The organism is uncultured Sulfitobacter sp. (genome assembly GCF_947497275.1).
Lineage (GTDB): Bacteria > Pseudomonadota > Alphaproteobacteria > Rhodobacterales > Rhodobacteraceae > Sulfitobacter.
Genome location: NZ_CANMFS010000007.1, coordinates 1 through 114630 on the forward strand (window position 1 = coordinate 1; position 114630 = coordinate 114630).

The following is a 114630-nucleotide window of genomic DNA, read 5'->3' on the forward strand; positions in this document are numbered from 1 at the left end:
GCCAGATAATCGAATACCAGATAGTCGATGTCGCCCTTGGACACCAACTGGCCAATGGCCTCCGGCGTGTCACCCCAAAAACCCGATGCGCACCCGATGCGCAGTTGTCGATCCGACATATACCCCCCTATCTGCCCGTCCATTCCGGCGCGCGCAATGTGTCACGAACAGCACGCTGGCCGGCCCGAAAGGCCGCAAATACCGTCCAAATCCGCAGAAACCCCGAAGGACGCTCGTTTCGATGACGTCCGATGGCCCCCCGTTTCCTCACCGCACCAAATCGCAAAAAGCGCGGCTTGCAAATATTTCTAACATATGTTTGATTTTGGTCAACAGGTCAATCTGACATTCTGCTCGGGAGGAAAACCATGAACAGTCAAGACAGTACGGGGATGGCCGATCTGCAAGCCATCAGGGCAAACTACTCGCTGACCAGCGAGCAGCGACAGATCGTCGATCACGTGGATCGCGTATCGCGCGAGGTGCTGCACCCGCTTCAAGCACGTATGGACGCGGAGGATTGGTGGCCCGACGATCTGTTCAAACAGATGGGAGAGCTCGGCCTTCTGGGGATCACCGCACCAGAGGAAATGGGCGGCTCCGGTCAGAACGAATTCACCCAGGCGCTGGTGTCCGAAGTGATCTCGAAATGGAATCCGGCGGTGGGTCTATCGCACGGGGCACACGACAACCTGTGCCTGAATAACCTGCTGCGCAACGGATCGGAGGAACAGGTAAAGAAGTATGTGCCTGGCCTGTGTTCCGGTGATCTGGTCGGAGCCCTGGGGCTGACCGAACCCGGCGCGGGCTCGGATGCGCTTGGCTCCATGGCCACCACGGCGCGTCGCGACGGTGACGACTATATCATCAACGGCTCAAAGATTTACATCACGAACGGGCCGATCGCCGATGTGGTTCTGCTTTATGCCAAGACTGACAAGTCCAAGGGTGCCAAGGGCATTTCGGCATTTATCATCGAAACCGACAATCCCGGATTCAAGGTAGCGCAGAAGCTGGACAAGATGGGCTTTCGCGGCTCGCCAACCGGCGAACTGGTGTTCGACGAGTGCCGCGTGCCGGCGTCTGCCATGGTGGGTGCCGAAAACAGCGGTGTATCAGTGGTGATGAGCGGGTTGGATCTGGAGCGGGCGATGGTCACTTCTGTCTGCGTCGGCATGGCCGAGCGGGCGCTGGAACTGGGTCTGGAGTATGCAAAGATCCGCGAGCAATTCGGCAAACCGATCGCAAGTTTCCAAATGGTGCAATCAAAACTGGCCGAGATTTACACCGAGGTAGAAACCGCCCGCGCCTTCAGCTATCGCGCATTGGCGGCCTGTGTCGGTCTGCCCAAGGGGGCCGGAGGACGTGGCGAGATTCACAAGCTGACCGCCGCCGCCTGTCTTTATGCGGGCGAAGCGTTCAACAAGGCCGTCACCGAAGCCTGCCACATCCATGGTGGGTCGGGTTACATGCAGGACACCGAGATCAACCGGTTGTTCCGCGCCAACAAACTTTTGGAGATCGGTGCGGGCACCAGTGAAGTCCGCAAGATCATCATCGCCGAAGAACTTTTGCGCGCCTGAGGGAGGACCCAGCCATGAACAAGCAATTACGCAACGACATCGACCTTCCGACTCATTTCATGACCGATGAACAGCAGGCGCTGGCCGATCAGGCCGGCAAGTTCTTCATGTCGGAGTTTCATCATCTGAACGCGGAAATGGACGACACCGATGATCTGCCGCCTTCGGTCTTTCCCAAGCTAGGTGAGATGGGATATCTTGGCCTCAACGTGCCGCCGGAATACGGCGGGGCCGGGCTCGATTTCACCTCGGCCTGCATCATAAGCGAGGAATTGTCGCGCGCCTCTGCCGCGATCGGTCTTAGCCAAGTGGCGCATGACAACCTGTGCGTCAACAATATCTACCGCAACGCCAGTGAAGATCTCCGCCGCAGATATTTGCCCGGCCTGTGCGACGGCACGCTGATCGGCGCTTTGGGCCTGACCGAACCCGGTGCTGGCTCCGATGCGCTTGGCTCGATGCGGACCACGGCGAAAAAAGATGGCGACGATTATATTCTGAACGGCGCCAAGATCTATATCACCAACGGGCCGATTGCGGATCTGGTGCTGGTTTATGCCAAGACCTCGCCAGAAAAAGGGGCCAAGGGCATTTCCGCCTTTATCGTGGAAACCGACACGCCCGGCTTCAAGGTGGCGCAGAAGCTCAACAAGATGGGGTTCCGCGGATCGCCGACCGGCGAACTGGTGTTCGAGGATTGCCGTGTGCCCGCCAAGAACATGGTCGGCAAGCTGGACGGCGGTGTCGCAGTGACAATGTCAGGGCTGGACCTGGAGCGTGCTATCGTCTGTTTCAATGCTCTGGGCATTGCGCAGCGGGCGCTGGATATCTCTATTGATTACGCGAAGACGCGCAAGCAGTTCGACAAACCGATCGCCAGTTTCCAGATGGTACAGGCGATGCTGGCCGACATGTACACGCGGATCGAGGCGGCGCGCAGTCTGTCACTGAAAACCGTCGCCATGTGCGAGGGTCTGGAAGAGGGCGAAGGCGGGCGCGGCGAAATTCACAAGCTGACAGCGGCGGCAATCTTCAAGGCTGCCGAGGCGACATCCTTTGTGCTGGACAAGGCCGTTCAGATCCACGGCGGATCGGGCTATATGCGCGATACGGAAGTGAACCGGCTTTACCGGACCGGGCGCGTGCTCGAGGTCGGTGCGGGCACTCAGGAAGTGCGCAAGCTGATCATCGCCGGCGAGCTTCTGAAAGAGTGAGGGGAAAAACATGAGCGACCGAAAGACACGGCGTTATGCCTCTGATCTCATGGCGGGCCAGGTGGCCCTCGTCACCGGTGCCGGATCGGGCATGGGCCGGGCCACGGCGCTTGAGATGGCGTCTTGCGGGGCCAGGCTGGCCCTGTTTGCACGCCGCGAAGAACCGCTGGAAGAAACCGCCGAGATGATTCGCGCCGCAGGGGGCGAGGCGTTTGTCGTGCCCGGCGACACCCGCGATGAGGACAGTATCGAAACCGCGATGGGGCGGATCAAGGAGCACTACGGGCAGCTTGACGTTCTGGTGAACAATGCGGGTGGTCAGTATATTGCCTCCGCCCGCGACATCACCAACAAGGGCTTCGAGGCGGTGATTCGCAACAATCTGATCGGGTCGTGGCAGATGACCCGCGCGGCGGCGGATCATTTCATGTATGATTCCGGCGGCTCGGTCGTATTCGTTACCGCGATTTCGGGTCGTACCGCCCTGACCGGTTTCGCGCATACCGTTGCTGCCCGTGCCGGCGTGACCGGGATGATGAAGACCTTGGCCGCCGAATGGGGCGAATACGGGATTCGTCTGAACTGCGTCGCGCCGGGCACGATCAAAACCGACGCGCTCGGCCGCTATCCTATTCCGCCAGACCGGTGGAAGGATCTGAACCGATCGGTCCTGAATCGCATGGGCGCGGCAGAGGACATCGCGGGTACGATCATCTTCCTTGCGTCCGATTTGGGGAATTTCATTACCGGCGAGGATATTTATGTTGACGGCGGTGAAACACTACATATGGGCCACGATGCCCGCGACATGATCAATCCAGACATGTTCGAGAAACGAGAGCGCGGAGACGGGAAAAATGAGTGAACCCAATGTCCTTCTGGATATCAAAGACCGCATCGCGACTGTTACTCTGAACGACCCGGAACGCCGTAATCCGATTACCGGAAACGATATGATCGAGGCACTTCTGGAAAAGTTTGCAAAAGTGCAGGCCGACCCCGAAGTCAGCGTCATGATCCTCACGGGTGCTGGTTCCGCTTTTTGTGCGGGCGGCGACATCAAGGAGATGAACGACCCCGACGGTATATTTCGAAAAGAGCCGCTGGCGGCCGCGCAAAGCTATGTCGACGGCGTACAAAGATTGCCGCAGGCGCTTTACAACCTCGATATTCCGACCATTGCAGCGGTCAATGGTGCGGCTGTTGGTGCGGGGTGTGACCTGACCATGATGTGCGACATGCGCATTGCGTCGGAAAAGGCGAAGTTCGGTGAGGTGTTTCTGAACCTCGGGATCATTCCGGGCGACGCGGGCAGCTGGTTCCTGCTGCGCCGTCTGGGCCATCAAAGGGCAGCCGATCTGACGTTTTCGGGCCGCATGGTCGCGGCCGACGAGGCGCTGGAGATCGGCATGGTGTTGGAGGTTGTGCCGCATGACACCTTGTTGGAGCGTGCCCGTGAACGTGCAGCTGTAATTGCTGCGAAACCGCCACGAGCGGTACGGATCGCCAAGCGCCTGATGCGCAACGCCGAACGGATGGATTTGCCGGATTTCCTGAATTCCGCGGCGGCCTATCAGGCATTGATGCATCAGACCGAAGACCACCATGAGGCAGTCTCTGCGTTCATCGAGAAACGAAAACCCCACTTCACGGGCCGCTAAGGAAAGAACGCATGGCTGAAATCAGCAGAGAATATATGGAGCAAGTCGCGCAAATGTGGAATGCGCGCGGCAAGGGTCTGATTACCCACATGGCGCTCGAGATCGAAAATGTGTCGAGCGAAGGCGTTCGGGTGCGGATGCCGTTCAATCCGGACTTTTGTGTGGATAAGGATCAGACCCTGCTTCACGGTGGCATTCTGACCGCCTTGCTGGACAGTGTTTTCGGGTTGGCGAACTTTGTGACCATCAAGGGGATCAGCTCGATGGCGACTCTGGACCTCAGGGTTGATTATCTGCGTGCCGCACGGTCGCGCGCGGACGTCATCGTCAACGCGCATTGTTTTCGGAAAACCCGCCATATCGCCTTTAATGCCGGCAACATCTGGTTCGATGGCCACGAGGATGCGGAAATCGCCCGTGGAACCGCTTCGTTCGCTTTGACCCGCGGTGACACCAGCCTTCTAGAAGCGATGACCAAAGGAAAAGCCTCGTAATGAACTTGCAAACCGTCAATGCCAACGTGGCCAGGGTGCCATTTTTCCGGTTTCTGAATTTCGAGGTTCAGAGCATGGACGACTTTCATGCCGAAGCCGAGATGACTTTTGAAGCCCATCATATCGGAAACCCTATCATGGAGCATTACCATGGCGGCATCATCGCCAGCTTCATGGAAGCGACAGCCGCTATTGCCGTCCAACCTGATTTCACCGAAGTTCCGGCGAAGCCGATCAATCTGACCGTGGATTATCTTCGGCCTGGTGTGAAGGGTCCGCTCTATGCCCGTGCGAATGTCACCCGCAAGGGCAAGCGTATCGCGAGTGTCAGTGTAATTACATGGCAGACGGGTCGGGAAAAACAGGTTGCAGAAGGACTGTATCACTTCCTGTTGGTCTGATCACAACCGTTGAGACGATCAGTTGGCCGTTTTGTGTTCGGTGTAGGTGGTCGTCTCTCTTGAGCAAACCCCTTCGAGAAGCAGTTTGATGAGCATGCCGGAGAATTCGGGCAGCGAAAGATACCCGTCTTTTGCGGGTTCATTCGGGTCGAACCACTCCACCGTCCAGTTCAGTGCCCCCAGCATCACCTGGCGCAATGGGACGATCTTGATATCCGACCGGATGGCACCGTCATCCTGCGCTTCGCGCAGGATCCTGTCCCACAGTCTTCCGTATTCATGACGAATTCCTCTGTGCCGTTCCCTGAAACTGTTGGGTAGCATCCCATAGCTTCGGATGTTCGCAGACGTGAACTCGCTCGCCTTGAAAAGAAAATCCAGATGCGTCCAGATTGCTGTCGCTATCCTTGCGTGATGATCGTAAGGGGCCTCAAAATCCTGAACTGCTGCGCTGACACCCGTCAAAAGGTCGCTCAACCCGGCGTTCAGAACCTCGTCCACGATCGCTTCCTTGGACTTGAAATGGTAATAAACGCTGCCCGCCTTCATCTCCGCTTCGTCGGCGATCTGTCTCAGCGTGGTTGCTTTGTAACCATTGTCCCTGAGAACGCGCGCCGCGGCGATCAGGATTTCCGCGCGGCTCTTCTCGGCCTTGCCGATGGGGTCAGGGATGTCGACAGAATTGGCGGCGTTCGTCTTTAGTCCTGTCGTAACTGCCAAGTGCCGGGAGCACATTCCATCAAGTATTAGCTTGCTCATGCGTTCAGCGAGAACATGCACCGGGTACCGATCCACATCATACCATTCCACTGTCCAGTTCATGGCACTCAGTATGAATTGGCGGATTGCAGCCACGGAGATGTCGACCCTCAGGTGGCCCGCATTTTTCGCATTATTCAAAAAGCAACTCCAGACCCGCGCATAAGCCGCGCGCAACTCACGGTGCGGAGCGCGCGCCTCATCCGACAACATCGGGTAGTTGCGGATATTGGCGGAGGTAAAGTCACTGTCGGTCAGCAGATAGGTCAGGTGCGTTTCGATGAGCAATGCGAAGGTCTTGCGAAAATCCTGGGAATCTCCCTTCGTCGACCGGACGATCTCACTGACCTTCTCGTAGAGTTGCCGCACACCAATATCCAGAACCTCGCTCAGAATCTGGTCCTTGGACTGAAAATGGTAATAGATACTTCCGGCTTCTATGCCGGATACCTGCGCAATGTCGCGCATCGTCGTAGCATTGTAGCCTTCGTGCCGGAACAGGCGAGCGGCCGCAACGAGAATACCGCCACGTGTCCGCTCCGACTTGCTCATTTCATCGTCGGTTCTCTTGATGGCATCAGTATATCTCACCATTCGTTGTCGATACTGAACAGTCACAACACTGTCCATTGTAATAAATCTAACAACTGTTAGAATACACTAAAGAAGGCTTCGAATCAAGTTCTTTGCCAAGGTGTAAGCGGAAGAGGAGGATCTCTCTATGCGAGGGTTGAATGGAAAACGTGTAATCCTGACAGGTGGCGGTAGCGGCATCGGTCGGGCCGTATGTGAACGGTTCGGCGAAGAAGGCGCCGAAGTCGCCGTTTTCGATATGAACGAAGACGGGGCGCAGGAAACTGTCCAGCATATTCTGGACGCCGGAGGCAAAGCGAAGGCGTTCAAAGTGGATATTACCGACCGTGCTCAGGTCGACAAGGCGGTGGCCGAATTCGAGGCCGGCGGGCCGGTCGACATCCTTGTGAACAACGCTGGTTGGGATGTGGTCAAGCCGTTCCTCGACAGCGATGCAGAACACTGGAAGAAGCTTATCGACATCAATCTATACGGGCCGTTGAACATGCATCACGCTGTACTGCCCGGCATGGTCGAGAATGGAAAAGGCCGCGTGGTCAACATCGCCTCAGACGCCGGCCGCGTGGGATCATCGGGTGAGTCTGTTTATGCAGCCTGCAAGGGTGGTATAATTGCATTTACCAAGACTGTTGCGCGTGAACTGGCCCGTAAGGGCATCCAGTTGAATGCGGTTGCACCTGGCCCAACCGACACACCGCTTCTTGCACAATTCGCCCAGGGCGATACCGGTGCCAAGATCGCCGAAGGCCTCAAACGGGCAATACCGATGAAACGCCTTGGCCAGCCAAGTGACTATCCCGGGATCATTTGTTTCCTGGCGTCGGATGATGCCGGATTCATCACCGGCCAAGTTATTTCGGTTTCCGGTGGCTTGTCGATGCACGGTTGATCGCTTGACAGCCGTGCTTGCTCTATTGCGCCGCTGCCAAGCCATTTCCGAAGTTACCTCCCCAACTGGTCGCGCCTTCAGTGCGGCCTTTTTTCATTGGCGGGAGATGACAATAAAACCGGGTAGCCTCCAAAATTAAGCGTTGCAGCACGGCTGCCGCTTTTTCGGATGGCCCTGGCACTACAACCGCCGAGTACCCGGCGCGCTGTACCGAAACCCTGAATGCCATCACGGCCCTTTGAAAGGAAACGGAATGATTACTGTATTCGGAGCCACCGGCACCACCGGCGCCCCCCTTGTCGATACACTTTTGTCAAAGGGCGCCAATGTGCGTGCTGTCACCAGCGATCCGAGCAAGCTCGACAAACTCAGGGACAAGGGATGCGAGGCGGTCACTGCAAGCTTCTCCGACCTTGCTGCGCTCGAACAGGCCTGCACAGGAGCGGACAGGATCTATCTGGTCACGCCCGCGCATCTGGACATGCGCCAGTGGAAAGCAAACGCGATTGCCGCGGCCAAGTCCGCAGGCGTGCAACACGTCGTTCTGGCTACCGGGCTTGGGGCATCGCCCAAGGCGGGGCTGACCTTTGGCAAGTGGCATTCCGAAGCTCAGGAGCTGCTGAAGGAAAGCGGTCTGGACTGGACCTTTATTCAGCCGACCTACTTCATGCAGAACCTGCTGTGGCAGGCCGACAGTATCGCAAAGACCGGCGTCTATCATGATGATCTGGGCGGACCTGTGTCCTGGATCGACGCCCGCGACATCGCCGATGTCGCCGCCGAGGCGCTGACCGGCGAGGGCCACGCAGGCAAGGGCTATGGCCTGACCGGGCCCGAGGCCCTGACCGGCGAAGATATTGCCGCAATCCTGTCAGACGAGACCGGACACTCCATCACATCAACACCCTTGTCGGCCGAGGACGCCAAGGCCGCGATGATCGCCGGAGGCATGCAAGACGAAGTCGCCGCGGCCATGGTGGAACTGGCTTCCATCGCGCCCAAAGGTTACCTCGGCGGCATCGAAACCACGGTCAGCGACGTCCTTGGGCGTCCGGCGCGCCGCTTCCGCGATTTCGTTGCCGAGAATCGTGATGCTTTCGTCCGATAACTGGGTGGCGGTGCCGCTCTATCTTGAGCTGGCGCCGCCTGCGGACGCTGCGGCGCAGGTCGCCCATCTATTTGTTTTCCGCGACACCGGCGCGTTGAGCGGGCGAGGCAGCGGGCGTTTCGCCACCGATCTCTTCACCCTTTCGGTGACAGGTGGCGACAGGACGCGAATATCGCTTGCGCCACCCCGCCCGGATTTTACCCGCCGACAGTCTTCCTTTTGCGGTATCGTGGCCGGGCTACGGCTGTCGGCCCGACCGGAACATATGCCAGAGGCCGCAACGCTGGAGCCCTTGGCATTGGCACTGGCCCGCGTTCGGGAGAGTGATGATGGCCTGCCATCGCTTGTTTCAGCGCTGGACGATGTTGCATGTAGGCTGAGCTTCGCGGCGCGCCCGAAGGCGGTTAGCGATCGGACCGAACGGCGCAGGACGCGCGCCGATACCGGGATTTCACGACGGCGGCTCACCGCCACCCGGCGATTTCGCCGGCTGCTGGAACAGCTCGCGGGACCCACCCCGCCGTTGAGCGATTTGGCGCTGGACGCGGGCTACTACGATCAATCGCATATGTCGGCGGTCTGCCGGGCCTATGCCGGCAGACCGCCGGGTGGGCTGCGGTCTCAGGCAACCCCGCGCGCTTTTGGCCTTTCGTTACAAGATGCACGCCTCAAGGATCGGCTACGATTGCTCATCACGGATGACTGCAAGGAGTGAGATCATAGTATGGCACAATTCGAGCCGAGGAACCCAGATTTTGACGCGCGCGTGCGCGAAAGTTTCGAGCGCCAGAAGGTGATGCACACGCTGGGGATCGGCATTGCCGACCTCTCGCCCGGTCATATAGTTCTGGAGATGGCAAACAGCGATGCGCTGACCCAGCAGCACGGGTTCCTGCATGCCGGTATTGTCTCGACCGCGCTGGACAGCGCCTGCGGATATGCGGCGTTTTCGCTGATGCCCGCGGACGCGGCAGTGCTGACCGCGGAATTCAAGATCAACCTGCTCAACCCCGCCGACGGGGAGCGGTTTCGATTCATCGCCGACGTGGTGAAACCGGGCAGAACGCTCACGGTCAGCGAAGCGCGCGCCTACGCAGTGAAGGGCCAGGATGAAAAACTTGTTGCCACGATGACCGGAACGCTGATGGCGCTGGTGGGACGGACGGGCGTTGCCGGGTGACAATCACCCCGACAACGGCTGCGGTGTTGCGCCGACGCCTGTGAACCGGCCACCGCACATCCGGGCGACCGGGCCGTTCTATCGGAAAGCTGGATTAGCTGTTCCAGCGTTTCGCAGTTTCAACCAACCGTTGACCATAAGACCGCGCCGTGTCCAGATCGCCGCCAGCCGGATATTCCTCGGGGGAGCTATCGGAGGGGGCAATCGCCAGAAGACCTGAATATCCGCCCGTCCAGTTTATCTTTTCAGGGCCGTCGGCCTTGGTGTTCGCAGGCATCAGGCCAACGCCGCACCAGAGCTGGCCGTGTTGCTGCGACAGGGTAATAAAATACTGGATGGTCGAGAACTTGTCACCATTTGCCGTTGCAGAAGTAGTAAAGCCACCGGCGATCTTGTCCTTCCAGTTCTGCGTGAACCAGGGCTTCGAGCTGGCATCGGCGAATTTCTTGAACTGCCAGGCGGGGGCGCCCATGTAGGTCGGGCTGCCATAGATGATGGCATCGGCCTTATCGAGCGCCACCCAAGCCGCCGCATCCAACTCTCCGTCGTCAGACAGTTTCAGCAATTCGACCTCGGCACCGTCGACACCCCTGGCTCCTTCGGCGACGGCATTGGCCTGAACGTCCGTGTGGCCATATCCGCTGTAGTAGACAATCGCTAGCTTCGTCATGGTCGGTATACCTTTTGTTTAAATCTCGAATAGCCATGACTTAAGAAAGACGGTTACTAAAAGAAAGCTGATTGTTTTTCCGACCCTCGTCAGTGGCCCGAAGGCCTATCATTGACAATCAACGTCATAGATTCTTAAACTATTGATAATACTAAATATAAGATCACGCCGGAGAATCATCCGGCCGAGTTCTGAGCGCAGCCGCACAGCATTTGTGCGCCGGTTCACCCTTCAGGTGCAAGGTTCTTCATCATTCAGACGGGCTTCAAGCAGATGGCGCTGAACCTTGCCACTGGTCGATCTCGGGAAATCATCGAAGGGAATAAACCGAATTTCGCGGGGCCGCTTGTATCCGGCGAGATACTCCCGGCACAGCTGTATCAATTCTTGCGCCTGCGGACCTCCATCGTCGCAGGCGACGAAGGCCACCGGGCTTTCGCCCCATTTCGCGTCGAAGGCCCGCACCACTGCAGCATCGACCACACACGGATGCGCAAGAAGCACCCGTTCGATTTCCGCTGGATACACATTTTCGCCGCCCGTCTTTATCAGGTATTTCGCCCGGTCCACGAAGTCGATGGTGCCATCGGAATTGCGTCGGAACAGGTCGCCCATGTGAAAGAACCCGTTGCGAAAGTCGCGGGCGTTGGTGTCGTCGGCGTTCCAGTATCCCGAAAATAGGGTCGGACCCCGCACCGCCATTTCGCCCGGCGTTCCAACCGGCACCTCTTCGCCGTCGGGATCGACCAACCGAACCTCGCAGAAGGCGCTGACGCGCTTGGACAATGTCTGTGGCACGACACCGGGGGCGATCAGGTCGGCGGTTCCCGGCGGCAGCCCAGTCTCGGTGGCTCCAAAGGAATTCAGATAGGGCGTGTCCAGAAGACCTGTCAGCTCCGCAATCTGATGCGGGGGCACCAAATCGGCCATCGCGCCGCAAACTTTGATCCCTTTTACGGGCAGCGGATTAGAGCGTCGTTCCGCGATGAAGGCCTCCAGCGTGCCCGGCATCATCACGAACCAACCGATTTTGTGACGTGACAGCGCCGCGTTGATGACTGCGGACTGCAACCCGTCCACCATGACCACGGTACCGCCGCGCAAAAGCGTCGCAAGAGCATGATCGGTGGAGGCCATGTGAAACATCGGTGCCCAGGCGATGAAACCGTCGCTGGGATCAAGCGCCAGTTGCGCGGCAAAGACCATGGACCGCGCGATGTGCGCGCGATGGCTGATGAGCGCCCCCTTGGGCAATCCGGTGGTTCCCGAAGTGTAAAGGATCGTCAGCCCCGCCTCCGGATCGTCCACCAGGGTGCCGACACGCGCGTCCGGCCGTGCCCCGGCCAAGGCTGCTTCCAGCTTGGGCCCGATTTCCAGACAGGGGGTTGAGGCAATATCCCGATACGCCGCCTTGAGGTCGGGTTCGACAACCGCCAGAACCGGTTCGACCAGTTCGACGCAATGCCGCAACTCGTCCGGCGCAAGCCGCCAGTTCAGGCAGGCAACGATCGCGCCGATCCCTGCCGCAGCCAGTTGCAGCTCCAGGTACTCTGCCCGGTTGTGCGACAGAATCGCAATCCTGTCCCCCGGTGCTATGCCCCTGGCCAAAAACACGGACGCCAGCCGGTCAACCCGGTCGTGCAATTCGGCATAGGTCAACCGGTTGCTGCCGTCCTCCACGGCCAGAGCCTCCGCGCAGTTGCGCACACGGGTTCGAAAGATTGAGTACAGATCGGCGCGGCCAGCGCGCATCACTTCGGGCAGCATTGTATTCTCCCTCGCTCTTGAGCCTCAGAGACTTTGCGCCAAACGCACCCCTTCATCAATAGCGCGCAGAGCGTCGAGCTCTGCCGCCTCCTTTGCACCACCAATCATCGTGACGGTGACACCCTGTGCGGCGAGGTCCTCTGCCAAAGCCCGTTCCGGTTCCTGACCGGTGCACAGCACGATGGTATCGGCGGCTATGATCTTTGGCTCACCGTCCATGACAATATGCAACCCGGCGTCGTCGATGCGGTCGTAGACCACGCCGCCCAAAGCCTCGACCCCGTGCTTGCGCAGCGCGTTGCGCAGGATCCAACCGGTCGAGACGCCAAGACCCGCGCCCGCTTTCGAGGTTTTCCGCTGTAGCATAACGACCTTGCGACGTGATGGTTTCGGGGCCAACGGATCGCCCGCCAACGCCCCCGACGTGGTGAACTGCGGGTCCACGCCCCAGGTTTCGCAGAACGCGTCGGTGTTGTGGGTCTCGGCCGGTTCGGTCACGAGGAACTCGGCCACGTCATGCCCGATGCCCCCTGCCCCCATCACCACGACGGTGTCACCGGCCGCGCGGTTGCCCGACAGGATCTCGGCATAGGTCGCGACACTGGGATGGTCGACTCCCGGCAGATCGGGAATACGCGGCGTGACCCCGGTCGAGATGACCACATGGTCAAAGCCAGTGAGATCGTCCGACCCGGCGCGCTGTCCAAGGCGCAGCTTGACGCCGTGTTTCTGCAACTGGCCACCATAGTACCGCAAGGTCTCGTTGAACTCGTCTTTACCCGGTGCCGCTTGCGCCAGATTCAATTGACCGCCCAGTTTGTCTTGCGCTTCGAACAGGGTAACATCATGGCCCAGCATTGCGGCCTCAGAAGCTGTGGCCATGCCCGCGGCGCCACCGCCGACAACGGCCACTTTTTTGGGTGATTCGGTCGGACTCTCCCGAAATTCGGTTTCGCGTCCGGCACGTGGGTTGACCAGACAACTGACCGGTCGATCCGAAAAGATGAAATCCAGACAGGCCTGATTGCAGGCAATACAGGTATTGATCTCGTCCGCGTGGCCCTCGCGCGTCTTTTTGACGAAGTGCGGATCGGCCAGAAAGGGCCGTGCCATAGAAATCATATCCGCCTCGCCGGAAGCAAGTATGTCCTCTGCGATCTCGGGCGTATTGATTCGGTTGGAGGCGACCACCGGAATAGAAACCGCAGCTTTCACGTTAGCTGCCGCCTGACGCCAGGCGCCGCGCGGCACCTGATAGGCGATCGTCGGCACGCGGGCCTCGTGCCAGCCGATGCCGGTGTTCAAAATATCCGCACCCTCTGCCTCGATCTTGCGCGCCAGGTCTGCGATTTCCTCGGCGGGCGCGCCGCCCTCGACCAGATCGGCGGCGGAAATCCGATAGATGACAAGAAAGTCTGACCCGCAGCGTTCGCGCACCGCGCGCACGATCTCGACCGGAAAACGGTGGCGGTTCTCAGCGCTGCCGCCCCATTCGTCTTCGCGCTTGTTGGTATGAATGACGGTAAATTCATTGATAAGGTATCCTTCGGAGCCCATGATCTCGACGCCATCGAACCCTGCTGCCTGCGCGTTTTTGGCAGCTTTCGCAAAATCCTCGATGGTGCGGCGGATGTCGGCATCAGTCATCTCGCGCGGAACAATGCGGTTGATCGGGGCGCGGATCGGGCTCGGGGCGACGCAGCTTTCGATTTTTGCATAGCGCCCCGCGTGCAGAAGCTGCGCGCAAATCAGACTGCCTTCGGCCTGGACCGCCTCGCAGATCGGACGCAGGCTGCGCGCGTCCTCCGGGTCGTCAATACGTGGCCCTTCGGGATCGAACATGCCCTCGGCATTGGGCGCAAATCCGCCCGTAACCAGAATCGCTGCCTCCCCCCGCGCCCTTTCGGCGTAAAAGGCAATCTGCCGGGCGATACTGTCGGGCTCGGTTTCCAGCCGAGTATGCATCGAACCCATGATGACACGATTTCGCAACATGTGTTGCCCTGCGCGTATCGGCGAAAGCATGGTTCCGAAGCTTTTCTTTTGCATGTCTGTCATTATGAGGATCCTCCTAAAACTCCGCTTGATCTGTATTCTAACATTTGTTAGATTTTAGGGAAGAACATATTTCGGTCATGGGGAGGATCGCGGGTGCAATTCCAGCCAACAGAAGATCAAAAGGCCTTTCGCGAAACGGCAAAACGATTTGCCACCGAGAAGCTGGCGTCGAGTTATCAAGAGCGCGCAAGCGGCCACACCTTCGACCGGGCGCTGATCAAACAGATGGGTGCGCTGGGGCTGATCGGTGCTGATCTGCCCGAGGAGTTCGGCGGGCTTGGTGAAACCTCGGTCACGTCCGGCCTGATCGTCGAAGAAATTGCATATGCCGATTTTAACGCAAGCTATGTGCAGCTTCTGGGCTCTCTCATGGGCGGCATGGTGGCGCAACACGCTTCGAAAGAGATTGCATCGGAATGGGTGCCCAAGGTTGTGTCCGGCGAAGCGGTCATCGGGCTGGGTCTGACCGAACCACGCGGCGGGTCGGACGCGGCGAACCTGATTCTGAAGGCTGAGAAATCCGGCAACGGTTGGCGTCTGAACGGCGAAAAGACATCCATGAGCTTTGCCAGCCAAGCCGATGCCGCGGTGGTTTTTGCCCGCACCGGCGATCCGGACGCAGGCGCGCGTGGGGTCAGCGCCTTTTTCGTTGATCTGAACCAGGAGGGTATCAAGCGCACCCATTTCGACGACATCGGTACAAAACCTGTCGGGCGCGGATCGGTGTTTTTCGACGACGTTTTTGTACCGGCGGAAAACATGATGGCTGAACAAGACCGCGCCTTTGGTACCATCATGGCCGGGTTCGACTATTCCCGCGCGCTGATCGGGTTGGAATGTCTGGGTGCCGCCCAGGCCTCGGTTGACGAAACCTGGGCGTATGTCCAGGAACGCGAAGCCTTCGGCGCGCCCCTGGTGCAGTATCAGGGCGTCAGCTTTCCGCTGGCCGAGGCCGAAACCCAACTGACCATGATGCGCCAGCTTTGCTATTATACGCTGGACCTGCGCGACCGTGGTCTGCCCCACACATCGCAAGCGGCGATGTGCAAGTGGTACCTGCCCAAGACCGCCTGCGAGATCCTGCACCAGTGCCTGATCCTGCACGGGCACTATGGCTACACAACCGACCTGCCGCATCATCAACGCTACAACGACGTTCTTGGCCTGCAGATCGGTGACGGCACCGCGCAGATCCAGAAGCTGGTGATCGCCCGCGAAAAAGTCGGGCGGATGGCGCTGCAATACGACAAGAGGGCGAAGGGAGGTTCGAAATGAGCGATCCCGTCATCGCCAGTATCGAGGGTGCGACCGGCATCATTGATCTGGCCCGCCCCGAGAAGTTCAATTGCCTGTCACTGGACGTGCATGAGCGCATCGCTGCCGCGCGTGCGGAATTCGAGGCGAACCCGGACATTCGGGCGATCCTCATTCGCGCGCAAGGCAAGCACTTTTGCACCGGTGCCGACCTGAACGAAGTGAAAGGTAAATTGAACGATCCCGCCGCGCTGGACCACTTCATCGCTTTTGGCATGAAGAACCTGCGCGCGCTCGAAACGTCCTCCCTCCCTGTCGTGGTGGCGGTGCAGGGGCTGTGTCTGGCCGGCGGGATCGAACTGATGTTGGCCTGTGACGTGTGCTTTGCGGGCGATAGCGCGCAATTCGGCGATCAGCACGCACAATTCGGCCTGATCCCGGGTTGGGGCGGGTCGCAGCGGCTGACCCGGCTGATGGGCCAGCGCCGGGCACTCGATTTGATGTTTTCGGCCCGGTGGCTGAAGGCGGGCGAAGCCAAAGAGGCCGGTCTGGTAAACTATGTCGTGCCCGATGCGGAATTGCACGAGGCCGCGCTGGAATACTGCCAGACGATCGCGGGCCGCTCGCGCAACGGTATCGCCGAGATGAAGCGCCTGGCACGCGAAGGTGCAGACCTTGGCATCGAGCAGCAGATGCGGCTTGAGCGTGACGCCGCCGTGCGCGCCCTGCCGAGTGATGATGTCGCCGAGGGGCTCGACGCCTTCGAGAACCGCCGCAAACCCGCTTTCAAGAGTTGAGTAGACACCATGGATTTTACCCTGAACGACGAACAACGCCAAATTTACGAATACGGCGGTCAGCTGGCACAGAAATACGACAATGCCTATTGGCTGGATCACGCCCGCAAGCATGAATTCCCGCACGACATGTTCAAACAGATTGCCGATGACGGTTTTCTGGGGATCATGGTGCCCGAGGAATACGGCGGTGCAGGTCTGGGAATGACTGAAATGGCCCTGTTCATGGAAGGTACCGCCAACCACGGCATACCGCTGCTGATGATGGTGGTCGGCCCGACAATGTCGCTGGCGCATATCGCCAGCCACGGGTCCGAATTCCACAAGAAAGAGCTTCTTCCAGCAGCATGTCGCGGCGATATCCAGTTTTGTTTCGCGATCACCGAACCGGGGGCCGGATCCAACACGATGAAGGCCACTACGCTGGCCAAGCGCCGAGGCAACCGGTTCAGCCTGTCGGGTGAAAAGACATTTATCACCGGTGCCGAGGTATCCGATTATTGCCTAGTGGTGGCGCGGACAAAGCCGCATGATGAAGTGAGCCGCAAGACCGATGGCTTTACACTCTTTGCCGTGGACCTGAAGAAAAAAGGCGTCGAAAAGCAGCGGGTCAAGATTTCGATCCCCCTGCCCGAGGAACAATGGACCCTGTTCTTCGACGAGGTCGATCTGGGCCCCGAAGATGTGGTGGGCGAGGTGGACGAGGGATTCTCGATCCTGTTCGACAGCCTCAACCCCGAACGGATCATCCTTGCCGCGTTGTGCTGCGGCATCGGACGGTTCGCGCTGAACAAGGGTGTGGCCTATGCATCCGAGCGCAGTGTTTTCGGCCAGCCCATCGGCGCGCACCAAGGTGTACAGCACCCGATGGCCAAGGCGCACACGGCGGTCGAGATGGCCAGCCTGATGACCCGTCGTGCAGCGTGGGAATTCGACAACAAGCTGCCTGCCGGAGCGTCTTCGAACATGGCAAAATACGCCGCCGCCGAAGCGGGGATCGAGGCCGTGGATGCCGCGCTTCAGGCCCATGGCGGATCGGGCTTTACCGAGGATACGGGGCTTTACGAAATGTACCCGCTGGTCCGCCTGCTGCGCACGGCACCGGTGAACCGCGAACTTTGCCTCAGCTTTATCGGCGAAAAGGTCATGGGGCTGCCGCGATCCTATTGATCGCGCGGCCGGGAAGGGAGGACGACATGCAATTTGGAATGCGCTTCCGGCGGCAAGACGCCGCCGACAAGGTGAACGACCGCTTCTGGCACGAGATCGAGGGTACGCCGCTTGATAAGGTGCGCGGTATTCAGGAAGAGCGGCTGCGCGATCAGATGGCCTATCTCAAGGCGAATTCTACCTTCTATCAGGAGAAATTCGCCGAGGCGGGCGTGGATTTCGATGACATCCGCACCATCGAGGACCTCCAGAAACTTCCCTTCACCTACAAGACCGAAATCCGAGAAAGCCTGGCCGCCGAACCGCCCTTTGGCAAGCACCGGGCTGCGCCGATGTCGGACATCATCCAGATGCAGGCGTCGTCCGGGACCACCGGCAACCCGTCCTATGTGGCGCTGACCGAAGCCGATACCGAAATGTGGCACGAGATGACGGCGCGCTGTTTCTTCGCCAACGGCGTGCGTCCCGGTGACATGGTACTGCACGCATTTTCGCTGGCCAAAGGCTTTGTCGGAGGCATTCCCGTGATGCAGGGCCTGCAGTACATGGGCACAATCGACGTACCGGTCGGGGCCGACGGCGGTGCCGAACGGCTGCTGCGGGCCTGTGCCGATACACGCCCGCGCTGCATTGTCGGTGCCCCGAACTTCGTGCTGCACTTGGCGGAAAAGGCGCCGGAAGTGCTGGGATGCAAGGCCAGCGAACTGGGCGTCGAGCAGATCGTCGTCGGCGGCGAACCCGGCGGCGGCATTCCAGCCATCCGTGCCAAGATCGAAGCGGCCTGGGGGGCGAAATGCACCGAGATGCTGGGCGGCACCGATCTGGGCGTGACCTACTGGGCCGAATGCGATGCCCAATCGGGGATGCATATGGTCAACATGGATTATATCATCACCGAACTGCTCGACCCCGAAAGCGGCGAAATCATTCCTTGGGAAAAAGGCGCCGAGGGCGAAATGATCTATACCGCTATCGGTCGTCAGGCGAGTCCGGTCGTGCGCTTCCGGTCGGGCGACTATATCGAGGTCATCGACACCGAATGCACCTGCGGCCGCACCGGTCCGAAAATCCGCTGCACCGGACGGACCGACGACATGCTGATCGTGCGGGGGGCCAACGTGTTCCCGTCGGCCATCAACAGCGTGATCACCGAAATGGTGCCCGAAACCAACGGCGTCATGCGGATCGTGGCCGATTTCGAAGGCCACACCACGCAAGGCGCGCTGACGGTGATTGTGGAACGGGGTCCTGACCGCAACGCGGCGGATGATGCTGGTCTCAAGAAAAAGATTGAACAGCGCCTGCGTGACGCTCTTGTCTTCAAGGCTGACGTTCGTCTCGTGCCCGCCGACACCTTTGAAAAACCCGGCGCCGCCAAGGTCGCCTTTGTTCTGAGAGAATATCCTGACTTGCCATGACGAAAATGAAATCCCTCCTCGACACCGGATCTGACGACTTCCGCAAGAACAACGCGCAGTATCGCGAAAAAATCGACGAACTGCATGCGCTTCGGCTCACGCAGCGGGTTGGTGGACCTGGGAAGGTGCGGAATCGACACATCGAAAAAGGTAAGATCCTGCCGCGCGAGCGCATTGAGCGCCTGATCGATCCGGGTACGCCGTTTCTTGAACTCGGCGAACTGGCCGGTTTAAACATGCACAAGGGTGTGCCGCCGGGTGCCGGCATCATTACCGGGATCGGTGTGATCGAAGGCCGCCAATGTATGATCATCGCCAATGACGCTACTGTTAAGGGCGGCACCTATTTCGGGATTACCTGTCGCAAACATGTGCGCGCGCAGAAAATTGCCTGGAAAAACCGCCTGCCCGTCATCACGCTGGTCGATTCCGGTGGCGCGTTTCTGCCCGATCAGGCGAATCTGTTCCCCGACGAAGGCCAGTTCGGTTCGATCTTCCATCAGCAGGTCGGCATGTCGGGCGACGGTGTGCCGCAGATTGCCGTGGTCATGGGCCCCTGCACGGCGGGCGGCGCTTATATCCCGGCACTTTGCGACGAAGTGGTGATCGTGCGCGGTCAAGGCTTTATGTATCTGGGCGGACCGGAGCTGACATTCGCGGCAACCGGTGAAAAGGTCGAAGCCGAAGAACTGGGTGGCGGCAAGATGCATTCGTCCGTCTCCGGCGTGACTGACCATCTGGCCGAGGACGATGCGCACGCGCTGGCCATCACCCGCGATATAGTCAGCCACTTGGGCGAAAAGCCCCTGCCCCGCAAAACACCAACCGAACCGCGCGCGCCTGCTTACCCGGTCGAGGAAATCTATGGCCTTATCAGCCGCGACCCCAAGGTGCCGACCGATAACCGCGAAATCATCGCGCGTCTGGTGGATGACAGCGATTTCCACGAGTTCAAGCCATTGTACGGTGACACGATCATGACCGGCTGGGGCCGCATCCACGGCCACGAAGTCGGCATTATCGCCAACACCGGCGTGCTGTTCGTCGAGGCTGCGCTGAAGGCCACCCATTTCATCAACCTCTGCGTCCAGCGCGATATTCCGCTTCTGTTTCTGGCGGATGTGAACGGCTTCATGGTGGGCCGCGAGGTCGAGCAGATGGGCATCGCCAAAGCCGGTGCAAAGATGATCACCGCGATGTCCTCGGCACGGGTGCCTAAATTCACCATCATCACCGGCGGATCCTATGGGGCCGGGTATCTGGCAATGTTGGGCCGCCCGTTCCAACCCGATGCGATGTTTGCCTGGCCAACCGGTCGATCGGCGATCATGGGTCCGGAACAGGCCGCCAGCGTGCTGGCACAGGTCCGCGCTCAAATCAACGAACGCGAAGGCGAAAGCTGGACGCCGGAAGAGGAGGAAGCCTTCAAGGCACCCATCCGCAAGGAATACGAGGATTTCCAAGGTGCTTACAATTTTGCCTCGAACCTGTGGATCGACAGTGTGATCGAGCCTTGTGAAACCCGCGATGTCATGGCGCTGATGCTGGATGTGACGTCGCGCAGACCCAAGGTCGAAACCAATTTCGGCGTGTTCAGGATGTGAGGCCCGAGAAATGAAAATCAAAACGCTTCTCATCGCCAATCGCGGCGAAATTGCCTGCCGGATCGCGCGCACCGCGCGGGCCAGCGGTATCACCCCTGTCGGCGTGCACTCGCAGGCCGACGCCAACGCCCTTCATGTCCGCGAGATCGGACACTCCGTCTGTATCGGCGGCGGCCCGGCATCCGAAAGCTATCTGAAGATCGACGCGGTGATCGACGCCGCGAAATCGGTCGGCGCGGATGCGATCCACCCCGGGTATGGCTTTCTCGCGGAGAACTCCGAGTTCGCCCGTGCGGTAGAAGCCGCCGGAATGATCTTTATGGGGCCGACACCCGACACGCTTGACCGTTTCGGCGACAAGGCCAGCGCCAAAAAAGCCGCCGTTGCGGCCAGCGTCCCGGTCATTTCAGGTGCCGAAGGCGCGCGGTCCGATCCACACGAAATTGCCACCGAGGTGCGTGCGATGGGCCTGCCCGTTCTGCTCAAGGCTGTCGGCGGCGGTGGCGGGCGCGGCCAACGGCTGGTGACCGACGAGACCACACTTGAGGAAGACATCGAAGGCGCGCTGCGCGAGGCAAGGTCCACCTTCGGCTCCGAAGGACTGTTGCTCGAGCGGTTCCTGCCAGAGGCCCGCCATGTCGAGGTGCAGATCGCGGGCGACGGCAAGGGCCATGTGGTGCATCTGTTCGAACGCGACTGCACGCTACAGCGCCGTCATCAGAAAGTTATCGAAGAAGCTCCGGCATGGGGGCTCCCCCGCACGCTGCTGGACCAAATCGCGCAGGACGCGGTGCGCCTGGGCGAAACACTTGACTATCGCGGTCTGGGCACGGTCGAATTTCTGGTCGCAGGGGAGGAGTATTACTTCCTTGAGGTGAACCCCCGTATTCAGGTGGAACACCCTGTCACCGAGGCAATAACCGGGCTTGATCTGGTCGCGCTTCACCTGCGCATCGCCGAAGGCGCAGGCCTTGGCCTGGTTCAGGGCGATCTGGCGATCAACGGCCATGCGGTCGAGGCACGGCTTTACGCCGAAGACCCGGCGATGCAATTCGCCCCCTCGACGGGCACGCTGACGACACTCAGCCTGCCGGATGGTCTGCGCATCGACAGCGGTGTCGAAGAAGGCGACGCGGTAACGCCGTTCTACGATCCGATGATCGCCAAGCTGATCGTTCACGCACCTGATCGGGAAACCGCCTTGGCCCGGCTGGCGACGGCGCTTGATCATGTCGCGGTCGAAGGTGTGCAAACCAACCGGGCTTTCCTGACGGCGTTGGCGCGCAACCCTGAATTTGAACAGATGCAGGTGCATACCCGCTGGATCGACGGCAGGCTCGACGCGCTGACACAATCAGGTTCCCTTGCCCGCCCCGAATTATGGAAGGCCGCCGCGGCCATTCTTTTCGTGGCGGCATCGCGCAGCGACGCAAGCGCCAATCCATGGACCAACCGCGACACCTTTACCGGTTGGCGGCTTGGCCTGGGTGGCGGTCCGATCGAGGTGGGACAGCGTGTCACGCTGACCGATTCCGCCGACACCTCCGAGGAATTGCGTGTCGGACCCGTGAAAGCACGCGGCAGGTACACCGTCCTGACGGAAACCGGAGATGCGGCAACCCTGTCGATGCGTGAAGTCGCGCCGGGCCGTTGGCGCCTGAGCGAGGGTGACACGGTCTACCTCATCGACGCACGGATCCACGCAGGCGTAATCGAGATGGCCACACCCGAGGGCCGGCTCGTCTACCGCCCGGCCGCGCCTTTGGACTTTGCCGGAGGCGATGCGGCGGCGGATCGGGCTGTTGCCTCACCGCTCACCGGTATGATCGTCGAAATCAAGGTGTCCGATGGCCAACCCGTGGCCGAAGGCGACGTGATCGCGGTCATGGAATCCATGAAACTTGAAATATCGATCCGCGCTGCCGCAGCAGGGATCGCCAGCAACATATCCGTCTCGAATGGGGACATGGTCGATCGCGGCCAGGTCATCGCCGAGATACTGCCATCCGAGGAGTGATAAAATGAGCGACTTTCCCAAATTCGTCGAGTTCAGAGAAGAAGGCCCGCGCGAGGGCTTTCAGATCGAAAAGAAAATTTACCCGATCGAAAAGCGGATCGAATTGATCGACATGCTTAGCGAAACCGGTTTGAAACGCATTCAGGTCGGCAGCTTCGTCAGCCCGAAATACGTGCCGCAAATGGCCGATACCGGCGAGCTGTTCCAGCGTATCAAACGCAAGCCCGGTGTGAACTACACGTCGCTTTGGCTGAACGACAAGGGGTTTCGCAAGGCCCTGACCGCGCATGAGGTCGATATCGACCCGCGCCTTCTGTTCTATCCCTCCGAGGCGTTTGCGCAATCGAACAACAATTGTTCGTCCGCCGAAATGCGCGAGAAGCAGCGTGACTGGGTCCGGCTTTACAAAGAAGAAGGCTATACCGTCGACGCCGCCTACGTAATGACGGCCTTCGGCTGCAACTTCGAAGGCCCCATTTCGCAAGAGCGCATTCTCGACGATTTCCGCTTTATCCTCGCGCTTTGCGAAGAGGAACAAATCCCCGTGCCGATCCTCGTCGTCGCGGATACAATGGGGTGGGGCAACCCCGAAGCGGTGAAGCGGATGATCGGTGCCCTGCGCGAACTGGCCCCGGACGCCCGGATCGGCATGCACATCCACGACACGCGCGGGCTTGGTATCGCCAATCTCCACGCCGCCCTTTCGATGGGCGTGGACATGTTCGAAAGCTCGGTCGCCGGTCTTGGGGGCTGTCCTTTCGCGGGCCACGGCCATGCGCGCGCCGCTGGCAATGTCTGCACCGAAGACGCGGTTTTCCTGTGCCACGAACTGGGCATCGAAACCGGCATCGACCTGGACAAGCTGATCGCGGCCGCACTCAAGGCGGAAGAGATCATCGAAGCGCCGCTCATGGGCCGCGTTATGCACACCGGCGGTCTCGACAAATACCGCAAGACAAGCTGAGGGAGGACGAAGATGGCAAAGGCACTTGACGGAAAGGTTGTTCTGGTCACCGGAGCGGGTGGCGGGATCGGTCGAGATATTGCGCTGATGGCTGCGGCCGAAGGCGCCGCCGTGGTGGTTAACGATCTGGGCGCGTCGCTGAAAGGCACCGGCCAGACGGAAACCGCGGCGCAAAAGGTGGTCGAAGAAATCAAGGCGACGGGCGGCGACGCGATTGCCGACGCCGGCAGCGTCACCGAACCGGACGCCGCGCGCGCGATGATCGAGGCAGGCGTTAAGGAATTCGGTCGCATCGACGCCGTGGTGAACAACGCCGGCATCCTGCGCGACTGCTTCTTCCACAAGATGACCTATGAGGATTTCGACGCGGTGGTGAAGGTCCATCTTTACGGTGCCTTCAACACCAGCCGCGCCGCCGCCGACTATTTCCGCGAACAGGAAAGCGGCGCCTTGGTGCATATGACCTCGACCTCGGGGCTGATCGGCAACTTCGCCCAGGCGAACTATTCCGCCGCCAAGCTGGGCATCGCCGCCTTTTCGAAATCGGTGGCGCTGGACCTTAAGCGCTGGAACGTGCGGTCGAACTGCATCGCGCCCTTCGCCTGGAGTCGGATGATCTCGTCGATCAAGACCGACACCGAGGAACAGAAGGCGCGCGTCGACAAGATCAAGGAGATGACACCGGCCAAGGTTGCGCCAATGGCCTGTTTCCTGATGAGCGACCGTGCGGCGGATGTGTCGGGGCAGATCTTCGCGGTGCGCAAGAACGAGATATTCCTGTTCAACCAGCCTCGCCCCCTGCGCTCCGTCCATTCCGGTGAAGGCTGGACCGCTGATGAAATCGCCGAGCGCGCCATTCCCGCGCTCAAGTCGCAATTCACACCGCTGGAAGTATCAGCGGATGTCTTTCCGTGGGATCCGGTCTAATGGCTAAACGCAAAGAGAAAATTACCTCCGACATCGGCTGGAGCACCCCCGACCAGATCAGTGTGCGCGGGCTCGACCTGCCGAATGAGATTTTGGGCCACATGAATCTCGGCGATCTCGCCTTTCTGCAACTGACGGGCCGTAAGGCCACGCCCGAAGAAAGCCGCGTTTTCAACGCCATCGTGATTACACTGGTCGAACATGGCATCACGCCGTCGGCACTGGCCGCACGCATGACCTATATGGGCGCGCCGGAGTCCCTCCAAGCGGCGGTTGCCGCCGGGCTTTGCGGGCTTGGCACGGTGTTTGTCGGCTCGATGGAGGGCGCATCGAAGATGCTTTACGAGGCGTTGCCCGAGGACAAGCTTGGCACCGGCGCCGATTTGGACGCCATCGCGCTGGAGACGGTCGAGAAATTCCGGGCCAAAAAGGCCATCGTGCCGGGCCTGGGCCATCCTGTGCACAAGCCGGTCGATCCGCGTGCTCCGCGCCTGTTCGAAATTGCGGCGCAGAACGGCAAGTCCGGTGAATACATCGAGTTGATCCAGAAGATACAGGCCGTTGCCGAAGAGAAGTCCGGCAAGATGCTGCCGATCAATGCCACCGGTGCAATCGGTGCGATCTGCTGCGAATTCGGCTTTCCCTGGAAAATCGTGCGCGGTTTCGGTGTCATGGCACGCGCCATCGGGCTGGTCGGTCATATCCTTGAAGAAAGCGAGAACCCGATTTCCTATGAGCTGTGGCAGCGCGCCGAAGAGGAAATCCTCGAAACCTCCGGCCCCGGAGCATCCTGAGCCATGCAAACATCGGCCCCTGAAACCCATAATGATCTGCGCGACGCGCTGCGTGCGCTCTGCGCGCAGTTCCCGCCCGAATACCATCGCAACTTCGGCGAGGATAACACCTACCCCGAGGAGTTTGTCGATGCCCTGACACGTGAAGGTTGGTTGGCGGCGATGATCCCCGAGGAGTACGGCGGATCGGGTCTTGGCCTGACCGAAGCCTCGATCATCATGGAAGAAGTGAACCGTTGTGGCGGCAACGCGGGTCATTGTCATGGGCAAATGTACAACATGGGCACGCTTTTGCGGCACGGCTCGGACGCGCAAAAACAGCAATACCTGCCCGGTATCGCCAGCGGCGAGCTGCGCCTGCAATCCATGGCCGTGACCGAACCGACCACCGGAACCGACACCACCAAGCTCAAGACCACGGCTGTCAAAAAAGGCGACCGCTATGTGATCAACGGTCAGAAGGTCTGGATCAGCCGTATCCAGCATTCTGATTTGATGATCCTGCTGGCGCGTACCACCCCGTTGAAGGACGTCCAGAAGAAATCCCAAGGCCTGTCGATCTTCATGGTCGATCTGAAAGAGGCCATCGGCAATGGTATGGAGGTCCGTCCAATCGCCAATATGCCCGGACACGAGACCAACGAAGTGTTCTTTGACAACCTCGAAATCCCCGCCGAAAACCTGATCGGCACTGAAGGGCGCGGATTCTACCATATCCTGGACGGGTTGAACGCCGAACGAACCCTGATCGCGGCGGAGTGTATCGGCGACGGCTACTGGTTTGTGGACAAGGCCCGCGCCTATGCCGGCGAACGCATCGTGTTCGACCGCCCCATCGGACAAAATCAGGGTGTGCAGTTTCCCATCGCCAAGGCCTATGTGAACGTCGAGGCGGCCAACCTGATGCGCTTTGAGGCTTGTCGGCGTTTTGATGCGGGGCAGGAATGCGGAGCGCAGGCGAACATGGCGAAGCTGCTGGCCGCCGATGCCAGCTGGGAGGCGGGCAATGCCTGCATCCAGACCCACGGAGGCTTCGGCTTCGCGCGGGAATACGATGTCGAGCGCAAGTTTCGGGAGGCTCGGTTGTATCAGGTGGCCCCGATCTCGACCAATCTTATCCTGTCCTATGTTGGCGAGCATATTCTCGGTATGCCGCGGTCTTTCTGAGGGACGCCCGATGCAGATCGATCTTGAATCGCTCAGGCCCTGGCTGGGACGGACAGAAACCAAAGAGGACATCCTGACGCCGAGCCTGATAGACAGGTTCCGCGCCACGTTCGACGCGCATCTTTGGGCCGGTGCGGGCGACGTCCCGCTGGGAATTCACTGGTGTCTGACCCTCGATTCCGCACCGGGAGGCTCTCTTTCGGAAGATGGGCATTCTCCCCAAGGCAGGTTTCTGCCCCCTGTTCCGCTGCCCTCGCGGATGTGGGCCGGGAGCGATGTCACGCATATCGCGCCGCTCAGTGTCGGGCAAACGGTCACGCGCCGTTCGACCATCGGGGACATAACCGCCAAACAAGGGCGCAGCGGAACCTTGGTTTTTGTAGCCGTCGATCACGAGTACTCAAATGGCGAAAAGGTCTGCATTCAGGAGAAGCAGACTATTGTCTATAAAGGGATCAGCCGATCGCAATCCGAAAATCACACGTTCGTAGCCCCGGACCCGGCGACGCTCAGATCGCGCCTTACCCCGGATTCGGTGCTGTTGTTTCGCTATTCGGCGCTGACGTTCAATGGCCACCGTATCCATTATGACCGGCCCTATACGACCGAAGTCGAAGCCTATCGCGGACTTGTCGTGCATGGTCCCCTGCAGGCAACGCTGCTCCTGAACCTTGCAGCGGATGCCTTGAACAAGGCTCCTCACGGATTTTTCTTCCGGGGCCTCGCTCCGCTGACCCTGCCCTGTGAAATACAGCTTAATTGCCGACCCGATGACACCGCAGGTACGGTCTGGTGTCAGGACGAAACCGGCGTGCGTTGTTCTTCCGCCGATTACTCCGCCACCTGACTATTTATGCGAAGTTATCAGAGTCAGTTGTTGATTTATTTTTCTAACATGTGTTAGTTTTAGATAACCGCTCGGTGAAAAGCCGGGCAAACTTCCGGCAAAGATTCCGGGAATAGCGCGGGGAGGAGCGTTGATGCGAGGAGACCTCGACTTCAATCGGGTGGCAGTTCATGCCATGTCGATTGACCGCACAACATGCTGTCGCAGGCAGACGTGGATCACGATGTGACCACATCTTCGGAATTGGCACCTTTGGCGGTTCGCGGCGCGACACTGAAATTCGGCGGTGTGACCGCGCTGGATGACGTAAGCATCACTGTGAATGACGACGAATTGCTGGCAATCATCGGCCCGAACGGTGCCGGCAAAACCTCGCTTTTGAACGTCACGGCAGGGTTTTACCGCCCACAGAAGGGGCGCGTCGAACTCTCCGGCAAAAACGTGACGGGCCTGCGCGTGGACCAGATCGCCCGACGCGGTCTGGCGCGTACCTTTCAGGGCACCCATCTTTTCGCCGGCCAAACCGTGGTCGAAAACATCATGATCGGTCGGCACATGCTGATGAAATCGAATGTGATTCAGGCGTTTTTCCAGTTTGGCCCCGTGATGCGCGAGGAATCTGAGCATCGAGAAGCGGCCGAGGAGATCATTGATTTTCTGGAGATCGAGGCGATCCGAAACAGGCCTGTGGGCACATTGGGTTACGGGCTGCGCAAGCGGGTCGATCTGGGGCGTGCGCTGGCGCAGGAACCTTCAATCCTGCTGATGGACGAACCGATGGCGGGCATGAACTCGGAAGAGAAAGAAGACCTGGCGCGCTTTATTCTCGATGTGCGCGAGGCGCGCAAGATACCGGTGGTTCTGGTCGAACATGACATGGGCGTGGTGATGGATCTTGCCGACCGGATCGTGGTGCTGGATTTCGGACGGGTGATTGCCGAAGGCACGCCCGAGGAAATTCAAAAAAACCCGGCTGTGATCAAGGCATATCTGGGGTAGCGGAATGGTCAAGCAACGAACAGCAATGGTTTTTTCCGACCCGGCAGTGACGCAAAGCGAAACCCTGCCCCAGGTCCTGCTGGCCCGCGCGCTTTCCGAGCCCGGCGGGCTTGCCGAACGGCACAAGCGTCTGGGTATCTGGCGCGAATTCACATGGGCAAATGTGCTGGAAAGGGTCCGTGCGTTGGCGCTCGGGCTGGAGAGCAAAGGCCTGAAAGCCGGCGATTCCGTCATGATGATCGGAGAAAATGAGCCCGAGCATTTCTGGGCGGAATACGCGGTACAGTCGCTGGGCGGGAAAGTCCTGTCTGTCTATCCCGACCAGACCGCCGAGGAGATCCTCTATCTCGCTCAGGATTCGCAGACCCGTATTTTTCTGGCGCAAGATCAGGAACAGGTCGATAAATGTCTCGAGGTCGCGGATGAGTATGACGGTGCCATTGCGATCGTGTACTGGGACGGGTCGGGCCTGTGGGGCTACGACCATCCGCTGCTGGATTCCTTCGAAAGCGTAAGCGACGCCGGGCGGCAGATCCACGACAGCGACTCCACCCGCTTTGAAGAGCACGTCAAGCGCGGAAAAGCAGAAGATACCGCGCTACTGTCCTATACGTCCGGGACGACGGGCAAGCCGAAGGGTGTCGTCATCAGTTATCGCTATCTGTTCGATAACTGCTCTCGGGTGATGGGCGCGATCGACATCACGCCGGGGACGGAATACCTGACATACATTTCTCCCGCCTGGGTGACGGAACAGATCTTTGGCCTGTCGATCGGGCTGATAGCGCCCATGGTGGTGAACTTTCCCGAAGGCCCGGAGGACGTGCTGACCAATATCCGCGAACTGGCGGTCGACGCGCTCGTGTTCAGCCCGCGCCAGTGGGAGAACCTTGCCTCCATCGTTCAGGCCCGGATGCTGGGGGCCGGTAAGGTCCGCAACGCGATGTACGATTGGGGCATGAAGGTAGGTCGCGCGGTTCACGTCGAACGGTTGGAAGGGCGCAGCCCGACCCTTGCAGCGCGGTTGCAACTGCCTCTTGCCGAGGCGCTGGTCCTGCATCATTTGCGCGACAATCTCGGTCTCGGCAAAGCTCGCAATGCGCTCAGCGGTGGCGCCCTGATGGCACCGGACGTCTTTCGCATGTTCCACGCCATGGGCGTGAAGCTGCGCAATGTCTACGGGGCGACAGAAATCGGGTTGCTGACCGCGCATGTGGGCGACAGCTATCAGCTTGAGACGAGCGGCAGCTGGATGCCGAGCAATACTGCCTATGGCGAACCGCTGGAATACCGGGTTTCACCCGAGGGCGAGCTTCAGGTTCGGGGCGGATCGGGTTTCGGAGGCTATCACGGCAAACCTGACAAGTCAGCCGAGGCGCTGACCGATGACGGCTGGTACGAAACGGGCGACGCCGTGTCGATGACAGACGACGGCGAGCTGCTGTTCTTTGACCGTGTCAAGGACATGCGCCGCCTGGCAAACGGACACAGTTATCCGCCGCAATTCATCGAGACACGGTTGCGCTACAGCCCTTTCATCAAAGACCTGATGACCTTGGGCGACGAGACCCGAGATTTCGTGAGCGCGCTGATAAATATCGACATGGAAGTTCTCGGGCGTTGGGCGGAAGAGAACAAGATCAGCTTTTCAACCTATACCGACCTATCGCAGAAGCCCGAGATTCTGGACCTTATCAAAGGCGAAGTGGCACGAATCAACACCCTTCTTCCGGAAGGTTCACGCGTTGCCCGGTTCGCGAATTTTCCAAAGGAACTCGACCCGGACGAAGGCGAGCTGACGCGCAGCCGGAAACTCCGGCGCGCGTTTCTCGAAGAGCGGTATGAGAAGCTTGTTCAGGCGATCTATGACGGCAAGGCGGAGACCGACCTTGAAATCGCCGTGACCTATCAGGACGGCCGGCAAGGCGTGCTGAAGGCCACGGTTCGGGTATCGGATGTGGAAAATGCATCGAAGGCTGCCAGTCGGCAGTCGCAAACCTAAGGGAGGTCGACAAGAATGGTCTATTTCATCAATGACATCATAACCGGGGCTTTGATCGGCCTGTTGTACGCATTGGTCGCCATGGGATTTGTCGTGATCTACCGCGCCAGCAAGGTGTTCAACTTCGCGCAGGGCGAACTTGTGATCATCGGTGGTTTCATCGTCTGGTTCACGACCATGCAGGTCGGGCTAAGCCTGTGGTTGTCGATACCGCTATCGTTGGTTCTGGCGGGTCTGGTCGGATATGCGATCGAACGGATCTTCCTAACAAAGCTGATAGGTGAATCCGTGTTTTCGATGGTCATGGTCACCGTCGGCCTGCTGATCCTGCTGCGCGGGCTTGTGCTGCTGCTGTTCGGCCCCGCTGTCCGGCCCTTTCCGATCATCTTTCCGCTGAAACCGCTTTTTCTCGGAGATATGTTGATCCCGATGAACCTGCTGATCGGCGGGATCATCACCGTCGTCGCGGCTGTCGGCCTGTCATGGTTCTTCAACCGGACCCGGTCAGGGCTGCGGATGACCGCCGTGGCGGAGGATCATGTCGTCGCCTCCTCGATGGGGATCTCCGTGAAGGGATCAATTGCCTTCGCGTGGATCTTGGGATCAATCCTGTCCACGATCGGTGCGATGATCTTTCTCAGCGGCAAGTCGCTGACCTTCCTCGCGTCCGATATCGGGTTCGCGGCGCTCCCTGTTGCGCTGTTTGCCGGGCTCGAATCCATCGGCGGTCTGATCCTTGCCGGGGTGATCATCGGTGTGGCGCAAAGTCTGACCACAAATTACCTCGATCCGATGATCGGCGGTTCGCTGGGCAGTGTCGTGCCCTATATAATCATGCTTGCCATCTTGCTGGTACGGCCCACGGGGCTGTTCGGCTGGCGCACGATCGAGAGGGTGTAAGTCATGGATCCTTCCGGCATTTTCCCCACCAGCTATCGCACCGACAGGCGCGTCGTCCGTACGCGCTGGCAAATGGCTGCTCTCGCGCTTTTCGTCGGTCTCATGCTGGCGGCGCCCTACTTGGTGAGCGGACGCATCGTCGCAATTCTGAACATGATGATGATCAGCGCGGTCATCGCCGTGGGGCTTCAGATCTGCACCGGATATGCGGGACAGATCAACCTTGGCCAAGCCGCGTTCATGGGTGTCGGGGCCTATACAGCCGCCATTCTGGCATCGAAAACCGGTCTCACTTTCCTGCTGACGATCCCGCTGGCCGGGTTCTCGGCGGCGCTGTTCGGTTTTCTCTTCGGGCTGACCGCAGCACGCATCAAGGGGTTCTACCTTGCGCTCACTACCATTGCGGCGCAGTTCATCTTTCACTTTGCCGTCCTGAACCTGCCCTCGAACTGGATGGGCGGGTCGAACGGCATCACCGTGCCTCCCGCAGAGCTATTCGGGTTACGCTTCGTCGGCGAAACCGCGCAATTCTACATGAATTTCGCGGTCACTGCGATCATGATCGCGGGTGCGTTCGGTATCGTGCGCTCGCGCTTCGGACGTGCCTTCGTGGCGGTCAGGGACGATGATGTGGCGGCCGGGATCATGGGGATCAATGTCGCGGCAACCAAGGCAAATGCCTTTCTCATCGGGGCGTTCTACGCCGGGGTCGGCGGGGCGCTCTGGGCCTATATGATACGCTTTGTGGGTGTCGATCAATTCACCCTCTTCCATTCAATCTTTTTCGTGGCGATGATTATCGTCGGCGGCATGGGATCCATTGTGGGCGCATTGGTCGGGGTGTTCATCATCCGTATGATCCAGGAAATCATCGCGACCGTCGGCCCGAATATCGCCGATTCGGTATCCTTTCTGGGGGGCGACATCGTGTTCGCCGGCATGAACGTCATTCTGGGCGGCGTGATCGCATTGTTCATGATCCTCGAACCCAAGGGGCTGATGCACCGCTGGAATATTATGAAATCGTCTTACCGTATCTGGCCGTTCCCCTACTGACCGATAGAACGGCTTTCAACCTGGGAGGAATAACAATGACCTACAAGACACGACACGGGCTTCGTGGCCTGCTGGCCGCAGGTGCCATGGCCCTCGCGGCGACCATACCGCTGAAGGCACAGGCTGAAACGACGTATAACCTTGCTCTCCTTTCGGACTTCTCCGGCCCCTATGCCGATATCATGCCGGCACTGGCTTCGAGCCGCGAAGCGGTTTTTGACTGGTGGAACGCCACCAGCGGTCAGAAACTTGGTGTGACGCTGAACTACAAGAACTACGAAACCCGTTATGACGCCGCCCAGGTGGCGAGCCTTTGGCCGGGAATCAAATCGGAACTGGACCCGATTGCGGTCGTCGGCCTTGGCGGACCGGATGTTGCCGCGCTTTCCGAACGCCTGCCGGAAGACAAGATCCCGATGTTCATGGCGACAGCCGCCTACGGCTATGCCTGGCAGTCAGACGCCTGGATTTTCAATCCGCGTCCGACCTATTCGCACGAGAGTGCTGGCTTCCTGAGCTGGATGCGTGAACAGCGCGGCGGTGATGAACCCCTCAAGGTCGCAATTCTGGCGTCCGAAGCCTCGCCCGCCTACGTCGACATGGCAAAGGGCCTGGAACTCTACGCAGAAGAACATCCCGAAGAACTCGATCTGGTCGAGATTATCTATACCGAGGTACAACCTACGGATCTGACGGCCCAGATGCGCCGCGTCGCGCGGGCAGGTGCCGAGGCGCTGATCGTCCAGACGAACACCTCTATCGTGGTTGCGGCGAAACGTGGATTGCAGGCCAACGGTGCCGACATCCCGATCATGATGAGCTCGCATAACGGGCTGCCTGCTTCGGGCAGCGCGCTTGGCGGACTTGATCAGCTCGAAGGCGATTACGAGGCCTACGGCATGGCGGTTGCTGCGGATGAAGACACGCCCGCGCGGCAATTCTATGAAACACTGGCTGCGGATTATGGCCTGGAAGCACCTTGGAACGTCGTCACGGCGATGGGTATTTCCCAAGGGCTTTATACCGTCGCCGTGATCGGCCACGCGATCGAGGAGAACGGGGCCGAAGGTTTGACCGGCGAGAAAGTACGCGAGGCGCTCTTTGCCCAGCCGATCACAGCGGAGGAAACCCAAGGGTTCCTGCCGACGCTGACCTTCACCCCCGATGCGCCATTTCCTCTGAAAGGTCTTCAAGTGAATGTTGGCACCGTCAAGGACGGCAAGATCACCATCGAAGCAACGGGCGTGGATGTTCCCGACGTCAAGAAGTGGTGAACACAACCGGGCGCCGCGGTCGCGGCGCCCGTTCTGAACCCTAACCCCGGGCACAATACCATGCTGGAACTCAACAACGTAGAAGTGACCTATTCCGATGTCATCCTGGCGCTCAAGGGCGTTTCGATGAATGTGCGCGAAGGTCAGTGTGTTGCGCTGCTCGGCGGCAACGGGGCGGGGAAAAGCACGACGCTGAAAGCTATTTCAGGCACGTTGAAATCGGAGGACGGAACCGTTTCGGCGGGCTCCATCACGCTGAACGGCACGCCGATCCAGAACATGGAAGCGTCAAACGTGGTCAAGACCGGTCTCATCCATGTGATGGAAGGGCGGCGCGTGCTGCGCCACCTCACGTCCGAGCAGAACCTTATCGTAGGCGGGCATATGGTGCCCAACTCCGCTGAGCTGAAAAACCGGCTGGAGCATGTCTATACTTTGATCCCTCGCCTGACCGAGCTACGCAGCCGAACCGCCGGATTCATGTCCGGTGGCGAGCAACAGCTGCTGCTGATCGGTCGCGCCATGATGGCGAAACCCAAGATCATCGCCATTGACGAGCCATCGCTCGGGCTCGCCCCGATGATGATCCGGGATGTCTACGCGGTGCTTAGGCAACTTAAATCCGAAGGGACGACCTTTTTCCTTGTCGAGCAGAACAGCGCCGCGGCGCTGTCGATCGCGGACTATGCCTATGTGATGGAAAACGGCCGTATCGTGATGGATGGCCCCGCCGACAAACTCGCGGACAACGAGGACATCAAGGAATTCTATCTTGGTGTCACCGCGTCGGGCGAACGCAAAAGCTATCGCGACATCAAACACTATCGGCGTCGCAAGAGATGGCTTGGATAGAAAGGGACAGACTATGAGTGAACTGCTCGACATCAAGGGCCGTACCGCATTTGTAACCGGTGCCGGACAAGGGGTGGGCCGTCAGGTCGCGCTGTATCTGGCGCAACACGGCGCCGGCGCCGTTGTGGTCAATGATTTTCACGCCGAACGCGCAGAAAGCGTTGCTGCGGAAATGGAAGCCGCAGGCGCCAAGGCGCTTCCGTTGGCATTTGACGTATCCGATTTCGAGGCCGTCGGCGCGGCCTTTGCCGAAGCGCAGGAAACCTTTGGCGGCGTTGATATCCTGGTAAACAATGCGGGCAACGCGGGTCCGACGTCGCGGCTTGACGATCTTGTGCCGTTCTGGGAATCCGACCCAACCGAATGGCGCCGTTGGATGGCCACGAATTACGACGGGGTGCTGAACTGTACCCGTCACGCGATGCCGTTGATGGTCAAAGGCGGCTATGGGCGGATCGTGACCGTCATATCCGACGCGGGCCGCGTCGGAGAGCCGCATCTGGCGGTATACTCCGGTGCCAAGGCGGGGGCTGCAGGCTTTATGCGGGCCATTGCAAAGGCCGGTGGCCGGTTCGGGGTTACTGCGAATTGCGTCGCCCTCGGCGGAACACGCACGCCGGCGGTCGCCGAGCTGATCCCCGACGCAGAGACCGAAAAGCGGGCCCTGTCGCAATATGTGATCCGCCGGTTGGGAGAGCCGGAAGACCCTGCCGGCATGATCCTGTTTCTGTGCTCGGACGCGGCGAGTTGGATCACCGGACAGACCTATCCGGTGAATGGGGGGTATTCCTTTGCCTGCTAGGGCCGAATGTGAATGTGGGCGGGCGACCTTAGTCGGATCCGCCCGCGAACACGCTTTCATTGTCGGCGCCAAGCTCGGGCGGAAGGCCCGAAATTCCGGATACAAAGTCATTGAATTTCAAGGGCTGAACCAGGAAGGTCTCTGTCTTGCCGCTGTCATGCGCGACGGTGCGCAGCAATTGCCGCGCACGTACATGCGGGTCGTCCAGCGTTTCGACCAACGAATTGAGCGGCCCCCAAGGCACGCCCGCGGTGTCAAACAGACCGCCCCAATCGGCACGCGTCTTGCTGACCAGCACCGCCGCGATCTCTTCGCGCAGTGCGTCCTTGCGGGCGACGCGGTCACGGCCTTTCAAACCGGCAAGGTCCGGCTTGCCGATCACATCGCAAAACGGCTTCCAGAACCAGTCCTCATGCGCGATGGACAGCGTCATCAGCTTGCCATCCTTGCAGGTGAAAACGCCATAGGCCGGTTCGGAGATGAATTCGCCCAACGGCGTGCCATTCGCGGCCGGAACGAGGAAGGCGGTGAGCATGGAGACCACTGCGTCCGACATCGAGACGTCCACGTATCTCCCCTGCCCCGTGCGCTGGCTGGAAACGACCGCCGACAGAATCGCAATGGCCGCGAACAGCGCCGCGCCGACATCCGCAAGTGGAACGGAGGGCAGCGGTCCGGGCTGTCCGGCATCCGCCTGATCGGCCAGCAACCCCCCGACACCTTCGTAGCTCAGATCGTGCCCCGCCCGGTCTCGATAGGGACCATCCTGCCCGTATCCCGAGATCGATACGTAAACGAGGTGCGGATTGATCGCGCGCATGTCCTCGAAACCGGCGCCGAGCGCGGCGAGTTTGCCGGGTCGGAACCCCTCGACGATGACATCGGCACCTTTCGCCAGATCGTGAAACTGTGCCATTCCTTCGGGCGATTTCAGGTCGAGCGCAACGCTGCGTTTGCCTCGGTTCAGCGCCCGGAACAGGGGCGGAAACTGCCGGGCCGGATCGCCGATACCCGGCCTTTCGACCATGATGACCTCGGCGCCCATGTCCGCGAGCAGCATCGTTGCATAGGGACCGGGGAATTGTTCGGCGAGGCTGAGAATTTTCATGCCGGCCAGGGGTGCAGTGCTCATATCAGGCTCCATCTGTCGTTTTCCGCGCGTGCGGGTCCGCCTCATAGCAGCGTATTCCGAGAAGAAAAGCAAGCCAAGAACGTAAATTAATGTTTTTATTCATGAGGTTAACGTGACTGAAGCACCCCTGACCCTATCCGTCGAACGTATGTCCAGAACCGAATGGATCACCCTCCAGCGGACTGACCAGATGAACGCCATGTCCATGCAGATGTTGCATGAGATGACCACCGCCCTGGAGAACGCGATGTCCGACGACGCAGTCCGCGCCATTGTTCTGACCGGATCGGGGCGGGCGTTCTGTGCCGGTGCGGATCTCAAGGAAGTCGCCGGTGCCAATCATGAACCCGGCCAGCCGGACCTGCTCGATCTGGTCGATCATACCTTCGGCCTGATGCGCGACGGCCCCAAACCCGTGATTGCCGCCGTAAACGGGCTGGCCATGGCAGGAGGGCTCGAAATGGTGATGGCCTGCGACCTGGTCTTTGCCGCTGAAAGCGCCAAACTGGGCGATGCCCATTCCAATTTCGGCGTGTTTCCCGGCGCCGGGGGCGCAGCGATTCTGCCACGGCGGATCGGTCTGAACCGCGCCAAATACCTGCTGTTCTCGGGCGAAAACGTATCCGCGCAGGAGATGATGGACTGGGGACTGGTGAATAAGGTCGTTCCGGATGCGGAACTGCACGACGCCGTCCAAGACTTCACCGACAAGCTGGCCGACAAAAGCCCTGCCGTGCTGCGCCGCATGAAAGCGGTCGCGAACCGATCACTGAATGTCGACGAAGCTGCCGCCTTGTCCGAAGAAATGCTGAACCTGCGCGCGCACATGCGGTCGTGGGATATGCGCGAAGGGCTGGCGGCTTTCAATGAAAAGCGCAAACCGCAGTTTCGCGGTTACTGAACAAGGAGACTGCAAGATGCAGGATATCTATGTCGTTGGCGTCGGGATGACGCCGTTCGGGAAATTCCGGGACAAGACCATCAAGGACATGACGGGCGAAGCCGTCACCGCCGCGCTTTCGGACGCCGGGGTGACGGCTGATCGCATTGACGGCGCATTCTTCTCGAACGCGGTGCAGGGCCATATGGACGGCCAGCACATGATCCGGGGAGAGATCGCGTTGCGCGAGATGGGCATTCAGGGCATTCCCGTGGTCAATGTCGAAAACGCCTGTGCCAGTGCCTCGACCGGGTTCAAGCTGGCCGTTGATTTTCTCAAGGCGGGGAACGGTGATTGCTGCTTGGCCGTGGGTGCCGAGAAGATGTATTCGGATGACCGCGCGCTGATGTTCTCGGCCTTCGACAGCGGTTGGGACGTCAGCAATGGCGAAGAAGTCGCGCAGCGTCTGGCCGATCTGGGCGCGGGGGTCGAGGAACCGGAAGGGTCGAAATCGCCCAAGCCCTACAGCGTGTTCATGGATGTTTATGCCGGGTTCGCGCGGTTGCACATGAAGACCTTCGGCACGACGCAGGAACAGTTCGCCGCCGTCTCTGCCAAGAACCATGCGCATTCCGCGCATAATCCGCTGGCACAATACCGCGATGCGATGACAGTTGAACAGGTTCTGAACGCTCCGCCCATCACCTACCCGCTGACCCTTCCGATGTGCGCGCCGATCTCCGATGGCGCGGCCGCGGCGGTTCTGTGCACCGGCGAAGGGCTCAAGCGGCTAGGCATCGATCCATCCCGTGCGATCAAGGTCAAGGCTGCGATCCTGCGCTCAGGCACCGACCGTTCGCCTGAGGATTACGAAAACCACCTGACCCGCCTTGCAGCACTTCAGGCCTATGAACAGGCGGGGCTTGGGCCAGAAGACATGTCGGTCGCCGAGGTGCATGACGCCACCGCGGTGGGCGAAGTCATCCAAATCGAGAACCTCGGTTTTGTCCCGTTCGGCGAAGGTGGCCCGGCCAGCCTGCGTGGCGAAACCAAAATCGGCGGACGGATCCCGGTAAACCCCTCCGGCGGGCTGGAATCAAAGGGGCACCCGGTAGGGGCCACCGGGATCGGACAGGTTTTCGAACTGGTCACGCAACTGCGGGGAGAGGCTGGGGCGCGTCAGGTTCAAGGTGCGAAGAATGCCATCGCCGAAAACGGTGGCGGCCTGCACGGCGTCGAAGAGGCCGCTGCCTGTGTCACCATTCTGGGCCGCTGAAACAAGGAAAAGAATATGGAAAATGTGATCGCCGCCGCTCAGGCAATCTATACAGACGAGCAGCGCATGTTGCTGGAAAACTTCCGCAAAATGGCCGAAGCGGAGTTCGCTCCGTTGGCAGAAAAATACGAGGATCTCGGCCACCCACCGGACGCGGACACGCTGAAATCCCTGTTCGCCAAAGTCGAGGAATTCGGTCTGATCAGCGGACTTATACCAGAGGAAGACGGCGGTGCCGGGATCGACCGAATGACCTACGGCATCCTCTACGAGGAACTGGCCCGCATCTGGGCCGATCTGGCGATTGCGGTGCTGATCCAGGGCCACGCTGTTTTCGCCGTGAACTTGCTGGGCGATGCGGCGCAAAAAGAGACATATCTGAAGCCGCTCCTGCGCAGTGAACGCATTTGTGCCACCTGCATTTCCGAACCGGAAGTCGGCTCGAACGTGCGCGAGGTCAAGACCCGCGCGGAACGCAAGGGAGACAAGATTTTCGTTACGGGCCAAAAGCTATGGATTTCCAACGGGGCACAATCGGACTTCGCAATCGTGGTCTGCAATCTCGACGATGGGATCTCCATGGTCATCGTCGATCGCGACAAGGGCGGCTATGAAAGCCGCGAGTTGCGCAAGATGGGGCTTGTCGGTGCCTCGACCTGCGAATTGTTCTTTGACCGGGCTGAAACGACGGACGCCCATGTTCTGGGGAACTCCGGCGGCGGTCTGTTCCAGACACTGAAGCTGTTCGAAAGCGCGCGTGTGTTTGTCGGCCTGACCAGCATCGGCATCGCCCAGGCCGCGCTGGAATGCGCCGTCAAATACGCGCAGGACCGCGAGCAGCACGGAAAGCCGATCGGCGGGCATCAGTTGATTCAGGGGTATCTGGCCGACATGGCCACCCATCTAGATGCAGGACGGCTGTTGTGCCAGCGCGGGCTGCAACTTCTTGATATGGGCGTGCGTTGCGACACCCAGACCTCGATGGCAAAATGGTATGCAACCGAGATGGCCGTCGAAATCGCCGGAAAAGCGGTGCAGATCCACGGCGGTAACGGCATCACCAAGGAGTTTCCCGTCGAACGGCACTTCCGCAATGCGAAAGTCATGCCGATCCCGGATGGCACCACCGAGATTCAGAAGCTGGTGATCGGGCGGAACCTGACAGGGTTGAACGCATTCTGAAAGCGGTCCCTGACCTGACGATGTAGGACCGTGCAAGTACCAAGGTTCGCGCGACAGCGCGCACCTGCCACAAACATCGTCGGGCCTTTGCACCGTGCCCGTCGGGTTCTCCGGTTATCGAAGGGTGATTGCAGTTTCATGCGATTGCGCTGGCCAAAACCAACGCGGCGTTCTCACATCAGTAGGACTTGGGCATTCCCAGCGCCTTCTCGGCCACGTAGGACAGGATCAGCTCCTCGCTGACAGGCGCGATGAAGTTCAGCACGCTTTCGCGGAAGTACCGCTCTACGTGGTATTCCTGCGCGAAGCCAAAGCCGCCGTGGGTGCGCACCGCCCGGAACGCCGCTTCGTAGGCCGCCGAGCCGGCGAGGTTGCGCGCGGTGTTGGCCTCAAGCCCGCAGGGCCTCCCCTGATCGTAAAGAGCGGCGGCCTTGTAGGTCATCAGTTCCGCCGCCTGAAGACGCATCCACACCGAAGCGAGCGGATGCTGGATCGCCTGGTTCTGACCGATCGGGCGGCCGAACACGATACGCTCGCGCGCATAGGCCGCCGCTTTTTCCAGAACGTACATCCCGAACCCGACCGCTGCCGCAGCGACGACAATCCGCTCGGCGTTCAGCCCGTGCAGCAGAACCTTGAAGCCATCGCCCTCGGCGCCGATCCGGTCTTCCTCAGGCACTTCCAACCCGTCAATGAAGATGGCGTTCGAATCCACCGCCTTGCGGCCCATCTTGGCAATTTCATGCACGTCAATCTTGCTGCGGTCGAAATCGGTATAGAATACCGACATGCCGTCGGTCGGTCGCTTACATTCCTCGATCGCCGTGGTGCGCGTAACCAGCAGGATATGATCTGCGCGCTGTGCAGTCGAAGTCCAGACCTTGCGCCCGTTGACCACATATCCCCCGCCTTCACGACGACGCGCGAAGGTGGATATGTGCGTGGTGTCAAGGCCGGCGTCCGGTTCGGTGACGCCGAAGCAGGAGCGGTGTTCCCCCCGGATCAGAGGTGGCAGCATCCGGGCCTTCTGCTCATCGGTGCCGAAGCCGACCACCGGTTGCAGCCCGAAGATGTTGATGTGCACCGCAGAACTGGCCGCCGCGCCGTAGCGCCCGATCTCTTGCATGACCAGCGACGCTTCGGTGATGCCGAGACCCGATCCGCCATATTGCTCTTCCATAGTCACGCCATAGAAACCGCCCTTTGCGATCTCGGCGGCGAAATCCTCCGGAAAGGTCCCGGTGCGGTCGCGTTCGAGCCAGTAGGCATCGTCGAAACGCGCGCAAATTTTGGCGACCGAGTCGCGGATGGCCCTTTGCTCTTCGGTAAGATCGAAATCCATGATGTCACTCCTCCTTCTGACTTGGTCGTGTCCCGTATTAAGGGTCGGGCATGGCGGGTTGCGCCATGTGCGGCCGCCAAGAGCCGGGATCGCCCGTGGCGAGATTGCCGAACTGGCGCTCGGCGGCGAAAACGTCGCTGCGGATATGAACGATGTGGGCCATGACCGGTCGGCCTTCGGGATCAAACAGGCGCGAGACAACGTGGGCTACCGGCTCGCTCAAGGTGACGTCCAGCAAGTGGGCGGTGGCGATATCGGCCCGGACAATGGTGATGATCTGGTCGCCCGACAGGTCCGTCAGGCCGGTATGATCGCGCAACAGTTGCGAATAAACCTGCGTTTCGTCGGCACCCTCGGGCAGCATATCAAAATAGCGCTGCGGCAACCAGAGATCGACCAGCGAATAGGGCTGGGTCCCGGTATGATGGCGCTTGCGCACATGAAGCAGCGGCGTTTCCATCCCCGTAAGGTCGCGGCCAAGATCGGGAAGCGCCTCGCAAGGCACGCGCGCCAGGATCTCGATGCGGACCTGCGAGCCCAACGTCAGCGGATCGTAGGCGGGCGCGCGCGGCTCGATCTGTTCGGCCTGCGCGCTAACAAAAGTGCCCAGTCCGCGCGTACTGTCGATCAGGCCTTCGCTGCGCAGAACCCCCAAGGCCTGGCGCACGGTCTCGCGTGCAATGCCGTATTCGTCGCACAGAACCGGTAACGTGGGCAACTGGGTCTGCGCCGGCCATTGCCCGCGACGGATCTTTTCCCGAAACAGACTCGCCAGTTTGAGATAGAGCGGTATGCCGTCACGCTGCCGGAGCAAATCCCGGATCGGACCTTCCGCGGAACGGGAAACGCTCCCGGTACCGGGGGGCCGGCCACCGCTCATGGCTGCTCGCCAGATCGACGCACCGCTGCCGTCGGACCGTCTGCGGTGGCCAAGTCCGGCTCGGGCTGAACGAGGGTCCCTGCCGCAATGAGCTGCGCAACCCGATCCGATGAGAAGCCCAATTCCTCCAGAATCTCCGCGCCCTGTGCGCCAAGCGCCGGTGCGGGAAGATCGGGCCCCGTCTCTACACCGTGCATCGTATACGGGCTGCGGACCCGGCGCATCGGCCCTTGCTGGGGATGGTCATAATCCTCGATCAGCCCGACCGCGCGGATATGCGGATCGTCGGGCAGATCCTCCATGGCCATGACCGGCGCGTTGGGGATGTCGAGAGAGTCGAACAGCGTCTGCCACTCTGCGGTGGTCCGTTGCGGCAGGATATGCGCTACAACGAGTTCATAGAGTTCGGGGAAGTGCCGCTGAGTGGTGACTGCGTCGGTCATCATGGGGCCGTCGACCACATCATCGCGACCCACCGCGCGCAAAAACCGCTGCCATTGGTCGAATTTATAGACCCCGTGTGCGATGAAGCCGTCGCTGGTTTGCGCCGGCTTGCGAAACGGGCTCATCACCCGGGCGTAGCCGAACCCGCCTTCCGGCGGCCGGTAGGCGGCACCGCTGAAATGTTGGCTCAGCATTACCGACACCATGGTTTCAAACATCGGGGTTTCGATATAGCACCCTTCGCCGGTGGTGCGCTGCCGGAACAGACCGGCAAGCATCGCCTGACCCAGCGCCAGCCCGGTGATCTTGTCTGCGGCCACCATCGGCACGAAGGCGGGCGCCCCAGTGTTGCGACCATTGGCCTCGGCCAAACCCGAGCGCGCCTGGATCAGATCGTCGAAGGCGGGAAGGTCCGCATAGGGGCCGTCCTGCCCGAACCCGATCGCGGCACAGTAGACGATGCGGGGATTGACTGCCCGCACCGCATCATATCCAAGGCCGAGCCGCTCGATCGCGGGCACCCGCATATTGTGAACCACGATGTCCGCCTGGCTCAGCATTTCCAACAGCGTCTCGCGCCCTTCGGGAGATTTGAGATCGAGCGCAATGCTGCGCTTGTTCCGGTTTACCGCCATCCATTGTGCGGTCATCCCCGGCACGCGAGAGACGCCGAGCTGCCGGTAATAATCGCCGTCCGGCGCTTCGACCTTGATTACATCGGCACCGAAATCGCCCAGGAACTGCGTGGCGTAAGGCGCAAGTAGAATGTGCCCCAACTCTATAACGCGCACCCCATCGAGCATCTGAAACATGACACCATCCCCCTCTTCCGGATCGCCGTCGACGATAACACGGTGCTCCAAAAGACCATAAGACTATATTCCTATATTTTTTACACGCGAAGCGTTGACTTGCAAGGGGGCCTTGCTAAGTTTGGCGCCACAATGAGGCAAAGGTGGTTTCTTCGGGTCCCGAATTTACCGCTGAATAAAGAGCCTGCAATAGTGAAAAACGGGAGCGAGATCGCAATGGAGCCATCGGAAGACAGGGGGGTTGCACGCACGATGTCAGTCGTCTCGCGCGGGTTGGCCGCGCTCGAGACTGGGCTCGCGGCGCTGGCCTGTATCGCACTGGCGGCAATCATGCTGATCGTGGTCGTGGATGTCGCGATGCGCTACGCGCTTTCGATGCCCTTGGGCTGGTCGTACGACCTGATCGGGCTTTACCTTGTGGTGGCGGTGTTTTTTCTGATGCTGCCCGACACGCTTCATCATCACGGCCATGTGGCAATCGATCTGTTCCAGAACGTGCTTCCGCGAAGGTTTCGGCACTTGGGTCTGGCGGTGGGCTATGCCGCCGGGGCAGTGGTTATGGCGCTGATCGGGGCCGAGGCCTTGGGCCGCTTTCAAAGCGCCTATGCCGGGCAGGACCGGATCGCCGCGCTGGTGCCTTGGTTGACGTGGCCGGCTTATCTGGTTGTTCTGATCGGCACCGCGCTGTTGACGCTTCGGCTGGTCTACCGGGCGGTCGGGCATGGGCTTTCCATTTTTTCGCATCACGATCTGGTCGAGATGCCGCCCCCGCCCGAGACGGCTGCTCCCCACGGGGAGGACGTCCTGTGACGGTGGCTTTGGTTATTGTCCTTCTGACCGGGCTGCTCGTGATCGGGCTTCCGGTGGCCCTGGCAATGGCAATTTCGGGCTCGGTTGGGCTTTACCTGTTCGGCGGCATGGCTGTGCTGGGTGGCATCCTGAAAACCGCGCCCCTAAGCACCGCGAATTCCTACGAGATCATTACCATCCCGATGTTTATCCTGATGGCCGAGTTCGTCATCATCTCAGGCGTGGCGCAGGATCTTTTCCGCGCCGCAACCGTATGGGTTGGCCGACTGCGCGGTGGTCTGGCAATGGCCACGGCGGTGGCCGGGGCCGGCTTTGGCGCGATTTCGGGATCGAGCACGGCCTCGGCGGCAACGCTTGCCTCCACCTCGATCCCGGCGATGATCGACGAAGGCTACGACCCCAAGCTGGCGAGCGGCGTGGTGGCGATTTCGGGCACTCTGGCGATGTTGATACCGCCGTCGGTGGCGCTGATACTGTATGGGATCATCGCAGATATCTCAGTCGGACAACTGTTGGTGGCGGGTGTGATCCCGGGGATACTGGTCGCTTTGACTATCATGCTCACGGTCGCGGTATTGGTGCGTATCGATCCTTCGGCGGCGCCCGCCGGCCGGTCTTACAGCTTTCGCGAAAAGATCGCGTCGCTGTCGCGCGTGGGGCCGATGTTGCTGCTGTTCATGGCCGTCACTGGCACGATCTACTCCGGAATTGCCACGCCAACCGAGGCATCGGGCATCGGTGCTTTCGGTGCGATGTTGCTGGCGCTGCGCGAGGGCAAGCTGGGATTCGGTTCGGCCTGGGGTTGCCTGAGGCGCGCGGCGCAGACCACCTGCATGATCTTCTTTGTGATCCTCGGGGCGCATATTTTCGGCTATTTTTTCACCCTCACGCGAGTGACCAACGATCTGACCCAATGGATCGGCGGTCTCGGTATGCCACCGATGGGGGTGATGGTGGTGATCCTGATCATTTACATATTTCTTGGCGCCTTCATGGACCAGATCGCCATTCTCATCCTGACGGTACCGGTACTCTTGCCGCTGGTCCTGACGCTGGGCTTCGATCCGGTCTGGTTCGGCGTGATCGTCGTGGTGACAGCCGAGGTCGGCATGGTCACGCCACCGCTGGGTATGAACGTCTTTGTGGTGGCCAGGTATACGCGCCGACCCTTGGGCGAAATTTTCCGCGGCACATTCCCCCATGTCCTGGCGCATTTGCTGGTGATCGCGCTGCTCACCGCCTTTCCCGCGTTGGTACTGTGGTTGCCTTCGACAATGAACTGACGACAGCGGCCTGCGCAATCGCGTCGGTCCATAACCCTAAAAGACAGGAGGAGAATGAAACCATGCCCAGAATATTCAGAGTTCCATCGCCCGTACGGACAGCCGGCCATGCCCTGGCCGTCGCTTTGCTGCCACTCGCCGCGCAACCGGTCTCCGCGCAGGAGATCGAACTGCGCGCGGCCGACAGTCTGCCCACCGGGCATTACATTGCCCAGAGCCTCATCGAACCCTTCATGGAGCGGGTGAGCGAGCGGACCGGAAAGACCGAGTTCGCCTATTTCCCGGCGCAGCAGCTTGGCAAGGCCAAGGACCTGCTGTCGCTGACCCAGACCGGTGTGACCGATATCGGCTATGTCGGCCCATCGTATGTCAGCGACAAGATGCCTTTGTCGGCGGTAGGTCAATTACCCGAAGCGTTTACGACCTCGTGCGAGGGCACGATGGCCTATTGGGAGATCGCCAAACCCGGCGGCGTACTCGATAAGGCCGAATTCGCACCGAATGGCGTGCGCATGCTGATGGCGATGGTGCTGCCGCCCTATAACCTGCTGACGTCCAGCCGCGAAATCACCGGACTGGACAGCATGGAAGGCCTGAAGATTCGCAGCACCGGCGGCGCGCTTGACCTGACCGTTCAGAAGATCGGCGGCGTGCCGGTCCAGATGCCCGCGCCCGAAGTGCGCGAGGCGCTGTCGCGCGGAACGATCGACGCCGGGCTCTTCCCCTATCCCAGCGTCACCCCCTACGGAATGGAAACCTTCCTTGACTGGGGAACGCAGGGAATGAACTTCGGATCTTTCGTTGCAACCTACGTGATCAGCAAGGAAAAATGGGACAGTCTGCCCGAGGACGTCCAGCAGGCGATCACCGAGATTGGCGAGGATGTGACCAAGGAAGGCTGCGAAACCGCCGACCGGCAGAACCTTGAAGTCAAGCAGCAGATTGCCGATGCTGGTGTGACCTTCGTCGACCTGCCCGCCGGAGACGTGGAAAAGCTCGACCAGATCCTGTCGACAGTGGGGTCCGAATGGGCCGAACAACTCGATGCCCAAGGCGAGCCGGGGTCCGAGGTCCTCGAAGCTTTCCGGTCAGCGCTGGGACAGAACTGATAACAGATCGCGGTCGGCCCGGTTCCTGTGTGGGCCCGGGCCGCCAAATACGCTCAGATCTCTGCCGGTGGGCGCGTTTGCATCCGTCGCTTCGACACCCGGCCCGGTCGCGCGTTATGCGGCTGAAATCCGGGCCGGCCGTGCATAGGTTCGGCCACCTTCATCCCGAGTCTGAAAATACGTTTATGCGGGGACCAAAGGCGGTAGTGTAACGAATCCGGCCAGTTGATTTGTGCATTCATCCAATTCAGAACCGAAACCACGTCTGCAACCGGTGAGGTTTGGCCGGATCAAATGACGGGCCGCACTACATGTATCTATAGCATGATCTTTGATTGCAAACCTGCTCGTATCCATTCGAGCCTCATCTTTGAGGGTGCATCGGAAATCACGACAGACGGGACCCCGATGATCAACAGACCCTTGGATCATGACCTTTCTTTCCCAGATTCCGAACAATTTCTTCACGCATGATCTTAACAATCTCGTTTTCGGATCGCAGGATGACATCCGTTGGGGCACCAACCCCGACGGCGAAAAGACGAGAACTCTGGTGGCTGGGAAAAGGCATGGAGATCAATCCAGCACCTTTGACAACTTGATCGGTGGAAAGATAGTACCCTTTGGCGCGGGTCTGGGCCAACGAGGCGACGAAGGCCTTCACGTCCACTGCCGGTTCGTCGGGCGCACGATAGGCATTGATTCTTCGCAACAGCCGGCACACTTCTTCATCGCTGAAACGGCTCATCAGAACCCGTCCAACCCCCGAAATTCCCAGCGGCCGTCGCGTGCCAAGTGAAATGTGGTGGATCGGCGACTTCTTCGGACGGATCAGGTGCACATACTCCGCCTCGTCACCGTTCTTGGTTGCCAAAACCACCACATGCCGGGTCCGTTCCGAAATAGCTTTCAGCAGCCGCTGAATGATGCCTTCACCGAACAGGTCGGGATTCATCCATGACCCCAAAAGCGGAACCCGCTCGGTGGGGAAATAGCTCTTCTGTTTAGCGTCGTGGGTCAGGAACCCCAACTCGACCAAACTTTTCAGGAGCGCCGAGGTACTCGATTGCGGATACCCCAGTTCCTTGGAGACCTCCACGACCGACAGCGGTCGACGAACCTCGTCGAAATACACCAAGGTCTGGCAAGTGCGTGCGACCGATTTCACGATGGGGGTCCCGCGTGCCTTCACAGAAGCCCGATGCGCGTCATCCATAATCCCCTCCCGGCATACTATTATATGAACAGTATTCAGAAAGTAGAATGGCGGCGGATGTAATTTCTGTCAACTGTTAGAAAATTACACAAATTCCGCCACATGCGTTGGAGGCTCGGGAAGGTGTCGGGTACGGGTGTCAGTGGCCTCCTCTTCTCGTGGGGATAATTACGCCATCTGCGGCCACGGCGCCCTGGCCATTCGGACCGATGATCAACGGGTTCACATCAATGGTCTCAAGCGCGGCGCCGTGATGGGCCGCAAAGGCGGACAGGCGCGCGAGCGCGTCAGCGAGCGCGTCGATGTCGCGTTCGGGCGCGCCGCGGAATGCGTCCAGCAGCTTGCGACCGTGGATTTCGTCGATCATGCGACGCGCTTCGGCGGGGCCGAAAGGGGCAACCCGGAAAGACACGTCCCCCAAGGCCTCGACCAGCACCCCGCCCAGACCGAACATCACGACCGGCCCGAATGCCGGATCCTGGGTCACGCCGAGTATGGCCTCCAGCCCCGGTGCAGCCTGTTCGGCCACGACCAGCCCGTCGATCCGCGCATCGGGCGCTTTCTCGGACGCCAGCTCCAGAATGCGCGCCCCGGCAGAGCGGACCTCTTCGGCTGAACGCAGGTTCAGTTCCACACCACCGATATCGGATTTATGCAGGATGTCGGGCGAAGCGATCTTGAGCACGATCGGAAAGCCAATCTCCTGCGCCGCTTCGGCTGCCGCCACCGGGGTCTTGGCCAGGGTTTCGCGCACGATCCCGATGCCGGCCTCGGCAAGCAAGGCCTTCGCCTCGATCTCGTTCACCATGCCGTCCGGCAACGGCGACAGGTCCGCCAGTTCGGGTATCGGGTCGTCTTCGCCCGCGCGCGCAAAGGATTTGGCGAAATAGCGCAATGCGGCCATCGCGCGGACCGCACGGGTCGGTTCCTCGAACACGATGAACCCCGACTTTTCATATGCGGCACGACCCTCGGGTTCGGTCAGCGAACAAAACAGCATCGGCCTGCCGGGGTACTTCTCGCGGATGCGCTCCAGCCCGGTCCGGATGGCTTCGTTCAGGTCGGCAACAAGACCGACCGTGGACATGAAGATGATGGCACCGTCAATTTCGCCGTCGCCAAACAACACATCCATGTTGGTTTCCAGGAGGTCGATCTGGTTTACCAATTGCGCCGTCACATCGACGGGGTTTCGGACACCGGCAAAGGGCAGCACCGCTTTCAGCTTCTTCTGCGCATGATCGGGAAGCGCGGGTACATCCAGCTTCAGTTTCTCTGCCTCGTCGGCCATCAGCACCCCAACGCCACCGGACACCGTCACAAGACCCAGCCGGTCGCCCTGCATCATCGACGCGGATTCGGCGCAGGCATAGGTCACATCGAACATTTCATCGACCGAGTGCGCCCGGTAGACACCGTATTGCCGGAAAGCCGCGTCATAGACCGCGTCGGACCCCGCCAGTGATGCGGTATGCGACTGTGCGGCCTCGGCGCCAACCGCGCTGCGTCCGACCTTCATCATGACCACCGGCTTTTCGCGGGCGCGGGCGAGTTCAAGAGCCTCGACCAGCCTGTCGCGGTCGGTCGCGCCTTCGAGATAGCCCATGATCACGCGGGTTTCGTCATCCTGCGCGCAATAGGCTACGGCATCGGCGAAATCGACGTCGCAGGAATTGCCCGTCGTCGCCCACAGGTTAACGCCCAGTCCGCGCATCCTGACGAGCGTCATACAGTACGACCCGAAGGCCCCGCTCTGGCTGACGATCGACACGCCGCCCGGCTTGGGCAGGTACTTTTCGACCCCCGGCGTGAAGGTCGCGTAAAGGTTGTGGCGGACGTTGGCGATGCCAAGGCAGTTCGGCCCGACAAGCCGCATACCGCCTTCGCGCGCGATATCGACCATGCGCGCCTGAAGCGCTGCACCTTCGTCGTTGACCTCGGAGAACCCCGAGCTGAAGATCACCGCGCCGCGCACGCCGCGCGCCGCGCAATCCTCGACCGCCTGAACCGCCAGCCGCGCAGGCAGCGCGATTACCGCCAGATCCGGTGTCGTCAGAGCCTCGGTGATCGACGGATATGCCGTCAGCCCCTGCACCTTGGACGTTTTCGGGTTTATCGGCAGGATCGTACCGTCGAACCCATGCCGCCTGAGAAAATCCACCGGTCGTCCGCCGATGCGTTTGGGGTCACTCGACGCGCCGATCACGGCAACAGAACGAGGAGCGAAAATGGCATCCATTCCGTCAATTCGCATGGGTTTTCCTTTGATGTTCGTATTAATAGGATTTCGGCAGGCCAAGCGCGTGCTCTGCAATGAACGACAACACCAGTTGCGGTGTGACCGGCGCAATGCGGAACAGGATGGCTTCGCGCACCAGACGCTCGACATGGTATTCCTTGGCATATCCGAAACCGCCGAATGTCAGCTGTGCGGTCTGCGTCGCCTTCACCGCCGCTTCGCCAGCCAGATACTTGCCCGCATTGGCTTCGTTTCCACACGGCTTGCCAGCATCGTAAAGCGCGCCGGCGTTCATCGCCATGAGGTTGGCCGCTTCCAGTTCGGCCCAGCAGGCGGCCAAGGGGTGCTGCACACCCTGGTTCTGGCCGATCGGCCTGCCAAACACGACACGCTCATTGGCGTAATCCGCAGCGCGGCGCAGCGCGTTGCGCCCGATGCCAACTGCTTCGGCGGCAATCAGAACCCTTTCGGGGTTCAACCCGTGCAGGATCTGGCGAAAGCCCTGACCTTCCTCGCCGATCAGATCCTCGGCCGGAATCGGCAGCCCGTCGATGAACAGCTCGTTTGAATCGACACACTTGCGGCCCATCTTCTCGATCTCGCGCACCGTGACGAATGTCCTGTCGAGATCGGTGTAGAACAGGCTCAGGCCTTCGGTGGGTTTCTTGACCTCTTCCAGCGGCGTGGTACGCGCCAAGAGCAGGATCTTGTCGGCAATCTGGGCGGTCGAAATCCAGACCTTCTGCCCGTGCACAACATAGCGGTCGCCCTGACGCACGGCACGGGTCTTCAGCTTGGTCGTGTCCAGGCCGGTGGTTGGTTCGGTCACGCCGAAACAGGCCCGTTGCGCGCCGGCCACCAGCGGCGGAAGGTGCTTTTTCTTCTGGTCGTCGGTGCCGAATTTGACAACGGGATTGAGGCCGAAGATGTTCATGTGCACCGCCGAGGCCGCGCTGTTGCCGCCCCCCGATTCCGCGATGGCCTGCATCATGATGGCCGCATCGACGATGCCCAGACCGGCGCCGCCGTACTCTTCGGGGATGGCGATGCCCAGCCAGCCATCGCGGGCCAGCTTTTGATGCAATTCGTGCGGGAATCCACCCTCGCGGTCCCGGTCTAGCCAAAATTCATCATCGAACTCTTCGCAAATCCGAAAGATCGCGTCCCGAATTCCCTGCTGCTCCGATGTCATTTGATAGGTCATGATTTTTCTCCTTCATTCTCGCGGACCCCGATCAGGAGTCCGGCTCGCCAACCGTGCCATTATCAATCAACGCGGCAATCTGTTCGGGGTCGAAACCAAGCTCTTCCAGCACCGCACGGCTGTCGGCCCCCAGTTCACCGCGCCCGAGCCAGCGCAATCGTCCCGGCGTCTTGTCCAGCTTTGGCACGGGTCCGACGACTCTCGTGTCGTCTCCCTCGACCCCGACGATGTCGCCGCGCGCCGCGATCTGCGGATCGGCCAAAATGTCATCGACGTCATAGACCATCGCCGCCACGGCATCGTGGGACTTGAAGATGTCGATCGCTTTCTGCGCGTCATGCTGTGCCACGAATGCGCCGAGCCGGTCGACGATCTCTTCCGTATGATCCGCAAAACCATCCAGGCTTTGGAATTGCGGCTGTTCAGCCCATTCCTGTCCGCCCGCGGCCTCCAAAAGACGCCGCCCGGTCGCCGCGCTGCCTGCGCTGACCGTGACCCACTTCCCGTCCCGGGCGCGGAATACGCCCGCCGGGGCGTAGGCGTTGGGAGCCTGAAGCCCGTTTCGATCAACCGGCAGGCCGGCGCCGGTCCGCGTTGGAACGTGATAGTCGATCAGACGCAACAGCGGCTCGAAGATGGCCAGATCCACCACCTGCCCCCGGGCGCTGCCGTTGTGCACCGCATGAAGCGCCATCATCGCGCCGTAGGCCGCCATAAGGCCAGTGGTTGAATCTGCCGCCGGAAAGCCGGGGTGCATCGGTGCGTTGTCGGCAAAGCCGGTCATGTTGGCCAGTCCGCTCATGGCCTCGCCGGCCCGACCGAAACCGGGCCAGGAGGACCGCGGCCCGGTCTGGCCATAGCCCGAGATCCGCACGATCACCAGGTCCGGGTTCCATTCATGCAAGACCTCCGGCGCCAACCCCGCTCTTTCAAGCACACCGGGGCGAAAGTTCTCGATCAGAACCTGCGCGTTTTCGACCAGGCGGCGCAGAACCTCGCGGCCCTCGTCGGTCTTCCAATCCAGCGCCACCAGCCGCTTGTTTCGGGCCAGTGTTTTCCACCAGACACCTACACCATCCTTGGCGCGCGCGCTCAGAACCCGCAGCATGTCGCCCTGCCCCGGTCGTTCGATCTTGATCACCTCGGCACCGAAATCGGAGAGCAGCGCGCCACACATCGGCGCGGCAATCACATGTCCCAGTTCTATCACCCTGAGATCGCTCAGCGGCCCGTCTTCTACCTTCATTCGGTCGTCTCCCAGATTGTCATTTCTCGGTCGTCAAGCCCCAACCTCCGGGTCCAGCGCCCTCAGTCTCCCTAAAACCGAAATACATTGCGAGAACAATCGAACGCTCGTTAGATCATTGAAAAGGGTAACGACGTTTTCACTTGACGGAGGAATAAATGGTTGATCCAGACACGAATCGATTGGCTGAACGCCGACGCTCGGTTGCACAGGCATTGGACGGTCTGTTCGATCCGGGCACCATCGCCGTGGTCGGGGCGTCCCGCACCAAAGGCAAGCTCGGACAAGCCGTGTTGGCGCTGCTGAAGAGCAACGGCTATCGCGGCAAGATCATCCCGGTGAACCCTTCTGGCGGCGAGATCGAGGGCCTTGAAGCTGTGCGCAGCCTGGAAGAGATCGACGGCCCGATTGACGTGGTCGTTCTGGCCACGCCGGTCGGTGTTGCACTTGATGCGCTGGAAACCTGCGCGCGGCTCGATGTCAAAGTCGTGGTCGGGGTGACGTCGGGGTTCTCGGAAGCCGGGGAAGACGGGCAGGAAAACGAACTGCGGTTGCGCAGGATCATGCAGAACGCATCCTTTCGTTTGGTCGGACCGAACTGCGAAGGCGTGGTGCGCCCTGCGTCGGACCTGCAACTGACCTTCAGTCCCATGTTCAACGACCTTCGCCCCGGCCCGGTGGCGATGATCTCCCAATCCGGTGCGCTTGCGGGTCTTATGGCGCTGCGCCTGGGCGAACGCGGCGTAGGGATCAATGCCATCGTCTCCAGCGGTAACGAAACCGATCTGACAGCGGCGGATCTGCTCGACTATCTGGGGAACGACCCGCAGACGCGTGTGGTTCTGTGCTATGTCGAGGAACTACGCGACGGGCGTCGGTTCGCCGAAGTTGCACGTCAACTGACAAAGGCAGGCAAACACGTCGTTGCGGTCAAGGGCGGGCGCAGCCGCGCCGGATCGCGCGCGGTCCAGTCGCATACCGGCGCGATGGCCGGGGACGACCGGGTGATCAGTGCGGTGTTTCGTGAAACCGGAGTTATCCGTGCGCGCGAGTCCGTGGCCGCGGTCGATGCGGTAACGGCGCTCGCCTCGGGGCGGCAGCCTGCGGGAAACCGGGTCGGCATCATCTCTGTCACCGGTGGGCTTGGCGTCGAAATGACCGATCTGGCCGAAAGCGCGGGGTTCGAGGTGCCGGTGCTGGCCGAGACGACGCAGTCCGCGCTGGCCCGCTATGTGCCGTTCTACGGGTCGGTCTCGAACCCGGTCGATCTGACCGGCGTGGTTCTGGCGAATCCCACCTATGTGGGTCGCTGTCTGGAGGCCGTTGCCGATGATCCGGGCGTCGATATCGCCATCGCAATCATCACATTTGTGCCGGATCAACAGTTCATCGAAGCCTTGGCCGAAGCGTTCGACAGCACCGGCAAGCCGATCCTGATCGTCTGGACCGGTGCTGCGCGCAGCAATGCCTCGGGCGAGGCGCTGCGAGAACGGGCTGTTCCAGTGTATGATTCGCCCGCACGGGCGGCGTCGGGCCTTGCGGCGCTGGCAGCCACGACGGGAGAAGTATCATGACCCCGAGAGAAACACTGGAAAGCTGGCACTGTGCCGGGCGTAAAGTGGTGCACGAGGCTGACGCGAAGGACCTGCTGCAGCGGATCGGCATACCGGTGCCAAAACGCAACCCCGCCGAAGGGCGCTGTGTCGCCAAGCTGTGTCACGACGACTATCCGCATAAATCCGATCATGGCCTTGTCCGGCTGGGTCTCTCGCCCGAAGAGGCGAAGCGTGCCACCGCCGAAATGGCGCAACGGTTCCCGGGCGGCACGACTCTGATCGAGGAAATGGAAGAAGGGTCCGTGGCCGAATGGATCATCGGCTGTAAATGCGACGACACGTTCGGCCCGATCGTTCTGGCCGGTCCCGGCGGCATTCTGGTGGAACTGATCGACGCAGCCGAAATCCGGCTCGCTCCGGCAAAACCACAAACCGCCGAATCTATGGTGCGCTCGGGTCCGGGCGCCAGGATGCTGGCGGGCCTGCGCGGCGCGGAACCGGCCGACCGGGGGGCCCTGGCGGACCTGATTTCGCGCATATCTGTTTTCTTTGCCGAGAACGCCGATCTGATCTCGGAAATTGAAATCAACCCTGTGATGGTTCGGGCGGACGGGAAAGGATTGGTCGCTGCCGATGCCTTGATCGTGTTGTCACCCAAGACGGACCAACAGGAGAATTTAACGTGATACGTCACCCTTTCGGAGAGTTGTCACTCGGCCAGACCGGCGTATCGAGTGGGCGCACGATGACGGAAACCGATGTCGTCAATTTCTGCATGCTCACCGGGAACTGGCTTGAGCTGCATTCCAACATCGAGCATGCCAAGGAAGCAATCTACGGCCAGCGCCTTGTTCAGGGCAGCCTCGTGTTTTCCATCGTTAATGCCATGATCCCCTTCGACAGCTCCGTGCTCGCCGCATTCTACGGCTGCGACAAGCTGCGCTTTCTGCGGCCCACGTTCATCAACGACACCCTCTGGGCGCGCGTGGAAATCGTCAATCTGAAGGACCATGACGAAAAGCACGGCGTTGTGACCAGCAAGCTGGAAGGCATCAACCAACGCGACGAAACAGTCCTGCGCTGCGAATTCAGTCTGCTGATCCGCAAGACACGTCTGGATCGCCCCGGCGAGCCCGCCAAGATCCGCGCCGCGCATGACAAAACACACGGAGAGAACGCATGAACTTTCTGACACCTGAGCAGGAGATGTGGCGCACCACCGTCGAGCGTTTCATCGACGAGGAAATCGGCCGCGACTATATTCGCAAATGCGATCTTGAGCGCGCATATCCCTATGAGGCCTATGAAAAGGTCGCCAAGCAGGGCTGGCTGGGCATCCTCTTTTCCGAGGAAAGCGGCGGGCTGGGCGGCGATATCATGGATTACGCCCTGATGTGCGAGGGGCTGGCGAAATACGGTTTCGATTTTTCCACCGGTCTGATGGTCGCCACCTTCACCGCGATGAACATCGAGAAATTCGGCACGCCCGAACAGAAAGAGCGCTACATCCAGCCGTTCCTTGATGGCGATATCCGCTTCTCGATTTCGATCTCCGAACCCGGAGCTGGGTCGGACGCGGCTTCGACCAAGACCCGCGCGCGGCGTGATGGCAATGGCTGGGTGGTCAAGGGGCAAAAGCTCTGGTGCTCGGGCGCAAAGGCCGACAATGCGATTCTGGCCATGCTGACCCGCACCGACCCCGACGCCCCCAAGCACAAGGGGCTTTCGGTCTTCCTGATCCCCAACGACGCTGAAGGGCTGGACATCCGCAAGCTGCCGACCCTGGCGCGGCGCGCAACGGGCACCACCGAGATTTTCGTCGACGATGTGAAACTGCCCGCCGACGCGCTGCTGGGCACCGAAAACGAAGGCTGGAAAATCATCACCGACCATCTGGAACTGGAACGTGTCGCCGTGGCCGCCGCCTATGTGGGCAACGCCCAGACAGCGGTGGACGATGCTCTGCGCTATGCGCATGAACGGATCCAGTTCGACAAGCCGATCTTCGACTTTCAGGTGATCCGCCACATGCTGGCCGATATGCAGACCCAGGTCGACGCCGCGCGTCTGCTGGTCTATCGTGCCGCCAACCTTGCAGCGGCCAAAACGCCCTGCACGCGCGAAGTGTCGATGGCAAAGCTCTTTGCCTCCGAGACCCTGCAAACCGTCACACGCAACGGCATGCAGATCCTCGGCGGTCATTCCATGTTGCCGGAGGCGGATATGGAACGGTATTTCCGCGAAGGAATGCAAAGCACCATCGGCGGCGGGACATCGCAGATCCAGCGCACGCTGATCGCCAAGACCATGCGCCCGAACTGACGTCGGGACCGCATCGGAACGACGGAACAACAGGGAGAAAGAGCATATGAAGAACGGACGCGATCCGGTGATCGTCGGCCTTGCCGACGCGCCAATCGAGGGTGGGAAATTCGTCACCAAGGCGTCGGTCCTGGGCCATGCCGCCTTAGTGGCAAAGGCCGCCGTTGAAGAAGCGGGCCTGACGCTGGACGATGTCGATGGTCTTCTGACCGCCGGCATGTGGGGTGTGCCGGGGCCGGGACAGTTGGCCACGGTAACGCTGGGCGAATATCTCGGCATCATGCCAACCTACGTCGATGGCACTAATATCGGCGGCTCGGCGTTCGAGGCACATGTCGCCCACGCCGCAATGGCGCTGCGCGAGGGCTATTGCGAGGTGGCGCTGATTGTCTACAGCTCGGACCAGAAATCCCTGCGCAGCCGCAATCTGGGCGGGCGTCCTTCGGTGCTGTCCATGCAACACGAAACCCCCTACGGAATGCCGACGCCTGTGGGCGGTTACGCGATGGCGGCGCAGCGGCACATGCATGAATATGGCACCACCTCCGAAAATCTGGCCGAGATTGCCGTCGCCACCCGGAAATGGGCGCAGCTGAACCCCGCCGCAACGCGGCGCGATCCGCTGACCGTCGATGACGTCATGTCCAGCACGATGATCTCGGAACCGCTGCACCTGCTCGACTGCTGCCTTGTCACCGACGGTGCGGGCGCCATCGTGATGACCACCGCCGAACGCGCCAAGGACCTCAGGACCAAACCCGTCGCGGTCAAGGGCTATGGCGAGGCTCACACCCATTGGGCCATCGCAGAGATGCCCGATCTCGCCCGCCTGCTGCCCGCGCAAAAGGCCGGCGAAACCGCGATGAAAATGGCCGGTGTAAGCCCTTCCGATATCGACGTGGTCGAGGTCTACGACAGTTTCACCATCACGGTCCTGCTGACGCTGGAGGCGCTCGGTTTCTGCAAGATCGGCGAAGGCGGCGATTTTGTCTCCGGCCAACGCACAGCGCCGGGCGGCGCCTTTCCGATGAACACCAATGGCGGCGGCCTGTCCGCGCTGCATCCGGGCATGTACGGGATATTCCTGCTGATCGAGGCCACCCGCCAGTTGCGGGGCGTCTGTGGCGACCGGCAGGTCGCAGGAGCCGAGACCGCGCTGGTGCATGGCACCGGGGGCACGCTGTCCTCTGGCGCGACTGTAATTTTGCAAAAGGACTGAGCCGATGAGCACTGAACAACCGCTTCCGGTGATCGACCACGACAGCGCCCCCTATTGGCAGGCCGCGCATGAAGGCCGCCTTGACATCCCGCTGTGCGGCGATTGTGGCAAGCATCACTTCTATCCACGGGCGATCTGCCCGCATTGCCATTCCGACAATCTGAATTTCGATACGGTCAGCGGGCGGGGCGAGGTGCATACCTTCACCATCGCCCGCCGCCCGGCGGGCCCGGCCTTTGCCGACGACGTTCCCTATGTTGTCGCGCTGATCGAACTGGAAGAAGGCCCGCGGATGATGAGCCGGATCCAGACCGACGACCCGGAGAAAGTGCATATCGGGGCCAAGGTCGAAGTGACCTTCGTGAAAGCCAGTGACGAGATCACCTTTCCCTACTTCACGATGACCTGAGACAGCAGGCACAGGTCCGCGCAACCAATCTTGATGGGGCCGCCGCAGGTATTCTGCGGCGGCCTTCTTTGCGAAAAAGGTACAGGCGTCACCCGGTGCTGAGGGTCTGCCGCTCTCCGCGCAGAAACCGCCAGACGATCAGACCGGTCAATGCCAGCCCACCGATAATATCGGCCATCGGCGCGGCATAGAACAGCAAGGCAGCCGACGCCAGAAACACCCCCCGCCCAGGTATGGACAGCGTTCCTCGAAAGTAACCGCTCAACCCGACGCTGACCGCAAAGACGGCGGCGCTTGCCACACCCAGATCCAGAACGATCTGACCGGTGCCGCCCTGCGCCAGAATGCCCGGTCTGAACACAAACAGGAAGGGCACCACATAAACCGCCCCGGCAAGCACCAGTGCGCGACCGGCAACTTTCCAGAAATTGGCCCCGGCCAGCGCGGCAGCGGCATAGACGCTGGCGCAGACCGGCGGCGTGATGGCTGACAGGATCGCGTAGTAGAAGACGAACAGATGCGCCGTCAGTTCCGGCAGGCCAAGCCGCACGAGGCTGGGTGCTGCAACCGCCGCCGCCAGAACATAAGAGGCCGTGGTCGGCACATCCATGCCCAGCACGATCGACAGAACAGCCGCCAGCAGCAAGGCGACGATCAGGCCTTGATCGGATACTGAAAACAGCAGGTTCGAGATTTTGACCCCCGCGCCCGTCGCCGTCAGAACCTTGACGACGATCGCCGCACAAGCCAGCAACGCGGCAATCATCACCAACGCGCGACCCGCCTCAACCATCCCCTCGTAAACGTCGCGGGCCAGCCCGGTCCAACATGCCTTCAGCCCCTGCTCCCGCGTGTCCCGGCCAAAGGGGCGCACGGCCGCACAGGCCAAGATCAAAACGATGATGGACGCGGCACCGGCAAAGCTTGGTGTGTAGCCCTGGAACAAAAAGTAGATCACTGTCCCGATGGGGAGAAACAGCGGGATCGCCTTGTCGGGTGCCAGGAAATCCGCCGGTTTCGGCATTTCGTTTTTTGGTGTGGGCTGAAGGCCCGTACGGCGCGCATAAAGATCCACTCCGAGCCATATCGCGAGGTAGTAGAGAAACGCCGGGCCCATCGCTGCCACAGCGATCTGGGTGTAGGGAATGTTCAGGAACTCAGCCATGATGAAGGCCCCCGCCCCCATCACCGGCGGCGTCAGCTGACCGGCGGAAGACGCAACCGCCTCGACCGCGCCGGCAAAGGCCGGCGGATAGCGCAGCCGCTTCATCGTGGGGATGGTGATGGAGCCCGTCGCCATCACATTCGCCACCGCCGATCCGGTCACAGTCCCGAACATCGCCGAGGACAGCGCGCAGACCTTGGCAGGTCCGCCGAAGGTACGCCCGGCGATCCATGTCGCCATCTTCATGAACACGTCGGTCGCCCCGGTGGACAAAAGCAACGCCCCCAGAAGCACATAGATCGTGATGACCCGCGCGCCCACATCCGCCAGATAGCCGAAAATACCGGTGGTCGAGCTGTAGAAGGTCTCGACCGCCGTGCGGGCCGAAACGCGCGGCGGGCGCCAGCCCCCGTCGATCAGATCGTATCCGAAGTAATAATAAAGAACGGTGATCAGTGCCAGTAAGGGCAGGAACCACCCGATCACTCGTCGGGCCGCTTCGAGCGTCAGCAGAACGGCCAGCAACCCCGCCGCCTTGTCGAGCGGCCCGTACTGCACCATGATGTCGGAAAAGCGATCCCGGTTAAGGATCACATAGAGGCACACGCCAAAGGCCAGCAGCCCGAGCGTGATGTCGATGGTCCGCTCCAGCCCGTTTCGACCGCCGGTCCGCGCCGCGCGCGCGGCGTAAAGGAAAAAGGCACCACCCAGACCGAAGCCGATAAAGATCGGTCGTTGAACCAGCGGTTCGAACTGTCCGAACAGGGCATTGTAGAAATGCAAAGCGACAAATGCCGCAAACAGCGCGCCGAGCGCCTGTGTTCCGCGCCGTTGCCAGGGCGAAGCCTCGGCCGATGAGTGTTTCATTGTCGTGTTCCCCTTCAGGCGGCGGGGCGCAAATTGCGCCCCGCTCGACCGGTCCTTTCGACCGGCGGCGTGACCGTCCGCAGTGCGGAATCAGTTACCCACGGCTTCTTTCCAGTAGCGCGCCGCGCCCGGATGATAGACGATACCGGCCTCCATCGTCGCGACGGCATCGGCGGCGGTATCGTACTCCGCCAATTGCGGCCAGGCCTCGACCAGCAGGTCCATGTTCTGGTGGATGCTGCGCGAGATGTCATAGGCCGTGTCGTCGTCCATGACGCCCGTTCGTGTCAGGAAAAAGACGTTGAGCTTGGGCACCCGCATCTCCTCGGACCCCGCAATAAGACCTGCGGGAAGGGTTGTGAAACCGACGCCTTCCATGGCTTGTGTCGCCGCTTTCTCCTGCTCTTCGGAGAACCCGATCAACCGCATCTCTGTGCTGGTCATCAACTCTTGCAAGGTCGCATCTACAGAGTTTGCGGCCCCGTATTTGCTGTAACCGATAATCTGGCGGTTCTTGATGCCTTCCACCGCGTCCCCGACGGCTCCGTGCACGAGGTCGGCGTTGATGTCGAACATCGACAGGACGGTGGTTGTCAGGTTCTCGGCAGCCGATCCGCGAATACCTGGATTGAATTTCTTGCCATCCAGATCGCCAAGCGTAGTCACACCCGATGCTTCGGTTGCGGCAATCAGCAACACCGACGCGCTGTAGGGATACAGCGCCACCGTATCGGCAATGGCGTTTCCGTCGAACTTGCCGGTTCCGTTTCGGGCAGCGATCAGAATGTCAGTGGTGGCAAGGCCAAGATCGATTTCATCCCGCGCGAGGCGCAGGACATTGTCCACGCTGGCGCCGGTCTCGATCACGTTGACGGTGGTATCCTCCATACCGGTCTCGATCGCCTTGCTCATCGCGACCGAGATCGTAAAGTGGCTGGACGTCGGGCTCGTGGTCCCCATCGTAAGGTCCTTGGCCGAAACCGCGCCGCCCACAAGAAGGGCACTCAACGCCACTGCGGCACCGATGGCCCCCCTGCTCCCGATTGTTTTGCGTTTGAACATGTCTTCCTCCCAGTTGTTGTTCAGAATTACCCGCACTTGCGCGTCAGGCGCGCAAAGTTCCGGTCTTGTCGATCCGCTCGCGCAGCGCGGTCAGTTCCTCCTCTGTTGGCAGCGGCGTTTGTGGCACGTCCTGAGTGATCCCAAGATCAAACCCCGTGTGGCGCTGAACCTCTGCGGCCGTATGGCCCGCGTGGACCGATTTCAGCCGCATCCGCAGCGTCTCCGGGTCGAAATCCAGAACTGCGCGGGGTGTCACTACGAACCGCGGCCCTTCATTGGTCAGGCCGGCGGCGCGCTTCGCCTCGGGGCCGGAAAGATGCCCCGGTATGGTGATGAAATCTACTTTCTCGACAAAATTCCGCGCCGTATGAAGCGTCGGGCAGATGTAGAACCGCGTCGACGTGTGGCAGTAGGACAGGTTGGCCGCCCCCGGCCCTCGCATCCCCGGCGCGTGCAGCGTGCCACCCACGTGATGCAGGTTGATGTTGCCATAGGCGTCGTGCTGCAACCCGCTGTGAAAGAAGAAATCCAGCCCGTGATGGCTGTGGCCGAACAGCTCGATGAACGTCTCGGCGGCCTCGCAGCGGCCCAAGGCGCGGTCGTCCAGCATAGAGGGATAGAGCCGTCCCGGCTCGGGGTTGAAGAACATCTCTCCGCCGACTGTCAGGTTGGGTGCGCGCAGTTCGCGCGCCAGCGCGATCGCCGCCATAGGCACCAGAGCCGCAGCACCCGCCGCACCCAATTCGCCATCGGCCAGGTCGCGGGCCAGCACCACGACCATCTGCTCAAGGGGGGAAATCGCAGCCCTCATCCTTTCCGCGCCTCCGCGCTAAGCTGCGCGAGATATTCTGCGCCCCCGACTGTTTTGATATAGTCTTCCTGATCTTTCGGCCCGGTCACATGGCGCGCGATGTAGGCATCCAGCCCCTCGCTGTCGCCGGCCCGGGCGGCATCGCCCAGATCGGCGTAGGCGTCGATATGATCCTCGTCCATCGCGTAATTGGGGAAGCTCGCGGTGGGGTGTGCGCCGTAAGGCACCTCGACCACGGCGTCGACATAGTGTGACGGCACCGTCACCCGTGACGGGTCGTCAAGGATCACCTCGTCCGACACGATCCTGTCCACACTGGCGATGACCATGTCCGAGGCCCGTGCCATCAGCTGATCGGCATAGACCATCGTGCTGAGATGGCGCAGGTTCCCCCAACGGTCAGCTTCCTGCGCGTGCAGGAAGGTGACGCTGGGCCGGATCGGTCCGACGGCGTGGATGCGGCGACCCGAAAACGGACAGTCGATTTCGCGGATCAGCGGATTGTGCTTCAGCACGTCCGACCCGCGCAACGCGTCGATCGGCTGAAACGGCACACCGTGGGCCGAGGCCATAAGCCCCCCCACCACGGTCAGCGCGTCCAGCGCATGGGCCGTAACCTGCCCCGCCTCGACCGCGCTTCGAAAATTGGGGCACAGACGATTCTCCAGCGTGACGCCGGGTATGAACACCTGCTCGACGGCGCCCGCCGCGATCATCAGATCGACGTCATAGCCCGCACCGGGCGAGGAATAGACATGCAAGCCCTTTGCGCCCGCCGCCAACAACCCGCGCACCAGTGCGACCGGCCTGCCCTGCTTGAACAGCCCGCCAAGGCACAAGTCCGGACGTTCCCGCAAAGCGTCCCGGGCCTGACGCGCTGCGTCTTGCAGCCCCGTGACCTTGCTGCGGCGCGTGAGTGTCGTTTGGCCTTCCATTGTTCGGTACGTCGCTCCGATGCTGCTGTTTTCCCGGGCCGACCGCCCGGGGTTTTCGCAGAACAACTGTACTGGAACGCACGCGATCCAGCACCTTCCGGGATGCGACAGGGAGGATCGAACACATATGTGCGATTGTCCGCGCAGGGCGCAGATCAGGACATCAGAGCAGCCCTGCCGCGACACCGCCCGCAACAATGAGGGCAATGAGAAGGATGCTGACCAAACCGAATAGCCCGTTCCATCCCAAACCGATGGTGAGGGGCCGTTCCCCCACGATGGAAGACGCATAAACGACGGCGGTGATGGCAGGCCCCATGCAAATGATGCTGCTCCATCCCCCAGCCAGCGCAAGGCCCAGAGCAAGGGGCGATAAACCATCCACGCCGATGCGGATGACCACTTCCGCCAGCAGCACCACCGAGATCATTGGGTGCACACCCAGCAGCCCCGTCAGGAACACCGTGATGATCAACAGCACAACCGTCACGACAGGCCGCGTTGCGATCCAGCCGAGATGGTCGGCAATCCACTCGACGGGAACGACCTCCAATGCGACGAGGCCGATGAATCCCGCCGAAGCGATAACGCTCATTTCGGTCGCGAATCCCGGTGCCTGCTTCACGAACCGTCGCGACATGTCGGAAATGCTGCCGACGCCCTTGCGCAGACCCGACCAGAGAAGCGCATAAACCGGCACGATGGTGATCAGGACGGTCTGGAAACTGTATTCCGTCGCCCTGTCCAGTACCACGACCACGCCACCCAGCATAAGGATATGACCTGCAACGACCACGACCGACCAACGGGCCCAGCCCGGCAAGCCCCCGGTCAGGGGCGCAACCCTGCCGCGCGACGACGGCGGACGCCACCATTCGACCGTGTCGAACAACCACCCCAAAAGGAAAAGCACGCCAGCCAGCGCGAGCCCGAATGGCGCCAGATGTGCCCATTCAAGACCCGGGATCGTAAGGATCATCAGATTGAGGGCGATCCCGAACGGCGTCCAGAACGCGATGGATGAAAACCCCCGCATACAGGCGCTTACCATCCTGCGCTTGCGAGCCTCGTACACCAAATCATCCATTTCATGGCGATGGGCCTGCAGACCCTTCATGATGATCTCCAGCATCACGCCTAGCCCGCCGAGGTTCAAAAGCACCCCGAACAAGTGACCCCCCGCGCCCAAAGATGCGTAGCGGCGGGTCGGCGGCTGCAACGTCAGGAACTCTCCGGCAACTTCCACAACCGGGTCCTGTATGGCCGCAATGCGCAGGAATGCGACAGCCGTCAGCAGCGCGGACAGGAAAACGACACGCGCCGCGGCCTCTGCGAAAATGCGCGTTCCGATACCATCGGCCAGCGCCAAAACGGCAATCGCGAACGAGAATGATAGCAGCACCCATCCGACCCGGGCAATGTGGCGGAACGCGACCAGGAGATAGATGCCGAAAAACGGCACGACCGCACCCGAAACACCGTTGCCGGGAAAGGCACCCTGCGCGATGCCGCCGCCAAGACAGATCGTCAGGCAGACAGCAGCAACCGGGTTGCGTGCGGCGGGCCGTTTCAGAGCATCAATGAACGGCATCTGCACCCGCTGTTACGAGGCATTCGGCCCGCCTGCAAAGCTGCGGCAGTTCCGGACACGCTGGTCGGGCTGGGATATCGCAGATGCCAACTCCCTCTGCGGCGGCCCGCAATGCGCCTGTGTCTTCTAGACCATTCACGCAGACATCCCCAACCGCAGTTGCGCTTCGCTTCGAAGTTATTCCGACGCGTCCGGCGTCTTATCTCCGAAGGGTTCAGATGACAGATGGCCGTCAGGCTGCTCTAACCCGGCGGGGATCACAACGCGATAGCCCAGTTCAACACATATGTGCGAAAAGGGGGTCATCCGAATTGATAGCACCTCCTGACTTGAGGCAATGTGCAGTACCAGAGAGGATCAGGACATGGTCAGCGATTTCACCCGCCGTCTGACGCGGTTCATTTCCGCACGGCATCGGCTGGACACGCCGAATGCCGAGCAGGCCGCGCTATGCGTGGAAGATACGGTGGCTGTTATCTACGGCGGCTGGCACGCGCCGGTGGTCCGCCGACTGGCGGCACTTGAAGGGGACGAGGCCGCAACGCCGGTGGGTTCCGTCGGAAAGCGCGGCGTCGAACGGGTCGCGTTCCTCAACGCCGTTGCAGGTCATGCGCTGGATTTCGATGATGTCCACACCCTCAGAGTCACCCACCCCAGTGTAGTGCTGGTGCCCGCGCTGCTGGCCATGGCAGAGGCTCGACCCGAGACGACCGCCCGCGTCGGCCCCGCGCTTGCGGTGGGAACAGCCGTCAATGTGGCGCTGGGTCAGGTTCTGGGCTTTGGTCACTACGCCAAGGGCTGGCACGCCACCTCGACGATCGGGGCAGTGGCGGCGGCGGCGGCGGTCGCGCATCAGCTTGCCCTTGACGAAGCGGCAATTTGCAACGCGCTGGCGCTGGCCGCATCGCAGGCCGGTGGATTGCAAATCAATTTCGGCGCGATGGCCAAGCCGATCCAGGCCGGCAATGCCGCCCTTGTCGGGGTGCGGGCCGCCCGCATGGCCGAGGTCGGAATCACCGGTACGCCCGATATTTTCGCGCCGCGCGGATTCTTCGATCTTTATGCCGGTCCGGACGGGCTTGCTGCCGACCCTGCCAAGGTGGAGCCAAGAATTGATCTCGGCAGCGTGTCACGCAAGCTTTATCCCTGCTGCTATCTCACCCACAGGATGATCGCCGCCGGGCGGCACCTTTACGCCCAACGCGGAGGAAACGCGGTGCCCGATGGCTCTGTGATCGAAATGACAGTGCCAAAGGGCGTCATGCTGCCCTTGCATATCGTTGATCCCAACGACGGAACAGAAGCCAAGTTCTGCGCCGCCTATACCTTGTCGGCGGCCCTGCATCAGGGCCGGGTCGGGCTTGCGGATTTCGAGGGCGACAGCCCTCACCGCCCCGAGATTCGCCGGCTCATGAGCATGGTAAACATCGAAACCGAACCGGACGCCGGACCGGATCGCGTCGGTGTGGACCACGGGGCGGTCCATGTCCGCCTGCGCAGGGAGAACGAAACCCTTGCCGAAACCTCGGTCGCGGCGCATCCCGGTTCGCCCGCAGACCCGGCAAGTCCCTCCGAGATCGGCGAGAAGATCGCCGATTGTCTTGAGAAATACCGCAAGGTCGGCGGCACGCCACCCGCCACTGGCGCGTTTCGTAAGGAACTGCGCACACGTCTTCATTTGCCGCCGCTGCGCGATCCGGCGACCCCCAATGGCAAATCGGACCGGTCCCGGAACAGAACACCGAGACAGGGCGTGGCTGCCGCCAACCAAGCACCTATTGAAAGGACCACCTGATGGAATCGATGATCCATGACATGGCCGAGCGGCTTTTCCGCGACCATGTCAGCCACGGCCTGCGCGCGGATGCCGCTGCAGGGCAATGCCCCGAGACGCTCTGGACCCGGATCGAAGAGGCCGGGCTGCACATGGCCCTGGTGCCCGAAGAGGCTGGCGGTTTCGGCGTGCCCGCCGCCGAGGCGCTTGGGCTGGTGCGCATTGCCGGTGCGCACGGGTTGCCGTTGCCTCTGGCCGAAACACTGATTGCAAATGCGGTACTGGCGGGCGGGGGTCTGGCGCTGCCGCGCGGCAGGCTGACCATCGCCGAGGGCGCGGCGCTGCGGCTGGAACGGCGCGGCGGTGCACTCCATGCGAGCGGGCACATGGCGATGGTGCCTTTTGCCCGCTGGGCGGACCGGATCGTGACCATCGTCGCGCTGGACGGCGTCGATCATGTTCTGTCCCTGCCGGTCAAGGATCTGACAGTCACCCCAGCGCAGGATCTTGCGGGGATGCCGCGCGACGATGTTGCGGTCGACCTTGCGCTAACGGACGCCGATGCCGCTCCCGCGCACCGATCGATGGGCGGAATGCGCGGGCTTGGTGCGCTTGTCCGCAGTCTGGCCACGGCCGGCGCGCTGGAGACTATCCTGCGGATGAGCGTCGAATACGCCAATGACCGGGTTCAATTCGGGCGGCCGATCGGCAAGTTTCAGTCGATACAACAGTACCTTGCGACATTGGCCGGAGAAACCGCCGCAGCGCGTGCGGCCGCCGAAATGGCGGCCGGCAGCTATGACACCGCCGCCTTCGCGCTGACCGTCGCCGCCGCCAAAAGCCGCTCCGGAGAAGCTGCGCAGACGGTTGGTGCGCTGGCTCACCAGATTCACGGGGCCATCGGCTATACCGAGGAACATGCGCTGCACCATTTCACCAAACGGATCTGGAGCTGGCGAGACGAGTTCGGCACCGAATTGGACTGGAACCGGGAATTGGGGCGTGCCGCCCTGTCGAGCCCCCACGACACTTTCTGGCACTTCATCACCGACAGCACTGCACAAGGCGTTCTGACATGACACTCACCGCATTTCCCCCGCCCCCGTCGGGGGCCGATCACAACGACCTGCGCCAAGAGGTCCGCGCGTTCCTGGCCGAGGAACTGGCCGATTTCTCGCCCGAGAAGCGTGCGAGATCATGGAACGGGTTCAGCCGGGACTTCTCGCGCAAGCTGGCGCAACGCGGCTGGGTAGGTATGACCTTTCCCGAGGAATACGGAGGCCACGCGCGTAGCGCGCTGGAACGCTATGTCGTGTCCGAAGAACTGCTGGCCGCCGGCGCGCCGGTAATCGCGCACTGGATCGCCGACCGCCAAAGTGGCCCTCTGATTCTGGCCAAGGGAACCGAAGAGCAAAAACGCGCGATCGTGCCGCGCATCGCTGCGGGCGAGCTGTGTTTCTGTATCGGGATGAGCGAACCCGATTCCGGCTCTGACCTCGCGGCGACGCGCACCGTCGCCACCGAAGTCGAGGGCGGTTTCCGCGTCAACGGCACCAAGGTCTGGACGACCTACGCCCATGTGGCCGATTATATGATCCTGTTTTGCCGCACCGGCAAGAGCGACGACCGCCACGGCGGGATGAGCCAGCTTCTGGTCGACCTCAAGGCCACGAAAAATATCCAGATCAGCCCGATCATCGACTTGGCCGGAGAGCATCATTTCAATCAGGTGATCTTCGATGACACGTTCCTGCCATCCGACGCTCTTCTGGGCGAAAAGGGCGAGGGCTGGTCACAAGTCATGAGCGAACTGGCTTTCGAACGCAGCGGCCCGGAACGGTTCCTGTCGTCCTTTGCCCTGATCGAGGAACTGATCCGACTGCTGCGCATCGACGCCACAGAGGCCCAACAAGCCGAGATCGGTCGCCTGTCCGCGCATCTGATGGTCCTGCGGCAAATGTCGCGCTCGGTCGCCGGGATGCTGAACGAGGGCAATAACCCCGCGCTTCAGGCCGCCATCGTCAAGGATCTCGGCGCGCTCTTCGAACAGGATATCCCGCGTCTGGCCCGCAGCCTGATCTCACGTCCGGCCGTGCCCGGAGGACGCGACAGCTATGCGGCGGTGCTGGCCTATACCGAACTTGCGGTGCCGTCGTTCTCGCTCCGGGGGGGCACCCGCGAGATCCTGCGCGGCATCATCGCACGCGGGTTGGGCCTGCGGTAACGAAGGGGTCCGACCGGACGGATCGGCGCGCACCTAATTCAGGGCAGTTCCGGTCTTGTCCGGACGATAGCCTAGCGCAAGAGAAAGCTGTTCGGCGCTCGCTTTGGCCGCTGTCACACACAGGTTCCGGTTCCGGGCGGCGCGTTCCAGCGGCGCGCCGATCACCAAAGCCCCTGCGAGATTTCCATTGGCACGAAACACCGGAACTCCAAAGCCCGCTGCATCGACATGCGCCGTACCGACCGTTCTGGCGTAACCGGTTTCACGAATTTGCGAAACCATGTGCCGCAATGCGTTTTCGTCGGTGATCGAATTGCCGGTAAGCGGCGTCAGTTCCGTCCGTTCGAAGTAGGCATCAAGCTCCTCCGGGGTGTCATAGGCCAGCATGACAAGACCCGATGCCGAACAGAACAAAGGCCGGTCGACCCCCGTCTGGGCCACGTACCGCACGGGCTGCGGGCTTTCGATGACCGACGAATAGACCACACGATCGCCATCACGAACCGCGTAAAGGACCGTCTCGCCGGTCTGTTTGGCAAGGTCGTTCATTACCCCTTGCAGGACCGACCCGAACGGGTGGTTGGCCAGGATGGACTGGGCGAACTGAAAAATCCGTGGCCCGAGGAAATACGCGTCGTTCTCGCGCATCAGGTAACTCATTTCAGTGAGAGGGCGTAGCAGCACCAGCAAACTGCTCTTGGGGCAATCCAGCGCGCTGCTGAGTTCGGACAGGGACATGCGCCGGTTGCTTTGCGCGAGCAGATCGAAAAGCGACAGAACGCGGTTCAGCGACCGCGGCCCTTCCGATGTGCGTCCGGCAGATCCAATTCCGTCAGATTGCGCGGTTTTCATGGTCGACGCCTCCAGTTTCGCGGTGCGACAAGGTATTGGCAAAACCCAAGCGGCAGTCCACCCATATTCGGCCGGGATCGGGCCTGCGCAGCGTACCAAAAGGTCTAGTCCTCTCCCGGTTCCTTGTCCGCCGTGCGTGCCTTGATCATCCGCAGGGGCGTGTAGTCCAGCACCTGCTCCCCGGTCTGTTTGAAAACCCTGTTCCGGGTCCGGACCAGCCCGCGGTTCGGCCGGCTCTTCGAACGGCGCGACTCGATGACCTCGACCTCGCAATGGATCGTGTCCCCCGCGAAGGTCGGTCCCAGAACCTTCAGCTCCATTTCCAGAAAGGCAAAGCCCGTGTGTTGCATCGTGGACTGGGTCAGCAGACCCTCCATGAAGGTATAGACAAGCGCGCCGGGTGCGGCGAAGCCCTCGATATTGGATTCCTTTTCGCGAAAGTCGCTGTTGATGAACAACACTTCGAGCATGCCGGTGACACTGACGAAATTCGTGATGTCTGTTTCGGTCACGGTACGGCCGATGGTCCGAAATTCGCGCCCCACCGGCAAATCTTCATAACAAAATCCAAGGCCCACAGTTTCCATGCCGCTCGTTCTCCCGTCGAGTCCCATCTGATGCGAAGGTACGGCCACGCCAGTCCCGCGACCTGAACATTCCCCGCTTTCCGCAGGTTAAGGTGCAACAGCGAGACTAATCAATCGAAGCGGCCATTTTTGTGTGGCGCACTCGAATCAAGCACATCCATGATGAATCCGGTTTGGCGGTCCGTTTCGCCGTTCTCGATGCGACATTGCACATATGTGGTTTTGCACGACCACCGGGCGTTAGTGTTTGGTCAGGACCGATTGCCAACCTACCGTCGGCCAACACCCAATCGATCTTCACAGCTACAAGGAGGTACTCCGGCATGAATTTCGGATTTTCCGACGAGCAGGATACCATACGCGAAACACTGTCCCGGATGCTGGGCGATCACGCCACCCTGGAGGTCGCGCACAACCGGCTCGACGGCGCAGAAGGGTTTGACACCGCAACCTGGTCCGCACTGGCCGATGGCGGCTGGCTTGGCCTTGCCATGTCGGAAGCGGAGGGTGGCTCGGGAATGGGTGCGGTGGAACTGGCGATCCTCGCCGAGGAAATCGGTCGCTGTCTGGCCGCCGTACCTTACCTGCCGGTCCTGTGTATGGCGGTTCCGGCCCTTCAATCCGCCGGAACGCAAGGCCAGCGCACATCGCTTCTGCCCGGCATAGCCAAAGGCCGCACGATCATAGCCACGGCGCTTGCCGAGGGCGGCGGCCTCGCACCCGATACCGTATCGGCGAAAGTGGTGCAGGATCGTCTTTCGGGACAGAAAGCGCCGGTCACGTTCGGTGCCGAGGCGACCCACGCTCTTGTTGCGGCGACGGATGAGGAAGACACCCCGCGTCTCTATCTTGCGGACCTTTCCGCCTCGGGCGTGACAATCGGTGCGCTCGACCCGATCGACCGTACACGTCCGGCGGCCAGAATCGACTTCGACAACGCGCCGGTCGAGCTGCTGCCCGGCTCGGACCCTGCGGCGATCCAGCGGATGCTGGACGGCGCCGCAGTGCTGGCCGCCTTCGAACAGATCGGCCTTGCGGAGCGCGCCCTTGCCCTGACCACGGCCTATGCCGGCGAGCGGCACGCGTTCGGGCGTCCGATTGGCGGGTTTCAGGCGGTCAAGCACCGGCTCGCGGACATGTTCGCCAAGATTGAACTGGCGCGGTCCAATGCCTTTTTCGGTGCCTGGGCGCTGGCAAGCGGCGACAGCCGACTGCCCGAAGCGGCCGCCGTCGCGCGCCTCACTGCGCTCGATGCCGTGCAATTCACCACCGAGGAATCGATCCAGCTGCACGGCGGTATCGGGTTCACATGGGCCGCCGACCCGCATTTGTTCTTGCGACGCGGTTGGCAGCTGAAGGCAGAACTCGGCCCGGCGGACATGTGGCGCGAGCGGCTCCTCGGGCATCTCGCGACACCTCTACGCGCCGCAAGCTGACAGGGAAATCAGACACATGGATTTTAGCGACAGCCCCGAAGAAGCTACCTTTCGCGCAGACGCGCGGAGCTGGCTGGATGCCAACGCAGCCCTGCGGGACGGCAGCGAGAAAGCTCAGGATCACTTTATGGCCCGCGACGCCGACGAGGTCGCGCGGGCGCGTGACTGGCAGGCCCGCAAAGCCGAAGCGGGATGGGCAGGACTGACCTGGCCGCGCGCCTTCGGCGGACGCGACGCGACGCCGATCGAACAGGTGATCTGGAATCAGGAAGAAGGACGCTATGCCGTACCGCCCAACGCCTTCCTGATCGGCATCGGTCTGGTCGGGCCGACGGTCATGATCCACGGCACCGAGGCCCAGAAAGCCGCGGTCCTCCCGCGCGCCCTAACCGGCGAGGATATCTGGTGTCAGTTGTTTTCCGAACCCGCCGCCGGATCCGATCTGGCAGGCATACGCACCCGTGCGCGGCGCGACGGCGACGACTGGGTGATCTCCGGCCAGAAAGTCTGGACTTCGGGCGCGCATTATTCCAGCCACGGCATCCTTTTGGCACGCACCGACCCGCAGGTGCCCAAGCACAAGGGGTTGACCATGTTCCTCGTGGACATGTCGGATCCGGCCATCGAAACCCGTCCGATCCGCCAGATTTCGGGCGGTGCCAGCTTCAACGAAGTGTTCATCGACGACCTGCGCGTACCGGACAGCGCCCGCCTGGGCGGCGAATCCGAAGGCTGGAAGGTGGCGTTGACGACGCTGATGAACGAACGGTTCAGCATCTCTGTTGGCCGCGCCAGCGGCGGGGCCCGCGCGGAGGAACTGATTGCTCTTGCCACCCGCGTCGAACGCAACGGACGCCCGGCCATCGAGGACGGCGAAGTGCGCGCACGTATTTCCGATTTCGTCGCGCGGCAGCGCGGACTGGAATTCACCTCCTACCGGGTCATGACGTCGCTTTCGCGCGGTGAGGCACCGGGCGAGGAAGGCTCTATCGGAAAGCTGCTGCTGGGCAAGCTGCGTCAGGAGATGGCCGCCTTCGGGATGGAACTGGCCGGGACGGCGGCGGGCATTTCGGCCAAAGCCGGAGACGATGCGGCGCGCTGGCGCAACGAATATCTGACCGCCCCCGGTAACCGCATCGCCGGCGGCTCGGACGAAATCCAGCGTACGATCATCGGCGAACGCATTCTCGGGCTGCCGCCCGACATTCGCGTGGATAAGAGCGCGCCATTCTCGGACCTATAAGCTTACCGCCCGGTCGCGCCGGAATAAACCAACAAGGAGGAGACAAACATGAACTTCAGATGGACAAGTATCGCTGCTGCCGGGTGTCTGGCGATGGCCGCGCCGGTCGGCGCGCAGGACATCGAGCTGCCCGACGTCATCGCCTGGTCGGCCTATGACACGGGGTCGGCGGGCCACGCGCATTCAATTGCCATCGGTAATATGATGCGCAGCCGGTTCGGCACGACGATCCGGGTGCTTCCGGGGCGCAACGACGTCTCGCGGATGACGCCTCTCAAGAATGGCACGGTGGATTACTGCCTGTGCGGGATCGCGTCCTACTTCGCCGGCGAAGGGGTGTTCCTGTTCGCCGCGCCGGAATGGGGTCCACAGCCGATCCGCGCTGTGCTTCAGGCCGTGGGTGACTACGGTCTGGGTGTGGCGGTCGCGGCCGATGCCGGTATCGAGACGGTTGCCGATCTCAAGGGCAAACGGGTTGGCCGCGCCGCCAGTTCACCCGCGATTGATGTCAATATGGAGGGCCTGCTGGCCTTTGCAGACCTGACATGGGACGATGTGGAGGCAGTCGAGTTTTCGGGCTATGTGAATTCTCTCAAGGGCATTCTGGAAGATCGCGTGGACGCCGCCTTTGCGCTGACGACAACCACCGTGAACTATCAGATCGAATCCAGCCCCCGGGGCCTCAAGTGGCTTGAAACACCGGCGGACGATGCCGAAGCCTGGGCCCGTTATACCGGGGTCACGCCCTTCGTAACGCCGCACATGGTGTCGGTGGGGCCAGCGATCGACCCCGCCTCGCCGTTGCCGATGGCGCAGTACCCCTATCCCATCCTCGTGACCGAAGCCGATCAGGATACCACCGAGGTGCGCAACATCGTCGCCGCCATGGATGCGGGATTTGACGAATACAAGGACGCCGCCCCCGGCGCCAATGCCTACGGGGTAGATCGCCAGATCCTGTCCTGGGTGATGCCGTGGAGCGACGGCAGCGTTGCCTATTTCAAGGAAAAGGGCCTCTGGACGGATGATGCTCAGGAAAATCAGGACGTGATGGTCGATCGGCAGAACGTTCTGTTGGACGCCTGGAAAGGCTTCGTCGACGGCGCCCCGGAGGATGAGGATGCGTTCACCGCTGCCTGGATGAAGGTGCGCGCCGAAGCGCTGGAAGCCGGCGGTCACGAGGTCTTTTTCCGCTGAAACGGCGCGGCGCTTTTCGGGCGCCGCGTATCATCGGATAGGCTGGGACAACATGGGGAAATCGGGCATGCCACAGGAAATACAGGACGAAGCGGCACAGCCGGCGGGCATGGGCACCCTGCCCCCCTCCCTTCGCGGACTGCTTGCCGCATCGGCGATTCTGTTGTCGGCGGCGTCAATCAACCATCTCTTCAATCTCGGGTTCTTCATGAACATCCGCCTGCTCGAGATTCATTACCTCTACGTGATGCTGCTGCTGACGTTACCGCTCGTTTACCTGATCTTTCCGTGCAGCAAGACGAACCCGCATGGGTCAACGCGGTGGTGGGATTACTTTCTTGCCCTTCTGGCGCTGATCACCTGCGCGTTCTTTGCCTATTACGGGCGCAGCGTGGTCAACAAAGGCTGGGATTTCGCGGCCCCCACCCATGCCGTGATTGCCAGCTTTGCCTTCTGGTTCCTGCTGCTGGTGGCGGCGCGGCGTACCGGCGGATGGATGCTTTTCGGCGTGATCCTGATGTTTTCCGTCTATCCGATGATCGCCGATTATGCGCCGGGGCCGATTCAGGGGTTCCAGCGCCCGCCCGTTGAGACGGCGATCTTCCACGCCATGAGCGGCGAAAGCGTTCTGGGCATCCCGATGCGCAGTTTCGTCAATCTTGTCGTTGGCTTCATGATTTTCGGGGTCGCGATGCAGCACACCGGGGCGGGGCCGTTCTTTATCGACATCGCCTTTTCCGCGCTCGGACATGTCCGGGGCGGACCTGCCAAGGTCGGCGTTCTGACCAGCGGGCTGACCGGCTCGATGAGCGGCAGCGTCATCACCAATGTGCTCACCACCGGCTCGATCACCATTCCGGCCATGAAAAAGGTGGGCTTCCTGCCCAGCTATGCCGCCGGGATCGAGGCGGCAGCCTCGACCGGAGCGGTGTTGATGCCCCCGATCATGGGCGCCACCGCTTTTGTCATGGCCAGCTTTCTGCTGACCGATTACACAAACATCGTGGTTGCGGCGGTGCTTCCCTCGCTGCTTTATTTCTTTGCCCTGTTCGCCCAGATCGACGCTTACTCAGCGCGCAACGGGCTGAAAGGCGTGCCGCGTGCCGAACTCCCCAGGTTCGGCAAGGTGCTGCGTGAAGGCTGGTACTTCCTCGCCGTCTTCGGGCTTCTCATCTGGATGCTGCTCTATCTCAAGCGCGAGGCGATTGCCCCGTTCTATGCGACCGCGTTGCTGATCGTTCTGAACCAACTGCTGTCGAAATCGCGCTGGGGGCGGCAGGAACTGATGAACTTTCTTGTGGCGACGGGGCGGCTGTTTGTCGAACTGGTGGCGATCCTCGCGGCAGTCGGGCTGATTGTCGGCGGGCTGGCGGTGACCGGCATGTCGGGCACGATTTCGAACGATCTTCTATTCATCGCAGGCGGCAACACCTTCCTGCTGCTGCTTCTGGGGGCTTTGACCAGCTTCATCCTCGGGATGGGCATGACGGTAACGGCAGCCTACGTCATCCTTGCCGTGTCTTTGGCCCCGGCCCTGATCGCCGGCGGGCTTGATCCGATCGGCGTGCATCTGTTCATCCTCTACTGGAGTATGCTGAGCTACATCACCCCGCCCGTGGCGCTGGCGGCTTTCGCCGCGGCGGCGATTGCACAGGCCCGGCCCTTCGCTGCCGCCTACGAGGCGATGAAGCTGGGCACCATCATCTATATCGTGCCCTTCTTCTTTGTGCTCGACCCCGCGTACACCTTGCAGGCGGGGTTGGTCGACAGTGCCTTGACGGTCCTGCGCGCGGGTATCGGTGTCCTGCTGATCTGCGCCGGATTGCAGGGGTACCTGCTGGGTGTCGGTCGTATCGAACCCGGCCCCAGGGGCGCGGTGGCACGGATTTTGCTCGGGATTGCCGGGTTGGCCTTCGCCTTGCCCGCGACCCCGATGCTGGCCATCCCGATTCCCGGCGCGGTTGGGGCCGGTGTCGCGATCACGGTGCTGGCGGCGGTCATCGTGGCGTTTTCGCGCGATCGAAAGGCCGCCTGAGATGAGCGCGCAGGATGGCAAACCCGAGATGCCGGCCCCGTTCAACGCCTTGCTGGGCGTCCGCTTCGTTTCCTGGTCCGAGGGCAGGGCGGAATTGCAAATGAAGATCGCCCACGACCACCTGAACGGCGCGTTCGCGGTGCACGGCGGGGTCTACGCAACACTGCTGGATAACGCGGTCACGTTTTGCGCCGCCTTTGCGGGCGAAGGCCGTCCCGGTCATCGCTGCCTGACACTTTCGCTCACCACCAGTTTTGTCGGACCAGCGGTCGAGGGCGACACGCTGACGGCACGCGCGCACATCGCCGGAGGCGGGCGCAAGCTGGTGTTCGCGCAAGGCGAGATTGTCAATCAGGACGGACTACGCCTGGCGCATGGCGATGCGGTGATCAAGCGGGTCGCGCCATCGTCCAGCGAACCCGGACGAAGCGGCGGCAACTGAATCGTGACCAGCAAACGAAATGAGGAGAGAGAAATGATCAATCCGATGTCATTGGAAAATCAGGTAATTATCGTCACCGGTGCCGGGCAGGGTATTGGCCGCGGGGTAGCGCAACTGGCGGCCGAGCTAGGCGCCAAGGTCGTTGTGAACGATCTTAACGAAGACGGGGTCAAGGAAACTGCTGAACAGATCGGCGGCAATGCCCGCGCCCTTGTCGGGAACGTGGCCGATCCGGACTTTCCCGAGAAACTGGTGAAATTCGCGCTTGACGAATTCGGGGACATCAACGGGCTGGTGAACAACGCCGGCATCGTGCGCGCCGCGATGATCCACAAGATGGACCGTGCCACATGGCAGCAGGTCATCGACGTCAATCTCACCGGCGTCTTCGCCTGCCTGCAGGCCGTGGGCAGCTATTACAGGGATCAGGCCCAGAAAGACCCGGACAGCGCGGCGCGCCGTGCCATCGTCAATATTTCCTCCGATGCCGGCCGCCGCGGCACGATCGGACAGATCAACTATGGTGCCGCCAAATCCGGCGTGCTTGGCCTCACGATGAGCGCCGCGCGCGAATGGGGCCGTTACAGGATTAACGTCAACTCGGTCTGTTTCGGAATGGTCGAAACGCCGATGACCGAAACGATCCGCTCGGACAAGTTCGCCGACAAATACATGGCACAGATCCCGATGGGGCGTATGAGCACCCCCGAAGAAGTGGCGCAGCCGGTCTGTTTCCTGTTGTCAAACGCGGCATCCTACATCACCGGCCAGCACCTGAGCGTGAATGGCGGCTATCACATTGGATTCTGAGATGACTGATATGAAAAACAGCCCGGGGCCAGACGCCGTCTTTGCCGCCAAGCTGGCCGAGGGCGTCTTCGAGATCCAGAAATGCGGTGCCTGCGGTGCGCATGTCTTTCATCCGCGCGTGATCTGCCCGACCTGTGGCAGCGCAGACCTTGAATGGGTGGCACCCACGGGGCGGGGAACGATCTATGCGCGGACGGTTGTGCGTCGAAAGCCGGAAAGAGGCGGCGATTACAACGTGGTGCTTGTGGACCTCGAAGAAGGTGTTCGGATGATGTCGCGCGTGGACGGCATGGCGCATGACGAAATCGCCGCCGGACTGAAGGTCAGCGCATCGGTCGGCGAAGGGGCGGACGGCGGACCTGCCGTCATCTTCCAGCCCGAAGGAGGTGTATCATGAGTTTGCGGGGAAAAGCCGCCATCGTCGGCGCCGCGCTGGCTGGCTGTGGCGAGGCCCATGGCAAGAGCGCGATGGAAATCACCGTCGAGGCCGTGCATGGCGCGCTGGCCGATGCCGGGGTGTCGCTTGGCGACGTCGATGCCATTGCCACCTGTCAGCCGCTGGACATGCTGTCAGGGCTGACGCTGGCGCAGGAACTTGGGCTGAACCCCAAGTTCACCATGAACAACCGCATGGGCGGCTCGTCGTTCCTGTCGCACACGCTCTGGGCCGCCATGCTGCTGGAGCTGCGGCTCGCCGATACCGTGCTGATCTGCTACGGATCGAACCAGCGCACCGCCTCGGGCAAGCTGATGACGGCGCTTGGGCTGCCAACCTACGAAGCGCCCTATAAGCCGATGTTCCCGCTGTCGTCCTACGCGCTTGCGGCGGACCGCCACATGACCCAGTTCGGTACCACGCGCGAACAGCTGGCCGATGTGGCGGTATCCGCGCGCGCATGGGCGCAAAAGAACCCCGAGGCGTTCATCCGCGATCCCCTGACGCGCGAGGATGTCATTGCCTCGCGGTTGGTCTCGGATCCGCTGCGGGTGCGCGACTGCTGTCTTGTCACCGACGGCGGCGGCGCGATCGTGATGCGGCGGGCCGAGACGGCCAAAGATCACCCCAGGCCTCCGGTCTATCTGCTGGGGGGCGGCGAAGGTACGACCCATCGCGACATTTCCGAAATGCCGGACCTGACCGTGACCGGGGCCGCCCAATCCGGCGCGTTGGCGATGGGCATGGCCGGCGTCAAGCCCGCCGACATTGACGTGGTGCAGCTTTACGATGCCTTCACCATCAACGTGATCCTGTTCCTTGAGGATCTGGGCTTTTGCAAGAAAGGCGAAGGCGGCGCGTTCGTGGAAAACGGCGGCATCGCGCCCGGCGGTCATCTGCCGGTCAACACCAACGGCGGCGGGCTGTCCTGCGTGCATCCCGGGATGTACGGCATCTTCACGCTGGTCGAAGCGGTGCGTCAGCTGCGCGGCGACGCCGGAGACCGCCAGATCGCGGGTGCCGAGCTGGCTCTGGCGCACGGCAACGGCGGTGTCCTGTCCAGTCAGGTCACGAATATTCTGGGCACCGAGTCGACGCTCTGATCAACGGATCGACACAATAAAAAATGGCCGTCCGTCGAAGGGCCGCCAATCATATCTGCCTGCGGTGTTGCGGATCGGTTGCAGGGTCGCCGCCAAACCCTGCCATTTCTCGATAAGCGCCTCCGGATTCCCGGTTTCGCAACATATCCCTGGTTGGGCCGCAGCCTCGGTTCGGTCGCCGAAAGTGGTCAAAATCTTGCCGCCGTACAACGCAAAGTCGTCATCGCCGTCGCGTCGGTGGTCGGATGCGTACCTGCCGGCGCGCATGGTGCGTCTTCTACGATGTCGAGTGTCCTCGCTACACCTCTCGAAAGTTCCGTCATACCGCGATCCGGTGGCTGTACATCAAACCGCAAACCCGCACGATGCAACCGTCATCTGTTGACCCACATCAATCCCCGCGGCCCTTGGACGACGTCGCGGCGGCGAGCGTTTTGCCTCTCCACACCCGCTGGAAAAACGCTAGACTGGGGCGAACGATAAAGGAAGACCGCCATGAAACTTGCCCGTATCCGCACCGCTGACGGCATTCGTCCCGCGCTCGTCGATGATGCCGGCACCCCGCGCGACATCTCCGGTGTGGTCGCGGACATCACCGCAGCGACGGTGACACCGGACCAGATGGCCGCCCTGCGCCGCCTCTCGCCCGACGACTATCCCAAGATCAAAGGCGCCTATGCGCCGGTGCTGGATGACGTGCGCCGGATGTTCTGCATCGGGCTGAACTATTCCGATCATGCGGCCGAAGCCGGGATGCCGATCCCCGAACAGCCCATTCTGTTCATGAAAGTATGCCCCGTGACCGGCGCGGAGGATCCTATCGTGCTGCCCAAAGGCTCGGAAAAGACCGATTGGGAGGTGGAGCTGGGCGTGATCATCGGCACTGCGGCGCATCATGTGGAAGAAACCGCGGCACTGGATCATGTTGCGGGTTACTGCGTGATCAACGACGTCTCGGAACGTGCTTTCCAGTCCGAAATGGGCGGGCAATGGGTCAAGGGAAAATCCTGCGACAGCTTCGGCCCCGTCGGTCCATGGCTGGTCAGCGCCGACGAGATCCCCGACCCGCAAACGCTCGATCTCTATCTCGATGTGAACGCAGAGCGGCGGCAGACCGGCAATACCGCCAACATGGTGTTCACCGTGGCGCAAATCGTCAGCTATCTGAGCCGCTTCGTTACGCTGATGCCAGGTGATATGATCTCTACCGGCACACCGCCGGGCGTGGGGATGGGGATGAAACCGCAGCAATTCCTGCGCGCGGGCGACACTGTCGAACTGGGCGTGGCCGGGCTGGGCGTGCAGCGCCAGAACGTCGTAGCCTATACCCCGTAACCACCACCGCTAATGGGTGGACGCCGCGCCCCCTGTCCGTCAACGCGCCCAAGATCATCGCAATCGAGAGCGTGCATTCGAATCTGGTCAACGCGCTCGACCATCTGTAGAAGCCATGCACGATCAGTTACGCCGGTTGTTCTCCATGGATCATTCACTCCCGCTCGATATGACCTTGAATGACGGTACCGTCATTCACATCCGCGCCATCGGACCGGACGACTGCTGCCTGCTGAGCCAGGGCTTCGCGCAACTGTCTCAGGATTCGCGCTTCATGCGGTTTCTGGGCGCACATCCAACCCTGTCAAACGCGGAACTCGACACCTATACCGCGCCAAGCGACACAGACCATGTCGCCATCGGTGCGATGGCCGGCGATGTGCCGGTCGCGACCGCCCGTTTCGTTGTGATGAAAGACGTGACACGCGCCGAAATCGCCTTGACTGTGGTTGACGCCTATCAGGGCAAAGGCGTCGGATCGGCGCTGTTACGGACGCTGGCCGCAATTGCCCGAGAGCGCCGCATCACCACGTTTCTCGCCCTGGTCCACGCCGAGAACCGACCCATGCGCGACCTGCTCAGGCGGTTCGGGGCAATACGGATCCGCAAGGAAGGAACCGAGGAAGAGCTTGAACTTGATCTGAATACGCTGAGCTCCCCCTAGCGCCAGTCGAAGAACTTCGGCCCCGCCTGATCCAGAAGCTTCTGCGCCATCTGCGTGCCTGCCTGCGCCCCGTCTTCGATCGGGCATGTCACGGCATCGGCAATCGCCTCGGATCCGTCCGGGCGCAAAACCTCGCCTCGCAGATGCAAGGCACCACCGTCCAACTCCGCAAGACCCGCGATCGGCGTCTCGCACGATCCGTCGAGCTTTAACAGAAAGGCCCGCTCCGCCGCGAGGCGTTGGCCCGTCGTCGCATCGTGGATCGCGGACAGCATCTCGGCCATCCGTCCATCATCGACCCGCCGTTCGATCCCGATGGCCCCCTGTGCCACGGCCGGCAACATCACATCCGTCTCAATCGCGGCCTTCGGCACCTCGTCCATGGCAAGCCTGTTAAGCCCCGCCATCGCCAGAAACGTCGCAGCGGCGACACCCTGCTCCAGCTTCATCAAACGGGTCTGCAGGTTGCCACGAAACTCCACCACCTCCAGATCGGGCCGCCTGAGTTTCAGCTGCGCGCGCCGCCGCAGCGACGATGTGCCGACGACGGTCCCCGCCGCAAGATCCGCCAGCGACGATACGGTCGGCGAGATGAACGCATCGCGCACATCCTCGCGCGGCAAATAGGTATCGAGGATCAACCCCTCGGGCTGCAACGTCGGCATGTCCTTCATGGAATGCACCGCGATATCGATCTGACCCGATAGCAGATCCGCCTCGATCTCGCGGGTGAACAACCCCTTGCCACCGATCTCCTTCAGGGGGCGGTCGATGATCTTGTCCCCCGTGGTCTTGATCACGACGATGGTGAACGCCTCGAACGGCAGATCGAAGGATTGCGCCAGCCGCTCGCGTGTTTCATGCGCCTGCGCAAGGGCCAAAGGCGATCCACGGGTGCCGATTTTCAGCGGTTGGGCGGGGGTAGGAAGGTTGAAGTTCATTGCGCAGTCCTAGCCCCGTAAACCTGGCCTGACAACTCTTGTATCGGCCCCTGCGGGCGGTGCATGGTACGCCGACGCAATTTGCAACGAAGAGAAATCTCATGACCGCCCAGAAAACCATTCTCCGCGCATTGGCCGGTGAAACACTGCCCACACCACCGATATGGATGATGCGTCAGGCGGGACGCTATCTGCCCGAATACCGCGCCACCCGCGCACAGGCGGGCGATTTTCTGAAACTGTGCTACAACCCCGATCTGGCTGCCGAAGTCACCCTGCAACCGATCCGGCGCTACGGTTTCGATGCTGCGATCCTGTTCGCCGATATTCTGCTGGTGCCGCAGGCGCTTGGTGCGGATCTATGGTTCGTCACTGGCGAGGGCCCGCGCCTCTCCACCATCACCACCCGCGCCGAATTCGACAAGCTTCTGCCGCCCGACGCGATCCACGACCATCTGTCGCCGATCTACGAGACGGTCAGGATCGTGTCGCGCGAATTGCCGTCCCAAACCACGCTCATCGGTTTCGCCGGTGCGCCCTGGACCGTCGCAACCTACATGATCGCCGGACGGGGCACCCCAGATCAGGGCCCCGCCCACGCGCTCAAATCCGAAAACCGCGCCGTGTTCGACGCGCTCATGGACCGGATCACCGAGGCCACGATCCATTACATGTCCGCGCAAATCGACGCGGGCGCCGAAGTGGTCAAGATTTTCGACAGCTGGGCCGGTTCCCTTCAAGGCGATGATTTCACCGACTACGCGATCAAACCGATGCAACGCATCACTGCCGCGCTCAAAGAAAAACATCCCGGCATCCCCGTCATCGCCTTCCCGCGCGGTGCGGGCGAAAGGTATCAGGGCGCACACAGGGCCATCGGCGCCGATTGCATCGCCGTTGACGATGGCGTTACCGCCGAATGGGCCGCCGCCCACGTCCAACCCGATGGCTGCGTTCAGGGCAATCTGAAATCCTCGCATATGGTCACCGGTGGTGATGCCCTGGTGTCCGAAACCCGCCGTATCGTAGATGCTTTCTCCAAAGGCCCGCATATTTTCAATCTCGGCCACGGCATCACGCCGGACGCCGACCCCGAAAATGTGCAACTGATGATCGACACCGTCCGCACCGGCTGACCCGCCTATTTCTTTTGGCCGAAAATATCCCGGGGGAATCGCTGCCCGGCAGGGCAGCGATGGGGGCTGGCCCCCTGCCCGCTTCAAATCAGACTGGCCTCGCAGAATGTAATAACGAGTGTCGGGAACGCGCGGCCCCGATCCCGCGGCGGCGGCCCTGTTTCGCCCGAAGATCGCGTAGATCGCATTGGATGGTACAGGTCGCAATGTCCGGCTGATCTGTAACCACCTTCGCTTGTCGGTCGCGTGGGGCGTGTTCATCCTTATGCAGGTCATCGCGATAGGCACGGCTGCGGACAGAGGGTTCATCTGGCCGCATGACAACGGTAAGGTATAGTTCAACCAAGAAGGTCGTGACAAAAAGGACAGTACCGGATTTCTGCGCAAGGAGGGCGGGGTTTCGGGCGCGCACAATCCAACGGGTTCGATGCGGTACTGCGTGAACGCCCGCAACGTGCCTTAGCCGAATATCAGCGCGCTGTGCTCGGCCATGTAGATGCGCAACCACGGCGTAAAGATCTGCGGCGTCTGCGCAATCTCCTCCCGCAATTGCGCAGGCGTGACCCATCGCGTGTCCATTACCTCGTCGGGATTGAGTTGCACATGCAGGTCCCTCTGTGCCTCCACGACAAATACTTCGACCAGTTCGTGTTCGGTCATCCCGTCGCCGACGTCGGCACGGTATTCGACCTGACCGCGATGTTCTGCGGTAATGCCACGAATACCCAGTTCTTCGTCCAGACGCCGCGTGGCGCAGATCATGTCCGGCTCATCCCACTCGGGATGGGTGCAGCAAGTATTCGCCCATAGGCCAGGCGTATGATATTTGCACAGCGCACGTTGCTGGAGCAGCAGCGCACCGTCCGCCAGGACAAACACCGAAACGGCCTTGTGTCGCAATCCGCGCAGATGGGTATCAAGCTTTTCGACCGGTTGCAGGGTATCACCGACCCAGGCGGGTATCTTTGTTTCTGTCTTCATATGTCCGTCACGCAGAGTAAGGTCCGTGTCTCCGAAACGAGTACTGTCAAATGTGCCAAGTTCTTAACCCCGATTTACAAATCCGCCAAGGGCCGTGTGCTAATCAATTTTTTGTTCATTTGCACCCAATACGTCAACCTTTGAACGTCAAGAGCGTAACACGGCACGCCGGGAGGGACCGCAGGCAATGACATGGTTGCCTGACGATAAGGAGCGGCAACGGGTTCGAACAGGCATGGAAAAAATGGACCGTAACATGTTCAGATCAGTGCGGCGCGCTGTCGCCGCACCGCCGAAACCGAAACGACCGGGTGCGTCAATTTCGCTGTGGACATTGTTTCGAGGCGGGCTTTACCTTGTGCCGTCGCGCTCTAACTAAGGCGCAAGAAGAGGAGAATATTATGAGACTATTCGCAGCAACAGCACTCGGCATGGCGCTCGCCGCCGCACCAGCCTTCGCAGACGAACACGCGAGCGGCGATGCGCAAGCAGGCGAAAAAGTGTTCAACAAGTGCAAGGCGTGCCACGTCATCACCGACGCCGACGGCGAAACGATCGTCAAGGGCGGTCGCACCGGTCCGAATCTTTACGGAATCTACAACCGCACGGCCGGCTCTGTCGAAGACTTCCGCTATGGCGATTCGCTCGTTGAAGCTGGCGAGAACGGCCTTGAGTGGAACGAAGAAGAATTCGCAGGCTATGTCGCCGATCCCAAAGGTTTTCTGGCCGAATACAATGACGACACGCGCGCACGCTCGAAAATGTCGTTCAAACTGCGTGACGATGAAGAAGCCAAGAACGTCTGGGCTTATCTTGTATCGGTCGGCCCCGAAGTCGAAATGGATGAGGAAGAAGAAACCGGCAGCGACAGCTGATTTTCTTCGCATGTCGATGATCAACAAGGGCGGCACCCCGAGGGTGTCGCCTTTTCTATTGAATCTGGCAGCGCCCAAGCCCCTGCCCTTTGCGGCTACCGGAGCCGCACTTCAAGTATCGCTTACATTTTCCCTCTTTGGCGAACCGACAGTGAAGCGGCTTTCCCGTGCCGTCACCCCGACGTTTTCCGCCCTTTTAACGCCTCGAAGCCGATAATTACATCCAAAAGCTCGGTCGTGATCTCATCCTGCCGCACCGTGCGCGTTTCCGACATCAACGCATCCAGCCGGTCATCCACGGATTGCTCGGCCTGTTGCATTAACGCAAGCCGCGCGGCGTTCTCGGTGACAAGGGCTTCGGCCGCAGCCCTGAACAGGCTTGCAAACAGATGTCCGCGGATCAGCGCCACAAACAAATCCCCCGATTCCATGGTATAATGCGGCAGGCTGCGCGAAACCCACGGTGTGCTTTGCAGCTCCTGCACCAACCCGGGGTCAAGCGGCAGTAACGGCGCGACGACGGGTGCCCGCATTCCGCCCTCGCTGCGCGCGAAATACGCCAGCGACACGGCAACCTCGCGCGGAAGATGACGCGTGCGCAGATCATCGAGCCGCCGGGTCAGCAGATTGGCGAGCCGCCCGATGCCATCGACGGACGCCGGAGGAAAAAGTGCCTTTTCGACGTCGATCCCTTGATCAGCAAGGGCATCCGCCATCCGCGCGCCGATGCACAGGACAGTCTGCACGCGACCCGGCGCGCTGCCGATGGTGCGCGCAACATGGTGGGCCAGGGCTTCGTTGTAGTTGCCGCACAACCCGTGATCAGAACCGAAGACGACCATAACCCGCGCCGCCGCTGCACCGCGCGCGGCGTGCACCGGCCCCGTTTGCGAAAGAAATGCGTGCAGCCCCTCCAGAACTGTCGCGTGATACGCCTCGATGGCGCGGGCGGCGTGTTCATAGGGGGCGGCGTTAATGACTGACAGTGTTTTCATCGTGTGCACCACACTGCGGATGCCCGTCATGCTGGTCGTGCGCCGGGCCAGCGCCTCAAGGGTCTGGGTCATGCGACTTTTCCAGATTTTCCAGCGCCAGCGCGCCAAGTGCCGCCATCCGCGCCCGCGCGGCATCGTCAAAGGGCACATTCTGCGCGATCTGCCCGGCGATATCGTCAAGGTCGCGCGCGGCGGCCTGACGGACCGCATGCATCGCTGACTGCATGCGGGCCTCGTCCAGCCCGTCGAACTGTCCATCCATCGCCGCGATCAGAACGGCAAGCTGTTCGACCGCCGGGATCGGATCGCGTTCGGCCTGCCGCAGCGACAACCGCACCGCCGCGCCGCGTTTCAACCGCGCGCGCGTCGCATCGTCAAGCCGGGTGCCGAACCGCGCGAAATCCTCCAGCTCTTCGAACTGCGAAAGGGTCACGCGCAGGTTTCCCGCCACCGACCGGAACGCGCGGCTTTGCGCCTTGCCCCCCACCCGGCTGACCGACACTCCTAGATCCACCGCCGGAAACTGGTTCTTGCGGACCAGACGCGGCGACAGATAGATCTGTCCGTCGGTGATCGAAATGAGGTTGGTCGGGATATAGGCCGACAGGTTTTCCGCCTGCGTCTCGACGACCGGCAGGACGGTGATGGACCCGCCGCCGATCGACGGGGCGAACTGGCCCGCACGTTCAAGAAGCCGTGCGTGAATGTAGAAGATATCGCCTGGAAACGCCTCGCGCCCCGGCGGTCGGCGCAGCAGCAGCGACAGTTCCCGATACGACCGGGCGTGGTGCGTCATATCGTCCAGCACCACCAGAACATCGCGGCCCTGCGCTGCAAACTGCTCGGCCATCGTCATCGCGGCGTAGGGCGCAATATAGGCAAGCCCCGCCGCCCCCTCGTCGCCCGCCGCCACGATCACCGTGCGCCCCATCATCCCACCGTCGCGCACCGCGCCAATGACCTTGGCCACCGCATCGCCGCGCTGCCCTATGGCGCAGTAGATACAGATGACATCGGTGTCCTTCTGGTTCAGGATCGCATCCACCGCGACCGAGGTCTTGCCGGTCTGCCGGTCCCCGATCACCAGTTGCCGCTGTCCCAACCCGATGGGGACCGCCGCATCTATCGCCTTGATCCCCGTCGCCAGCGGGCGGGTGATGGCCTTGCGGTCAAGGATATCGGGCGCTTGCGCCTCTACGGGGTGCCGCGCATCCGCCTTGATCGGCCCGCCGTCGTCCTGCGGATGTCCCAGGGCATCCACCACCCGGCCCAGCAACCCTGCGCCGACCTGCGTACTCACCACCCTGTGCGTCCGCATCACCCGTTCCCCCACGACGATATCCGCCGACGGCCCCAGCAGCACGACGCCCAGCCGCCCCGGTTCCAGATCCAACACGATGCCCTGCACGCCACAGGCAAACTGCAAAAGCTCATCCGAAAGCGCGCGCGCCAATCCCGTCACGACGGCAATCCCGTCGGCCACCTCGGCCACCTGCCCGACCTCGCTGATGCGGGGCGGCGGTGCGGGACTGTCCAGCAGCGCCCGGACAAGCGTCTCGGGATGCGGCCGCAGTATCCTGATATCATTGTCCATGCGAAGCAGGTTCCAGATCGCCACCACCGGCCAGCCGCGCGGTGATCGACGCGTCCAGCCCGTCGACGTAGGACTCGACCGTCCAGGCCAGCTGCGCCCCGCCCATGCGCATCACCAGACCGGGCGACTGATCCGCATCCGTTTCAAATTCGACGGTCACACCGGTAAACGCCGCCGCGATTGCGCTACGCAGCGTTTCGCGCACATCCGAACCAAGCGGCGCGCGGCTTGAAATCACGGCCTCCGTCGCCTGTCCCGCAGCGGTGCGCAAATCAGCCGCCACTGTCTCGATCCTTGCGATCAGGTGCCGTGCCACCCGTTCCTCGAACGTGTCGTCCGCCAGATCCGTCAGCGCCTTGCGCGTGAGCGACAACAGCGCATCGGCCCCGATGTCCTGCAATCTCGCAGCATATTTTTTCGCTTCCGCCGCCAGCTGCGCCTGCCAGCCGGCCTGCTCCTGCTCCATCGCCGCGCGGGCGTCCGCCAGCAGGGTGTCGCGCTGTTCCTCGGCCTTACGGCGCACCGTCTCCATCATATCCGCCTGCGCCACGTTCAGCGCCCGCAACTTTTCCTCATAGGCCTCTTCGCGCGCCTTCGCCGCTTCCTTCACCGTCTCCGCCTCGCGCATGCGGGCGGTGATTTCCGCCTCGCGGGCGTCGATCCCGTCAAGAATGGGCCGGTACAGGAACCGCTTGAGCAGCCACACGAGCACCAGAAAATTGGCGATCTGTGCCGCGACAGTGATCCAGTCGATGGACACGGGTCAGTTCCCTGCGCCCTGCGCCGCTTCCAGCGCGGCAATCCAGAACGGATTGGCAAAGATCAGGATCATCGCAACGACAAAGCAATAGATCGCCGTGGATTCGATCATTGCAAGGCTCACGAACAGGGTGCGCGAAATGGTCGGTGCCGCATCGGGCTGCTGCGCGATGGAGTTCAACGCAGTCGATGCCGCGCGCCCCTCGCCAAGCGCGGGACCGATGGCGCCGATGGAAACGGTCAGCCCGGCGGTAAAGATCGAGATGCCGGCGATAAGTCCAAGGTCTGTCATGGATTGTCCTTTTCGGAATGGGAAGGGGGCGGCGGTGCGGTCGCGCTGGAAATATAGACCGTCGCGAGGATCGCGAAGATATAGGCCTGGATCATGCCGGTCAGCAGGCCCAACACGTCCATCACCACCGGAAAGAAGAACGGCGCGACGCTAAGCAGGATCGCGGCGATCACCGCCCCGCTCATGATGTTGCCGTAAAGGCGGATGGCCAGAGAGACGCCGCGCGAAAACTCCGAGATGATGTTGAACGGAAGCATGACGACCGACGGCTGCACATAGGTCTTGAGGTATCCGCCGATGCCCCGGTTCGACACGCCGAACATCGGCACAGCGATCAGAACCGACAGCGCCAGCGCCGTGGTGGTCGACAGCGACGATGTCGGCGGCTCGAACCCCGGCACGACCAGCAGCAGGTTCGACACGGCAACGAACAGAAATAGCGTCCCCGCGAAATACAGCAGATGGCGCGACGGCCCGGGTGCGATCTCTGCGATCTGGCTCTGGATGCCCTGCACGATCACCTCCAGCGTCGTGCGCCAGCGGTTGGGCGGCACATCCGGGCGCAGCCTGCGCGTGATCAGCATTGAAGCCACCGTCAGCAACGCCATCACGATCCAGGTATAGAAAACCGTCGCGTTGATCGCGACGCCCGCAAGCTCGAACATGATGATTTGATCGGGGGTGAGGGTCATGGAGCGTCACCGGCACGGACCAATGTGATCGCGCCCATTCGCACCACGAGAAACGCAAGCGCAAAGCCCGCGAACGCCCAGACGCCGCCCTGCTGCACCACGCCCCACCCCGCTGCGAGCAATACCGCAATGCGCAACGCGGCGCTTAGCGCCAGAAAACCGACCGGCGTGCGCGTGCGCAGGGCGAGCCGCATGCCAACCTTCAGCCCGGCAAAGAACAGGACGCTGAGCACGGCACCAATCGCCAGACCGCCCGCAACCGCCGCCCAGTCAACCTCTGTCATTTGTCACCTCCTTCTCTGCCGACCCATGCCGCTGCAATGAAAGCGCCCAGAACGACGCCCCCGAGGATCAGCGCGATTGTCCATGAAAACCCCTGCGGTGCCACCCGGTCCAGCCAAAGACCCAGAAACGCGCCGCCCACCGTGGGCACCGCGATGGACCAACCGATCATCCCGAAAGTGCCGATGCCGCGCAGCGGACTTGGTCCCGGATCATCGCGGCGCGCCTTCATGCGGCGGGCCTGCCGCGCGATTTCTTCGGTGGATCTGTCGGGTTTCGGTGTCATCCCTGCGGCCTTTTCAGTTCTGCAAAGCGGCGCACCATATCCGCCTCCAGCCGCGACAGCGCGGACCGCGCCTGTCGTTCCTCCTCGTCCATGCGGACAAAGCTCGCCTCGACCGTGTCGCGCAACGTACCAAGGTCCTCCCCCCGCACCCCGCGCAGCGTCGCGACGGTCACATCGCGCCCCTTTTTCACCAGCAGCCCCTCGTCGAGGCCAAAGATCTCTTCGGTCCCGTCGGCCCGCCCGACGGTCAGCACCGACGGCACAAGGGCGGTTACGAAATCGATGTGGTTGGGCAAAATTCCGAACGCGCCGTTCGGGGCCACGCCCGTCAGCCGCGTCGCGGTGCCTTCGAACAAGGTGCGCGTAGGCAGGCGCAGCGTCACATCCATGTCGGTCGCCATGCTCATGGCGTTGCCTCCAGATCGTCGAGACCGCCGATCATGTAGTAGGCGCTTTCCGACAGATCGAATTCGGTCTGCGCCAATATCGTCTCGCAGCCTCGCAACGTGTCCTCGACCGGCACCAACCGCCCTTCGACGCCACTGAACGATCCGGTCGTGAAAAACGGCTGTGTCAGAAATCGTTCAAGCCGCCTCGCGCGCTCGACGGTGGCGCGGTCCGCCGATGACAGTTCTTCAAGACCCAGCATCGCAATGATGTCGCGCAATTCCTCGTATTCGGCCAACGTCCGGCGCACCGCGCGCGCAATGTCATAGTGCCGCTGCCCGACGATTGCAGGCGTCAGCATGACCGAAGCCGATGCCAGCGGATCCACCGCCGGATACAGCCCCTCGCTGGCGCGTTTGCGCGACAGCACCACCGACGCCGACAGATGCGAAAAGATATGCGCCGCCGCCGGATCGGTGAAATCGTCCGCTGGCACGTAAACCGCCTGGATCGACGTGATCGCGCCGCGCTTGGTCGAGGTGATGCGCTCCTCCAGTCCGGCCAGTTCGGTGGCCAGCGTCGGCTGGTATCCGACGCGCGAAGGCATCCGCCCCATCAGCCCAGACACCTCCGATCCCGCCTGAACAAAGCGAAAGATGTTGTCGATCAGCAAAAGCACGTCCTGCCCTTTGTCATCGCGGAAATACTCGGCCATCGTCAGCGCGGACTTGCCCACGAGGAATCGCAGGCCTGGCGCCTCGTTCATTTGCGCAAACAGCATCACGGTCTTTTCGCGCACCCCGGCCTCGCCCATCTCGCGGTACAGCTCTTCGGCCTCGCGCGACCGCTCGCCGATGCCGCAGAACAGGCTAACGCCCTTGTGGTGTTGCACCGTGTTGTTGATCAGCTCGGTGATCAGAACCGTCTTGCCGACGCCCGCGCCGCCGAACAGGCCGGTCTTGCCGCCCCTCTCGATCGGCGACAGCAGGTCGATCGCCTTGATCCCCGTTTCGAGGACCTGCGAATGCAGGACACGTTCTTCCAGCTTCGGCGGCGCGCGGTGGATCGCGCGATGCGCGCGCGCCACGGGGGCAGGCCGCCCATCTATCGGCGCACCGAAGGCGTCGAGCATCCGGCCCAGAACACCTTCACCCACCGGCACCCGGATCGGCCCGCCGGTCGCCCTGACTGTCATGCCAAGGCCCAGACCACGCACCGGCGCCATCGCCATCGCCCGCACCATGCCGTGCCCGATCAGCCCCGCCACTTCCATCGCGACCTCGCCCGCATAGAGCAGATCGTGGATACGCGGCACCGGCCCCTCGAACACGACATCGACAACACCCCCCCGAATGGCGGCGATGCGCCCGTCGGTCGCCTGCGCGGTGTCTGCAAGCGGCGCGGCGGTCATCGGTCTTCGAACGGCTTGTTCGAGACATGAGTGCCCGCCGTACCATCAAGGATTTCAAGCGCATCGGCCAGCCGCCCAATCCCCGCGATACCGCCCCGGTCCACGAAATCACAGGCTGCCGTCAGCTTTGGTCCCATGGATCCGTCCGGCAGGTCCAGCTTGCGCCCCTCCTCCGAGGTGAGCATCCGCAACGGTGTGGCTGCATCGGTGCCGAACCCGTCGTAGACCGCATCGACATCCGTCAGCAGCAACAGCGCATCCGCACCGATATCCGCGGCCAGAAGCGCGCTTGCCGCGTCCTTGTCGATCACCGCCTCGATGCCCACGATACTGTCATCGGCGCGGCGCACCACGGGGATGCCTCCGCCGCCCGCGCAAATCACGATCACTCCCTGATCCAGCAACATCCGCACCACCCGCAGATCGGGAATTTCAATCGGGCGCGGCGACGGCACAACGCGCCGCCAGTCCGCACCGTCCCGCGCAATGCTCCACCCCGCCGCTGCGGCGCGCGCCTGCGCGTCCTCCTGACTATAGACCGGCCCGACGAACTTGGTCGGATTGCCGAACGCAGGGTCCTGCGCGTCCACGACAACCTGCGTCAGCAGCGTGGCGACGGCATGGTCGTGCCCCAGCGCGTTCTCCAGCTCCTGCTCGATCAGATAGCCGATCATGCCCTCGGTCTCGGCCCCCAGCACATCCAGCGGAAAGGTCTCATCGGGCCTGTACGCCGCACCCTGCAACGCCAGCAGACCGACCTGCGGTCCGTTGCCGTGGGTCACGATCAAACGGTGCCCCACGCGCACCACGCGGGCCAGCGCCGCCGCCGCGGTTTTCACATTGGCGCGCTGCGCCTGCGCGGTCAGCGGCTCTGCGCGCTGCAACAGGGCATTGCCACCGACGGCTGCAACCACCAACATATCAGACCTCCCCTTTCACGGCATCTGTCAGACCACTACTGTGAAACATGCATCTGCCCTCAGACCGGGTCGCGCATGGTGGGACAGCTCATGCAATGACCGCCGCCGCGTCCCCGGCCCAACTCGGCCCCGGGAATCGCCAGCACCTCGATGCCTGCCGCCTTCAGCGCGGCGTTGGTGTCATCGTTGCGGTCGTAGCCGATCACCAAACCGGGCCGCAGGGCGAGCACGTTGTTGCCGTCGTTCCATTGCTCGCGCGCGCGCTCTTCGGCGGTCTCACCACCCGTGGGCACAATCTGGAGGGACTTGTATCCCAGCACTTCCGCCACGATGTCGAAGATCGGGCGCGGATCGTGTCGGTATTGCAAAGGCTCCGCGCCCTCGCCGGGGCGAATGTCGTAGCACACCAGCGCGTCCGCGACCTCCTTGAAGGTCGTCACAACGTCTCCGCCGCACAGCGTGAACACCGTGTCCAGATGCATCGCCGCGCGCGATTTCGGCATCGCAAATGCCAGAACCCGCTGCGCCGCACCGGTATCGAACAGCGCCTCGGCCAATTGCCCGACGCCCTGCGGCGAAGACCGCTCGCCCATGCCGACCAGCACCGTACCGTCACCCACAGGCATGATATCGCCCCCCTCGACCGTCGCCAGACCGTGGTCGGTTGTGGGATCACCCCAGTGCACCGTCGTCTTCCCAGCGAATTTCGGATGAAACCTGTAGATCGCTGCGTTCAAGAGCGTCTCCGGCCTGCGGGCGGGCCAGTACATCGGATTGACGGACACGCCGCCAAAGATCCACGCCGAATTGTCGCGGGTGAACAGGGCGTTCGGCAGCGGCGGCAGGATAAACCCATGCGCGCCCAGATAGCTGCCGAACAGCCCCGAAGGCACGAACGGCAGATCATCCACTGCCAGCCCGCCCAGCAGAAATTCCGCCAGCTGCGCACCGGGTAACACATCCAGCCACGCGCGCAACTCCGCGCCCATCCCGACACCGATCTGGTCCGGTCCCAACCTGTGATCAAGGATCCACGCGCGCCCTTCGGGAATGTCCACCGTCTCGGCCAACAGCGTATTGACGTCCAGAACCTCGACGCCCTCGCCGCGCATCGCGGCCACGAAAGCCGCGTGATCCTTCTGTGCCTGCTTGACCCAGAACACATCGTCGAACAACAGCGACTGGCAGTTGGCCGGGGTCAGCCGCCTGTGCGCCAGACCGGGCCGGCACACGATGACCTGCCGCAACCTGCCGGTTTCTGAATGGACCCCCAATGTGCCGGACGCGGCTGTATCTGACGGCATCTGACTGTCTCCTGCTGATCAAGTTGCGTCCGCGTGCCCACCCTTGGGGCGCGTGGCCTGCGCACTGAATGACACCGCGCCGCAGCGCCCGCATTGACGTAGGTCAATCACCGGCCACCGTTGGCCGCTAGTCAGGCGAAAACCTGATCGCAGGGGTGCCCGCGTGCTCCGGTCAGGCGGCTGTGCGCCGCGCGATTGATCTGATAGAAACACCGGGTGCGCATCGCGCGCTTCGACACACGCAGGACTCCGCAAGACCCCGAACCCAAAGGCAGACACAGATGCAATTCATCGAAAACAGAACCTACGAAGAAATCGAGATCGGCGAGACGGCAGAGCTGACGCGCACACTGAAGCCCGAAGATATCGAGATGTTCGCGGTCATGTCGGGCGATGTGAACCCCGCGCACGTCGATTCCGCCTATGCCCGTTCGGACATGTTCCACAAGGTCATCGCCCACGGCATGTGGGGCGGTGCCTTGATATCTGCCGTGCTGGGCACCGAACTTCCCGGTCCGGGTACCATCTACCTCAATCAGAACCTGAACTTTCGCCACCCCGTCGGACTGAACGACACCGTGACGATCCGTGTCACCGTGACAGCAAAGGACGATGCGCAGCATCATGTCGCGCTCGACTGCCTGTGCCTGAACCAGACCGGCGAGACGGTGATCGAAGGGCAGGCAACCGTTATCGCACCGACGGTCAAGGTACGCCGCCCCCGCGTGGCCCTTCCCGAAGTGCACCTGCACGAACGGGGCGCACGGTTCAACGAGCTGATCGATGCGACGGCGGCGCTTGATCCGGTGCGCACGGCGGTCGTGCACCCCTGCGATGCCCTCTCGCTCGAAGGTGCATTGGAAGCGGGCGCGCGCGGGCTGATCGTGCCGGTCCTGATCGGACCAAGGGCCAGGATCGACGCCGTCGCCACCGAGATCGGGCGCGACCTGTCGGGCGTTGAGGTCGTCGATGTGCCCCACAGCCATGCCGCCGCCGAACGTGCGGTCGCACTTGGCCGCGCCGGTGACGTCCACATGTTGATGAAAGGCAAGATTCATACCGACGAGTTGCTCAACCCGGTCGTAAACCGCGACACCGGTCTGCGCACCGAACGCCGGATGAGCCATGTCTTCGTGCTGGACGTGCCGAACTATCCCAAACCGCTGCTGATCAGCGACGCCGCGATCAACATCTTTCCCGACCTGCCGACCAAACGCGATATCGTGCAGAACGCGATCGAGCTCGCCCACGCGCTCGGCATCACTATACCCAAGGTCGCGATCCTGTCGGCGGTCGAAACGGTCACGCCCGACATCCCCTCGACAATCGACGCCGCCGCCCTGTGCAAGATGGCGATGCGCGGCCAGATCACCGGCGGCGTTCTCGACGGGCCGCTGGCCATCGACAACGCCGTGTCCATGGCGGCGGCGCAAACCAAGGGGATCGAATCGCAGGTGGCGGGCCAGGCCGATATCCTGATCGTACCCGATCTGGATGCCGGCAACATGGTGGCCAAACAACTGATTTATCTGGCCGGGGCCGATGCGGCAGGCCTGGTTCTGGGCGCGCGTATTCCGATCGTGCTGACCAGCAGGGCCGACGGCGTCATGTCACGCCTCGCATCTGCGGCGATGGCACAGCTCTATGTCCACCACCACACCGGCGGACATCGGACATGAACGGCGTCTACCTCACGCTCAATGCCGGATCGTCGAGCCTGAAATTCGCACTGTTCGACAGCGCCGCGTCATCGGCGGATCCCCTGCTCAAGGGCACCGTCGCGGGAGTTGGCGGAACCCCTGCCTTTACCGCGCGTGGGGCGGATGGCGCAAAAATCGACACCGGCGTCGCACTGGACGGCGCCAGCGACCATGCGGAGGTGATCGCGCGGCTGCTGCCGTGGCTCGCGGCGCAGCACGCGGGCCGCCCGCTTCTGGCGGTCGGACATCGCGTGGTGCACGGCGGACAGCATTTCCCCGAGCCCACCCGCATCACGCCCCCCGTGCTGGCACAGCTTCAGGACCTCGCCCCCCTCGCCCCGCTGCACCAGCATCACAATCTTGCCGCCATCCGCGCGGTTGCACAGCGCGAACCCGACGTGCCGCAGATCGCCTGTTTCGACACCAGCTTTCACCGCACGCAGAGCCATCTGGCGCAACAGTTCGCCCTGCCCCGCACGCTGACCGACCAAGGCATCATTCGCTACGGCTTTCACGGGCTGTCCTACGATTATATCGCAAGCACCCTGCCCGAACATCTGCAAGACGGCGCCGATGGCCGTGTTGTCGTTGCCCATCTTGGCAACGGATCCAGCATGTGCGCCCTGCACGCCCGTAAAAGCGTGGCGACCACAATGGGCTTCACCGCGCTGGACGGCCTGATGATGGGCAGCCGCTGCGGCACCCTGGATCCCGGTGTCATCCTGCACCTGATCCAGCACGAAGGGATGCGCGCGGACGAGATCGAAACCCTGCTCTACACCCGGTCCGGCCTGCTGGGCGTGTCCGGCACGAGCAACGACATGTACGTTTTGCAAAACACCGATACCGCCTCCGCCCGCGATGCGATCGACATGTTCTGCTACCGCGCCGCTTGCGGGCTTGCCGGGCTGGTGCCGTCGATCGGCGGATTGGACGCGCTGGTCTTTACCGCCGGGATCGGTGAGAACTCCGCGCTGGTGCGCACGAAAATCTGCGGATGGCTCGATTGGCTGGGCGTTTCGCTGGACGATGTCGCGAACGACCAAGCCGCGACAGTGATCAGCGCGGCATCCTCACGGGTGAAGGTTCTGGTCGTCCCAACCAACGAAGAGGCGGTCGTCGCCCGTGCATGCCGCGCGCTCGTGCGCTGATCCACCGCAAATCACGGGTTTGGTGTACCCCCAGACGACGATTGATGCGCGCGGTATCCGACGGCATCCCCGTATTCCAGAAAATCGGCATAGTGACGATGCACGCCCGCCATGCGCTTTGCGTGTTTGATCGGACACCATCGCTTTTCCGTCCGCGCCGCAATCTCGGCCGCATACCCCAGCAACCCGTTGCCATAGGCGCAATACATGCAGTTGAGCTTTTCCAGCCCGTTGAGATACGACAGATGCCTGCGGTCAAAGGTGATGAAATCCGACCGCCTGACCTTTTCGATGCCGTAGGCCGGAAAGCAGACCGCCTGATAAACCGACACGAACAGATCGAGCAGAACAAACGGCACGATGATCGAATAGATCACCGGCGCCGTCAGAACCACCGAAAGCCGCGCACCGGCAAGGTACGACGACAGCTTCTGTTTCAGCGCCCGGTGCTGCGCCTGCGCCTCGCGTTCGAACTCGATCCTGCGGTCCTTGATCCGAAAGCGCAGCTTCTCGCGCCGCCGCTCGAACTCCTGCTCCAGCTCTTCTTCCAAAGCGCGGATTCGCGCGACGATCTCACCGGCCTTGTCCATTCTCCGACAGTCTCCTTTGCCTGCGCTTGCAACAGCACCCGCGCCAATCGTGCCCTGCGCGTCTATCCGCCGGACGACTGGTCGATCTGCATCGAGATGAATGCGGGCTCGCCCATCCGGTCGAGCAAGGACAGCTGCAACTCCAGCCACGACATATGGCCCTCTTCGTCCAGCGCCGTGCGTTCGAACAGATCGCGAGTGCCGATGTCGCGCGCTTCGTCCGCCGTGCGTGCGGCAGTTGTGTAAAATTCAATCGCCTCTCTCTCATCCGCCAGATCCGCCTCGAACATCTTCTTGAGAGACCCGGCCGCCTGCGGCACCTTGGCCGCCTTCAACTCCGGAGTGCCACCCAGAAACACGATACGTTCGGCGTATTGCTCGGCGTGGCCAAGCTCTTCGAGCATTTCGGCCCGCATCTTGGTCGCCAGCTTGTCCAGCCCCCAACTGTCCGCCGTCAGGATGTGCAGCAGGTATTGGTTCACTGCCGCCAGTTCCATCGCCACCGCTGTTTGCAGGTTGCTAAGCGTTTCGGTCTTCTGTGCCATCGGCTTTCCTTTCATCTGTCTTCTAAATCTGTCATTTACCCGCCCGTCTCATTCGCTCCACGGATGTACATGCACATCGCGCCCCGAATGGCCTTTCAGGATCTTCACGGCGAACGCTTCCTTGTCGGCATCGGAGGTCCTCACCCACAGCAGGATACCACCCTGCGCGATCTGGTCGGCGTAGTAATCCTTGTGGTGCCGGTCCACGCGGCGCGCCAGCAGCGCACCCAGAATACCGGCCGGACCACCCCCGATCGCGATCGCCGCAATCGACGCGGCCAATGTCGCCGCCGGGGTCAGCATCGCCGCCATCGCGATATAGGATCCCAAAAAGAAAAAGCCACCCGCGATAGCGCCCTCCAACTCGCCCATCGCCTCTTCCGAGACAAAGGCCGCGCGCGGCGCATCCGGGTTGTCTTCCAGATCTTTGGCCTGCCAATAGGCAGAGCCAAGCTTTTCTTTCATCGCTTCTCTGTCGCCCAGCAGGCTGATGTCCGCACGGCTGAATCCGGACATGCGCAGATCATAGATCGCGGTCTGAAGGTCCTCGAAACTGTCGAATACGCCGACGGCCTCGGGGACGTTGATGAATGTTGCTTTCTCTTGGGTCATTTCATGCCTCGGTTGGGTTTGGTATCCGTCTCGACATGTCGTCAGCCCTCCGGCCCCGACATCCAGATCGCGTAGCGGGGGTCGTTTTCCAAAAGCCGCACCCGCCGCTTCAACGCCGCGTTTTCCTGGACAAGCGACAGCACCAGCGCCACACCCGGCACATTAAGCCGCAGATCGGCCTGAAGCCGCTGCACCTTGCGTACCACGGTGATGCTGGTGCTTTCGAACCGCCAGACGGTGCGGCTTTCGCCCACAGGCTCCAGAATGCCTTCCTCGACCAGTTCGATCAACCAGTCCGCCGATGACCCGCACACCCGGCACAGGTCCGACAGGCTCAGCGGTTTGACGATCTCGCCCGCTGGCACGAGCGCCGTTGATTTAGCCATCGTTCATGCTCCCAGTCTGGCGCGAGGGTCGAAATCCATCTCGCGCGCCATCTCTTCGTACAACTCCTTGGCCCGCGCGCTTTCCACCGGCGGGATGACGATCTTGAGCACCGCAAACAGATCGCCCGCGCGCTTGCCCGGTATGCCGCGCCCCTTCAGCCGCAGCTTCTTGCCCGTCTGCGCATGTTTCGGGATCGTCAGTTCCACGGTGCCGCTTGGTGTCGGCACACTGATCCGTGCGCCCAGTGCGGCTTCCCACGGGGCGATGGGCAGATCCATGAAAACATCCCTGCCCTCGACGCGGTAGGCCGGGTCGTCCCTGATCGCCACCTCCAGGTAGAGATCCCCCGGCTTGCCCCCGCCCATCCCGGCAGAGCCTTTGCCCGACAGGCGGATATGCTGGCCTTCGGTCACACCCTTCGGGATCGAGACGCGGATGGTACGTTCACGCAAAACAACATGCCCGTCGGGATCAAGCTCGGGCGCGCGCAAGGTAAAATCACGCGTCCCGCCCTGATAGGCTTCGAGCAGGTCGATGACGATCTTGGCATGATGGTCCTGCCCCGGCGCGCTGAACTGATGGCCCTGCCGCATGTGCGGTGACGGTCCACCGCGCTGCCTGCCCTGCCGCGCGAACAATTCGTCAAAGAACGATCCGAACCCGCTCGGATCGGCCTCGGTATAGCCGCCGCCGGAAAATTCAAAACCCTCGTCCCAATCGGGCGGCGGATTGAACGACTGTCCCTCTTTCCAGTTGGCACCCAACTGATCGTAGGCGGCGCGCTTTTCGGGGTCCTGCAACACCTCGTAGGCCTCGCCGACATCCTTGAACATCCGCTCCGCCTCTGCGGCGTCCGGCCCGGTGTTCACGTCCGGATGGTATTTGCGCACAAGTTTGCGGTAGGCACGCTTGATCTCGTCCTGCGGTGCAGTCCGCTCGACACCCAGTATCTTGTAGTAGTCCTTGTATTCCATTGCTCAACGGATCTCCGCACGCCCTGACGGCGGATGACTGGTACACGTGCCGCTCACCTGCCATGGGACGCTGTTCGATGTGTCCACGATAAACCAGCGATACCACGAAACCAGACCGCCGAATTGATAAACCGCAACTGATCCGTGCTTATCACCGGCGTCGCGCCGACCTGTTGCATATATTTTCACGCGCATCGCGCCCCGGCCCCGTTTTACCGGTGCGCCCGCCCGATGATATGCTATCCCGACGACATGGACATCATTCTGATCACGACCGTCATCGCGGCCCTGTTTCTTGTCATCGGCGTGGCCGAGCCGTTGGCCGCGCGGTTGCGCCTGCCCTACAGCGTCATTTTGGCCCTCGTGGGCATCTTGATCGCGGCGGGCGCGTTGTTTTTCCTGCGCACCGAGCTGACCGATGCGCTCAACCCCGTGGCCGAGGCGATCCTCGGCCTGCCGATCCGGTCGAATGTGTTCCTGTACGTCTTTCTGCCGACGCTGCTGTTTCAGGCCACCCTCGGCATGAACCTGCGCCGTATGCTGGACGACTGGGTGCCGATCCTCGTTCTGGCCGTCGTCGCGGTGGTCGTGGCGACGCTTGCCGTCGGATATGCCCTGTCTTGGACAAGCACCCTGCCGCTGGCCGCCTGTCTGCTGATAGGCGCCATCGTGTCCACCACCGATCCGTCCGCCGTGGTGTCGATCTTCCGCTCCATTTCCGCGCCCCGCCGCCTTGCCCGCATCATCGAGGGCGAAAGCCTGCTGAACGACGCGGCGGCCATTGCGCTTTTCGGCCTGTTCATGGGGTTCGTGATGCTGGGCATCCCCGATCCCACGCTCAGAGATGCGCTGGCGCGGTTTCCGCTGCTGATCGCAGGCGGCGCGGTTGTCGGCTGGATCGCCGCGCGCTGTGCTGTCTGGCTGATGGCCGCCTTTGCGCGCTACGAACTGGCACAAATCTCCATTTCCGTCTCCCTGCCCTACCTCGCCTACATCCTTGCCGAACAAAGCATCGGTGCCTCCGGCGTAATCGCAGTGGTCGCCGCCGGTCTGACCCTCAACCTCACAGGTCCGGGCCGCCTTCCGCCGCAGGCCTGGACCAACCTGCGCGAGCTGTGGGACATCCTCGCCCACTGGGCCGGCGCGTTGATCTTCATCCTCGCCGCCCTGCTGATCCCGCGCCTGCTCGAAGAGGTACGCATCGGCGACATAGCCCTCGTCGCCGTCGTGGTGCTGGCTGCCATCGCCGCCCGCGTGATCATCCTGTTCGGTCTGCTGCCACTGCTGACCGCGCTGCGCTTGTCGCCAGCGGTCGAGCGACCCTACCGCGTGGCGATCCTATGGGGAGGCCTGCGCGGAGCCGTTACGCTGGCGCTGGCGCTCGCCGTCACCGAAAGCTTCCGCGTCCCGGTCGAGGTCAAGCGACTCGTCGGCATCCTCGCCACGGGTTTCACGCTGTTCACGCTGGTCGTACAGGGGACCACGCTGCGCTCGGTCATCCGCTGGCTCGGGCTTGATCGCCTGTCGCCGCTCGACGAAGCCCTCTCGCGCCAGATCGTCGCCGTCGCCCTTCAAACCGTACGCGAGGATGTCGCGCGCACCACTGAAAACTATGACCTGACCCACGATATCGTCCGCTCCGAGGCCAAACGGTTCGGCGAAAGGCTCGATGCGGCGGTGAAATCAGCCGAGGAAAACGTCGACATTCTCGACCGCGACAAGATCACACTGGGGCTGATCGCTCTGGCCGGACACGAGCGTGACACGATCCTCGCCCGCGTGCGCGAACGGACGATCTCGGCGCGCATGGCCGAACAGGTACTACCGGACGCCGACCGCCTGATCGAAGGCGCGCGGTCGGACGGGCGAAACGGCTACCAGCGCGCGGCCCGGCGCAGCGTCGCCTACGGGCGCGGCCTGCGCGCCGCCGTGGTGCTGCACAGCCGCCTGCGCCTGTCCGGTCCGCTCGCCCGTATGACCGCCGACCGGTTCGAGCTTTTGCTATCGCAGCGGCTGGTCCTGCGCGATCTGGGCGCGTTCATCGACGGGCGCATCCGCCGCATCCACGGCCGCCGCGTCGCGGACCTGCTCCACGATCTGCTGTCGCGCCGGATTGAAACGGTAGAGACGGTACTCGAAGGGATGCGGCTGCAATACCCCGGTTACGCAGAAGAGCTCGAACGCCGCTTCATCCGCCGCACCGCTTTGCGGCTCGAAGAACGCGAATACGCCACCATGCGCGAGGATGGCCTGATCGGCGCTGAGGTTCATACCAAGCTGATGGAGGACCTGAATGCGCGGCGCGCCGCCGCCGAACTGCGCCCGCGTCTCGACATCGCGCTCCAGCGGATCGAACTCGCCCGCCAATTCCCCCTGTTCGCCGATCTTGACGCCGCCGGTCTCAAGCGGTTGGGGCGGGTGTTCCAGACCCGATACGTCAACGCGGGCGACACCGTCATCAGCAAGGACAGCCCGGCCAGGCAGGTGTTCTTCATCGCCTCCGGCGCGGTCGAACTGGAAACCGCCGGGCAGACGTGGCGGCTGGGCGGTGGCGAGATGTTCGGCCAGATGGCCATTTTGATGAAACGCGCCCGCCGCACCGAGGTCCGTGCCATCGCGCCTTCGACCCTGCTGGTGCTGGATGAAACACGGTTCCGCCGGCTGCTCGACCGCAGCAAGACCCTGCAAAAGGCCGTGCGCGCCAGTGCGGAAAAACGCGGTATCGAACCCGATGCTTTCCTGCTGACTGAACGCTAAACCCCGTCGATGAGGATATCCAACGCGCGTTTCAGCGCGTCCCGGTGCGCGTCCAGCGATCCCACCCGCTCGCGCAATTCCGATCCGGTCACCGCCGCAAGCTCCATCACCCGCACGATCCAGATCTGGCCGTCTACCTCCACTTCCGGCGTCAGGCCGGGAAACGCGGCATACCGATCCGCCGCCCGCAGCGGTGCTACGACACGCGATGCGTCGATCCCGATCAGATCCGTCTGAAGATCCACGACAAGCTGCCCACCGGTCAGGCGGTATACGTCAAACTGCGCCATGCCGCGCCTAGAAGCTTCTGTACTGTGCCAATGGTAAACCGTCCCGGTCCACCTCTTCGCCGTAGGCCGCGATCGCCGCCTGGTTTTCCAACCGCCACAAGCGGTTGCGTTCGGTCTTGGCCGCCTCAAGGATTGCCGCTTCGGCAAGGCGCGACATGTTCAGGCCCAGCGTGCGCGCCGTTTCCGCGACATCCGCATCCAATGTCAAATTCACTTTCACGCGTCCCATCTTTGACCTCTATTATCCGCATCTTGCAGGAGTATACTTCATACGCATAATACGCACAATGCAAGCGGCGGCAAAGGTTTCCCCCGCCGCCGCGCTGCTGCTCCAGAATCAGATCGGCTTAGCCGACGATGTTGATCGCCTTCACGTTGACGAACTCGCGCATCCCGAAACCGCCGTGTTCGCGCCCGTACCCGGACCGTTTCACACCGCCGAACGGCATGTTCGGTTGTGCCAGACCAAAGCCGTTGATGAACACCATGCCGGTATCAAAGTGGTCCGCGGCAAGCTGCGTCGCCTTCTCAACATCTTTGGAGAAAATACCGCCGCCAAGACCGTACTCGCTGTCATTGGCGATCCGCATCGCGTCGTCGGTATCCTTGGCGCGGATCAGCGCCGCCACCGGACCGAACAGCTCATCGTCATACGCGGGCTGACCCGGTGCCACATCTTCCAAAACGGTCGCGGGATAGAAGAATCCCGACCCCTCCGGCACTTCGCCACCGCACACGATGCGCGCGCCCTTCTGGACGCTCTGCTGTACCTGTTCGTGCAGATCATCGCGCAGGTCTTCGCGCGCCATCGGGCCGATATCCACACCGTCCTTGGTCGGATCACCATGTTTGATCGCCTTCATCGCGTCGACGAACGCATCCCGAAACTTGTCATAGATCGCATCTACCACGATAAACCGCTTCGCTGCGACGCAGGTTTCGCCGTTGTTATAGACACGGCCCTGTACACACATCTTGACGGCCTGGTCCAGGTCGGCATCCGCCAGCACCACATAGGCGTCGTTCGACCCCAGTTCGAGCACGGATTTCTTCAGCGCCTTGCCGGCCTTTCCGCCGACGATCTCGCCCGCAGCGGGGCTCCCCGTCAGTGTCACGCCGCGCACCAGATCATTGTCGATCACGGCGTCGGACTGGTCATGGCTGATCTTCAGAACGGTGAACAGATTTTCCGGCAGACCCGCCTCGGCATAAATGGTTTCCAGCATCACGCCCGTACCGGTCACGCTCGCGGCGTGTTTCAGCAGAACGCCGTTGCCAGCCATCAAATTGGCAATGGAATAGCGCACGACCTGATAGACCGGAAAGTTCCACGGCTGGATGCCGTAGATGACACCGATGGGCGAATGCACGATCTTGCCGCGTCCGCCCCCCGGCAGGTCACGGTCCTCTGACGCCAGCGCCTCGGCACCGTTGTCCGCCGTCCACTCGCAGATAGAAGCACACAGGTCGATTTCCTGACGGCTCTGGCTGACCAGCTTGCCCATTTCCGCCGTCATCAGATCGGCCAACGCATCCGCGTTCTCGCGCAGGCCCTCGCCGATTTTCTTCAGGATTTCCCCGCGTTCCTCGAACGACTTGTGGCGCCACTCCAGAAACGCATCGTGACATGCGGCTATCGCATCGTCGCGCTGCGTGTCGGTCATCAGGTCGTAGTGTTCCAGCACATCGCCGGTTGCAGGGTTGATCGTCGTCAATTGATCGGTCATCGGTGTCTCCTTGGTATGGAATTCCTTTCCACACCAACAACCGATCCCGCCCGAGGTTCCTGCGACACTTTCGCGCCGCGTACTCTACCCCCGTGCCGTCAACGCCGACAACGGACAATCAAGCTGCCAACGCAACCCCTCAGGCGCGTAGTCGAGGATCACCTCTCCACCAATATTCGACTGCGTCATCTGCTTGATCACGGTCGAACCGAACCCACGCCGCTCGGGGCGTACAACCGTCGGTCCGCCCTTCTCAACCCACCGCAGCTGGAAATCGCGGTCCGGGCGGGAACCCTCTTCGACGGTCCAGTCAATCGTAATCTCGCCCGCTTCGGTCGACAGCGCCCCGTATTTACCCGCATTCGTGGCCAGTTCATGCAGCGCCATCCCGATGGCCTGTGCGGCATGCGGCCCGACAGTGACGCGCGGTCCCGACAGATGGATACGGCTCCCCACCAGATCCTGAAAATGCGCCATCTGGGACAACGCCAGATCGCCCAGATCCACGGTATCCGTCGCCTGTTTCACCAACAGATCCTGCGCATCCGCCAACGCACGGATCCGTGTCTCGAACCGTTCCATGAAACCTTCGATGCCGCTGCGCGCGGTCTGCCGGGCCATGATCTGGATCAGCGTCAGCATGTTCTTGGTGCGGTGGTTGATCTCTCCCAGCAGCGACTGCGCGTGCGCGCGGGCCTCTTCGCGCTGCGAAATGTCGAACCCGGACGCGATCAGGAACAACAGCTTGCCATGCGCGTCGAACACCGGCGCAAGCATGAAATCGATCAGCAGCGTCTGCTCCCCCTCCGCCCGGACCAACATGTCAAAACTCACCACCTCGCCGGCGACCGCATCGGCGCAGGCCGTGCGGACCCTGGCTTGAATATCTGGGTCATCGCGCAGCCAATGCGTGTCCCAGAACGGCTGCCCGATCACATCCGCCCGCTCCAACCCGCCCAGCTGCAACGCGGGCCAGTTCACTTCGCGCAACGTACCGTCCGGGTCCACGACCCCTACAAATGAATTGATGTTGTCAAGCACCTGCCGCAACCACTGTGCACTGTCGCGCGAGGCATGTTCCGCCATCTTGCGCTCCGTCACATCATAGACGACGCCGGTGATCTGCTTCGCCTTGCCGGGGGCGCCCATACTCAGTTCACCTTTCGCCGCCATATACCGGATTTCGCCGTCCGACATCCGGATACGAAAATCGACGTCAAGCTGTGGGCCCCCGTCCAGCGTCGCTTTCAGCGCCGCGTCGATGCCATCTATATCGTCGCGGTGAATGCCCTGCCGCCATAAATCTCCGGCCGCCCCGTCCTGCGGTGTGCGACCGAACAGCCGGTACAGCTGCTTGGACCAGCTGAATTCGCCGCTTTGCGGATCATAGGACCACGCCCCCATATCCGCCGCGTCATACGCCATGTTCAATCGGCGTTCGCGCTGTTCCAGCTCGGTCTCGTGACGCAACCGCTCGGTCAGGTCGTAGAAATGACAGACCACGCCATAACGCCCGTCCGCCAGCCGCATCCGGTCTATGCCCCAGTCGTACGACTCGATACTCTTGCGGTCGTTGCGAAGCTCGACCAGCGGCGTCGCGCGGTACGGCTCGCCCGTTCGCAGCGTGTGACGAAAATGTCCTACCGCCTCGGTCGCAAAGGACGCAGGCCACAGGATATGCAGCACCTCCGACAGATCCCGACCCAACAGCGGCTTGACCTCTTCAAAAACAGGAAGGCCCCCCGCGCTCATCCGGACGACGCGCATATCGGCATCCACCGCGTAGACACCGAACGGCGCACGGTCGATCAGGTTCCAGAAATCCTCCTGTGCGGCAAGCGGCGCATTGTCCGTGATCTCCGTCACATCCGTCAGCGTACCGGTCACGCGCGGCACTTTTCCGGTCGCCGGGTCCAGGGGGCCGTGCGCCTCTCCCGTATCGCGCACCCACCGCACCTGCCCGTCGGGCAATGTCACCCGAAACGTGATCTCGAACGGGCCGACCGCCCGCACCGCCGCATCCAGTGCCGTGTCGAACATCACCCGGTCATCGGGGTAGATCGACCTGAACACCGCCTCGCCGGTCAGTTGCAGCCCGTGCGGCTGTAGAAACATCTGCCGCATTTCCGCGGACCAATGCGTAATGTCGTTTACGACGTCATACTCGTAGGATCCGAACGCCACGGCACCGGGGGCATGCGCCGTTGCGGGACGCGACCGTTCCTTGGTGACATCCACCAGAACACCGCTCAGAACCCTGCCAATATCGGGGTCCGCATCCTGCAGCGCCATGTGGGAAAACAGATGCACCAAGGCGCCATCGGTACACCGGACGCGATACTCGTGCGACAGGGTGCCGCCGTTCTCCGCAACGCCGAAAATCTCAGTCTCGAACCGCAGCCGGTCTTCGGGGTGCACCATGTCGATGAACGTGCGCAAGGCCGGCGCTTTCTCAAGGCCCAAAAGCTTCAACGCCAGTGGCGAAAATTCGCCACTTTCTTTACAAAGGTTCCAGCCAAACGCGGACAAACCGCCGAAATCGCGGACATCGGGCATCAAGGATGTCTCCTGCAGAATAGTCATGTGGTACCGCTGACCACGTCAGGAAGGCATGTCATAATGGGTAAACACCAGTTAAAGAAAGGCCAATTAAGCCAACTCACTACGAAGATGCACACGTCCGTCGCGCGCCTCGAAATTACGATTATCGTGTAAGTGGAATTGGTGTGTCAATTGATTGTGATATGCGCCGTGCGAACGGCATCAATTTTTTGCGCGCAACCTTTTTCTGCCGCGTGCAAAGAAAGACGCATAGGCCGGGACCAGAACCATCTGCATCACCGACACGAACAGGATTCCGAAACCCAATGATACCGCCGTCGGAACGAGGAACTGTGCCTGAACCGACGTTTCCAGAATCAGCGGCGAGATCCCCAGGAATGTGGTCAAAGTCGTCAGCATCACGGGCCGGAACCGGCTCAGCGTGGCCTCGGTGATCGCCTCCATCGGATCGTCGCCATCGTCCTCGCGCGCGATGATGAAATCGACGATCAACAGCGCGCCGTTCACGATCACACCGGCCAGACCGACGATACCGAACATCGACAGCAACGTCAGGTTCAACCCCAACAGCGCGTGACCGAATACCGCGCCCACGACCCCGAAGGGGATCACCCCCAAAACGATCAGGGGCCGCGAGTAGCTGCCGAACGCCAGCGCCAGCAACGCGTAGATCACGAAGAGCGCCAGCGCAAAGTTGAACGCCAGCGCCGGACCGAACCGGCCCGCTTCCTCCTGCTCACCGCCCGCCGTGACGGTAAGCGTCGGATAATCCTGCTGCAGCTTCGGCACCACTTGCGACAACAGCCATGATGTCTCCGTGCCACCGGTGGTCACGGCAGTATCCGCATCGGCGGTCAGCGTGGCAATGGCGCGTCCGTTGATCCGGGTGATCTCTGTCGGTGCCGACTGAAACCCGATGTCGGCCACGATAGGCAACGCCACCATGCCGCCCTCGGGCGTCGGAATGTCCAGCAGCAACAGGTCCGCGATGCTGTCGCGCTGCGGACCGGCCAGACGTAGGCGCAGGTCGACTTCTTCGCGGTTGCGCGCAATCTGGTCGACGACCGCACCGTAGAAGGCCGCACGCACCTCGTTCGCCACGGTCTGCAGCGAAATTCCGTAGACCCGCGCCGCCGGACGCAGATCAATCGTCACCTCGCGCGCCGCACTCACCCGGTCATCGCGGATGTCGAACACACCGTCGCGTTCTTCAAGCTTGCTGCGCATTTCACCCAGAGCGGCGTCGCGCGCCGCTTCGGTCTCGGCGGACACCTGCAACTGGATCGCGGCCCCGACCCCCACAACCGAAGACGAAAAGATGACTTCGCTCGCCCCCGCCACCTCGCCCACGGCTTCGCGCCACGCGTTCTTGAACGTCTCGGCATCGGTTTCGCGCGTGGCGGCGTCGCGCAACCGTGCCTCGATCGTGGCAGTACTGCCCGCCGGTGCGGTCGCCGCACTCGGACCACCGCCCCCGGTGCCAAACCCGACGGTCACGGCGGTTGCCTCCAACAGATCGGACTCACCCAGATCTTCCGCCGCCCGCTCCGCCGCCGCGATGAACTGCTCGGCCTTCGCCGCAGTCTCTTCCGATGTCGTACCTTCCGGCAGATTCAGTTGCGCGGTCACGAAATTACCTTCGATCGCCGGGAAAAACACGAATTTCACGGTCCCTCCGCCGATCAACCCCGCCGCGAATGCCCCGATGGCCAGGCAGGTCACAAGCGTGAACACAGGGTGCACCACCGCCCCCCGCACCACCGGGCGCAACCGGCGATCCGACGTGCGCCGGAACCATCCGTCGACGCGGGTGCGCAGCCACTCCGTCGCCCGCCGCGGCGAATAACGGCGCAGTTTCGACAGCCGGATACTGCTCAGATGGCGCGGCAGCACAAAGAAAGACTCGGCCAACGACAGCGACAGCAGATAGATCACCACAGCCGCCACCGGCGCGATGAACGACCCCGACGAGCCGGGCAGAAACAGCAGCGGCACGAAAGCCGCGATGGAGGTCGTGACCGAGAACGCGATGGGCCGCCAGACCCGCATCACCGCCCGCTCCGCCGCCCCCGCGGCATCGCCGTCTCCCTCCAACTCGACGAACGTATTTTCACCGACCACGATGGCATCATCCACCACGATCCCCAGCGCGAGGATAAAACCGAACAAGCTCAACTGGTTGATCGTTGTCCCGAACACAAGCATCGGCCCGAACGCCCCGATGAACGACACCGCCACGCCAAGCGCCACCCAAAGTGCGATCCGCAGATCGACGAACAATGTCAGCACCGTCAGCACCAGTGCCGTCCCGATCGCCGCGTTCTTGATCAGCAGCGAAATGCGCCCGCGCAATGTCTCCGCCTCGTTGCGCCACACCGTCGCTGTGATCTGCTCCGGCAGTTGCGGGCGGAATTCCTCCTCGAGCCAGGTGCGCGCGGCGTCTGCCGTGGCTAACACCTGCTCGCTTCCCACCCGGTTCACCGACACGAAAACCGCCGGCTTGCGCCCCACAGACGCCGAAATATCCTCGTCCGCCAGCGTCTCGCGGATCCGCGCGATGTCCGACAGCCGCACCTCGGCACCCGAGGCGCCGGTGAACAGGATCTTGCCGCGCAGCTGATCGGCGCTGGACGCTTCACCGACCGTACGCACCTGAATGTCCCGGTTGCCGTCGTCAATCACCCCGCCCGACAGGTCCAGCGTCTCTGCAGACAACCGTTGCGCCAGTTCCGCCAACCCGATGCCATAACTGCGCAGCGTCTCGCGCGTGACTTCAATCTCGATCAGATCCGTCGCAGCACCGGAAATCGCCACCTGGCTGACATCGGGAAGCGCACGCAGCTCGCGCCGCGCCTGCTCCCCCAGCGCCTTGAGCGTCTCGGGCGGCGCATCGCCGTGAATGACGATCTGTACGGCGAGCTCGACCGGCTCCACCTCGGCGATGCGCGGCGTATCAGAGGCGGCGGGAAAAGTCGTGATGCGGGCGATCTCTGTCTCGATGTCGTCCTTGACGTCCGCCATCACTGCGCCGCGCACCAGATCCGCCGTGACGGTTCCGACACCGGACCGCGCCGTTCCGGTCAGCTTGCGAATCCCCTCCAGCCCCTGCAACCGCTCCTCTATCGGTACCAGCACCGCGTCCGACACCTCGGTCGGGGTCGCGCCGGGATATGGCACCGTCACCGTCACGGCACCGGTCGCGATCTCTGGAAAGGTCCGCACCGTTACCGAAAACAGCGCCGCGATACCCGCGGCCACCATCAACGCCATCAGCAGGTTTGCCGCGACCGGGTTGCGCAGGAACCAGCGGATAATCCCGCCCACGTTATTGCTCCTCCGCTGCGTCGACCCGCACGTCTTGCCCGTCCGTCGCCGCCGCCAGATCGGTCAGCATCACGCGCGTCCCGGGGGCAGGCGCACCCGCACCCAGAACGACCCGCGCACCCTCGCCCGTGCCGCGCCGCAGCACATCCACCTCCGACCGGCTCAGGATACCGTCGGCAACGCGCCACACGACATCGCCGGATTTCACCGCCCGTCCCGGCACAGACACCGCGCCGCGCTCCGACAGGTCGACCGACAGCTCCAGCGTCAGCAATTCACCGATGCGAATCGGACGCGCATCGGGAAACCCCTCCCGCGTCGCGGCAAAGGGATCGTCGATCCGCACAATCAGGGCGACCGTCCGCGTCTGCGCGTCGATCTGCGGTCCCAACGCTGTCACCGTTCCTTGCGCAATGCGCGGGCCCGTCGCCGCGCCATCCGCCGCCGACGGCACAGCCAGAACCCGCACCGGCGCGCCCATGGCGCTCTGCGCGTCGCCCAACAGCGCCAGATCGCCGGGCGTCAGCCCCATCTCAACCTCCGCCTGCGCCGACGCGATCAGCTCGCCCAGGGACATGCCCGCCGTCGCCAGCGCGCCGGGATCGGCGGTGGCCTGTGCCACGACCGCATCAAAGGGCGCGCGGATGATGGCGTCGTCGATGCGTTGCTGGATCAGGTCCCGCTCCGCCCGTGCCGTCTGCAACGCCGCATCGGCTGTGGCAAGCTCGACCAGCGCCTGTTGCAAGGTCGCCTCCGACGCAATATTGTTTTCCTCCAGTTGCCGCTGCCGGTCCACGCTGATCTGCGCTTCGGCCACAACCGCCTCTGCCTGGGCGATGCCCGCCGCCGCGCGCTGGCGTTCCGCCTGCAACCGGGTGGTGTCCAGTTGCACCAGCACGTCGCCGCGCGCGACCGTAGCGCCCCGGGTAAAGCTGTCGGACACCGACGCAATGCGGGCCGTAATCTCGGACACGACCGTTACGTCCGACACCGGGCGCACAAAACCGGTCTGTCGGATCACAACCTGCGCCGCCTCCGCGACCAACCCGGTTTCGATCAGGGGGGGCTGTGGGGGCGCCATTTCCTGCGTTTGATCCGCGCGCGTCAGGTACCAGTATCCACCGGCACCGATGGCCAGCACGATCAAGCCGCCCACCAGCCACGGCCAAAGCCGCCCCTGGTCCGCCGTATCGTCGCTTCGGTCCACGTCGGCGGTGTCGTCTTTGGTCATGCAGCAGGCTTTCCGGTAAATCGTGCGATACGCATGATCTATCTTGCGACTTCCAGAAGGCAAGAACGCGTTATGCGTCCGTCGAAACGTCCGTCTCCGCAAAGGCATCCGGCGCCATATCCTGCCAGAACGCCTGTATCGCCCCGAAATTCAGCGCGGACATCCATCCGTGCCGATCAAAATCCGACAGCGCGGCCGCGCTGTCGATGGAGGATGCGAACAGCCTGCGATCTGCGTCGCGTTGCGTCGGGGTGCGCGAAGCGGCCAGATCGCGCACCTTCGCCAACGCGCGCGCACGCGACGATGTGGGCGGGCTCGCCGCCCCTGCCCCGGTCCGCCCAAAATCATCCCGCAGCGCCGCACTCAGGTAGCCCACTGGGTTCTGAACGCCCGATTTCCCGGCTACGAATGTCAGTTTGTCCAACATCACATCCTCGCCGTGCTCGGCGATCCATTGCCGTGCCAACCGGTCCGCAACCCCCAGCGCCTGCAGTTTTTCGTACACGTCCGATTTGCGCGCCCCTGCCCCGTCATCCAGATCCAGAATCGCCAGTTGCGGGTTTTCCTTGATCCGGAACCGGATCTCCGACACCGCCCTGCCCCGCTTGCGGATCTCGGGCGTCACCAGAATGTTCGAGGTCCGGTTCACTTCGGCCACCGCCGGTTTGATGATCTTAGCGTTGAGATGCTTGTAAACGCCGTAATAGGCACTGTCCTCAATGCCCATCAGCCGGCGGAACAGGTCAAGGGGCCACCACCCGGTGCTGCCGGTGCGCACGAAGCGATAGCAGTTTTCATAAAGCGCCAGCGCGTGCCCGCTGGTAAACCGGCGCTGAATATTGAGGTTGATCAACGCGAATACCTTCGGATCATCCAGCTTTGCCGCGAGGGCCGGGGAATACGCGTATTCGCACACCCCACCCTTGAGTCGCGCATAGCTCAGAAGGCTTGATACCCCCCACTCCTGCTGGCCCTGATCATCAAGCATGTCCCATTCCGCAACAGTCTCTGCGAGGCCTCTTAGAGACGCTTTGAGTGTCTCTATGTCGTTAGAATTGTAACCGATCATCATGCACAGCGTTCGTGCGTCGATCATATGCACCTGCTGACGCGTCAGTGTATCGTAGGCATTGAGCAGCAACACGTTGCTCAGCTTGCGCTGCAACAGCGTCAGCTTGCCCGACACATGAATCGCCGCCACATGTTTTTTCACCGATCCACGCCTCAGCGCGCCGGTAAGATGTTGCTTGGGAATGTCTTCGTGTTTGTCCACTGTCGCCCTCACCTCGGCGGAATTTTTCCCGCTCTCGCTCGTTCTCTCATTCTGGCCCAACAGGAACCCCGTGGCAAGAGACCTTCGGACACCTTTCAACCCACGGGCCTCCGTAGTCGCAGATCAACTGAAGGAACCCATTTGCGGGACGCGTGGCATCCACCGAACGCGTCGAATCCTGAAAACAGACCCTGTATAGGCTATTCCCGCATCCTGATACCCATCAACCTGCGAATCGGCCCCCTCTGTACCGCTCGCGGGTACCTTTTGACCTGTATCCGGATGCTCTTGATCCTGTATCCAGGTCCCGAACTGCGTTTAATTCATTGAAATCGGATGGGATTTCAATCTTAAAGATTCTTAAAATCCCTAAAGACTCTACAACTTTCTTTGTCGTGCCTTTGAATTTCGATGTTTCAGGGCAACTGCGACCAAAGAGATTCACAATTCCCCCCGCGTGTGCGATAGAATAGCGAACGCTACCCAATTTTGCGCACATCCCGAGGTATTATGACTTCCAACAGCAAAGCGCCCACCCCTCCGTATTTCAACATCGACCCCGAGAAAGCCGCCGCACGCTTGTCCGAGCCTATCGACACCGCGCGATTCGCGAAAGCGGCGGCCTTCGCCACCCGTGGACGTGATGATCTGGCGCGGCGAGGATACGCGCCCGATGGAAAGAAGCGGCTGCGCAGTTTCTCTACCTGGGAAGTCTGTCGGTATCTTCTCGACGTGGCCCCCGCCCATCTTCGACGCGTCCTGAAAGCTCATCCGGATCTGCCCCAAGGCGCCGGAGAGGCCGGGTCTAAATGGTTCACTCTTGATGAGGTCCTGCGCTTGCGCGAGCACTTCGCGACCGAGGGTGCATCGAACAGGCAATATAAATCGTGGCGTCCGGACGGGCTGCCTGCGAAGATCATCTCCGTTGCGAACTTCAAGGGCGGCGTCGGAAAGACGTCCACCTGTGCGCATCTCGCAATGTCTGCCGCGTTGGATGGGTACCGTGTTCTGGTCATTGACCTCGACAGCCAGGGCTCTCTGACATCGATCATGGGCGGAACAGTGGAAGACGAATGGTCGACAGCGTTTCCGCTTATTGCCAAGGATTTCGCGCGTCACATGCAGGGCGAAAATACCGTTAGAAAAGCCCGTGGGCAGGCCGAGCTTCCCTTCGACGAAACCCTGACGGAAAGCCTTTCGGTTTCGCCGCGAAACCTGATACAGACGACGCATTGGCCCAACATCGACCTGATCGGTGCGCAGCTCAATCTATACTGGGCCGAGTTCCAGGTGCCTGTCTGGCGCATGCAAGTCCGGAACTGGCCTCTGTGGGACGCATTGACAAATGCCCTGTCGTCAGAGGGCATTCTGGACGACTACGATATCATCCTCATCGACACACCGCCCGCGTTGGGTTACCTGACGATCAACGCATTGGCAGCTGCCGATATATTGCTGGTCCCTCTGGGGGCGTCGTTTCTTGAGTTCGACTCGACGGGACGTTTCTTTGATATGCTGTACTCGACGTTTGCCAGCATCGAAGAGGGCGAAAACCGGATTAGGCGGCAGGACGGTCTGCCGGAGATGAAGTTCGAGTGGGACGCGGTGCGCGCCTTGATTACCCGGTTCGATGCAGCGCAACAGACAGATCTGGCGAATGTCATACAGGCCTATTTCGGCGATTTCATGACAACCTACCGGCAAGAGGTAACGGCGATGGTCGGGCAGGCGGGCGAGCAGGTGAACGGGATCTACGAGGCGGATTATCGGGAGTTCAACCGCGATACCTACGTTCGGGGGCGCGAGGCGTTTGACCGGACATGGGCTGAGGTGAAAGAGGTCTTGCTGGGAACCTGGTGGCGGGACTTGCAGATGCAGAATGAGGAGGCGCGAGATGGCGAAGCGTAAGAAACTGGAGGCTCCTTCGCCCGAGGATCTCAGTAAATTCGAGCAAGAGTTTCGCCGCGAAACCTCTCCTCGAGCGGCGGCGCCGATTGCACAGGTCGCCGCCGAGACGGCAGCCGCCTATCAGGCAGGCGATCCGGATGCGCGGGCGGACCGGGCGCGCGACGCGGCAGATGCCGCTGACATGCGCAAGGCCGATGCCGATGGGCGGTTGATTCGCGAGATCGAGATCCGCGAGATCGAACCGCTTTCGATGCAGCGCGACAGGACCATAATCGACGAGGCAGCGCAGGCCGAGCTGGAGCACTCGATCTCAAACCACGGCATCCGTCTGCCGATCGAGGTGTATGAATTGCCTCATGCACGGGACGGGCGGCGGTACGGATTGCTATCGG

Annotated in this window: 105 protein-coding genes (1 of these 105 only partly in view); 60 read left to right on the top strand and 45 right to left on the bottom strand. The window is 61.7% G+C overall.

Annotated features, from left to right (window positions below; genetic code table 11):
* Positions 1-143 (bottom strand): acyclic terpene utilization AtuA family protein (locus tag Q1A06_RS14505; RefSeq protein WP_366523536.1); only part of this gene is annotated, 143 nt, incomplete at its 3' end.
* A gap of 225 nt (positions 144-368) precedes the next feature.
* On the opposite strand from Q1A06_RS14505, the gene Q1A06_RS14510 reads away from it, so the two are divergent.
* Genes Q1A06_RS14510 through Q1A06_RS14535 form a run of 6 tightly spaced genes read left to right on the top strand, consistent with a single transcriptional unit; the run spans position 369 to position 5353 of the window.
* Positions 369-1583, top strand: coding sequence for an acyl-CoA dehydrogenase family protein (locus tag Q1A06_RS14510; protein WP_299565036.1), 1215 nt, complete (start codon positions 369-371; stop codon positions 1581-1583).
* Between the two features lie 14 nt (positions 1584-1597).
* A complete protein-coding gene (locus tag Q1A06_RS14515) occupies positions 1598-2797 on the top strand; it encodes an acyl-CoA dehydrogenase family protein (protein WP_299565039.1) in 1200 nt (399 codons plus the stop codon).
* A gap of 10 nt (positions 2798-2807) precedes the next feature.
* Entirely contained in the window at positions 2808-3662 is an 855-nt protein-coding gene (locus Q1A06_RS14520; protein WP_299565042.1) for an SDR family oxidoreductase, read from the top strand.
* The gene (locus tag Q1A06_RS14525; RefSeq protein ID WP_299565045.1) at positions 3655-4458 is read left to right on the top strand and encodes an enoyl-CoA hydratase-related protein; all 804 of its coding nucleotides are present in this window, start codon (positions 3655-3657) and stop codon (positions 4456-4458) included. The genes Q1A06_RS14520 and Q1A06_RS14525 overlap by 8 nt, the downstream gene beginning before the upstream one ends.
* Before the next feature lie 11 nt (positions 4459-4469).
* Positions 4470-4952, top strand: a complete 483-nt coding sequence (locus Q1A06_RS14530; RefSeq protein WP_299565048.1) for a PaaI family thioesterase — start codon at positions 4470-4472, stop codon at positions 4950-4952.
* Positions 4952-5353, top strand: coding sequence for a PaaI family thioesterase (locus tag Q1A06_RS14535; RefSeq protein WP_037929788.1), 402 nt, complete (start codon positions 4952-4954; stop codon positions 5351-5353). Before Q1A06_RS14530 ends, Q1A06_RS14535 begins: the two co-directional genes overlap by 1 nt.
* An 18-nt stretch (positions 5354-5371) precedes the next feature.
* On the opposite strand, the gene Q1A06_RS14540 is transcribed toward Q1A06_RS14535, so the two are convergent.
* On the bottom strand, positions 5372-6742 hold the full coding sequence (locus tag Q1A06_RS14540; protein WP_299565055.1) for a TetR family transcriptional regulator: 1371 nt from the start codon (positions 6740-6742) through the stop codon (positions 5372-5374).
* 91 nt (positions 6743-6833) lie between these two features.
* Here Q1A06_RS14540 and Q1A06_RS14545 point away from each other — a divergent pair, with 91 nt between their 5' ends.
* The 4 genes from Q1A06_RS14545 to Q1A06_RS14560 all read left to right on the top strand — a co-directional run bounded on the left by Q1A06_RS14545 (position 6834) and on the right by Q1A06_RS14560 (position 9883).
* On the top strand, positions 6834-7595 hold the full coding sequence (locus Q1A06_RS14545; RefSeq protein ID WP_299565058.1) for a glucose 1-dehydrogenase: 762 nt from the start codon (positions 6834-6836) through the stop codon (positions 7593-7595).
* 253 nt (positions 7596-7848) lie between these two features.
* The gene (locus tag Q1A06_RS14550) at positions 7849-8703 is read left to right on the top strand and encodes an NAD(P)H-binding protein (protein ID WP_299565061.1); all 855 of its coding nucleotides are present in this window, start codon (positions 7849-7851) and stop codon (positions 8701-8703) included.
* On the top strand, positions 8687-9418 hold the full coding sequence (locus Q1A06_RS14555) for an AraC family transcriptional regulator (protein ID WP_299565701.1): 732 nt from the start codon (positions 8687-8689) through the stop codon (positions 9416-9418). The genes Q1A06_RS14550 and Q1A06_RS14555 overlap by 17 nt, the downstream gene beginning before the upstream one ends.
* Positions 9419-9427: 9 nt before the next feature.
* Positions 9428-9883 (top strand): PaaI family thioesterase, encoded by a 456-nt coding sequence (locus Q1A06_RS14560; RefSeq protein ID WP_299565064.1) that lies wholly within the window; start codon positions 9428-9430, stop codon positions 9881-9883.
* 94 nt (positions 9884-9977) lie between these two features.
* Here Q1A06_RS14560 and Q1A06_RS14565 read toward each other — a convergent pair whose 3' ends face one another.
* From Q1A06_RS14565 to Q1A06_RS14575, 3 genes are all read right to left on the bottom strand, one after another.
* Positions 9978-10553: a flavodoxin family protein gene (locus Q1A06_RS14565; RefSeq protein WP_299565067.1), complete on the bottom strand. Its 576-nt coding sequence runs from the start codon at positions 10551-10553 to the stop codon at positions 9978-9980.
* Positions 10554-10784: 231 nt separating this feature from the next.
* On the bottom strand, positions 10785-12320 hold the full coding sequence (locus Q1A06_RS14570) for an AMP-binding protein (protein WP_299565069.1): 1536 nt from the start codon (positions 12318-12320) through the stop codon (positions 10785-10787).
* A gap of 24 nt (positions 12321-12344) precedes the next feature.
* Positions 12345-14378, bottom strand: a complete 2034-nt coding sequence (locus Q1A06_RS14575; RefSeq protein WP_299565072.1) for an NADPH-dependent 2,4-dienoyl-CoA reductase — start codon at positions 14376-14378, stop codon at positions 12345-12347.
* 93 nt (positions 14379-14471) lie between these two features.
* Here Q1A06_RS14575 and Q1A06_RS14580 point away from each other — a divergent pair, with 93 nt between their 5' ends.
* The 18 genes from Q1A06_RS14580 to Q1A06_RS14665 all read left to right on the top strand — a co-directional run bounded on the left by Q1A06_RS14580 (position 14472) and on the right by Q1A06_RS14665 (position 35222).
* Positions 14472-15653, top strand: coding sequence for an acyl-CoA dehydrogenase family protein (locus Q1A06_RS14580; RefSeq protein WP_299565075.1), 1182 nt, complete (start codon positions 14472-14474; stop codon positions 15651-15653).
* Positions 15650-16429 (top strand): enoyl-CoA hydratase/isomerase family protein, encoded by a 780-nt coding sequence (locus Q1A06_RS14585; protein WP_299565077.1) that lies wholly within the window; start codon positions 15650-15652, stop codon positions 16427-16429. The genes Q1A06_RS14580 and Q1A06_RS14585 overlap by 4 nt, the downstream gene beginning before the upstream one ends.
* Before the next feature lie 9 nt (positions 16430-16438).
* The gene (locus Q1A06_RS14590) at positions 16439-17599 is read left to right on the top strand and encodes an acyl-CoA dehydrogenase family protein (RefSeq protein WP_299565080.1); all 1161 of its coding nucleotides are present in this window, start codon (positions 16439-16441) and stop codon (positions 17597-17599) included.
* Positions 17600-17625: 26 nt separating this feature from the next.
* Positions 17626-19017, top strand: a complete 1392-nt coding sequence (locus Q1A06_RS14595) for an AMP-binding protein (RefSeq protein WP_299565083.1) — start codon at positions 17626-17628, stop codon at positions 19015-19017.
* On the top strand, positions 19014-20621 hold the full coding sequence (locus tag Q1A06_RS14600; protein ID WP_299565085.1) for a carboxyl transferase domain-containing protein: 1608 nt from the start codon (positions 19014-19016) through the stop codon (positions 20619-20621). Before Q1A06_RS14595 ends, Q1A06_RS14600 begins: the two co-directional genes overlap by 4 nt.
* A 10-nt stretch (positions 20622-20631) precedes the next feature.
* Positions 20632-22638, top strand: coding sequence for a biotin carboxylase N-terminal domain-containing protein (locus Q1A06_RS14605; protein ID WP_299565088.1), 2007 nt, complete (start codon positions 20632-20634; stop codon positions 22636-22638).
* 4 nt (positions 22639-22642) lie between these two features.
* On the top strand, positions 22643-23602 hold the full coding sequence (locus tag Q1A06_RS14610; RefSeq protein WP_037929818.1) for a hydroxymethylglutaryl-CoA lyase: 960 nt from the start codon (positions 22643-22645) through the stop codon (positions 23600-23602).
* Between the two features lie 12 nt (positions 23603-23614).
* Positions 23615-24529 carry an SDR family NAD(P)-dependent oxidoreductase gene (locus tag Q1A06_RS14615; protein ID WP_299565094.1) on the top strand — a complete coding sequence of 305 codons (915 nt, stop codon included), beginning with the start codon at positions 23615-23617 and terminating at the stop codon, positions 24527-24529.
* Positions 24529-25323 (top strand): citryl-CoA lyase, encoded by a 795-nt coding sequence (locus tag Q1A06_RS14620; protein ID WP_114273059.1) that lies wholly within the window; start codon positions 24529-24531, stop codon positions 25321-25323. The genes Q1A06_RS14615 and Q1A06_RS14620 overlap by 1 nt, the downstream gene beginning before the upstream one ends.
* Before the next feature lie 3 nt (positions 25324-25326).
* On the top strand, positions 25327-26490 hold the full coding sequence (locus Q1A06_RS14625) for an acyl-CoA dehydrogenase family protein (RefSeq protein ID WP_037929824.1): 1164 nt from the start codon (positions 25327-25329) through the stop codon (positions 26488-26490).
* A 10-nt stretch (positions 26491-26500) separates the two neighbouring features.
* Entirely contained in the window at positions 26501-27337 is an 837-nt protein-coding gene (locus tag Q1A06_RS14630) for a MaoC family dehydratase N-terminal domain-containing protein (RefSeq protein ID WP_299565109.1), read from the top strand.
* 195 nt (positions 27338-27532) lie between these two features.
* Positions 27533-28336 carry an ABC transporter ATP-binding protein gene (locus Q1A06_RS14635; RefSeq protein WP_299565113.1) on the top strand — a complete coding sequence of 268 codons (804 nt, stop codon included), beginning with the start codon at positions 27533-27535 and terminating at the stop codon, positions 28334-28336.
* Between the two features lie 25 nt (positions 28337-28361).
* Positions 28362-30338 carry an AMP-binding protein gene (locus Q1A06_RS14640; RefSeq protein WP_299565116.1) on the top strand — a complete coding sequence of 659 codons (1977 nt, stop codon included), beginning with the start codon at positions 28362-28364 and terminating at the stop codon, positions 30336-30338.
* Between the two features lie 15 nt (positions 30339-30353).
* Positions 30354-31238 carry a branched-chain amino acid ABC transporter permease gene (locus Q1A06_RS14645; protein WP_037929833.1) on the top strand — a complete coding sequence of 295 codons (885 nt, stop codon included), beginning with the start codon at positions 30354-30356 and terminating at the stop codon, positions 31236-31238.
* Between the two features lie 3 nt (positions 31239-31241).
* The gene (locus Q1A06_RS14650) at positions 31242-32294 is read left to right on the top strand and encodes a branched-chain amino acid ABC transporter permease (protein ID WP_299565127.1); all 1053 of its coding nucleotides are present in this window, start codon (positions 31242-31244) and stop codon (positions 32292-32294) included.
* Positions 32295-32329: 35 nt separating this feature from the next.
* Complete coding sequence (locus Q1A06_RS14655; protein WP_299565131.1) at positions 32330-33568, top strand: ABC transporter substrate-binding protein; 1239 nt, start codon at positions 32330-32332, stop codon at positions 33566-33568.
* Positions 33569-33628: 60 nt separating this feature from the next.
* Positions 33629-34420 (top strand): ABC transporter ATP-binding protein, encoded by a 792-nt coding sequence (locus Q1A06_RS14660; RefSeq protein WP_114865554.1) that lies wholly within the window; start codon positions 33629-33631, stop codon positions 34418-34420.
* A 13-nt stretch (positions 34421-34433) separates the two neighbouring features.
* Positions 34434-35222: an SDR family NAD(P)-dependent oxidoreductase gene (locus tag Q1A06_RS14665; protein ID WP_299565140.1), complete on the top strand. Its 789-nt coding sequence runs from the start codon at positions 34434-34436 to the stop codon at positions 35220-35222.
* 28 nt (positions 35223-35250) lie between these two features.
* Here Q1A06_RS14665 and Q1A06_RS14670 read toward each other — a convergent pair whose 3' ends face one another.
* Positions 35251-36354 carry a CaiB/BaiF CoA-transferase family protein gene (locus Q1A06_RS14670; protein ID WP_299565143.1) on the bottom strand — a complete coding sequence of 368 codons (1104 nt, stop codon included), beginning with the start codon at positions 36352-36354 and terminating at the stop codon, positions 35251-35253.
* 112 nt (positions 36355-36466) lie between these two features.
* On the opposite strand from Q1A06_RS14670, the gene Q1A06_RS14675 reads away from it, so the two are divergent.
* Genes Q1A06_RS14675 through Q1A06_RS14685 form a run of 3 tightly spaced genes read left to right on the top strand, consistent with a single transcriptional unit; the run spans position 36467 to position 39692 of the window.
* A complete protein-coding gene (locus tag Q1A06_RS14675; protein WP_299565146.1) occupies positions 36467-37255 on the top strand; it encodes an enoyl-CoA hydratase-related protein in 789 nt (262 codons plus the stop codon).
* Between the two features lie 16 nt (positions 37256-37271).
* Positions 37272-38510: a thiolase family protein gene (locus Q1A06_RS14680; protein ID WP_299565151.1), complete on the top strand. Its 1239-nt coding sequence runs from the start codon at positions 37272-37274 to the stop codon at positions 38508-38510.
* 15 nt (positions 38511-38525) lie between these two features.
* A complete protein-coding gene (locus Q1A06_RS14685; RefSeq protein ID WP_299565156.1) occupies positions 38526-39692 on the top strand; it encodes an acyl-CoA dehydrogenase family protein in 1167 nt (388 codons plus the stop codon).
* A 178-nt stretch (positions 39693-39870) separates the two neighbouring features.
* On the opposite strand, the gene Q1A06_RS14690 is transcribed toward Q1A06_RS14685, so the two are convergent.
* The 3 genes from Q1A06_RS14690 to Q1A06_RS14700 all read right to left on the bottom strand — a co-directional run bounded on the left by Q1A06_RS14690 (position 39871) and on the right by Q1A06_RS14700 (position 43221).
* Positions 39871-41034, bottom strand: a complete 1164-nt coding sequence (locus Q1A06_RS14690) for an acyl-CoA dehydrogenase family protein (protein WP_299565161.1) — start codon at positions 41032-41034, stop codon at positions 39871-39873.
* A 37-nt stretch (positions 41035-41071) separates the two neighbouring features.
* A complete protein-coding gene (locus Q1A06_RS14695; protein WP_299565166.1) occupies positions 41072-41848 on the bottom strand; it encodes a GntR family transcriptional regulator in 777 nt (258 codons plus the stop codon).
* A 62-nt stretch (positions 41849-41910) separates the two neighbouring features.
* On the bottom strand, positions 41911-43221 hold the full coding sequence (locus tag Q1A06_RS14700) for a CoA transferase (RefSeq protein WP_299565170.1): 1311 nt from the start codon (positions 43219-43221) through the stop codon (positions 41911-41913).
* Positions 43222-43362: 141 nt separating this feature from the next.
* Between Q1A06_RS14700 and Q1A06_RS14705 the strand changes: the two genes are divergently transcribed.
* The 3 genes from Q1A06_RS14705 (at position 43363) to dctP (ending at position 46372) form a co-directional block, all read left to right on the top strand.
* Positions 43363-43980, top strand: coding sequence for a TRAP transporter small permease (locus Q1A06_RS14705; RefSeq protein WP_299565173.1), 618 nt, complete (start codon positions 43363-43365; stop codon positions 43978-43980).
* A gap of 2 nt (positions 43981-43982) precedes the next feature.
* On the top strand, positions 43983-45263 hold the full coding sequence (locus Q1A06_RS14710; RefSeq protein WP_299565176.1) for a TRAP transporter large permease: 1281 nt from the start codon (positions 43983-43985) through the stop codon (positions 45261-45263).
* A 62-nt stretch (positions 45264-45325) separates the two neighbouring features.
* A complete protein-coding gene (gene dctP / locus Q1A06_RS14715) occupies positions 45326-46372 on the top strand; it encodes a TRAP transporter substrate-binding protein DctP (RefSeq protein ID WP_299565183.1) in 1047 nt (348 codons plus the stop codon).
* A 412-nt stretch (positions 46373-46784) separates the two neighbouring features.
* Here the strand turns inward: dctP and Q1A06_RS14720 are convergent, their stop codons facing one another.
* From Q1A06_RS14720 to Q1A06_RS14735, 4 genes are all read right to left on the bottom strand, one after another.
* Complete coding sequence (locus tag Q1A06_RS14720) at positions 46785-47588, bottom strand: IclR family transcriptional regulator C-terminal domain-containing protein (protein WP_299565189.1); 804 nt, start codon at positions 47586-47588, stop codon at positions 46785-46787.
* Between the two features lie 139 nt (positions 47589-47727).
* Positions 47728-49842, bottom strand: coding sequence for an acetate--CoA ligase family protein (locus Q1A06_RS14725; RefSeq protein WP_299565195.1), 2115 nt, complete (start codon positions 49840-49842; stop codon positions 47728-47730).
* Between the two features lie 22 nt (positions 49843-49864).
* Entirely contained in the window at positions 49865-51031 is a 1167-nt protein-coding gene (locus tag Q1A06_RS14730; RefSeq protein WP_037929869.1) for an acyl-CoA dehydrogenase family protein, read from the bottom strand.
* A gap of 31 nt (positions 51032-51062) precedes the next feature.
* On the bottom strand, positions 51063-52277 hold the full coding sequence (locus Q1A06_RS14735; RefSeq protein ID WP_299565204.1) for a CaiB/BaiF CoA-transferase family protein: 1215 nt from the start codon (positions 52275-52277) through the stop codon (positions 51063-51065).
* A gap of 158 nt (positions 52278-52435) precedes the next feature.
* Here Q1A06_RS14735 and Q1A06_RS14740 point away from each other — a divergent pair, with 158 nt between their 5' ends.
* Genes Q1A06_RS14740 through Q1A06_RS14765 form a run of 6 tightly spaced genes read left to right on the top strand, consistent with a single transcriptional unit; the run spans position 52436 to position 57783 of the window.
* Positions 52436-53851 (top strand): CoA-binding protein, encoded by a 1416-nt coding sequence (locus tag Q1A06_RS14740; RefSeq protein ID WP_299565207.1) that lies wholly within the window; start codon positions 52436-52438, stop codon positions 53849-53851.
* A complete protein-coding gene (locus Q1A06_RS14745) occupies positions 53848-54519 on the top strand; it encodes an acetate--CoA ligase family protein (protein ID WP_299565210.1) in 672 nt (223 codons plus the stop codon). The genes Q1A06_RS14740 and Q1A06_RS14745 overlap by 4 nt, the downstream gene beginning before the upstream one ends.
* Positions 54516-55016: a MaoC/PaaZ C-terminal domain-containing protein gene (locus Q1A06_RS14750; protein ID WP_037929881.1), complete on the top strand. Its 501-nt coding sequence runs from the start codon at positions 54516-54518 to the stop codon at positions 55014-55016. Before Q1A06_RS14745 ends, Q1A06_RS14750 begins: the two co-directional genes overlap by 4 nt.
* A complete protein-coding gene (locus tag Q1A06_RS14755; protein WP_299565215.1) occupies positions 55013-56155 on the top strand; it encodes an acyl-CoA dehydrogenase family protein in 1143 nt (380 codons plus the stop codon). Before Q1A06_RS14750 ends, Q1A06_RS14755 begins: the two co-directional genes overlap by 4 nt.
* Before the next feature lie 46 nt (positions 56156-56201).
* Complete coding sequence (locus Q1A06_RS14760; protein WP_299565217.1) at positions 56202-57374, top strand: acetyl-CoA acetyltransferase; 1173 nt, start codon at positions 56202-56204, stop codon at positions 57372-57374.
* A 4-nt stretch (positions 57375-57378) separates the two neighbouring features.
* Entirely contained in the window at positions 57379-57783 is a 405-nt protein-coding gene (locus Q1A06_RS14765; protein ID WP_299565219.1) for a Zn-ribbon domain-containing OB-fold protein, read from the top strand.
* An 88-nt stretch (positions 57784-57871) separates the two neighbouring features.
* Here Q1A06_RS14765 and Q1A06_RS14770 read toward each other — a convergent pair whose 3' ends face one another.
* The 5 genes from Q1A06_RS14770 to Q1A06_RS14790 form a co-directional block, all read right to left on the bottom strand.
* Positions 57872-59815 carry a TRAP transporter fused permease subunit gene (locus Q1A06_RS14770; protein ID WP_299565222.1) on the bottom strand — a complete coding sequence of 648 codons (1944 nt, stop codon included), beginning with the start codon at positions 59813-59815 and terminating at the stop codon, positions 57872-57874.
* Between the two features lie 90 nt (positions 59816-59905).
* Entirely contained in the window at positions 59906-60877 is a 972-nt protein-coding gene (locus Q1A06_RS14775; RefSeq protein WP_299565225.1) for a TAXI family TRAP transporter solute-binding subunit, read from the bottom strand.
* 43 nt (positions 60878-60920) lie between these two features.
* Positions 60921-61688, bottom strand: a complete 768-nt coding sequence (locus Q1A06_RS14780; protein WP_299565228.1) for a hypothetical protein — start codon at positions 61686-61688, stop codon at positions 60921-60923.
* Entirely contained in the window at positions 61685-62623 is a 939-nt protein-coding gene (locus Q1A06_RS14785; RefSeq protein ID WP_299565231.1) for a CoA-transferase, read from the bottom strand. The genes Q1A06_RS14780 and Q1A06_RS14785 overlap by 4 nt, the downstream gene beginning before the upstream one ends.
* Before the next feature lie 163 nt (positions 62624-62786).
* On the bottom strand, positions 62787-64214 hold the full coding sequence (locus Q1A06_RS14790) for a hypothetical protein (protein WP_299565233.1): 1428 nt from the start codon (positions 64212-64214) through the stop codon (positions 62787-62789).
* Between the two features lie 337 nt (positions 64215-64551).
* Here Q1A06_RS14790 and Q1A06_RS14795 point away from each other — a divergent pair, with 337 nt between their 5' ends.
* From Q1A06_RS14795 to Q1A06_RS14805, 3 genes are read left to right on the top strand one after another with little or no spacing between them, the layout of a single operon-like run.
* Entirely contained in the window at positions 64552-66009 is a 1458-nt protein-coding gene (locus Q1A06_RS14795; protein WP_299565236.1) for an MmgE/PrpD family protein, read from the top strand.
* A complete protein-coding gene (locus Q1A06_RS14800; protein WP_299565239.1) occupies positions 66009-67067 on the top strand; it encodes an acyl-CoA dehydrogenase family protein in 1059 nt (352 codons plus the stop codon). The genes Q1A06_RS14795 and Q1A06_RS14800 overlap by 1 nt, the downstream gene beginning before the upstream one ends.
* Entirely contained in the window at positions 67064-68212 is a 1149-nt protein-coding gene (locus Q1A06_RS14805; protein ID WP_299565241.1) for an acyl-CoA dehydrogenase family protein, read from the top strand. Before Q1A06_RS14800 ends, Q1A06_RS14805 begins: the two co-directional genes overlap by 4 nt.
* 33 nt (positions 68213-68245) lie before the next feature.
* On the opposite strand, the gene Q1A06_RS14810 is transcribed toward Q1A06_RS14805, so the two are convergent.
* On the bottom strand, positions 68246-69064 hold the full coding sequence (locus Q1A06_RS14810) for an IclR family transcriptional regulator (protein ID WP_299565244.1): 819 nt from the start codon (positions 69062-69064) through the stop codon (positions 68246-68248).
* 104 nt (positions 69065-69168) lie between these two features.
* A complete protein-coding gene (locus Q1A06_RS14815; protein WP_299565247.1) occupies positions 69169-69699 on the bottom strand; it encodes a MaoC family dehydratase N-terminal domain-containing protein in 531 nt (176 codons plus the stop codon).
* 275 nt (positions 69700-69974) lie between these two features.
* Between Q1A06_RS14815 and Q1A06_RS14820 the strand changes: the two genes are divergently transcribed.
* The 10 genes from Q1A06_RS14820 (at position 69975) to Q1A06_RS14865 (ending at position 80352) form a co-directional block, all read left to right on the top strand.
* Entirely contained in the window at positions 69975-71087 is a 1113-nt protein-coding gene (locus Q1A06_RS14820; protein WP_299565250.1) for an acyl-CoA dehydrogenase family protein, read from the top strand.
* 16 nt (positions 71088-71103) lie between these two features.
* Positions 71104-72330, top strand: coding sequence for an acyl-CoA dehydrogenase family protein (locus tag Q1A06_RS14825; RefSeq protein ID WP_299565253.1), 1227 nt, complete (start codon positions 71104-71106; stop codon positions 72328-72330).
* 48 nt (positions 72331-72378) lie between these two features.
* A complete protein-coding gene (locus tag Q1A06_RS14830) occupies positions 72379-73527 on the top strand; it encodes a TAXI family TRAP transporter solute-binding subunit (protein ID WP_299565255.1) in 1149 nt (382 codons plus the stop codon).
* A 67-nt stretch (positions 73528-73594) separates the two neighbouring features.
* Entirely contained in the window at positions 73595-75562 is a 1968-nt protein-coding gene (locus Q1A06_RS14835) for a TRAP transporter fused permease subunit (protein WP_299565258.1), read from the top strand.
* A 1-nt stretch (position 75563) separates the two neighbouring features.
* A complete protein-coding gene (locus tag Q1A06_RS14840; protein WP_299565261.1) occupies positions 75564-76004 on the top strand; it encodes a PaaI family thioesterase in 441 nt (146 codons plus the stop codon).
* Between the two features lie 33 nt (positions 76005-76037).
* Complete coding sequence (locus tag Q1A06_RS14845; protein WP_299565264.1) at positions 76038-76814, top strand: 3-oxoacyl-ACP reductase family protein; 777 nt, start codon at positions 76038-76040, stop codon at positions 76812-76814.
* Between the two features lies 1 nt (position 76815).
* Positions 76816-77211 (top strand): OB-fold domain-containing protein, encoded by a 396-nt coding sequence (locus Q1A06_RS14850; protein ID WP_299565267.1) that lies wholly within the window; start codon positions 76816-76818, stop codon positions 77209-77211.
* Positions 77208-78353, top strand: a complete 1146-nt coding sequence (locus tag Q1A06_RS14855) for a thiolase (RefSeq protein ID WP_299565270.1) — start codon at positions 77208-77210, stop codon at positions 78351-78353. Before Q1A06_RS14850 ends, Q1A06_RS14855 begins: the two co-directional genes overlap by 4 nt.
* Before the next feature lie 495 nt (positions 78354-78848).
* Complete coding sequence (locus Q1A06_RS14860; RefSeq protein ID WP_299565273.1) at positions 78849-79688, top strand: fumarylacetoacetate hydrolase family protein; 840 nt, start codon at positions 78849-78851, stop codon at positions 79686-79688.
* Between the two features lie 145 nt (positions 79689-79833).
* Positions 79834-80352, top strand: coding sequence for a GNAT family N-acetyltransferase (locus tag Q1A06_RS14865; protein ID WP_299565275.1), 519 nt, complete (start codon positions 79834-79836; stop codon positions 80350-80352).
* Here Q1A06_RS14865 and hemC read toward each other — a convergent pair.
* Entirely contained in the window at positions 80349-81293 is a 945-nt protein-coding gene (hemC, locus tag Q1A06_RS14870; RefSeq protein ID WP_299565278.1) for a hydroxymethylbilane synthase, read from the bottom strand. The genes Q1A06_RS14865 and hemC overlap by 4 nt on opposite strands.
* 101 nt (positions 81294-81394) lie before the next feature.
* Between hemC and hemE the strand changes: the two genes are divergently transcribed.
* Positions 81395-82429 (top strand): uroporphyrinogen decarboxylase, encoded by a 1035-nt coding sequence (gene hemE, locus Q1A06_RS14875; RefSeq protein WP_299565281.1) that lies wholly within the window; start codon positions 81395-81397, stop codon positions 82427-82429.
* Positions 82430-82888: 459 nt separating this feature from the next.
* On the opposite strand, the gene idi is transcribed toward hemE, so the two are convergent.
* Positions 82889-83410, bottom strand: coding sequence for an isopentenyl-diphosphate Delta-isomerase (idi, locus tag Q1A06_RS14880; protein ID WP_299565284.1), 522 nt, complete (start codon positions 83408-83410; stop codon positions 82889-82891).
* 401 nt (positions 83411-83811) lie between these two features.
* Here idi and Q1A06_RS14885 point away from each other — a divergent pair, with 401 nt between their 5' ends.
* Complete coding sequence (locus Q1A06_RS14885) at positions 83812-84285, top strand: c-type cytochrome (protein WP_299565287.1); 474 nt, start codon at positions 83812-83814, stop codon at positions 84283-84285.
* 173 nt (positions 84286-84458) lie between these two features.
* On the opposite strand, the gene Q1A06_RS14890 is transcribed toward Q1A06_RS14885, so the two are convergent.
* The 11 genes from Q1A06_RS14890 to Q1A06_RS14940 are packed head-to-tail and all read right to left on the bottom strand — an operon-like array spanning position 84459 to position 93207.
* On the bottom strand, positions 84459-85352 hold the full coding sequence (locus tag Q1A06_RS14890; protein WP_299565290.1) for a FoF1 ATP synthase subunit gamma: 894 nt from the start codon (positions 85350-85352) through the stop codon (positions 84459-84461).
* A complete protein-coding gene (locus Q1A06_RS14895; protein ID WP_299565293.1) occupies positions 85336-86874 on the bottom strand; it encodes a F0F1 ATP synthase subunit alpha in 1539 nt (512 codons plus the stop codon). The genes Q1A06_RS14890 and Q1A06_RS14895 overlap by 17 nt, the downstream gene beginning before the upstream one ends.
* Positions 86864-87634, bottom strand: a complete 771-nt coding sequence (locus tag Q1A06_RS14900; RefSeq protein WP_299565296.1) for a F0F1 ATP synthase subunit B — start codon at positions 87632-87634, stop codon at positions 86864-86866. The genes Q1A06_RS14895 and Q1A06_RS14900 overlap by 11 nt, the downstream gene beginning before the upstream one ends.
* Before the next feature lie 3 nt (positions 87635-87637).
* Entirely contained in the window at positions 87638-87925 is a 288-nt protein-coding gene (locus Q1A06_RS14905) for a F0F1 ATP synthase subunit C (RefSeq protein ID WP_299565299.1), read from the bottom strand.
* Entirely contained in the window at positions 87922-88617 is a 696-nt protein-coding gene (locus Q1A06_RS14910; RefSeq protein WP_299565302.1) for a F0F1 ATP synthase subunit A, read from the bottom strand. Before Q1A06_RS14910 ends, Q1A06_RS14905 begins: the two co-directional genes overlap by 4 nt.
* Entirely contained in the window at positions 88614-88901 is a 288-nt protein-coding gene (locus Q1A06_RS14915; protein ID WP_299565305.1) for an ATP synthase subunit I, read from the bottom strand. The genes Q1A06_RS14910 and Q1A06_RS14915 overlap by 4 nt, the downstream gene beginning before the upstream one ends.
* Positions 88898-89185: an AtpZ/AtpI family protein gene (locus Q1A06_RS14920; RefSeq protein WP_299565308.1), complete on the bottom strand. Its 288-nt coding sequence runs from the start codon at positions 89183-89185 to the stop codon at positions 88898-88900. Before Q1A06_RS14920 ends, Q1A06_RS14915 begins: the two co-directional genes overlap by 4 nt.
* The gene (locus Q1A06_RS14925; protein ID WP_299565311.1) at positions 89182-89592 is read right to left on the bottom strand and encodes an ATPase; all 411 of its coding nucleotides are present in this window, start codon (positions 89590-89592) and stop codon (positions 89182-89184) included. Before Q1A06_RS14925 ends, Q1A06_RS14920 begins: the two co-directional genes overlap by 4 nt.
* The gene (gene atpD, locus Q1A06_RS14930) at positions 89589-90983 is read right to left on the bottom strand and encodes a F0F1 ATP synthase subunit beta (protein WP_299565314.1); all 1395 of its coding nucleotides are present in this window, start codon (positions 90981-90983) and stop codon (positions 89589-89591) included. Before atpD ends, Q1A06_RS14925 begins: the two co-directional genes overlap by 4 nt.
* On the bottom strand, positions 90980-91903 hold the full coding sequence (arcC, locus tag Q1A06_RS14935) for a carbamate kinase (protein WP_299565317.1): 924 nt from the start codon (positions 91901-91903) through the stop codon (positions 90980-90982). Before arcC ends, atpD begins: the two co-directional genes overlap by 4 nt.
* Before the next feature lie 59 nt (positions 91904-91962).
* Complete coding sequence (locus Q1A06_RS14940; protein WP_299565319.1) at positions 91963-93207, bottom strand: arginine deiminase; 1245 nt, start codon at positions 93205-93207, stop codon at positions 91963-91965.
* A gap of 281 nt (positions 93208-93488) precedes the next feature.
* Between Q1A06_RS14940 and Q1A06_RS14945 the strand changes: the two genes are divergently transcribed.
* On the top strand, positions 93489-94886 hold the full coding sequence (locus Q1A06_RS14945; RefSeq protein WP_299565322.1) for a bifunctional enoyl-CoA hydratase/phosphate acetyltransferase: 1398 nt from the start codon (positions 93489-93491) through the stop codon (positions 94884-94886).
* Complete coding sequence (locus Q1A06_RS14950) at positions 94883-96058, top strand: acetate/propionate family kinase (RefSeq protein ID WP_299565324.1); 1176 nt, start codon at positions 94883-94885, stop codon at positions 96056-96058. Before Q1A06_RS14945 ends, Q1A06_RS14950 begins: the two co-directional genes overlap by 4 nt.
* A gap of 11 nt (positions 96059-96069) precedes the next feature.
* Here the strand turns inward: Q1A06_RS14950 and Q1A06_RS14955 are convergent, their stop codons facing one another.
* From Q1A06_RS14955 to Q1A06_RS14975, 5 genes are all read right to left on the bottom strand, one after another.
* Positions 96070-96648, bottom strand: coding sequence for a hypothetical protein (locus tag Q1A06_RS14955; protein ID WP_299565326.1), 579 nt, complete (start codon positions 96646-96648; stop codon positions 96070-96072).
* A 62-nt stretch (positions 96649-96710) separates the two neighbouring features.
* The gene (locus Q1A06_RS14960; protein WP_299565328.1) at positions 96711-97193 is read right to left on the bottom strand and encodes a bacterioferritin; all 483 of its coding nucleotides are present in this window, start codon (positions 97191-97193) and stop codon (positions 96711-96713) included.
* 48 nt (positions 97194-97241) lie between these two features.
* The gene (locus tag Q1A06_RS14965) at positions 97242-97805 is read right to left on the bottom strand and encodes a hypothetical protein (RefSeq protein WP_299565330.1); all 564 of its coding nucleotides are present in this window, start codon (positions 97803-97805) and stop codon (positions 97242-97244) included.
* Positions 97806-97846: 41 nt separating this feature from the next.
* Positions 97847-98191: a chaperone modulator CbpM gene (locus tag Q1A06_RS14970; RefSeq protein ID WP_299565332.1), complete on the bottom strand. Its 345-nt coding sequence runs from the start codon at positions 98189-98191 to the stop codon at positions 97847-97849.
* 3 nt (positions 98192-98194) lie between these two features.
* On the bottom strand, positions 98195-99166 hold the full coding sequence (locus Q1A06_RS14975) for a DnaJ C-terminal domain-containing protein (RefSeq protein WP_299565334.1): 972 nt from the start codon (positions 99164-99166) through the stop codon (positions 98195-98197).
* Between the two features lie 252 nt (positions 99167-99418).
* Between Q1A06_RS14975 and Q1A06_RS14980 the strand changes: the two genes are divergently transcribed.
* The gene (locus tag Q1A06_RS14980; protein ID WP_299565336.1) at positions 99419-101923 is read left to right on the top strand and encodes a cation:proton antiporter; all 2505 of its coding nucleotides are present in this window, start codon (positions 99419-99421) and stop codon (positions 101921-101923) included.
* Here the strand turns inward: Q1A06_RS14980 and Q1A06_RS14985 are convergent.
* The 7 genes from Q1A06_RS14985 to Q1A06_RS15015 all read right to left on the bottom strand — a co-directional run bounded on the left by Q1A06_RS14985 (position 101920) and on the right by Q1A06_RS15015 (position 112330).
* Positions 101920-102213, bottom strand: coding sequence for a CcdB family protein (locus tag Q1A06_RS14985; protein WP_299565338.1), 294 nt, complete (start codon positions 102211-102213; stop codon positions 101920-101922). The two genes, Q1A06_RS14980 and Q1A06_RS14985, sit on opposite strands and share 4 nt — an antisense overlap.
* A 7-nt stretch (positions 102214-102220) precedes the next feature.
* Positions 102221-102442 carry a type II toxin-antitoxin system CcdA family antitoxin gene (locus Q1A06_RS14990; RefSeq protein WP_299565341.1) on the bottom strand — a complete coding sequence of 74 codons (222 nt, stop codon included), beginning with the start codon at positions 102440-102442 and terminating at the stop codon, positions 102221-102223.
* A 118-nt stretch (positions 102443-102560) separates the two neighbouring features.
* On the bottom strand, positions 102561-103940 hold the full coding sequence (locus tag Q1A06_RS14995) for an NAD-dependent succinate-semialdehyde dehydrogenase (protein WP_299565343.1): 1380 nt from the start codon (positions 103938-103940) through the stop codon (positions 102561-102563).
* Between the two features lie 84 nt (positions 103941-104024).
* Positions 104025-106523, bottom strand: a complete 2499-nt coding sequence (locus Q1A06_RS15000; RefSeq protein WP_299565344.1) for a PAS domain-containing protein — start codon at positions 106521-106523, stop codon at positions 104025-104027.
* A 180-nt stretch (positions 106524-106703) separates the two neighbouring features.
* Entirely contained in the window at positions 106704-109826 is a 3123-nt protein-coding gene (locus Q1A06_RS15005; RefSeq protein WP_299565346.1) for an efflux RND transporter permease subunit, read from the bottom strand.
* Position 109827: 1 nt separating this feature from the next.
* The gene (locus Q1A06_RS15010; RefSeq protein WP_299565348.1) at positions 109828-111057 is read right to left on the bottom strand and encodes an efflux RND transporter periplasmic adaptor subunit; all 1230 of its coding nucleotides are present in this window, start codon (positions 111055-111057) and stop codon (positions 109828-109830) included.
* A gap of 70 nt (positions 111058-111127) precedes the next feature.
* Complete coding sequence (locus tag Q1A06_RS15015; protein ID WP_299565351.1) at positions 111128-112330, bottom strand: replication initiation protein; 1203 nt, start codon at positions 112328-112330, stop codon at positions 111128-111130.
* A gap of 510 nt (positions 112331-112840) precedes the next feature.
* Between Q1A06_RS15015 and Q1A06_RS15020 the strand changes: the two genes are divergently transcribed.
* Both Q1A06_RS15020 and Q1A06_RS15025 read left to right on the top strand, forming a co-directional pair.
* Positions 112841-114238, top strand: a complete 1398-nt coding sequence (locus Q1A06_RS15020; protein WP_299565353.1) for an AAA family ATPase — start codon at positions 112841-112843, stop codon at positions 114236-114238.
* Positions 114225-114630, top strand: the 5' portion of a protein-coding gene (locus Q1A06_RS15025; RefSeq protein WP_299565355.1) for a ParB/RepB/Spo0J family partition protein. Its footprint extends 689 nt past the window's final position; only the first 406 of its 1095 coding nucleotides appear in the window; it begins with the start codon at positions 114225-114227; the stop codon falls past the right edge of the window. Before Q1A06_RS15020 ends, Q1A06_RS15025 begins: the two co-directional genes overlap by 14 nt.

What these genes read in the sequence shown, in the direction of transcription:
- Q1A06_RS14510 (WP_299565036.1), top strand. Translation starts at nt 369, where the DNA reads ATGAACAGTCAAGACAGTACGGGGATGGCCGATCTGCAAGCCATCAGG.
- Q1A06_RS14515 (WP_299565039.1), top strand. Translation starts at nt 1,598, where the DNA reads ATGAACAAGCAATTACGCAACGACATCGACCTTCCGACTCATTTCATG.
- Q1A06_RS14520 (WP_299565042.1), top strand. Translation starts at nt 2,808, where the DNA reads ATGAGCGACCGAAAGACACGGCGTTATGCCTCTGATCTCATGGCGGGC.
- Q1A06_RS14525 (WP_299565045.1), top strand. Translation starts at nt 3,655, where the DNA reads ATGAGTGAACCCAATGTCCTTCTGGATATCAAAGACCGCATCGCGACT.
- Q1A06_RS14530 (WP_299565048.1), top strand. Translation starts at nt 4,470, where the DNA reads ATGGCTGAAATCAGCAGAGAATATATGGAGCAAGTCGCGCAAATGTGG.
- Q1A06_RS14535 (WP_037929788.1), top strand. Translation starts at nt 4,952, where the DNA reads ATGAACTTGCAAACCGTCAATGCCAACGTGGCCAGGGTGCCATTTTTC.
- Q1A06_RS14540 (WP_299565055.1), bottom strand. Translation starts at nt 6,742, where the DNA reads ATGGACAGTGTTGTGACTGTTCAGTATCGACAACGAATGGTGAGATAT.
- Q1A06_RS14545 (WP_299565058.1), top strand. Translation starts at nt 6,834, where the DNA reads ATGCGAGGGTTGAATGGAAAACGTGTAATCCTGACAGGTGGCGGTAGC.
- Q1A06_RS14550 (WP_299565061.1), top strand. Translation starts at nt 7,849, where the DNA reads ATGATTACTGTATTCGGAGCCACCGGCACCACCGGCGCCCCCCTTGTC.
- Q1A06_RS14555 (WP_299565701.1), top strand. Translation starts at nt 8,687, where the DNA reads ATGCTTTCGTCCGATAACTGGGTGGCGGTGCCGCTCTATCTTGAGCTG.
- Q1A06_RS14560 (WP_299565064.1), top strand. Translation starts at nt 9,428, where the DNA reads ATGGCACAATTCGAGCCGAGGAACCCAGATTTTGACGCGCGCGTGCGC.
- Q1A06_RS14565 (WP_299565067.1), bottom strand. Translation starts at nt 10,553, where the DNA reads ATGACGAAGCTAGCGATTGTCTACTACAGCGGATATGGCCACACGGAC.
- Q1A06_RS14570 (WP_299565069.1), bottom strand. Translation starts at nt 12,320, where the DNA reads ATGCTGCCCGAAGTGATGCGCGCTGGCCGCGCCGATCTGTACTCAATC.
- Q1A06_RS14575 (WP_299565072.1), bottom strand. Translation starts at nt 14,378, where the DNA reads ATGACAGACATGCAAAAGAAAAGCTTCGGAACCATGCTTTCGCCGATA.
- Q1A06_RS14585 (WP_299565077.1), top strand. Translation starts at nt 15,650, where the DNA reads ATGAGCGATCCCGTCATCGCCAGTATCGAGGGTGCGACCGGCATCATT.
- Q1A06_RS14590 (WP_299565080.1), top strand. Translation starts at nt 16,439, where the DNA reads ATGGATTTTACCCTGAACGACGAACAACGCCAAATTTACGAATACGGC.
- Q1A06_RS14595 (WP_299565083.1), top strand. Translation starts at nt 17,626, where the DNA reads ATGCAATTTGGAATGCGCTTCCGGCGGCAAGACGCCGCCGACAAGGTG.
- Q1A06_RS14600 (WP_299565085.1), top strand. Translation starts at nt 19,014, where the DNA reads ATGACGAAAATGAAATCCCTCCTCGACACCGGATCTGACGACTTCCGC.
- Q1A06_RS14605 (WP_299565088.1), top strand. Translation starts at nt 20,632, where the DNA reads ATGAAAATCAAAACGCTTCTCATCGCCAATCGCGGCGAAATTGCCTGC.
- Q1A06_RS14610 (WP_037929818.1), top strand. Translation starts at nt 22,643, where the DNA reads ATGAGCGACTTTCCCAAATTCGTCGAGTTCAGAGAAGAAGGCCCGCGC.
- Q1A06_RS14615 (WP_299565094.1), top strand. Translation starts at nt 23,615, where the DNA reads ATGGCAAAGGCACTTGACGGAAAGGTTGTTCTGGTCACCGGAGCGGGT.
- Q1A06_RS14620 (WP_114273059.1), top strand. Translation starts at nt 24,529, where the DNA reads ATGGCTAAACGCAAAGAGAAAATTACCTCCGACATCGGCTGGAGCACC.
- Q1A06_RS14625 (WP_037929824.1), top strand. Translation starts at nt 25,327, where the DNA reads ATGCAAACATCGGCCCCTGAAACCCATAATGATCTGCGCGACGCGCTG.
- Q1A06_RS14630 (WP_299565109.1), top strand. Translation starts at nt 26,501, where the DNA reads ATGCAGATCGATCTTGAATCGCTCAGGCCCTGGCTGGGACGGACAGAA.
- Q1A06_RS14635 (WP_299565113.1), top strand. Translation starts at nt 27,533, where the DNA reads ATGCTGTCGCAGGCAGACGTGGATCACGATGTGACCACATCTTCGGAA.
- Q1A06_RS14640 (WP_299565116.1), top strand. Translation starts at nt 28,362, where the DNA reads ATGGTTTTTTCCGACCCGGCAGTGACGCAAAGCGAAACCCTGCCCCAG.
- Q1A06_RS14645 (WP_037929833.1), top strand. Translation starts at nt 30,354, where the DNA reads ATGGTCTATTTCATCAATGACATCATAACCGGGGCTTTGATCGGCCTG.
- Q1A06_RS14650 (WP_299565127.1), top strand. Translation starts at nt 31,242, where the DNA reads ATGGATCCTTCCGGCATTTTCCCCACCAGCTATCGCACCGACAGGCGC.
- Q1A06_RS14655 (WP_299565131.1), top strand. Translation starts at nt 32,330, where the DNA reads ATGACCTACAAGACACGACACGGGCTTCGTGGCCTGCTGGCCGCAGGT.
- Q1A06_RS14660 (WP_114865554.1), top strand. Translation starts at nt 33,629, where the DNA reads ATGCTGGAACTCAACAACGTAGAAGTGACCTATTCCGATGTCATCCTG.
- Q1A06_RS14665 (WP_299565140.1), top strand. Translation starts at nt 34,434, where the DNA reads ATGAGTGAACTGCTCGACATCAAGGGCCGTACCGCATTTGTAACCGGT.
- Q1A06_RS14670 (WP_299565143.1), bottom strand. Translation starts at nt 36,354, where the DNA reads ATGAGCACTGCACCCCTGGCCGGCATGAAAATTCTCAGCCTCGCCGAA.
- Q1A06_RS14680 (WP_299565151.1), top strand. Translation starts at nt 37,272, where the DNA reads ATGCAGGATATCTATGTCGTTGGCGTCGGGATGACGCCGTTCGGGAAA.
- Q1A06_RS14685 (WP_299565156.1), top strand. Translation starts at nt 38,526, where the DNA reads ATGGAAAATGTGATCGCCGCCGCTCAGGCAATCTATACAGACGAGCAG.
- Q1A06_RS14690 (WP_299565161.1), bottom strand. Translation starts at nt 41,034, where the DNA reads ATGGATTTCGATCTTACCGAAGAGCAAAGGGCCATCCGCGACTCGGTC.
- dctP (WP_299565183.1), top strand. Translation starts at nt 45,326, where the DNA reads ATGCCCAGAATATTCAGAGTTCCATCGCCCGTACGGACAGCCGGCCAT.
- Q1A06_RS14720 (WP_299565189.1), bottom strand. Translation starts at nt 47,588, where the DNA reads ATGGATGACGCGCATCGGGCTTCTGTGAAGGCACGCGGGACCCCCATC.
- Q1A06_RS14725 (WP_299565195.1), bottom strand. Translation starts at nt 49,842, where the DNA reads ATGCGAATTGACGGAATGGATGCCATTTTCGCTCCTCGTTCTGTTGCC.
- Q1A06_RS14730 (WP_037929869.1), bottom strand. Translation starts at nt 51,031, where the DNA reads ATGACCTATCAAATGACATCGGAGCAGCAGGGAATTCGGGACGCGATC.
- Q1A06_RS14735 (WP_299565204.1), bottom strand. Translation starts at nt 52,277, where the DNA reads ATGAAGGTAGAAGACGGGCCGCTGAGCGATCTCAGGGTGATAGAACTG.
- Q1A06_RS14740 (WP_299565207.1), top strand. Translation starts at nt 52,436, where the DNA reads ATGGTTGATCCAGACACGAATCGATTGGCTGAACGCCGACGCTCGGTT.
- Q1A06_RS14745 (WP_299565210.1), top strand. Translation starts at nt 53,848, where the DNA reads ATGACCCCGAGAGAAACACTGGAAAGCTGGCACTGTGCCGGGCGTAAA.
- Q1A06_RS14755 (WP_299565215.1), top strand. Translation starts at nt 55,013, where the DNA reads ATGAACTTTCTGACACCTGAGCAGGAGATGTGGCGCACCACCGTCGAG.
- Q1A06_RS14760 (WP_299565217.1), top strand. Translation starts at nt 56,202, where the DNA reads ATGAAGAACGGACGCGATCCGGTGATCGTCGGCCTTGCCGACGCGCCA.
- Q1A06_RS14765 (WP_299565219.1), top strand. Translation starts at nt 57,379, where the DNA reads ATGAGCACTGAACAACCGCTTCCGGTGATCGACCACGACAGCGCCCCC.
- Q1A06_RS14770 (WP_299565222.1), bottom strand. Translation starts at nt 59,815, where the DNA reads ATGAAACACTCATCGGCCGAGGCTTCGCCCTGGCAACGGCGCGGAACA.
- Q1A06_RS14775 (WP_299565225.1), bottom strand. Translation starts at nt 60,877, where the DNA reads ATGTTCAAACGCAAAACAATCGGGAGCAGGGGGGCCATCGGTGCCGCA.
- Q1A06_RS14780 (WP_299565228.1), bottom strand. Translation starts at nt 61,688, where the DNA reads ATGAGGGCTGCGATTTCCCCCCTTGAGCAGATGGTCGTGGTGCTGGCC.
- Q1A06_RS14785 (WP_299565231.1), bottom strand. Translation starts at nt 62,623, where the DNA reads ATGGAAGGCCAAACGACACTCACGCGCCGCAGCAAGGTCACGGGGCTG.
- Q1A06_RS14790 (WP_299565233.1), bottom strand. Translation starts at nt 64,214, where the DNA reads ATGCCGTTCATTGATGCTCTGAAACGGCCCGCCGCACGCAACCCGGTT.
- Q1A06_RS14795 (WP_299565236.1), top strand. Translation starts at nt 64,552, where the DNA reads ATGTGCAGTACCAGAGAGGATCAGGACATGGTCAGCGATTTCACCCGC.
- Q1A06_RS14800 (WP_299565239.1), top strand. Translation starts at nt 66,009, where the DNA reads ATGGAATCGATGATCCATGACATGGCCGAGCGGCTTTTCCGCGACCAT.
- Q1A06_RS14805 (WP_299565241.1), top strand. Translation starts at nt 67,064, where the DNA reads ATGACACTCACCGCATTTCCCCCGCCCCCGTCGGGGGCCGATCACAAC.
- Q1A06_RS14810 (WP_299565244.1), bottom strand. Translation starts at nt 69,064, where the DNA reads ATGAAAACCGCGCAATCTGACGGAATTGGATCTGCCGGACGCACATCG.
- Q1A06_RS14820 (WP_299565250.1), top strand. Translation starts at nt 69,975, where the DNA reads ATGAATTTCGGATTTTCCGACGAGCAGGATACCATACGCGAAACACTG.
- Q1A06_RS14825 (WP_299565253.1), top strand. Translation starts at nt 71,104, where the DNA reads ATGGATTTTAGCGACAGCCCCGAAGAAGCTACCTTTCGCGCAGACGCG.
- Q1A06_RS14830 (WP_299565255.1), top strand. Translation starts at nt 72,379, where the DNA reads ATGAACTTCAGATGGACAAGTATCGCTGCTGCCGGGTGTCTGGCGATG.
- Q1A06_RS14835 (WP_299565258.1), top strand. Translation starts at nt 73,595, where the DNA reads ATGCCACAGGAAATACAGGACGAAGCGGCACAGCCGGCGGGCATGGGC.
- Q1A06_RS14840 (WP_299565261.1), top strand. Translation starts at nt 75,564, where the DNA reads ATGAGCGCGCAGGATGGCAAACCCGAGATGCCGGCCCCGTTCAACGCC.
- Q1A06_RS14845 (WP_299565264.1), top strand. Translation starts at nt 76,038, where the DNA reads ATGATCAATCCGATGTCATTGGAAAATCAGGTAATTATCGTCACCGGT.
- Q1A06_RS14850 (WP_299565267.1), top strand. Translation starts at nt 76,816, where the DNA reads ATGACTGATATGAAAAACAGCCCGGGGCCAGACGCCGTCTTTGCCGCC.
- Q1A06_RS14855 (WP_299565270.1), top strand. Translation starts at nt 77,208, where the DNA reads ATGAGTTTGCGGGGAAAAGCCGCCATCGTCGGCGCCGCGCTGGCTGGC.
- Q1A06_RS14860 (WP_299565273.1), top strand. Translation starts at nt 78,849, where the DNA reads ATGAAACTTGCCCGTATCCGCACCGCTGACGGCATTCGTCCCGCGCTC.
- Q1A06_RS14865 (WP_299565275.1), top strand. Translation starts at nt 79,834, where the DNA reads ATGGATCATTCACTCCCGCTCGATATGACCTTGAATGACGGTACCGTC.
- hemC (WP_299565278.1), bottom strand. Translation starts at nt 81,293, where the DNA reads ATGAACTTCAACCTTCCTACCCCCGCCCAACCGCTGAAAATCGGCACC.
- hemE (WP_299565281.1), top strand. Translation starts at nt 81,395, where the DNA reads ATGACCGCCCAGAAAACCATTCTCCGCGCATTGGCCGGTGAAACACTG.
- idi (WP_299565284.1), bottom strand. Translation starts at nt 83,410, where the DNA reads ATGAAGACAGAAACAAAGATACCCGCCTGGGTCGGTGATACCCTGCAA.
- Q1A06_RS14885 (WP_299565287.1), top strand. Translation starts at nt 83,812, where the DNA reads ATGAGACTATTCGCAGCAACAGCACTCGGCATGGCGCTCGCCGCCGCA.
- Q1A06_RS14890 (WP_299565290.1), bottom strand. Translation starts at nt 85,352, where the DNA reads ATGACCCAGACCCTTGAGGCGCTGGCCCGGCGCACGACCAGCATGACG.
- Q1A06_RS14895 (WP_299565293.1), bottom strand. Translation starts at nt 86,874, where the DNA reads ATGGACAATGATATCAGGATACTGCGGCCGCATCCCGAGACGCTTGTC.
- Q1A06_RS14905 (WP_299565299.1), bottom strand. Translation starts at nt 87,925, where the DNA reads ATGACAGACCTTGGACTTATCGCCGGCATCTCGATCTTTACCGCCGGG.
- Q1A06_RS14910 (WP_299565302.1), bottom strand. Translation starts at nt 88,617, where the DNA reads ATGACCCTCACCCCCGATCAAATCATCATGTTCGAGCTTGCGGGCGTC.
- Q1A06_RS14915 (WP_299565305.1), bottom strand. Translation starts at nt 88,901, where the DNA reads ATGACAGAGGTTGACTGGGCGGCGGTTGCGGGCGGTCTGGCGATTGGT.
- Q1A06_RS14920 (WP_299565308.1), bottom strand. Translation starts at nt 89,185, where the DNA reads ATGACACCGAAACCCGACAGATCCACCGAAGAAATCGCGCGGCAGGCC.
- Q1A06_RS14925 (WP_299565311.1), bottom strand. Translation starts at nt 89,592, where the DNA reads ATGAGCATGGCGACCGACATGGATGTGACGCTGCGCCTGCCTACGCGC.
- atpD (WP_299565314.1), bottom strand. Translation starts at nt 90,983, where the DNA reads ATGACCGCCGCGCCGCTTGCAGACACCGCGCAGGCGACCGACGGGCGC.
- arcC (WP_299565317.1), bottom strand. Translation starts at nt 91,903, where the DNA reads ATGTTGGTGGTTGCAGCCGTCGGTGGCAATGCCCTGTTGCAGCGCGCA.
- Q1A06_RS14940 (WP_299565319.1), bottom strand. Translation starts at nt 93,207, where the DNA reads ATGCCGTCAGATACAGCCGCGTCCGGCACATTGGGGGTCCATTCAGAA.
- Q1A06_RS14945 (WP_299565322.1), top strand. Translation starts at nt 93,489, where the DNA reads ATGCAATTCATCGAAAACAGAACCTACGAAGAAATCGAGATCGGCGAG.
- Q1A06_RS14950 (WP_299565324.1), top strand. Translation starts at nt 94,883, where the DNA reads ATGAACGGCGTCTACCTCACGCTCAATGCCGGATCGTCGAGCCTGAAA.
- Q1A06_RS14955 (WP_299565326.1), bottom strand. Translation starts at nt 96,648, where the DNA reads ATGGACAAGGCCGGTGAGATCGTCGCGCGAATCCGCGCTTTGGAAGAA.
- Q1A06_RS14960 (WP_299565328.1), bottom strand. Translation starts at nt 97,193, where the DNA reads ATGGCACAGAAGACCGAAACGCTTAGCAACCTGCAAACAGCGGTGGCG.
- Q1A06_RS14965 (WP_299565330.1), bottom strand. Translation starts at nt 97,805, where the DNA reads ATGACCCAAGAGAAAGCAACATTCATCAACGTCCCCGAGGCCGTCGGC.
- Q1A06_RS14970 (WP_299565332.1), bottom strand. Translation starts at nt 98,191, where the DNA reads ATGGCTAAATCAACGGCGCTCGTGCCAGCGGGCGAGATCGTCAAACCG.
- Q1A06_RS14975 (WP_299565334.1), bottom strand. Translation starts at nt 99,166, where the DNA reads ATGGAATACAAGGACTACTACAAGATACTGGGTGTCGAGCGGACTGCA.
- Q1A06_RS14980 (WP_299565336.1), top strand. Translation starts at nt 99,419, where the DNA reads ATGGACATCATTCTGATCACGACCGTCATCGCGGCCCTGTTTCTTGTC.
- Q1A06_RS14985 (WP_299565338.1), bottom strand. Translation starts at nt 102,213, where the DNA reads ATGGCGCAGTTTGACGTATACCGCCTGACCGGTGGGCAGCTTGTCGTG.
- Q1A06_RS14990 (WP_299565341.1), bottom strand. Translation starts at nt 102,442, where the DNA reads ATGGGACGCGTGAAAGTGAATTTGACATTGGATGCGGATGTCGCGGAA.
- Q1A06_RS14995 (WP_299565343.1), bottom strand. Translation starts at nt 103,940, where the DNA reads ATGACCGATCAATTGACGACGATCAACCCTGCAACCGGCGATGTGCTG.
- Q1A06_RS15000 (WP_299565344.1), bottom strand. Translation starts at nt 106,523, where the DNA reads ATGACTATTCTGCAGGAGACATCCTTGATGCCCGATGTCCGCGATTTC.
- Q1A06_RS15010 (WP_299565348.1), bottom strand. Translation starts at nt 111,057, where the DNA reads ATGACCAAAGACGACACCGCCGACGTGGACCGAAGCGACGATACGGCG.
- Q1A06_RS15020 (WP_299565353.1), top strand. Translation starts at nt 112,841, where the DNA reads ATGACTTCCAACAGCAAAGCGCCCACCCCTCCGTATTTCAACATCGAC.